This is a genomic window from Kitasatospora sp. NPDC101801 (assembly GCF_044766665.1).
Taxonomy (GTDB): domain Bacteria; phylum Actinomycetota; class Actinomycetes; order Streptomycetales; family Streptomycetaceae; genus Kitasatospora.
Map to the genome: position 1 here is coordinate 128,595 of NZ_JBIWML010000006.1, position 80,856 is coordinate 209,450.

Sequence of the window (80,856 nt, forward strand, 5' to 3'; positions counted from 1 at the left end):
GTCGTAGATGGCAGGCATCAGCTTCTTGCGCGACAGGTCGCCGGTGACCCCGAAGATGACCAGGCCCGACGGCCCCGCGATGCGCGGGAGCCGTCGGTCTGCGGGGTCACGTAGCGGATTGGAGGGCGCGGGCGGGGGATCGCCCTGCTCGACCTCCGGGTATTCGTTGCTCACTGTGGGGGCTCCGCTTCCGTGAACGTGCTTGTGAGCAGGTGTCAGTTCTCGTCGCCGAAGGAGGCCAGCGAGGCGGTGACGGTGTCGAGCAGCTCGATCCAGGACTGCTCGAACTTCTCCACGCCCTCGTCCTCCAGCACCTGCACCACGTCGTCGTAGTCCACGCCGGCCGCCGCGATGGCGTCCATCAGGGCCTGCGCGTCGGCGTAGTTGGGGGTGATGGTGTCGCCGGTGATCACGCCGTGGTCGCCGGTGGCGTCCAGGGTGGCCTCGGGCATCGTGTTCACGGTGCCGGGGGCGACCAGCTCGGTGACGTACAGGGTGTCCGGGAGGTTCGGGTCCTTGACACCGGTGGAGGCCCAGAGCGGACGCTGCGGCTTGGCGCCGGCCGCCTCCAGCGCCTTCCAGCGCTCGCTGCCGAACACCTCCTCGTACGCCTGGTACGCCAGCCGGGCGTTGGCCAGCGCGGCCTTGGAGCGGAGGTTCTTCGCGTCGCCGCCGATCTTGTCCAGGCGCTTGTCGATCTCGGTGTCCACCCGGGACACGAAGAAGGAGGCGACCGACTCGATCTGGGACAGGTCCAGGCCGCCGGCCTTGGCGGTCTCGAGACCGGTCAGGTAGGCGTCCATCACCGCGCGGTAGCGCTCCAGCGAGAAGATCAGCGTGACGTTGACGCTGATGCCCTTGCCGAGCACCTCGGCGATCGCGGGCAGGCCGGCCTTGGTGGCGGGGATCTTGATCAGCACGTTCGGGCGGTCCACCAGCCACCACAGCTGCTTGGCCTCGGCGACGGTGGGCGCGGTCCGGTGCGCCAGGCGGGGGTCGACCTCGATCGAGACCCGGCCGTCGCGGCCGTTGCTGGCGTCGTAGACCGGGCGCAGCACGTCGGCCGCGTCCCGTACGTCCGAGGTGGTGATCATGCGGATCGCCTCGTCGGTGGTGACCTTGCGGACCGCCAGGTCACGCAGCTGGCCGTCGTAGGCGGTGCTGCCGCCGCCGATGGCCTTCTGGAAGATGGTCGGGTTGGTGGTGACGCCGACCACGTGCTTGCCCTGCACCAGCTCGGCCAGGTTCCCGGAGGTCAGCCGGTCCCGGCTCAGGTCGTCCAGCCAGATCGCCACGCCCTCGTCGCTGAGGCGCTTCAGTGCGTCAGTCATGGTGCTACTTCCTCTTTTTCGGTTGGGCAGTCAGACGGGGTCGGGCGCCCGGAGGCACCCGACCCCCCGGGGTACGACTAGCGCGAGATGGCCTCGACGGTGCGTAGCGAGGCGCGGGCGGCGTTGGCCACCGCGTCGGCGGTCAGGCCGAACTCGCGGAAGAGCACCTTGTAGTCGGCCGAAGCACCGAAGTGCTCCAGGCTGATGATCCGACCGGCGTCGCCGACCAGCTCGCGCCAGCCCTGCGCGATACCGGCCTCGACCGAGACCCGGGCACGGACGTTCGGGGGCAGCACGCTGTCCCGGTACGCCTGGTCCTGCTCGTTGAACCACTCGATGGACGGCATCGATACCACGCGGGTCGGGATGCCGTCGGCCTCCAGCTCCTCACGCGCGGTGACCGCGAGCTGGACCTCGGAGCCGGTGCCGATCAGGATCACCTTCGGCGCCGAGTCGCTGGCCTCGGCCAGCACGTAGCCGCCCTTGGCGGTGCCCTCGGCGGAGCCGAAGACCTCGCGGTCCCAGGTCGGCACGTTCTGCCGGGTGAGGGCCAGGCCGACCGGGCCCGGGTGGCTGGTCTGCCGCTCCAGGATGGTGTGCCAGGCGACCGCGGTCTCGTTGGCGTCGGCCGGGCGGACCATGGCCAGGCCCGGGATGGCGCGCAGCGAGGCCAGGTGCTCGACCGGCTGGTGGGTCGGGCCGTCCTCGCCGAGGCCGATCGAGTCGTGCGTCCAGACGTAGGTGACCGGCAGCTTCATCAGCGCGGCCAGCCGGACGGCCGGGCGCATGTAGTCGGCGAAGACCAGGAAGGTGCCGCCGAACACGCGGGTGTTCCCGTGCAGCGCGATGCCGTTCATGGTCGATCCCATGGCGTGCTCGCGGATGCCGAAGTGGATGGTCCGGCCGTAGGGGTTGGCCGACTTCAGCGGGTTGCCCTCGGGGAGGAAGGAGCTGCCCTCGTCGATGGTGGTGAGGTTGGACTCCGCGAGGTCGGCCGAGCCGCCCCACAGCTCCGGGATCACCGCGCCGAGCGCCTTGAGGGTGTCGCCGGACGCCTTGCGGGTCGCGACCTCCTTGCCGGCCGGGAAGACCGGGACGGCCTTCTCCCAGCCGTCGGGCAGCTCACCGGCGGTGATCCGGTCGAACTCGGCGGCCCGGGCGGCGTCGGCCTCGCGCCAGGCGTGGAACGACTTCTCCCACTCGTGCCGGGCGGCCTTGCCGCGCTGCACGACCTCGCGGGCGTGGTTGATCACCGCATCGGTGACCTCGAAGGTCTTCTGCGGGTCGAAGCCCAGCACCTTCTTGGTGGCCGCGATCTCCGCGTCGCCGAGCGCCGAGCCGTGCGCCTTGGCGGTGTTCTGCGCGTCGGGGGCCGGCCAGGCGATGATCGTGCGCATCGCGATGATGGACGGGCGCGAGGTCTCGGCCTTGGCCGCCTCCAGCGCGTTGGCCAGCGCCAGCACGTCGATGTCGCCGTCCGACTTCGGGGTGACCCGCTGGACGTGCCAGCCGTACGCCTCGTACCGGGCCAGCACGTCCTCGGAGAAGGCGGTGTCGGTGTCGCCCTCGATCGAGATGTGGTTGTCGTCGTACAGCGCGACCAGGTTGCCCAGCTTCTGGTGGCCCGCCAGCGAGGAGGCCTCGGCGGAGATGCCCTCCTCCAGGTCGCCGTCGCTGACGATGGACCAGATGGTGTGGTCGAACGGGGAGGTGCCCGGGGCGGCCTCCGGGTCGAACAGGCCGCGCTCGTAGCGGGCGGCCATCGCCATGCCCACCGCGTTGGCGATGCCCTGGCCGAGCGGCCCGGTGGTGGTCTCGACCCCGGCGGTGTGACCGTGCTCCGGGTGCCCGGGGGTGCGGCTGCCCGCGACCCGGAACGCCTTCAGGTCGTCGAGCGAGAGCCCGTAACCCGACAGGTAGAGCTGGGTGTAGAGCGTGAGCGAGGTGTGCCCGGGGGAGAGCACGAAGCGGTCGCGGCCGACCCAGGCCGGGTCCGTGGGGTCGTGGCGCAGGAAGCGCTGGAAGATCAGGTACGCCGCGGGGGCCAGCGACATGGCCGTCCCCGGGTGTCCGTTGCCGACCTTCTGGACCGCGTCCATGGCCAGGACCCGGGCCGTGTCGACCGTCCGCTGATCCAGCTCGGTCCACTCGAAAACGTTCGGCGTGGTGCTCACCCTGTCTCAGGGCTCCTTCCGTATATGAAGAGTGACCCCGTGAGGGACCGGTCGGCCACGTCGCTGTGGGCCTGACGTCTCGTTGGTTCCGGTCACGGAGGGTTGATCCCGCTTCTCTGTGCGAGCCTACCGCCCGGGCGGACCTTCACCCTGCGTGGCGGGACAACCAGGACTTTCCGGCTCGGATTCCCGAATACCGTGTCACGTGCGGCCCCGTCCTACCCTCGCCCGGATCGGCCCGCTCGGCGCGTCCACGGAGCAAGACGGGGGACAGGGCGGTTTGCGGTGATTCACCCGGCGGTGTGCGGTTCCGCCTCGCCGGAGGACCCCGGGGCCGATCGAGGTATATGGAGCGTCTAAGGTGGCGTGGTACGCGCAGCGCGGACGGATCGGCTCCATCTGGTTCCGAGGACGCCTGTGAAGATTCATCGTGAGTTGGGGTGTCCGTGACCGCCGTTGAATCCCGCCCTGCCGGGGTGGTGGGGACGACTCCCGCGCGCCGGCCGCTCGGGGCCCGTGTCGGGGCGTTCGTCGCACTGACCAAGCCTCGGATCATCGAACTGCTGCTGATCACCACCGTTCCGGTGATGTTCCTGGCGCAGCGCGGTGTCCCCGATCTGCTGCTGGTGCTCTGGGTGGTGATCGGCGGTTACCTCTCGGCCGGCGGCGCCAACGCGCTCAACATGTACATCGACCGCGACATCGACGCGGTGATGACCCGTACCGAGCGCCGCCCGCTGGTGACCGGCATGGTCTCGCCGCCGGAGGCGCTGGTCTTCGGCATCGCGCTGGCGATCGCCTCCACGGTCTGGCTCTGGCTGCTGGTCAACCCGCTGGCCGCCGGCCTCGCGCTGACCGCCCTGCTGTTCTACGTCTTCGTCTACACGCTGGGCCTGAAGCGGCGGACGGCCCAGAACATCGTCTGGGGCGGCATCGCCGGCTGCATGCCGGTCTTCGTCGGCTGGGCCGCGGTGACCGACTCGGTGTCCTGGTCCGCGCTGGTGCTGTTCCTGGTGATCTTCTTCTGGACTCCGCCGCACTACTGGCCGCTCTCGATGAAGGTGCGGGACGACTACGCCCGGGCCGGCGTCCCGATGCTGCCGGTGCTCAAGGGCAACCTCGCGGTGGCCCGGCAGATCGTGGCGTACTCCTGGGTGATGGTGCTGGTCTCGCTGGCGCTCTGGCCGCTGGCGCACACCAGCTGGCTGTACCCGGTCTCGGCCGTGGTGCTCGGCGCGTTCTGGCTCAAGGAGGCGCACGGGCTGCACGCCCGCGCCAAGGCCGGGCTGGTCGGGGCCAAGCTGAAGGAGATGCGGCTGTTCCACTGGTCGATCACCTATCTGACCCTGCTCTTCGTGGTCATCGCGGTGGACCCGTTCATCCCCTGACGCACCGTCGGAGAAGGGCCCTGCCTCGTCGAGGCAGGGCCCTTTCTCATCGCCCGGGCAGCTCGCTCGGGCCGACGTGCCCCTCCAGCCAGGCCATCAGCGGCTGCGAGGCGCGCAGGAAGCCGGCGATCCGGTCCAGCGCCTGCGCGGTGCCCAGCCAGGCGGCCGGCTCCCACTCCTGCCAGGCCACCAGGCCCTTGTTGCGCAGCAGTTCGATCCTCGGGTGGTCCTTGGCGAAGCCGCGCGGGGCGGTCTTCAGCGCGTCCCGGCCGTGCACGCGGGGCCCGGCGGCCTCGACGGCGGCGATCACCCGAAGCAGCTCGGCGCCGCTGACGTCCTCGGCCACCGCCGCCCGGTACCGGGCGAGTTGGTCGGTGGCCAGCTGGTACATGCCGTTGCCGCAGGCCAGCCCGTCGGCGGAGAGCTGGATGTAGCCGCCGCCCGCCAGATGGCCGCCGACGTGGGTCTTGTACGGCGACTTGTCGGCGCTGAACCGGACGTCCCGGTTCGGCCGGAAGATCTTCCCGGGCCCGAACTCCGGCTCCAGGGCCTCCAGCAGGGCCGCCATCGGGGCCCGGACGTCCTGCTCGTAGCGCGACTTGTGCGCCTGCCAGAAGATCCGGGAGTTGTCGGTCTCCAGCTGCTCGTAGAACTCAAGGGCCTCGGCGGGCCAGCCTTCGAAGGTCACACCAGCACCCTATGTGGCCCGCTCCACACGCCGCTCCCGTCGCCAGTGCGACTACTCATCGGTAGCATGCCGGACATGAGCAGCGCAGAGACCGCCACCACCGCCGCGCCGGACGCCCGTGCCGAGCGCCGCGCCAAGCGCATCGCCAAGCACATCCGGAGCTTCGCCGAGCAGCACGGCGGCAGCGCCGAGGGCGTCGTCGAGTACGTCGGCGGCATGGCCACCCGGATCGTGCTGGTCGGCGCGGACGGCTCCTGGGGCGACCAGGTCGCCCCGACCTACGCCGTCGGCCTGCGGGCGGCCGAGCTGGCCGGGCTGAAGCTGCACGACGACTTCGAGGGCGAGCTGGCGCTCAGGGTGCGCACCGGCGCCTACGAGTGGAAGCGGATGGCCGGTATCCAGATCGGCGGCTGACGGTACGTCGAAGGCCCGGACCCGGTCACCGGGTCCGGGCCTTCGACCTTGGTCCGTCAGGCGTCCTGCAGCTCCTGGGCCGGCACCACAGGGGCGGGCAGCTCGGCCCGGCGGCGCAGCGCCAGCGGGATGCGCAGCGCGGCGATCCAGACCAGCGCGGCGCCCAGCATGTGCAGGCCGACCAGGATCTCGGGCGCGTCGGTGAAGTACTGGACGAAGCCGATCAGGCCCTGCGCCGACAGCACCACCAGCAGCTCCTTCGCCCGGGCCCGGGCGGCCGCCGGGGCCTTGACGGCGGCGAACACGAAGACCGCCGCGATCGCCAGGCCGAAGGAGAGGAAGGCCAGGTCGGTGTGCAGCTGGGCCAGCCGGTCGTAGTCGATCGGGATCCGGTACACCGGCTTGCCGTCCGAGCTGGAGGCGCCCGGGTGGTGACCCGCACCGGTGACCAGCGTCCCCGCCACCACCAGCAGACCGATCGCCAGCACCAGCACGTTGGCCAGCCGGGTCACCGGCAGGCCCACCAGGGCCTCGGGCGCGCCGTCACCCTCCTTGGCCCGCTCCCAGGTCAGCAGCGCGACCCAGACCAGGCCCAGCGCGGCGACCAGGTGCGCACCCACGATGTACGGGTTGAGCCCGGTCAGCACGGTGATCCCGCCCAGCACGGCGTTGCTCATCACCAGCCAGAACTGCGCCCAGCCCAGCTTGGTGATGCTCCGTCGCCACGGTCGGTGACAGCGGGCCGCCAGGGTGACCCAGGCGACCGCCGCGCACAGCACGTAGGTGAGCATCCGGTTGGTGAACTCGATGACCCCGTGCAGGCCCATCTCGGCCGTCGGGGTCAGGCTGTCGGCGGTGCAGCGCGGCCAGGTCGAGCAGCCGAGCCCGGAGGCGGTGAGCCGGACGGCGCCGCCGGTCATCACGATCACCACGCTCATCACCAGGGCGGCGAGCGCGGCCCGCCGGACGGTCGCGGCGGTCGGCTGCCAGCGGGTGGCGAGGAGGGAGGAGGGGGTATGCACGGGAATCACTGTAATTCGCCTGACAGATGATCAATGCGCACCCCCCTCCGCTGCGCTGCCGGGTCGGTCTCAGCCGGCCCGGCGGCGGCCCTTGATCCGGCGGGGCCAGGGGAACAGCCGGGGCGAGCGCCCGGCGGCCAGGTCCTCGACCCAGCCGAAGGTCAGCACGAACAGGGCGATCAGTGGCAGCGCGACCAGGAACTGTGGATAGCGGGTGTTCAGCAGCCAGGCCAGGTTGGCCGATGCCCAGTCACTCCGCCAGGCCAGGTCGATGATCGGCACCGAGAGCTCCAGGGCCATGGTGTGCCAGAGGTAGACGCTCACCGCCCGGGCGTTGAGCAGGCTGATCAGTCCGTTCCAGCGTTGCAGCGGCCCCGGCCAGTTCTGCCAGGACGGGCTCAGGTGGAGCAGCAGCAGGACGAAGCCGAACGACCAGACGGCCTGCGCGATCGGCACGCTCTCCAGGTCGCCGACCTCGGTCGGGTCCTCCACCGGGCGGCTGCTCAGCCACCAGTAGCCGGCCAGCATGATCAGCGGGGCGATCGAGGGCGCGACGTACTGCGGCAGCTTGCGCAGCAGGCCCTCCTGGTGGGCCATCCCGAGCACCCAGCAGGAGCCGAAGGTGGTGAAGTCGGAGAGGGTCTCCCAGAGCCGGCCGTCCTGCGGGACCAGGCCGGAGCAGAGCGCCATCGCCAGCGGGGTGAGGATGGTGACCACCGGGAAGCGGCGCAGCGCCTTCAGCATCAGCGGCGAGAGCAGCACGTACCAGAGGTAGGCCCGCAGGTACCAGAGCGGTACCCCCACCTGCTCGGCCCAGCCGGGCTCCAGGAGGCCGCCGAAGCCGGACAGCGTGCCCTCGGCGAACGGCGGGGTGCTCAGCGGCATGATCCAGAAGACCAGCTTGCCCCACCACCAGCCGGGGTGGCCCTCGGAGTTCGGACCCCAGCCGTCCAGCAGGCTCAGGCCGATGGTTATCACGCCGAACAGCCAGAGCGGCGGCAGCAGCCGGCGCAGTCGGCCGCGGATCACGGTGACCGCGGGACGGCTCAGCGAACGGGCCATCAGCGAGCCGGCCAGCGCGAACATCACGCCCATCGAGGGGAAGACCAGCGGCAGCCAGGCCCAGCTGAAGTTGTGGTAGATCACCACCCGGAACAGCGCCAGCGCGCGCAGCAGGTCCAGGTAGCGGTCCCGGCCGCCCGAGCGGGGCTTGGGGGCGGGCGGCTGCTCGTCCACGGGCTGCGGCGCGACCTGCGGTTCCGGCTGCCGGGGCGGCGGGACGCGGAGCTCCATGGTCTCGATGTGCTGCGGGAACGAGGACACGTCACACCTCCACGACGGGGGCCGAGACCTCACCGGTCCGCCGGGGTGTCCGGCCGACCAGGGTCGGTGCCGGATCGGGGGGCGTGGAAAGCTCGGGAGACATGACGGTTCGGCCCTTCGCGGCGGAGGCAGGCGTCGGGAGAGCCGCGACTGAACCCTGCCCGGCCGACCGTAGTCGACCCGGACGGCCTGATTCGGAGTCAATGTCCGCTCTGTACCGGTCTGCGTGAACCTTGTAATCGGATCGAAATTACGCACACCCTCCGACCGGGCGTCCGGCCACGGGTCTGCGCGACGCCCGCCCGCCCGGCCCGTCGGGCAAAACGGATCTGTCGGACAGAAACGGACATTGGTCTTGACCAATGCCGGGGGTGATCGACAGAGTGCGGCCTGAGCCATACCTGTTTGGCCGCACCTACAGCGGAGATCCTGCACATGCGCATATCCGTACCCGCCGCCGCGCTCGCGCTCGGTGGCTCCCTCGCCCTCGGCGCGCTGGTCGCCCCTGCGGCCCTCGCCGTCCCGGCCGCCGAGAACTGTCGCACCTTCGGCACGGCCAACCTCTACGGCGAGTTCATCGAGGGGAACGACACCCACACCCCCGACGCCGAGGGCGCGGTCGCGATCGGCGGCAACGCCGACTTCACCGGCGGCTTCTCGGTCGGCAACGAACTGACCGCCGACCAGGTCGCCAAGCTCCCGGGCGGCAACGCCCTGGTGGTCGGCGGCAACCTGACCGGAAACGTCCAGGTGATGAAGGGCAACGGCGTCTACGCCGGCACCCTCAACGGCAAGGCCGAGGCGCACGCGGGCACCGTCACCAAGGGCGCCTCGCCGATCGACTTCGCGGCCGAGTTCACCAAGCTGCGCTCGCTCTCCGCCGAGCTGGTCAAGCCGGGTGCGGGGACGATGTCCCTGGACGGCGGCAAGCTGACCCTGACCGGTACGGACGCGACGCTGAACAGCTTCGTCCTCCCGAAGCACATGCTCACCGGCGCCAAGGAGTTCTTCCTCAAGGTGCCGGCCGGCTCCGTGACGGTGATCAGCTCGGTGGAGGACGCCTACGACCAGGACCAGGCCGGCACCACCGGCTTCTTCCTCTGGGACGAGGCCACCAAGAGCTACCTCAACGACGACAAGCTGCAGAGCGCGGCCGGCGGGAAGATCCGCGAGAAGCTGCTCTGGAACTTCCCGAACGCCACCAAGGTGACCAAGAAGAGCGGCAACGCCTGGCCGGGCAGCGTGCTCGCCCCGAACGCCGCCTTCGACCTCGGCAGCGGCGGCCCGGTGAACGGCTCGGTGATCGCCAAGTCGCTGACCGGCAAGGGCGGTGCGGAGACCCACCACTACCCGTTCACCGGCTGCCTGCCGACCACCGTGGTCGAGACCACCCCGCCGGCCACGCCGTCCGCGAGCCCCAGCGGCACGCCGTCCGGCAGCCCGTCGCCGAGCCCGAGCGGTTCGCCCACCCCGAGCGGCAGCGGTTCGCCGACCCCGGGTGGTAGTGGCAGTCCGTCCGCCTCGGCGCCCGGCACGCCCGCCCCGAGCCCGTCGGCCCCCGGCAACGGTGGCGGCGGTCTGGCCTTCACCGGCGCGAGCGGCATCCTGCCGCTGACCGTCGGTGGCGTGCTGGTGCTCGGCGCCGGCGTCGGCATCGCGGTGGCCGCCCGCCGTCGTGGCGCCCGCCGGGCCTGACGCCCCGGCAGCACGGTACGCACACCCGCCGATCGCTCCTGATCGGCGGGTGTGCGTTTTTCGTCAAGTCCGGCAGGTCGTCGGCCGACCGCGGGTAGAGTCCGCCCCCGAAGGTCCGTACGAGGGTCAAAGCCCTTGTCGGACAAGGACGTTCGGGAGGGAAGAACACGATGGCAAGGCTGCGCGGAATACCCGGCGGGCTGCTCGCGGGCGCGGTGGGGCTGGGGGCGCTCACCCCGCTGCTGCTGGCCGGCAGCGCGGCGGCGCACACCTCGGAGTGGACGCTGAGCTGCGACAAGGTCAGCATCAGGGTGGCCAGCTACAACCCGCAGTTCACCAACCGGATCACCCTCACGGTGGATGGCGAGAAGCTGCTGGACAAGAAGGAGTTCGGCGCCTCGTTCAGCCAGGACTTCCCGGTCAAGGCGCACACCGCGGACCTGCCGGTGGTGCTCACCATCACCACCGACGAGGAGCCGAAGAGCCCGGTCACCAAGACCGGCACGGTCACCCCCTGCCCGCCGCCGTCGCCCTCCCCGACACCGACGCCGCCGAAGGTCACGCCCACCCCGACCCCCTCGGTGAGCAAGCCGGCCCCGCCGAAGCCGACCGGCCCGCAGCTGGCCGAGACCGGCGGCGGCAGCAACGCCGGGCTGATCGCTGCGGCCGGTGGCGGGGTGCTCGTCGTCGGCGGCGCACTGGTGTTCCTCACCCGTCGCCGCTCGCGCTAGTCACTCCCAGCGGAAGAACCGGGCCGCCAGGCCCAGGCCGACCGCTGCCCAGGCGCCGAGGATGCCCAGGTCCGCCCAGGGCATCCCGGCGCCGTCCTGCAGGACGGTCCGCAGCCCGTCCGAGAGCGCGCTGATCGGCAGCAGCTCCAGCACCGGCTGGACCGCCGCCGGGAACTTCGACAGCGGGACGACCACGCCGCCCGCCAGCAGCAGCAGCACGAAGACCAGGTTGGCCGCGGCCAGCGTGGCCTCCGCCCGGAGCGTGCCCGTCATCAGCAGCCCGAGGCCGGAGAACGCGGCGGTGCCCAGCACCAGCAGCGCCGCCACCGAGAGCGGGCTGCCCTGCGGCGACCAGCCCAGGCCGAGCGCGATCACCGAGAGCAGCGCCACCTGGAGCAGCTCGGTGACCAGCACGCAGCCGGTCTTCGCGGTCAGCAGCGCCCAGCGCGGCAGTGGGCTGGCACCCAGGCGCTTGAGCACGCCGTAGCGCCGCTCGAAGCCGGTGGCGATCGCCTGCCCGGTGAACGCGGTGGACATCACCGCCAGCGCCAGCAGCCCCGGCGCCAGAAAGTCGACCCGCTTGCCGGGCCCGGTCACGTCCACCACGTCCACCGCGCTGAACAGCACCAGCAGCACGGTCGGGATCACCACGGTGAGCAGCAGCTGCTCCCCGTTGCGCAGCAGCATCTTCGTCTCGAACGCGGTCTGCGCCAGCAGCATCCGGCCGACCGGCGCGGCGCCGGGCCTGGGTTCGTACGTGGTCATCGGAGCTCCCGGCCGGTCAGTTCGAGGAAGACGTCTTCGAGGCTGCGCCGACGCACCGTCAGGCGTTCGGGCATCACCCCGACCGAGGCGCACCAGGCGGTGACGGTGGCCAGCAGCTCGGGCCCGAGCGGGGCCTCCACCCGGTACGAGCCGGGGGCCGGCTCGGTGGCCGAGGCGCCGTCCGGCAGCACCTTGTGCAGCGAGCCGAGGTCGAGCCCGGCCGGGCCGTCGAAGTGCAGGCTGCTCTCCGAGCCGCCCCGGCAGAGCTGCTCGACGGTGCCCCCGGCGATCACCCGGCCGCCGTCCACGATCGCCACCTCGTCGGCCAGCTGCTCGGCCTCGTCCAGGTGATGGGTGGTCAGCACCACGCTCACGCCGTCCCGGCGCAGGTCGCGGACCAGCTCCCAGGTGGCCCGGCGGGCCTGCGGGTCGAGCCCGGCGGTGGGCTCGTCCAGGAAGACCAGCTCCGGGCGGCCGACCACGGCCATCGCCAGGGCCAGCCGCTGCTGCTGGCCGCCGGAGAGCCGGCGGTAGGTGGTCCGGCCGCAGGAGCCGAGGCCGAGCCGCTCGACCAAGGCGTCCACGTCGAGCGGGTGGGCGTGCAGCCTGGCGGTGTGCCGGAGCATCTCGACCGCGCGGGCGCCGGGGTAGACGCCGCCGGCCTGGAGCATCACGCCGACCCGGGGGCGGAGCGCGGCGGCGTCGGCGACCGGGTCGAGGCCGAGCACCCGGACCGTCCCGGCGTCGGGGCGGCGGAAGCCCTCGCAGGTCTCGATCGTGGTGGTCTTCCCGGCGCCGTTCGGCCCGAGCACGGCGGTCACGGTGCCGCGCCGGACGGTCAGGTCGAGCCCGTCCACCGCCGTCTTCGGCCCGTACCGCTTCACCAGGCCGGTCACCTCGACCGCAGGTTCGCTATCCATGCCCCGGAGTCTATGAGGCGACCCGCAGCGGTCTCCCGGTGCCCGTCGGGCTCGCGGTGGTTGGGGTGCGCACCTCGCCGGCCTCTCGTCGGTCGCCGATGCTCCGCACGGGGGCTCTCCCCCGGCCTTCGGCCTGGAGCGGCCCCTTTTCGACGCAGCCGAGCCACCGCGCGCCGATCCGACGGGAACCGGGAGACCGCCCCTACCACCCCTACCGAGGGCCGGGTCGATCGTCTGCCCAGGTCAGGCGACTGGTCAGGTAAGGCTTACCTGCGTGATTGACGCCACCGATGCGTCGTGGATCACGGGTTGTCCCTCTGGAATGAATTACGCAACAATCGTGTTGTGAAAAACATGCGCGAGTACGCCCGGAAGCCGGAGGCCGAGTCGGCCCCCGGTTCTGTGCTGCCCGCAGGCGAGGGGGACGGCCACCGGGCCACCCGGGACAGGGTCGCCCGGTCGATCCTCGACCACGGTCCCTCCTCCGCCGCCGACCTGGCCACCCGGCTGGGTCTGACCTCCGCCGCGGTCCGTCGGCACCTGGACGGGCTGGCCGCCGCAGGGCTGGTGGACGCCCGTGAGCAGCGGGTCTACGGCAGTCGTGGCCGGGGCCGCCCGGCCAAGGTCTTCGCGCTCACCGAGTCCGGCCGGGACGCCTTCTACCAGGCGTACGACCAGCTCGCGGCCGACGCGCTGCGCTGGATCTCCGAGGCGGTCGGCGGCGGCAAGGCGGGCGAGGAGGCGGTCACCGCCTTCGCCCGGGCCCGCTTCGGCCGCCAGGGCGAGCGCTACCGCGACGCGCTGGAGCAGGCCGGGGAAGGCACCCGGGCGGAGGCGCTCGCGCAGGCGCTGAGCGCCGACGGGTACGCTGCCACGGTGCGGCGAGTGCCCTCGGGAGCCTCTCCGGCGGCTCCGGCCGGCGCCCAGCTCTGCCAGCACCACTGCCCGGTCGCGCACATCGCCGAGCAGTTCCCGCAGCTCTGCGAGGCGGAGACCGAGGTCTTCTCCCAGCTCCTGGGCACCCATGTGCAAAGGCTGGCCACCATCGCCCACGGCGACGGGGTCTGCACCACCTATGTGCCGGCACCCGGTGCCGCATCGTCAGCAGGCGTCCGCCCGCTGCCCGGTGCAGTGCCGACTGCCGGTACGTCTACTCCATCCGAACCTGCGTCCGCGCGGAGGAACCTCGCATGACTGACACCGTTTCGCACCCCGAGCTCGATGGTCTCGGCACCTACGAGTACGGCTGGTCCGACCCGGACGCCGCCGGTGCCGCCGCCAAGCGCGGGCTGAGCGAGGAGGTCGTCCGCGACATCTCGGCGAAGAAGTCCGAGTCGGAGTGGATGCTCAACCTGCGGCTCAAGGGCCTGAAGCTGTTCGGCAAGAAGCCCATGCCCACCTGGGGCTCGGACCTCACCGGCATCGACTTCGACAACATCAAGTACTTCGTCCGCTCCACCGAGAAGCAGGCCGAGTCCTGGGAGGACCTGCCCGCCGACATCAAGGCGACGTACGACAAGCTCGGCATCCCGGAGGCGGAGAAGCAGCGCCTGGTCGCCGGTGTCGCCGCGCAGTACGAGTCCGAGGTGGTGTACCACCAGATCAACGAAGAGCTCGAGGCTCAGGGTGTGATCTTCATGGACACCGACACGGCGCTCAAGGAGCACCCGGAGCTCTTCAAGGAGTACTTCGGCACCGTCATCCCGACCGGTGACAACAAGTTCGCCGCGCTGAACACGGCGGTCTGGTCCGGCGGCTCGTTCATCTACGTGCCGAAGGGCGTGCACGTCGAGATCCCGCTGCAGGCCTACTTCCGGATCAACACCGAGAACATGGGCCAGTTCGAGCGGACGCTGATCATCGTCGACGAGGACGCCTACGTCCACTACGTCGAGGGCTGCACCGCCCCGATCTACTCCTCGGACTCGCTGCACAGCGCCGTGGTCGAGATCATCGTCAAGAAGGGTGGTCGGTGCCGCTACACGACCATCCAGAACTGGTCGAACAACGTCTACAACCTGGTCACCAAGCGCGCCGTGGCGTACGAGGGCGCGACCATGGAGTGGGTCGACGGCAACATCGGCTCCAAGGTCACCATGAAGTACCCGGCCGTCTACCTGATGGGCGAGCACGCCAAGGGCGAGACCCTGTCGATCGCCTTCGCGGGCGAGGGCCAGCACCAGGACGCCGGCGCCAAGATGGTGCACATGGCGCCGAACACCTCCTCCAACATCGTCTCCAAGTCGGTGGCGCGCGGCGGCGGCCGGACGTCCTACCGCGGTCTGATCGAGATCGGTGAGGGCTCCAAGGGCGCCAAGTCCAACGTGCTCTGCGACGCGCTGCTGGTCGACACCATCTCCCGCTCGGACACGTACCCGTACGTGGACGTCCGCGAGGACGACGTGTCGATGGGCCACGAGGCCACCGTCTCCAAGGTCAGCGAGGACCAGCTCTTCTACCTGATGAGCCGTGGCATGACCGAGTTCGAGGCGATGGCGATGATCGTCCGTGGCTTCGTCGAGCCGATCGCGCGTGAGCTGCCGATGGAGTACGCGCTGGAGCTCAACCGGCTGATCGAGCTGCAGATGGAGGGCTCCGTCGGCTGACCGGCCGCACGCAGTCCACCACCGCATCCCTGAGGAAAGAGAGCAACACGACAGCCATGGCTGACGTTCAGAACACCACCGGCTCGACGACCGCCGGTTCGATCGAGGTCGGCACGGCCGGAGCCGGTGCCCAGCTGGCCGGGCCCGGCACCGGCCGGGCCACCGTGCAGCAGCCGATCGACGCCCGCGTGGCGGTCAAGCCCTCGTACGACGTGACCGACTTCCCGGTGCCGACCGGCCGCGAGGAGGACTGGCGGTTCACGCCGATGCACCGCCTCCTCGGCCTGCACGACGGCACCGCGGCCGAGGGCGCGGCGGGCACCGACAAGGTCGAGCTCGGGCTGCCCGAGGGCGTCACCGCCGAGACCGTCGGCCGCGACGACGCCCGGCTCGGGAAGGCCGGCAAGCCGGTCGACCGGGTCGCCGCGCAGGCGTACAGCGCCTTCACCCAGGCACTGGTCGTCACGGTGCCGCAGGACGCCGTGCTCACCGAGCCGGTGAAGATCGACGTGCACGGCGAGGGCGGTGTCGCCTTCGCCCACGTGCTGATCGAGGTCAAGCCGTTCGCCGAGGCGGTCGTGCTGCTCAACCACACCGGCTCAGGGGTCCGTGCCGCCAACGTCGAGCTGGTCGTCGGCGACGGCGCCAAGCTCACCTTCGTCTCGGTCCAGGACTGGGACCGGGACGCGGTGCACGCCGCCCAGCAGACCGCGCTGATCGGCCGGGACGCCTCGCTCAAGTCCGTCGTGGTCACCTTCGGCGGCGACCTGGTCCGGCTGCACCCGCGGGTCAACTACGCGGGCCCCGGCGGCGAGGCCGAGCTGTACGGCCTGTACTTCGCGGACGCCGGCCAGCACCTGGAGCACCGCCTGGTGATCGACCACGACACCCCGCACTGCCGGTCGAACGTGGTCTACAAGGGCGCGCTGCAGGGCAAGGACGCGCACGCGGTCTGGGTCGGCGACGTGCTGATCCGTGCCGCCGCCGAGGGCACCGACACCTACGAGCACAACCGCAACCTGGTGCTCACCGACGGTGCCCGGGTCGACTCGATCCCGAACCTGGAGATCGAGACCGGCGAGATCGTCGGCGCCGGCCACGCCTCCGCGACCGGCCGCTTCGACGACGAGCAGCTCTTCTACCTCCAGTCCCGCGGCATCCCGGCCGACGACGCCCGCCGTCTGGTGGTCCGCGGCTTCTTCGCCGAGCTGGTCCAGCAGATCGGCGTCGCCGAGATCCAGGACCAGCTGATGGCGAAGATCGAGGCCGAGCTGGAAGCGACGGTCTGACCCGATGACCTTTCTCCGAGCCTGCTCGCTGGCCGACTTGGCGGAGGACACCCCCAAGCGCGTCGAGCTGAACGGCGTCCCGGTGTCGATCGTCCGCACCGAGGGCGAGGTGTTCGCGATCAACGACATCTGCTCGCACGCGAACGTCTCGCTCTCCGAGGGCGAGGTCGAGGACTGCGCGATCGAGTGCTGGCTGCACGGCTCCAGCTTCGACCTGCGCAGTGGCAAGCCCTCGGGCCTGCCCGCGACCAGGCCGGTCCCCGTCTACCCCGTAAAGATCGAAGGGGACGATGTGCTCGTCTCCGTCAACCAGGAGTCCTGAGTACATATGGCAACGCTTGAAATCCGTGACCTGCACGTCTCCGTCGAGACCGAGAGCGGCCCCCGCGAGATCCTCAAGGGCGTCGACCTGACGGTCAAGCAGGGCGAGACCCACGCCATCATGGGCCCGAACGGCTCCGGCAAGTCCACCCTGGCCTACACGCTGGCCGGTCACCCGAAGTACACCGTCACCAGCGGCTCGGTGCTGCTGGACGGCGAGGACGTGCTGGAGATGACCGTCGACGAGCGCGCCCGGGCCGGCGTCTTCCTGGCCATGCAGTACCCGGTCGAGGTCCCCGGCGTCTCGGTCTCCAACTTCCTCCGCACCGCCGCCACCGCGATCCGCGGCGAGGCCCCCAAGCTGCGCACCTGGGTGAAGGAGGTCAAGGAGGCGATGGCCACCCTCCAGATGGACCCGGCCTTCGCCGAGCGGAACGTGAACGAGGGCTTCTCCGGCGGCGAGAAGAAGCGCCACGAGATCCTCCAGCTGGAGCTGCTCAAGCCGAAGATCGCGATCCTCGACGAGACCGACTCCGGCCTCGACGTCGACGCGCTCCGTCAGGTCTCCGAGGGCATCAACCGGGTCGCCTCCTCCGGCGAGGTGGGCACCCTGCTGGTGACCCACTACACCCGCATCCTGAAGTACGTCAAGCCCGACTTCGTGCACGTCTTCTCGGCCGGCCGGATCGTCGAGTCCGGTGGCGCCGAGCTCGCCGACAAGCTGGAGAACGAGGGCTACGCGGCATACGTGAAGGGTGGCGCTTCCGAGTGACGACCCATGACTCGGCGCTGGCCGAGGCACAGGAGTTCGGCGACGCGCTCCGCAAGGACTTCCCGATCCTGCAGCGGGTGCTGCACGACGGCAAGCCCCTGGTCTACCTGGACAACGCGGCGACCTCGCAGAAGCCCCAGCAGGTGCTCGACGCGCTGAACGGCTACTACGAGCGGCACAACGCCAACGTGCACCGCGGCGTGCACGTGCTGGCCGAAGAGGCCACGGCGCTGTACGAGGGTGCCCGCGACAAGGTCGCGGCGTTCGTCAACGCGCCGAGCCGGGACGAGGTGATCTTCACCAAGAACGCCTCCGAGTCGCTCAACCTCGTTGCCAACATGCTGGGTTGGGCCGAGGAGCCGTACCGCGTCGACGCCGACGCCGAGGTGGTCATCACCGAGATGGAGCACCACTCCAACATCGTGCCGTGGCAGCTGCTCTCGCAGCGCACCGGCGCGAAGCTGAAGTGGTTCGGCCTGACCGACGAGGGCCGGCTCGACCTGTCGAACATCAACGAGCTGATCAACGAGAAGACGAAGATCGTCTCCTTCACGCTGGTCTCCAACCTGCTCGGTACCGTCAACCCGGTCGAGGCCATCGTCCGGCGGGCCCAGGACGTCGGCGCGCTGGTGCTGATCGACGCCTCGCAGGCGGCCCCGCACATGGTGCTGGACGTGCAGGAGCTGGGCGCCGACTTCGTCGCCTTCACCGGTCACAAGATGCTGGGCCCGACGGGCATCGGCGTGCTGTGGGGCCGGCAGGAGCTGCTGGAGGACCTCCCGCCGTTCCTCGGTGGCGGCGAGATGATCGAGACCGTCACCATGGGCGCCTCGACCTACGCCCCGGCCCCGCACAAGTTCGAGGCGGGCACCCCGCCGATCGCCCAGGCGGTCGGACTCGGTGCGGCCATCGACTACCTGTCGAACATCGGTATGGAGCGGATCGCCGCGCACGAGCACACCATCACCGAGTACGCGGTGCGGCGACTGCTGGAGGTCCCCGACCTGCGGATCATCGGCCCGCGCGACGCCGTGGACCGGGGTGCGGCGATCTCCTTCGTGCTCGGCGACATCCACCCGCACGACGTCGGCCAGGTGCTCGACGAGCAGGGCATCGCGGTCCGGGTCGGCCACCACTGCGCCCGGCCGGTCTGCCTGCGGTACGGAATTCCGGCCACCACCCGGGCGTCGTTCTACCTGTACTCGACGCCGGCCGACGTCGACGCACTGATCGACGGCCTGCACCACGTCCGGAACTTCTTCGGCTGAGGGGTGAGCGCGGAATGAAGCTCGACTCGATGTACCAGGAGATCATCCTGGAGCACTACAAGAACCCCCACGGCAAGGGGCTGCGGGACGGCGACGCCGAGGTGCACCACGTCAACCCGACCTGCGGCGACGAGATCACCCTGCGGGTGCGGCTCGACGGCGCCGTGGTGGCCGACGTCTCGTACGAGTCCCAGGGCTGCTCGATCAGCCAGGCCAGCGCCTCGGTGCTGAACGACCTGGTGGTCGGCAAGTCCGTGGGCGAGGCGCAGGCGATCCAGGAGGCCTTCCTGGAGCTCATGCAGAGCAAGGGCAAGGGCGTGGGCGACGAGGAGGTGCTGGAGGACGCGGTCGCGTTCGCCGGTGTCTCCAAGTTCCCGGCCCGGGTCAAGTGCGCGCTGCTGAGCTGGATGGCCTGGAAGGACGCCACCGCCAAGGCGCTCGCCGAACACCCCGCCGTCTGACGACCCTTAAGGAAACACTCATGAGCGACACCGAGGCCGGCACCCCGGCCGAGGCGGCGGCGCCCTCGACCGAGGGCCCGACCGTCATCGTCGGCACCACGGCCGGCACCGTCTCCGTCGAGGACCTGACCGAAGCCCTGATGGACGTCGTCGACCCCGAGCTGGGCATCGACGTCGTCAACCTGGGCCTGATCTACGGCATCCACATCGACGAGTCCGACGTGGCCACCATCGACATGACCCTCACCTCGGCGGCCTGCCCGCTCACCGACGTGATCGAGGACCAGGCCAAGACCGCCACCGACGGCCTGGTCCAGGACCTCCGGATCAACTGGGTCTGGATGCCGCCGTGGGGCCCGGACAAGATCACCGACGACGGCCGCGACCAGCTCCGCGCGCTCGGCTTCAACGTCTGACCGGACGTCACAGAAAGGCCCGGCTCTCCGCTACCGCGGAGGGTCGGGCCTTTTCTGCGTGCGGGGTGATGCCTTCAGGTGCGCGGGGAACGGCGCGAACCGGAAGGCGGACCACCTGAAGCCGGGCTCGGTGAGCCGGTTGCCCGTGCTGCCCTGCCGTAGCGCGCCCCGCGGCGGAGGCGCAGCTGTGACGAGTCCCGCGCCCCTGGGGCGGCCCTACGCGGGCTTGCGCAGGACCGCCCCCGCGAGGCCGAGGCAGGCGGCAGCCGCGACGCAGGCGAAGCCGCTGACGGCCGGGAGCAGCCCGTACCGCTGGGTCAGCGCGCCGACGGCGACGATCGGGAGGGAGGAGCCGAGGTAGACGATGACCCAGAGGGTGGAGAGCTCGCTGCCGCGCCGTTCCGGGTTCATGGCGGCGACGGCGGTGGTGAAGAGCGAGCGGAAGGCCACGCCCTGGCAGGAGCCGCCGAGCACGCTGCCGAGGAAGAGCAGGGCCGGGGTGCCGGTGTAGAGGGCGGTGACCACCAGGGCCAGGCCGGTCGCCAGGCCGGCCATGCCGAGGGCGATCACCAGCCGGTCGGCGGTGGGCGGCACCAGCAGCTGGGCGGTGGCGGAGGAGCCGAGCAGCAGGGCGGCCACCACCGCGCCGGTCAGCGAGGAGGTGGTGCCGAGCAGCTTGGCCGAGAAGGCCGGGGCCAGGCTGAGGTAGACCCCGAAGACCGCGTACGAGGCGAAGCCCGCGCCGGAGGCGAGCAGGAACTCGCGGCGCCCGGTGCGCGGCAGCCGCAGCCGCTGCGGGCGCAGGTGGGCGGGGGTGGTGATGCGCGGCGGTGCGGCGGGCGGCCGCTGTCGTCCGGGCATCCTGGGGTGCACCAGGGCGAGCGGGACGCAGAGCGCCAGCAGCCCGATGGCGTGCAGCAGGAACGGCGTCAGCAGCGGGTGCTCGCCGGCGGAGAGGGTGGCGCCGACCACCGGGCCGAGGGCCACCCCGCCGGCCGAGCAGGCCAGGGTGAGTTTGGCGGCCAGCGTCGGGTGGTCGGGCAGCAGGTCGCCGAGCGCGGCGCCGGCCGCGCCGGTGGCGAAGCCGACCGCGACGCCCTGGACGGCCCGGCCGAGGGCCAGCTGCCAGAAGCTGCCCGCGGTGGCGAACAGCACGTCGCCACCGGCCGCCAGGGCCACGGCGGGCAGGATCATCGCGCGCCGGCCGAGGTGGTCGGACCAGTGGCCGACCGCCGCCAGCACCGGGACCAGGGCGAAGACGTAGACGGTGAAGAGGACGGTGGTGTCGAGCGCGGTCAGGCCGAGCTGCCGCTGGAGCACCGGGTAGATCGGGGTGGCCAGGTTGGCGCCGATCAGCAGGAGCAGCAGGGCGGCGGCCACCAGGCCGACGCGGATGCCGCGCAGCGCGTTCCAGCGGCTGATCGCGGCGAGCTGGAGCTGCGTCCGTGGTGCGAGCTCCAGGGGGAGCAGGGCCTCCGAGAGTCGGCGTCCTTCGAACTGTGCGGTGGACAGTCGGGCGCCGGCAGGGGAGAGGTCCGCCATGGCAGGGGTCTCCTGTGGCCGGGCACCACCGTGGGCCGGTCCGGGCCTGGGGTGGTGGCCGGACGGTGGGCCCTGGTGGGGCGGGGTGTGCGGGGCGGGCTTCGTTGCCCGATGGCCGGTACCAGGGTTGTGCACCGTTCCTGGTGCAGGATACGTGGTCAGCGGGGTGCGCCGGCCCGGTCCCGGGTGTCGGCTCCGCCACGTCGTCAGGTGGCGGGCGGACTGTGTCAGGTACCGAGGGCGACGCGGTGACTTCGGCGTGCGACTCCGGCAGGCCGGGGCCGGTACGGATACGCTGAGCTGACGGACCGCCACCCAGACGGTTCCTCGGGCAGTGACCACCGCCACCACGGGAGACCTCGCAACGATGTCCGGACGCAGCAGCAGCACCCCTGACAACCCGTCGGCCGACCCGGCGGACAGCGCGGCTGCCGAGCGCCTGCTGCCGGCCGACTACGACCTGGCCGATCTGTACGGGGCGTTCGCCGCGCACGGGCAGGACGAGGACGAGGACGACGCGGCGGTCCTGGTGCCCCCGATCCAGCTGCCCTCCGATCGGGAGCTGGCCGAGGCCGCGCTCGCGGTGCCGCTGATCGCGCACGCGCTGAAGCTGGCCCGCTGGGCCGCACCGCACCGTCCGGTGGACGAGTTCGGCGACCTGGTCGGCGACGACCGGGCGCCGGCCGCCGAACTGCTCGGGCTCGGCGAGGGCGAGGAGGCCGAGGTCGAGGCGGTGCGGGCCTGGTCGCTGGCCTGCGACCTGGACCTGGTGGAGATCGGCACCACCGAGGCGGGCGAGCACGTGGCCATCCCCGGCCCGGATCTGGAGCCGGCCGAGGCGGGCGACGAGGACACCGTCCTGGAGCTCTGGCTGACCGCCGCCGGGATCGTCCGGGAGCTGGCCGCCGAGGCGGACTCGCTGGACCTGGACGACGAGGAGGCCGAGGCCGAGGAGGACGACGAGGAGCGGCTCGCGGCGGTGGAGGAGTCCCGCAAGGCGGCGGCCGAGCTGCTGGACGAGGCGCTCCAGGTGCTCTACGAGACCACCGCCTTCGCCGAGCCGGGCGAGGAGACGGTGCCGCTCGGCGTGCTGGCCGCGCTGCTGGTGGTGCCGGAGGGCGAGGAGCCGGACGAGGAGCTGCTCGGCGACATCACCGATCTGATGATCACGCTGGACCCGATGCTGGCCGACCTGGCCGAGCTGGGCCTGGTGGAGCACCAGCCGATCGACCCCGAGCTGTTCGAGGAGGAGGACTCCCCGGTCGGCGAGGGCGAGCTGAGCGACGAGGAGTCGGCCCGGTTCGGGCTGGTCCGGCTGACCCCGCTGGGCCAGTTCGCGGTCCGGCAGTGGCTGCTGGAGGAGGGCTACGACGCCCCGCTGGTGGGCGAGCTGGCCCAGGGCGACGCCGAGTCGCTGCTGCGCGCGATCTCCGAGACCGCGAACGTGCTGCCCGAGCGCGAGGTGCTGGTCTGGCTGGCCGGTCGCGACCCGGAGACCGCGGCCCGGGAGCTGCTGGAGGCGTCCCGGGGCACCGACCCGTACAGCCCGGTCCGGCGGCTGCTCAGCCTGCAGGCGCTGGAGGTGATCGGCGAGGCGGCCCGGCCGGCCGCGGTCGAGGTGCTGGACGACCCGGAGCTGGGCGGGGCGGTCCGGGCCTGGCTGCACGGGCAGGGCCAGCAGGTGGCGGCGCCGGAGCGCGGCGTGGTGCTGTGGACGCTGGTGGACGGCTTCGCGGCCCAGCTGCTGACCAGCGAGGGCGAGGCCGAGGTGCTGCACCGGCTGATCGCGGAGCTGCCGGTGACCGACAACCCGGCCAGCTACTTCGGCGAGCTGTGGCGGGTCCGGCACCCGTACACGGCGGACGTGCTGGAGGCGATCGGCGAGCTGCACCTGAACCGTACGGTGGCCAAGGAGGCCCGGAAGGCCGCGTTCAAGGCCCGCTCGCAGCAGAGCGGCTGACGGCGGATCAGGCCCGCCCGGCCAGCAGCCGCCGCAGGCCCCGGTGGCCGGCCCGCATCATGGCCGCGTGGTTGGCCAGGAAGAGCGGGCGGGCCACCGGGGCCAGCCGGCGCATCAGCTGCTTGGCCGGGCGGACCTCCTCCTCGAAGACCGCCCGGCTGCCGGTGCCCTCGGGGTGGACCGTCCAGCGGGACCAGCCGACCAGGTCGCCGGTCAGGTCGGCGGTCAGGGTGAACAACGCCTCGTCCTGCTCGCGCTCGGTGATGGTCAGCAGCAGCCCGTACGGCAGCACCGAGCGGATCACCAACTCGCCGCTGTGGTCGGTCAGCCGGCGCACCGAGCGCACCTGCGGCCACCACTGCGGGTAGCGCTCGACGTCCCCGAGCAGGCGGTGGACCACCCGGGGCGGTTCGGCCGGGAACCGCCAGACCGAGGTCAGCAGGTAGTGGTTGGCGTCCACGCCGGCTACGGCAGGTCGAGCCGGCCGGTCTCGGTGAACGGGAAGAACGGGTTGTGCGCCAGCTCCCAGAGGTGCCCGTCCGGGTCCTCGAAGTAGCCCGAGTAGCCGCCCCACTCGGTGGCGGCCGGCGGCTTGACCACGGTGGCGCCGGCCTCGACCGCGACCTTCAGGGCCGCGTCCACCCGCTCGGTGGACTCGAGGTTCACCGCCAGCGTGACGCCGCGGAACGAGGGCTCGCCGATCGCCGGGACGCCCGCGTCGGCGGCCAGCTCCTCGGTCGGGAACAGGCCGAGCACCGAGTCCGCGGTGCGGAACCAGACGATGTTGTCGTTGGAGGCGGTGGAGCGCGACCAGCCGAGCGCCTGGTAGAAGGCGGTGCTGGCGGCCAGGTCGGTCACCCCGAGGGTGACGATGCTGATCCTGGCCGGGAAGGCCGGAGTGGCTGCGGTCATACCTCCCAGAGTAGGCAAGGCTACTGACAATCCGGGGTGGACGGGGCCGGGACGCCGGGCTGCCAACCGTACGAGCGAAGCTGATGGCCCAGCAGACCCGGGCCCCGTATCGTGGGGCGGACGCGGCGCGGGGTGCCGGGCCAGGCCCGGTGCGGTCGGTCGTGAACGACGGTCAGGCGAGCACGCGGGGGTGCGGCAGAGGATGACGAGGCAGAACGCGACCAGGCCCCAGGAGCCCGAGGACTACTACGCCGACCACGAGGAGCACAGCCGTCGGGTGCTCGCGGACGCGGACTTCCCGGTCTACGGGGTCGACCGTTCGGAGCGCGGCCCCGGCCTGCACCGGGCCGACCCGGCGCGCGCCGGGCTGGGCGCGCCCCTCGCGATCCCCGATCCGCCGGAGGACAGCGACGCGCTCGCCGAGTACGAGGTGCGGAACGGCCGGCTGGGCTGGGTCGAGGTCCGCTCGGGCGACTGGAGTTCCGCCGACGGTCCCTATGTGACGGTCCGTACCTACCGCCCCGGTGCCGAGCAGCAGCAGCTGCCGGAGCTGGAGGACGTGGTCGAGGACGAACGCGACCGGGTCTACGAGCAGTTGGAGATCGACGAGGGCGACGGCCCGGGTGCGGTCCGGGCGCTGCGGGAGTGGATCACGGTCGAGGGCGAGCCCCGGGCGGTGCAGATCCACGAGGACCGCCGCCCCGAGGGCAAGACCCCGGCCCCGGTCTGGGCGGGCCGGCTGCGGGTGGACGGCGTGACCGTCCAGGTGACCGGGCGCGGCGTCCCGCCGGGCGGGGTGGAGCTGCGCCGGATCGAGGACTTCGAGAAGTACGTGCTCGGCCGCACCGACCTGATGCGCAAGCTGGCCCGCCAGCAGGCCCAGCGGGCGATCCTGGAGGAGCGCGAACTCCCGCCGGTGGCCGGTCTCGAGGCGCACCGGGCGGTGGTCGAGCACGCGGTGCACGAGGCGGTGGCGCTGGCCGCGCAGGCCCGGGCCCGGCGGGTGCCGAGACTGCCCCGGCGGCTGCGCGGCGAGGCCGGCGCGGTGCGCTGGGAGGCGGCCGTCCGGCAGCAGATGCGGCTGGCCTCGGAGACCAGGGACGAGGCGGGCGACGCGGTCACCGCGATGGTGAACCACCTGACCAGGCTGGCCCAGAACACCGACTGGGCGATCGGCACGCCGGAGGGCCGGGCCGCGGTCGAGGAGGTCATCCGGTTCACCGCGTTCGCCAGCGAGGTGCCCAGCCTCCCGGCCCAACGGGCCTGGGAGCGGCTCTGGTTGGGCGGCGCACCGCGCACCCCGGGCAGCGCGCCGGTGACCGAGGAGGCCTGGCTGACCGCCTGGGAGCAGTGGCGGGTCGAGCGGGTCGAGCGCTGACCGGTCGGCGGGGCCCGCAAACTGACGGACCGTATCCGATGTGACGATGTCCCGTCCGGTTGTTCGGATACGGTCCGCAAATCACCACCCGATGGCGGTGTCGGGTTCACCCGGGGTTCACTGCGGCCCCGGAGTCTGCTGGTCGGCGGCGGCCCACCCCGCCGTCACCGAGCGCGCCGTCGGCCGGGACCGTCCGGACAGCGGCCTCACCTCACAGGAGTGCCTACATGTCGCTGTCCCGTCGGGACTTCGTCAACCGTTCCACCGCCATCGGGGCCGGCGTCCTGATCGCCGGCAGTGCCGAGGTGCTGGCCACCGCCCCCGGCGCCATCGCCGCGCCCTCCGGAGGCGAGACCCCCGCCGCCGAGTCCGCCGAGGCCGCCCGCCGCGCCACCGGTTACGGCGAGCTGATCGCCGATCCGAAGGGCGTCCTCGCGCTGCCCCGCGGCTTCAGGTACCAGGTGATCACCCAGACCGGTGTGACCAAGCTGGTCACCGGCGAGTCCACCCCGAGCAACCACGACGGCACCGCCTCCTTCGAGGGCAAGCACGGCGCCACCCTGCTGGTGGTGAACCACGAGCTGGCCGGCGCCCGCTCCAACTGGCCGCACCCGGTGCCGCTGCTGGACGGCCACGTCTACGACTCCGGCGCGGCCGGCGGCTGCACCGTGGTCGAGGTCAAGCGGGGCGGCAAGGAGGTCCGCGAGTGGGTCGGCATCGCCGGCACCGCGACCAACTGCGCCGGTGGCGCGACCCCGTGGGGTACCTGGCTGTCCGGTGAGGAGACCGAGGACAAGGCCGGCAAGAACGGCTTCCTCAAGGACCACGGCTACATCTTCGAGGTCGACCCGAACGACCAGGCGGCCAACCGCGACCCGCAGCCGATCAAGGCGCTCGGCCGGTACGCCCACGAGGCGGTCGTGGTGGACCAGAAGCGCGGCCACCTCTACCTGACCGAGGACGCCTCGAACCCGAACGGCCTGCTGTTCCGCTGGACCCCGCCGGCCGGCTTCAAGCACGGCAAGGGCAAGCTCCGCAAGCTGGCCGCCGACGCGGGCAAGCTGGAGGCGTTCAAGGTCTTCGACTCGCACGGCACCTTCATCGACGACCTGTCCCGGGTCACCAAGGTCGGCACCACTTACGGCGTGGACTGGGTGAACGTCCCGGACCGCGACGCCAAGACGGTCTCCGTGCGCAAGCAGTTCACGGAGGGTCAGGTCACCCGCGCCCGCAAGCTCGAGGGCATGTGGTGGGGCGACAACGGCTTCTACTTCGTCTCCAGCTACGCCCGCACCGAGAGCCCGGGCGCGGCGCACGACGGCCAGGTCTGGTTCTACAACCCGACCCGTCGCACCATGACCCTCAAGCTGCTGCTGGGCGTCAACACCGACGTGATGGGCGACCACGGCAACTACGACGGCCCGGACAACATCACCGTCTCGCCGTACGGCGGCCTGGTGATCGCCGAGGACGGCGAGGGTGTCTCGCACCTGTTCGGCACCACGGAGGAGGGGCGGACGTACCCGATCGCCCGTAACGACCTCAACATCGGCACCGCCGAGAAGCCGGAGTTCAGCGAGTTCACCGGGGTGAACTTCTCCGAGGACGGCGAGACCCTGTTCGCCAACATCCAGGTGCCCGGCATCCTGGTCGCGATCACCGGCCCGTGGTGGCGGCTGCGCCACCGCAGCGGCCACGGCTACAACGACTGATCACCGCGCACCGACGCCTGCCCGCCGACCGCTCGGGTCGGCGGGCAGCCGTCGTCTCAGGGGTGCCCCTGGTCCGGCTCGGCCGGCAGCCGGAGCTGAAGCATCGCCAGCAGCCGCTGCTGCGGCTGGGCCAGGTCGATGCCGGTCAACTGCTCGGCCCGGCGCACCCGGTAGCGCAGCGTGTTGGGGTGGATGTGCAGGGCGTCGGCCGCCACCCGGACCTCGCCCAGCGCGTCCAGCCAGGCCAGCACCGACTCGGCCAGCCGGGTGCCGTGCCGCAGGTCGTACCCGGTGAGCGCGGTCAGCCGGGGGTCGCGCAGGCCGCCGCGGTCTTGGAGCAGCGCCAGCACCTCGCTCACCAGCACCTCGGCCTGCACGTCGATCAGCGCCGCCACCTCGGTGGCCACCCCGCCGCGCCCCATCGCGTCCAGGATCCGGTCGGCCTGCGCCCGGGACTCGGGCACCGCCGCCAGACCGTCCACGGTGGAGCCGATCGCCGCCCGCAGCCGCACCCCGAGGTGCTCCCGGGCCGCCGCCACCGCCTCCTGCGCCCAGTCCCGGACGGTGGCCATCGGCAGCCCGGCGGGCAGTTCGGGCAGCAGTACGTACACCCGGGAGTCGATCGGGGCGAGCAGGGCCGAGCGGTGCCGGGCCGCGGTGTGCACCGAGATCAGGCCGGTCACCTCGGCCCGGGTGAGCTCCAGGTCGGACCCTTCGGACGGTGAACTCGCCGCGTACGCCAGCACGGTGGCCGGGCGGCGGAGCTCCAGGCCGAGGTGGGTGGCCAGCGACTGCGGCCCGGTGGAGCCCTCCAGAAGACCGGTCAGCAGGGTCTGGGTGAGCCGGACGTCGGCCGACAACTCCCGCCGCCGACGGACCAGTTGGGCGGCCGCCACCCGGGCCGCGCCGACCAGTGCCTGGTCCGCCAGCGGGGCCAGCGGCCGGGAGCTCTCCTGCACCCAGATGGTGCCCAGCGGCTGCGCCCCGGCCCGGATGCCGATCGCCAGCCGGCGCCGGATGCCGAGCTCCGGGTGCGGGTCGATCCGGATCACCGTGTCGGAGCTGCGCAGGTGCTGGAAGATGCCCCACTCGCGGAGCTTGGACAGGTACGGCTCGGGCCCCTGCCAGCCCAGGATGGAGAGCCGCCGCAGGTCGTCCACCTCGTCGCTGTCCGAGGAGCGCGAGTACGCCAGCACCCGGCTGGAGGTGTCCTCGATGCTGACGATCCCGCCGGTCAGCGCGGCCACCGTCTGGGCCAGCGAGAACAGGTCGCCGGTGTTGTGCTCGGCGGTCTCCGGGGCGTCCGGTCCGGCGATGATCGCCCGGGCCAGCGAGTCCAGGTGCTCCCAGCGGGTCTCCCGGCGCACGCTCAGCAGCGCCACGCCCGCCTCGGTGGCCGCCTCGCGCAGCGCGTCCGCCTGGCCGGGGGCGTCCAGCTTCACCGCGACCGCCGCCGCCTTCGCCCGCCCGGCCGCCCGCAGCGCGGGGAGTGCGGCCCGGCCGCGCGCGCCGATCGCCAGCACCAGCTCGCCGGGCTGCGCGGTGGCCGGGTCCTCCGGGTCCAGGATCGCCACGTCCCGCACCGGGACGTCGAGACCGGCCGGCGCCGCCTGCAGCTCGACCAGCGGCTCGCCCAGCGCCATCAGCAGTTGGCGCAACGGCAGTCCGGGGCCGGTCATCGGCCCGCCCTCGTCAATTCCCCGGTCTGTGTCGGCACGGAACCGACTTTAGTCGCGTTCCGGACAGCTCTTCATCCGGTCCGACAACTCCGAACGGATGACTTTGGCCGCCTGGCCAATCTGTTGCCCGGGGCGGCCGGGCTAGCGTTTGGTCGTGGCCGGAGTGCGACCCTCACCGGCCTTCCCGTGACGAGAAGGAGAGCGCGCGCTCATGGATGCTGTGACCCAGGTCCCCGCGCCGGTGAACGAGCCGGTCCACAGCTACGCCCCGGGGAGCCCCGAACGGGCCCGGCTCGAGGCCAAGCTGAAGGAGCTGGGCGGCCAGGAGCCGGTCCAGCTGACCATGACGATCAACGGGGAGCGCCGCATGGGCGGCGGCTCCGAGTTCCACGTCGTCCAGCCGCACAACCACGCGGCACGGCTCGGCACGCTGCGCAACGCCACCCAGGACGACGCGCGCGAGGCCATCGACACTGCCCTGGCCGCGGCCCCGGCCTGGCAGGCGCTCTCCTTCGACTCCCGGGCCGCGATCTTCCTGAAGGCCGCCGACCTGCTGGCCGGCCCCTGGCGCGAGACGCTGGCCGCCGCCACCATGCTCGGGCAGTCCAAGACCGCGCAGCAGGCGGAGATCGACACCCCCTGCGAGCTGGTCGACTTCCTGCGCTTCAACGTGCACTTCGCCCGGCAGATCATCGCCGAGCAGCCGATCTCCTCCGAGGGCGTCTGGAACCGCAGCGACCACCGGGCGCTGGAGGGCTTCGTCTACGCGATCACGCCCTTCAACTTCACCGCCATCGCGCTCAACCTGCCCACCGCCCCGGCCCTGATGGGCAACGTGGTGCTGTGGAAGCCCTCCCCGACCCAGCAGTTCTCCGCGCACCTGCTGATGCAGCTGCTGGAGGCGGCCGGGCTGCCCAAGGGCGTCATCAACATGGTCACCGGTGACGGCAAGGACGTCTCCGAGGTCGCGCTCAAGCGCCCCGAGCTGGCGGGCATCCACTTCACCGGCTCCACCGCGACCTTCCAGCACCTGTGGCGCGAGGTCGGCGCGAACATCGCCAACTACCGCAGCTACCCGCGGATCGTCGGCGAGACCGGCGGCAAGGACTTCCTGGTCGCCCACCCGTCCGCCGACCCGGCGGTGCTGAAGACCGCGATGACCCGCGGCGCCTTCGAGTTCCAGGGCCAGAAGTGTTCGGCGCTGTCCCGCGCCTACGTCCCGGCCTCGCTCTGGGCCGAGATCAAGGACGACTTCCGGGACGAGGTGGACGGCCTGACCATGGGTGACGTCACCGACCTGACGAACTTCATGAGCGCCGTCATCGACGACCGCTCGTTCGCCAAGAACAAGGCCGCCATCGACCGCGCCCAGGCCGACCCCACGGTCGAGGTGCTGGCCGGCGGCACGTACGACGACTCGGTCGGGTACTTCGTCCGCCCGACCGTGCTGGTCTGCTCCGACCCGGCCTCCGAGTACTTCAAGGACGAGTACTTCGGCCCGATCCTCTCGGTCCTCGTCTACCAGGACGACGAGTACGACGCGGTGCTGACCCAGATGGAGTCGGTCTCCAGCTACGCGCTGACCGGCGCGATCATCGCCCAGGACCGCGAGGCCGTGCAGCACGCGATGCTGAAGCTCCGCAACGCGGCGGGCAACTTCTACATCAACGACAAGCCGACCGGCGCCGTGGTCGGCCAGCAGCCCTTCGGCGGTGCCCGGGCCTCCGGCACCAACGACAAGGCCGGCGCCAAGCAGAACCTGATGCGCTGGACGTCGACCCGCTCGATCAAGGAGACGTTCGTCCCGCCGACGGACTACCGCTACCCGCACATGGGCTGACCCGGCCCGTTGTGCTCAGGGGCGGCGGCAACACCCTCGCCGCCGCCCCGCCCCCTTCTTCCTCCGCTGCAACATCGCCAGGAGTACCGATGCTCCGTTCCGCCCTCCTCGCCGCCTCCCGCTCCCCGCAGGTGCGCACGGTCGTCGAGAAGTTCCCGCCCACCCACGCGATAGTCGAGCGCTTCGTCGCCGGTGAGCAGCTCGACCAGGCGGTCACCGCGACCGACGAACTGATCGCCACCGGCCGCAAGGTGACCCTGGACCACCTGGGCGAGGACACCAAGGACGCCGAGCAGGCGGCCGGCACCGCCGAGGCGTACGAGCACCTGCTCAGCGCGCTCAAGGACACCGGCCTGGCCGCGGACGCCGAGGTCTCGGTCAAGCTCTCGGCGGTCGGTCAGTTCCTGCCGGTGGACGGCGAGAAGATCGCGCTGGAGAACGCCCGGCGGATCTGCGCCGCGGCCGCCGACGCGGGCACCACGGTCACCCTGGACATGGAGGACCACACCACCACCGACTCCACCCTGGCGATCGCCCGCGAGCTGCGCGCCGACTTCCCGTGGCTCGGCGTGGTGCTCCAGGCGTACCTGCGCCGCACCGAGGCGGACTGCCGCGACCTGGCCACCACCGGGTCCCGGGTGCGGATCTGCAAGGGCGCCTACAAGGAGCCCGAGTCGGTCGCCTTCCAGGGCAAGCACGAGGTCGACCTCGCGTACGTCCGTGCCCTCAAGGTGCTGATGGCCGGCGAGGGTTACCCCATGGTCGCCTCGCACGACCCGAACATGATCAAGATCGCCGGCCAGCTGGCCGAGTGGCAGGGCCGCGGCCGGGACAGCTTCGAGTACCAGATGCTCTTCGGCATCCGCCCCGAGGAGCAGCTCCGGCTCGCCGAGGCCGGCAACACCATGCGGGTCTACCTCCCGTACGGCCAGGAGTGGTACGGCTACTTCATGCGCCGGCTCGCCGAGCGCCCGGCCAACCTGACCTTCTTCCTGCGCGCGATGGCCACCCGGGGCTGACGGGTGAACGCCGGAGGGGCCGGGGGCGGCGACCGCCCCCGGCCCCTCCGGCGTGCGGTCAGAGCATCGCGCCGGCCGGCTTGACCATCGCGCGGGCGGTCTTGGCGCTGACGTACTCGCCGATCGCGGTCATCACCCACTCGCCGGAGTACTGCCGGACCAGCTTGCACATCACCACGCCGGTCTGCGCCTCCGAGGAGGTCAGGTCGAAGCGGACCAGCTCCTGGCCGGAGCCGGCGTCCAGCAGGCGGCAGTAGGCGTTCTGGACGGCGGTGAACTTCTGGCCGGAGAAGGAGTTCACCACGAAGACCAGGCCGCAGACCTCCGGCGGCAGACCCTCCAGGTGGACGGTGATCGACTCGTCGTCGCCCGCGCCCTCGCCGGTGAGGTTGTCCCCGGAGTGCGCGATCGCGCCGTTGAAGATCGAGAGCTTCATGAACCAGGCGGTCTCGATCTTGTTCCGCTGGGCGTCGAAGGCGATGCAGGAGGCGTCCAGGTCGACGTTGCGGCCGCCGGCGGCCGGCTCCCAGCCCAGGCCCATCCGGACCGCGGAGAGGAACGGCTTGCCGTTCTTCTCCAGCGAGACCGAGCCGCCCTTGGCCAGGCTGACCTTGCCCTTGTCCAGGGTGACCTTGGTGAGCGAGGCCGGGACGGCGGGCGGCGTGACCGGCTTGGGCGGCGCGGCGGCGCCGGCCGGTGCGACGGGGGCGGCGGCCGGCACCGGCGGCGGCGCGGGGGAGTCGTCCACCGAGACGCCGAAGTCGGTGGCGATCCCGGCCAGCCCGTTGGCGTAGCCCTGGCCGACCGCGCGGACCTTCCAGGCGCCGGCCCGCAGGTAGATCTCGACCACCACCAGGGCGGTCTCCCGGGTCAGCCGGGGCGGGGTGAAGGTGACCAGCACCGCGCCGGTGTCGGCGTCCCGCAGGGTGGCGGTCGGCTCGGTGCCCGCGAAGGTGGCCCCCGCGTCGTCCAGGCTGGCCGTCACCACGATCTTCTCGATCCCGGCCGGCACCGCGGTGGTGTCCACGGTGATCGCGTCGGGTGAGCCGGTGGAGGCCGGACGGTGCGTCACGCCGGGCCCGTTCGGCGCGTTGAAGAAGACGAAGTCGGCGTCCGAGCGGACCTTGCCGGACTCGGTCAGCAGCAGCCCCGAGACGTCCAGCGCCTTCGGTGCGGTCACCTCGACCGTCACCCGGGCCGCGGTCAACGGCGCGTTGCCGCCCTGAGTCAGGACCGTCGTCACTGTGCTCCTCCTGATACGCGCTCAACTGTCCGGTGTACCTGCCCTGAGCCTAGCCAACGGACGGCCCGTCCGACCCGGCCAGGCGCCGTGTGGCGAGCGCTCTCTCCCCCCGGGGAGAGGCTCTCAGCGGAATGCCCTTGAACGGGCCGCCGAGCTGGGGAAGCATGCAGGGATGCCAGCTCTCCAACGTACCGAGGCACGCACCCGTGCCCGACTCCTCCAGGTGCACGGCTACGCCATCGACCTCGACCTGACCCGGGGCGAGACGGTGTTCGGCTGCACCACCGTGATCCGGTTCGGCAGCGCCGAGGCCGGTGCCGAGACCTTCCTCGACCTCCGGCCGCGGACCCTGCACCGGGCCGTGCTGAACGGCACCGAACTCGACCCGGCCGCCCTGGACGGCAACCGGCTGCGGCTCACCGGCCTGCTGGCCGAGAACGAGCTGCGGCTGGAGACCGACCAGGACTACTCCAGCACCGGCGAGGGCCTGCACCGCTACACCGACCCCGCCGACGGCGCGGTCTACCTGTACGCGACCTGCGGTCCCGACCTGGCTCCGCTGGTCTTCCCCTGCTTCGACCAGCCCGACCTCAAGGCGCCGCTGACCGTGGCCGCCACCGCCCCGGCCGACTGGACGGTGCTCGCCAACGGCGCGGGCAAGCAGGTCGCCGCCGGGCGCTGGGAGTTCGAGCCCACCTTGCCGATCTCCACCTACCTGTTCACCGTGGTGGCCGGCCCGCTGCACTCGGTGTACTCCGAGCACGACGGCATCCCGCTCGGCCTGCACGGCCGCCGGGCGCTGGCCGCCGACCTGGACCGGGAGGCCGCCGAGCTGTTCGAGGTGACCGCCGCCTCCTTCGACCGGCTGCACCAGCTCTTCGACCAGCGCTACCCGTTCGGCCGCTACGAGCAGGCCTTCATGCCCGAGTTCAACTGGGGCGCGATGGAGAACCCGGGCTGCGTGGTGTTCGCCGAGGACATGCTCTTCCACTCCGCGCCGACCGAGGCCGAGCGGACCACCCGGGCCATGGTGGTGGCGCACGAGATGGCCCACATGTGGTTCGGCGACCTGGTCACCCTGCGCTGGTGGGACGACATCTGGCTGAACGAGTCCTTCGCCGAGTACCTCGGCTACCGGGTGACGGCCGAGGCCACCCGCTTCACCAGCTCCTGGAGCGGCTTCGCGGTCAAGCGCAAGGGCTGGGGCTACGACGCCGACCAGCGCTCCACCACCCACCCGATCGCCGCGAGCGGGCTGGAGAGCGTCGCCGAGGCGATGAGCAACTTCGACGGCATCTCCTACGCCAAGGGCGCCGCCGCGCTGCGCCAGCTGGTCGCCTGGCTGGGCGACGAGGCGTTCTTCGCGGGCATCAACGAGCACTTCGCCAGGCACCGCCTCGGCAACGCCGAACTCTCGGAGTTCCTGGACGTGTTGGCGCAGAGCAGCGGCCGGGACGTGCACGGCTGGGCGGAGCGCTGGCTGCGCACCAGCGGGGTCGACACGCTGCGCCTGGCGGTGCGGCACGACGGCGAGCGGGTGCTCTCGGCCGAGCTGGTGCCGGACGGCAGCCGTCCGCACCTGGTCGGCCTGGGCGTCTTCGACCTGGACGGCACCGGTCGTCCGGTGCTGCGCGAGTCCTTCGAGGTGGAGGTCGAGCCGGGTCGGCCGACCGCCCTGCCGCAGCTGGCCGGCGCCCCGCGCCCGGCCCTGCTGCTGCCCAACTTCGGCGACCTCAGCTGGGCGAAGATCCGGCTGGACGAGGACTCCTGGCGGACCGTCGCCTCCGCGCTCTCGCGGATCGAGGACCCGCTGACCCGGGCGGTGCTCTGGGAGCACGCCCGGGACCTCACCCGGGACGGCGAACTGCCGCCCGCCGCCTACCTGGACCTGGTCGCCGCGCACCTGCCCGGCGAGCCGGTGGACGCCATCGTGGAGGCGGTGCTGACCTTCTGCCGGCTCCGCCTGCTGCCCTGCCTGGCACCGGCCGACCGGCCGGCCGCCGAGGCCCGGGTGGCCTCGGCGGCCCGGGAGCTGCTGGCCCGGCCGGAGACCGCCCAGGGGCTGCGGCTGGCGGCGCTGAAGTCCGCGATCGAGAACGCGACCGGCCCCGAGCAGCTCGCCGAGCTGGAGGGCTGGCTGGCGGACGGCGCGTACGGGACGGAGCTCAGCGCCTCGCTGCGCTGGGCCGCGCTGGTCCGGCTGGCGGCGCAGGGCGTGATCGGCGAGGAGCGGATCGCGGTCGAGCTGGCCGCCGACCCCGGGCTGACGGCCTCCGAAGGGGCCGCCCGGGCCCGGGCCGCGCTGCCCGGCGTCGAGGCCAAGGAACGGGCCTGGGCGCTGCTGTTCGACTCGGCCGGCGGGCTCTCCAACGCCCAGCTGAACGCGACCGCCCAGGGGTTCTGGCAGTCGGGCTCCGAGCAGGTGCAGGGTGTCTACCTGGAGCGCTACTTCGCCGAGATCGGGTCGGCGGGTGCGCGGGGTGACATGACCGCCCGTCTGCTGGCCGGCAGCCTGTTCCCGACCGGACAGTCCACCCCGGAGGCCGTCGCACTGGCCGAACGGACGCTGGCGGACGACGGGTTGAGCCCGGCGCTGCGCCGGGTGCTGACCGACCAGGTGGACGACCTGGCCCGGGCGGCCCGGATCCGGGGCTGACCGGTCCGCGGTGGTCCGGTCCGTGGTGGTCCGGGGCGACCCGGGCCACCACGGGACCCCGCCAGCTCAGGGATTCAGCCGAAGACGCCCCGGACGGCCACCGCGTGCGGCTCGTCCTGCAGCCCGAACGCCGAGGCGGTCCAGGTCTCCTCGGGCACGGGGACCTGACGGGTGACCGGCGGGTCCACCGGGGAGGCCGCGCCGTGCACGGCGAAGACGTACGTGCCGGGCTCGACGTCCAGGCCCGGGGCGAGGGTGAAGCGGTAGATCACCGTGCCGCGGTCCTGGAGCACCGTCACCACGGTGCCCGGCAGGTTGCTCCAGGGCAGCGTGCCCGGCAGCGCGGTCGGCCGCTCCAGCCGGAACTCGACCAGCAGCGCGGTGACCGCCGAGGCCACCTTCAGCTCCAGGGTGTGCCGGGTGCCCGAGAGGCCGAGCGGCCGGCGTTCGGCGAGCCCGGTCAGCACCTCGGGCGCCTTGGCGACCGGGACGCCGTCCGGCGGGGCGGCGGCGATCGGCGGCTGGGTGGGGATGCGGCCGGGCACCGGGCCGAGGGTCGGCGCGGTCGACGGCTCGGCCGGGCCGGACGCGGCCGGGGAGCCGGCCGGCAGCGGGGCCCCGGTGGTCGGCGACGGCGCGGCGGAGCTCCGGGCCGGCGACGGCCCGGCGGTGACCGGCCGGGCCGGGGGCTGGCTGGTCCTGGCCGTGGGGACGGCGGTCGTGGCCGTCGGTTCGGGCGTGGCCGGGTGGCCCGCCGCCTGCTGCGGGACCGCGTCCGGGCTCGGGGCGGGCGGGCTGGCACCGACGCTGGAGACCCGGGGCGGCCGGCCGACCTGCTGCTGCTGGCTGACCAGCCAGGTGGTGGCCACACTGATGCCGACCACGGTGGACATCGCCATCGCGGCACCGGAGAACCGGAAACCGGGCAGCCGGAAACGGGCCCCGACCGGCTTCGGCCGACCGTGCCGGCCCTGCCGCTCGCCTGGCTCGGCGACCCGCACCGTGCCGCTCTCCTCGCGGAGCATCGACTCGCCCCCTCCCCACCGTCCGGACCGTCCGGGCATGACACCGCCCGGGCGTGGGCAGAGTGCTGGAGAGACTACCAGCGGTCACCTGACGGTCCGCCAGGCCCGGGGTGAAACAGCTTGGTGACACTTCCGCTCCGTCAGCTCGCCGTCCTCCGAGGGCTGTTGGGAGCGGTTGCAACCTCCTTGCAACCGTTGCAAGGACGGGCGCACTGCAGCAGGCTGGGCTGAACCCCAGCCGCCTCGGAGAGATCGTCATGCCGCGCGACCCACTGTCAGCAGCCTCGAACCCGCCGTTCGCCGCCACCCCCACGGGCGACGAGGCGGTCCGACCCGACATCGAGCCCGGGCCGGTGGAGGAGATCCTGATGTTGCGGATCGCACTTGACGAGGACTCGGTGGGCGAGGTGCGCACCCGGTTCCGCTACGACCCGGACCGGCCTTACGAGGTGCTGCTCACCTTCCATCTGGGCCGCTCGGACGAGGCGGACTGGGTGTTCTCCCGTGACCTGCTCCGGGACGGCCTGCAGAGCCTGAGCGGTCAGGGCGACGTCAAGCTCTGGCCCGCGTACTGCCCCTGTCACGGCTCGACCCTGCACCTGGCGCTCGAATCCCCGCACGGCCAGGCCCTGTTGGAGGTCTCCAAGCCCCGGGTCAAGGCCTGGCTGGACCGCACCTACGCCTGTGTCTCGGCCGAGGACGAAGCCGCCGCCGGCCCGACCGACGACCAGCTCGCCGCCCTGCTCGCGGAGAGCTGACCGGCCCTACGGCCAGGCGCTGACGCAGCCCGCCCCCGGCAACTGGAGCGTCCCGCGCAGCAGGTTGGCCCGCAGCTCCCGGACGGCCGGGGCGGAGGAGGTCGGCAGCAGGTCGTACGGGTCGTCCGGCGGCAGCACCGAGACCTCGGCGGACCGGCTGAGCCGGTACGGGCGGTGGTCCAGCAGGCCGCCCAGGTAGCGCCGCAGCCGGGACACCTCGGCCCGGACGGTGACCGTCCTGGCCGGGTCGCCGAACAGCGCCTCGGCGAGCTGGGCCGCACTCAGCCCGTCCCGGTGCACCGCGAGCAGCAGGACCAGCTCGGCGTGCCGGGGGCTGAGCGCGTGCGACCAACTGCCCACCGCACCGCGGACGCCCAGCTCGGGCCGGGTGCTCCGGCGCAGGTCCAGGGTGAGCCTGGCGCCCTCGGTCTGCTCGGCCAGCGCGTCCGCACCGGTGCCGCCGTCGAGCGGGCGGATCAGCCAGCCGTCGGCCAGCGGTTCCACCGCGCACTCGCCGATGCTGGGCAGCCAGAGCCGGGGCGAGGAGCCGAGCCCCTCGGCCGGGAGCCGGAGCCGGGGGACCGGCGGCAGGCCGACCGTGGCGGCCGTCCAGCCCGCGCTGTCCACCACCAGGGCAGGCTGGTCGACCCGGGCCAGCAGCGGGGCGGCCACCGTGCGCAGCTGGTGCAGCGCCTCCAGCTGACGGGCCCTCAGCTCGGCCTCGGCCAGCCGGGCGGCGGTGGCGGCGAGCGGCAGCAGGTAGGGCGCCATCGAGTGGGCCGGGCCGCTGAGGTTGACCGCGCCGAGCAGCCGGCCGGTGCGCGGGTCGTGGATCGGGGCGGCCACGCAGGTCCAGCCGTGGTGGCTGCGCAGGTAGTGCTCGGCGGAGTGCACCTGCATCGGGCGGCGGACCCGCAGGGCCATGCCGATCCCGTTGGTGCCCACCTCGTCCTCGACCCAGCGGGCGCCGGTCTCGAAGCCGATGCCGTCGGCGGTGCGCAGCAGCGGGCGCTCGCCCTCGTGCCAGAGCACGTGGCCCTCGCCGTCGCTGATCGCCAGGATCAGCGGGACCCCGGTGGTGGGCAGCAGCAGGGTGGAGCGGAGCACCGGGAGGATGTCGGAGAGATGGGTCTCCCGGCGGCGGTGCTCGACCTCGGCCAGGCTCAGCCGGTAGGCGTTCCGGCCGCGTTCGGGGTCCAGCCCGAGCCGGCGCAGCCGCTCCCAGGAGTCCCCGATCTCCGGCCGGGGCTCGGAGACCTCGGCGTCACCCGACATCGTCCGGTCGTGCAGGCGGGCCAGATCGAGGGCCTCCGGGGTCCGGCGAGGCTGCGGGACCGCGCGATGACTCTCCAGCAAACCGGTGCCTCCCCGTCCCGTGGTGTCCCCGAGACAGGGTACGGCCGTCGGCCCGCCGATTGGGGGGCTTGGCAAATCTTTCGACCGTTCGGTATGGAGAAGATCCGACCGCGTCGGCCCGATGTTGTCTGTACAACTCTTGAGGGGCGGTTAATCTCCGCGCCGCCGTTCGGACGTCCGTAGGACACCTGGACGCTCCAGTCTGGCCGCCATGAGAGTCATCGTCGTAGGAGCGGGCGTGCTGGGCACCATGCACGCCTGGCAGGCCGTCGAGCGCGGTCACGAAGTCGTCCACCTGGAGCGCGAGAGCGAGGCGCGGGGCGCCTCGGTGCGCAACTTCGGCCTGGTCTGGGTCAGTGGCCGGGCCGCCGGGGAGGAGCTGGCGGTGGCCCTCCGGGCCCGTGAGCTCTGGGAGGGCATCGGCGCCAGGGTGCCCGGGCTGCACTTCCGGGGCAACGGCTCGCTCACCGTGGTCCGGTCCGAGGCCGAGCTCGCGGTGGCCGAGCAGGCCCTGCTGCGGGACGACGCCGAGGCCCGGGGCTACCGGCTGCTGGACGCCGGGCAGACCAGGGCGGCCAACCCGGCCCTGCGCGGCAAGCTGCTCGGTGCGCTGCACTGCGACCGGGACGCCGCCGTCGAGCCCCGGATCGCCCAGCCCGCGCTGCGCGCCGCGCTGGAGGCCACCGGCCGCTACACCTTCCTGCCTGGGCGCGAGGTCCGCGACGTGGTCGGGGAGAACGCGGTCCGGGACGACCACGGGCAGACCCACCAGGGCGACCTGGTGATCCTCTGCACCGGCGCCTGGCTCGGTGGCCTGGTCCGCGAGCTGGCCCCCGAACTGCCGGTCCGCAAGGTCCGGTTGCAGATGATGCAGACCGAGCCGCTGGGCGAGCCGCTGACCACCTCGGTGGCCGACGGCGACAGTTTCCGGTACTACCCCGCCTTCGCCGGCCCCGCGCTGGAGGAGCTGCGCGCCGCCCAGCCGCAGGGGCCGGTGGCGGCCGAGCACAAGATGCAGCTGCTGATGGTCCAGCGCCAGGACGGCGGCCTGACCATCGGTGACACCCACGAGTACGACCAGCCGTTCAACTTCGACGTGGTCGAGGAGCCGTACGAGCACCTGGCCGCCGTGGCCGAGGACCTGCTCGGCCGGCCGCTGCCCCGGATCAGGCACCGCTGGGCCGGGGTGTACGCGCAGTGCGTGGACACCACCCGGGTGGTGCACCGCGAGCAGCTGCGCAGCGGCGTCTGGCTGGTCACCGGGCCCGGTGGGCGCGGGATGACCTGCTCGCCCGCGATCGCCGAGGCCACCGCCCAACTCGCCAATCTGTAAGGGTAGTTCTGCAATGACTGACATCACTCTGGTCGTGCTCGACATGGCCGGCACCACCGTGGCCGACGACGGTCTGGTCGAGCGCGCCTTCCAGGCCGCCGCCGACGGGCAGGGCGTCGAGGCCGGCAGCCCGGAGCACCAGCGGATGCTGGCGCACGTCCGGGCCACCATGGGCGAGTCGAAGATCTCGGTCTTCCGCCACCTGTTCGGCGCGGAGAAGAAGGCCCAGCAGGCCAACCTGGACTTCGAGGCCGCCTACCACCGGCTGGTCGACGACGGCCACTGCGCGGCGCTGCCGGGCGCGGCCGAGGCGATCGCCGAACTGCGCGGTGCGGGCCGCAAGGTGGTGCTCACCACCGGTTTCTCCCGGGCCACCCAGGACCGCATCCTGACCGCGCTCGGCTGGCAGGACATCGCCGACCTGACGCTCTGTCCGGCCGAGGCCGGCCGGGGGCGCCCGTACCCCGACCTGGCGCTCACCTCGCTGCTGCGGACCGGGACCGACTCGGTCCGGGAGCTGGCGGTGGTCGGTGACACCGGCTACGACATGCTGACCGGCGTCCGCTCCGGCGCCTCGGTGGTGGCCGGCGTGCTGACCGGTGCGCACGACCGGGAGCGGCTGCTCGCGGACGGGGCCACCCACGTGCTCGGCTCGATCGCGGAGCTGCCCGCCCTGGTGCTGGCCGGCTGAGCCTCCGGAGGTCCGGTCCGGGGCGGTGGGAGCCCCGGGCCGGACCGGGCCGGCGGTGACGGTGGGTCGGCCGCCGGCCCGGCCCGGGCGTGCCGGGTCAGCCGCCGGCCGGGTACCTGATCGGCATCGCGTCGGTCAGCCCGGGCGGCACCACCGCGACCAGCAGGGCGGTCAGTCCGGCGGGACCGGCGTGCAGCACCGCTCCGCTGTCCAGCGGGCAGACCGCCAGCGCGTTCCGGCGCAGCGGCAGGGTGCTGCCGTCGGGGGTGACCAGGCGGCCGCCGCCGCTGACCACGAACCAGATCTCCTCGGTCCCGGCCCGTCCCCGGCCGTCGATCCGGCTGCCCGGGGTCAGCACCAGGTGGTCCACCGCCTCGGTCTCGCTGTGGAAGAAGCCGCGCCGGGCCAGCGACTGCCCGGTGCCGCGTACGGCGCTGTCGCGCAGGGTGAGCGGGGCCTGCCCCGTCCGCGAGATGATCATGTCGGGCTCCCGTCGGTGATCCGGCGGCCGTCCCGGGCGTTCGGCACCCCCAGACTGGCGGTGAAGAACCGCAGCGGCAGCCCGTCGGCCAGCAGGGTGACCTCGCTGCCGAGCGGCAGGGTGACCCCGGTGCCGGGCGCCAGCGCCACCTCCGTCCGGCCCGCCCTGGCCCGGCCGGTGCCGTTCAGCACGAACAGGGTGTGCTCCCGGTCGTCGGACCGGAGGGTCTCCTGCTCGCCGGGGCCCAGGGTGACCAGCCGGGCCTCCCGGAGCGGGCCGCTGAGCAGGGTGGTGAGGTCGGCCGGACCGTGCGCTTCGAGGTCGATGACGGTGGCGGTGCTCATGAGGTGCCTTCCGGAGTGACTCGGATCGCCCGTCAGCGTGGCGGCGACGGGCGGGCTGATGACTTCGATGACGATCCAGTCGAGGTCCTCGGTGCCCGGGTTGTTCAGCCGGTGCCTGGTCCCGACCGGGTTGGTGATCAGGGTGCCGGGACCCACCGGGTGCAGGCGGCCGTCGAGCAGCAGCTCCCCCTGGCCGGCGACCACGAAGTAGAGCTCCTCGGTCCGGCTGTGGTGGTGCACGCCGCACTCGGCCCCGGGCGGCAGGGTGGAGATCTCGATCGCCTCCCAGGTGCCCTCCAGGCCGAGCCTGCGGGCCAGGCACTTCCAGCGCGCGACGGCCAGGCCGCCGTGCATCGCGTACACGTCGGAGGCGCCGCCGGGCGCCGCGACGATCAGTTCGTCGGCGTACTCGACCGCCGTGACGGGGTGGGTCGACCACATGCCGTTCTCCTCCTCGGGTCCGCGGACGGGGTGTCGTTCTGCTCCCCATCGTGCGGAGCCCGCTGTCCCGGACGCCTGGGGCAGGCGTCACCAGAGGGTCCCGGTCCGGGGGAGGCTTCCTCTGACAGGGACGCGTCGATGTGCGAACATGTCGACCGCACAAGCGATCTGACGATCTGCCAGGGGGACTCGCATGATCAGAACGGGTACGTCTTGAGCGGCGGGGCGGGCGGTGCGGCCGACCTGCGGTCGGCCCGTGCCGCCCGGGGGTGAGGGTGGACCGGCGGGAGCCCGGCATCCTGGTGGGTGCCGACGGCGCGGGCGGGCACACCGCCTGGGCCGCGCTGCGGATCACCCCGGCCCCCGGGTCGGACGCGCACCGGACCGGGGTCGAGGCCGAGGCCGAGGGTGCCGCGCTGGCCTGGCTGTCCGCGCGCTGCCGCCCCGGCGGCCGGTTCGAACTGCGCTGCACCGGCGGGACGGGTGGCCCGCTCCGGGTCGTCCTGCTCGCCCGGGCGGACGCCCCGACCCCGGCCGCGGCGGTCGCCGCCGCCCGGGCCGTGCTGAGCGGTCCGCCCGGTCCTTCCGGTCCGTCTGCCCGGCTGGTCGGTGAACCGGTGGACGTGACCGCCGAGTTGACCGCCCTGACGGCGAACGGCCGGCCGCCCGCGACGGCGGACCTACGGGAGATCCGGAAGCGGATCGACGTCCGGACCATCGCCCGGGCCGGCTCGCCCCGCCGGCAGGCCGCCACCGCTGCCCGGCTGGTGCCGAGCGGCCGGTCCTGGCGGCTGCTCTGGACCGAGCTGACCGGGCAGCCGGTGCCCACCACCCTCTCGGTGGCCCTGGAGCCGGTCCAACTGCGCCCCGAGGCGGGACTGTTGTTCCACCAGTTTGCCGAGCTGTACACCCGGCTGGCCGGTCCGCCGTGGCAGCAGGGCGGCCGCCGGGGTGATCCGGCGGCCGAGGCCGGCCGGGAGTTCTTCGAGGACGCGATCCGCCGCTACCTCGGTCCGGTCTTCCGGCTGCGGATCACCCTGGCCGCCGCCGGCCCGCTGCCTCCCGGTCTGACCCAGCTGGCCGCCGACCAGATCGGCGGTGCGGCCCTGACCCCCGTCCCGTCCGAACGCGGCCTGGCCTGGCGCAACTTCACCACCCTCGCCTTCGACCCCCTGCCCTGGACCCACCGCCCCCCGGTCCACCCGGGCGACTGGGGCGACGTCGAACGCGAACTCTCGGGCCTGGTCGACCGCCAGGAGGCAGCAGCCGCCTTCCGGCTCCCGCCCCCGTACCCCGGTCACCCGTCCTAGGGCCTGTCGTCGAACTCCCGTCTGCCTCACGACGGCTTGTACGCACTCTCGCCGCACCGGACGCCGCAGGGCCGCCCTTCGGGCGACGACGGGAGTTCGACGGCAGGCCCTGGCGCTGTCGGCTCCCCGGAGCAGGCCGGGACCCTCGTCGCCGGGCCGGACCACCGGAGCTGACGCGGGGTCGGGCGGGCGACGGAATTCGGTACCGGGCGAGCGGGCGGCGGACCAGGATGGGGGCGGTGCCGGGGCGGCCCGGCCGTTCGAACGAGGAGTGTGCGATGTCCCAGCTCGACCGCATCAGCGACCCGACCGGGGTCGCGCCCAGCAGCCGGTACAGCCACGTGGTGGCGGGCCGGGGACGGCAGGTGTTCGTGGCCGGGCAGGTGGCCTTCGACGAGAAGGGGGAGCTGGTCGGGGCGGGGGACGCGTTGGGGCAGGCCCGGCAGGTGTTCGCGAACATCGGGCACTGCCTGGCGGCGGCCGGGGCGGGCTTCGAGCACCTGGCGAAGCTGACCGTCTTCGTCACCGACATCGGCCACCTGCCGGCCGTGCGGACGGCGTGGGACGAGGCACTCGGCACCGCGCACGCCCCGGCCAGTTCGGCCGTCCAGGTGGCCGGGCTGTTCCTGCCGGGGCTGCTGCTGGAGATCGAGGCGTACGCGATCGTGCCGGAGCCGGGTCAGAGCTCGTAGTCGAACCAGATCCGGTGGGTGCCGTCGGCGTCCACCTGGAGGCCGCCGGCGCCGGTGATGCCCGCCAGCTCACCGGTGCCGCTGGACGGCACGATCAGGAAGAACCGGTCGGTCGGCTCGGCACCCGCCGTGGTCATCGAGTGGACGAAGTTGAACGCCCCGGAGCGGCCGTTCAGCGTGCCCTCGAAGGACTCCATCGCCAGGTAGGTGCCGACCCCGGCCGCCTGGTCGTACGCGCCGGTGAAGACGGTGGCCGAACGGCCCTCGGCCTCGCCCTCGAACTGCTTCTCCATGGTCGCCAGGCCGACCGGCAGTGCGGTCGCCACGACCGGATCGGCCGTCAGCTCGACCGGGACGAAGCTCTTTACGGTGAAGGTGCCGGAAGCTCTCATGCGGCGGATCGTACGGGGAGCCTGCGACATCCCCGTGCGGCCCGGGCTCGTGGCGGACGGTGGGGTTGTCGGTGCTTGAACCGATGAGGCGCGGGCGGGGCCCTGCGGGTCGCACGACCGGCAGTACGACGAGACGAAGGCACGAAAGATCTCTATGAGCATGGTGGGTTGGCTGTTCGGTCACGTGTTTTCGTGGTGGATGGCCTTCGGTACGGTCGGCATCGGTACGTTGATCATGGTCGAGCTGCAGTTCTGCCGGCAGCGCGGTCGTCGTCAGCTCCCGCTTCTCGGCCGGCTCGGCCTGTCGCACGGCTCCGCCCGGGCAGCGGCCCGGTCGGCCGTGGACCTGCGGAGGAAGCTGAAGGCCGGGGAGCTGACGGTCCCGCACCATCTGCTGCGGGACACGACGGCCTGGCAGGTGGTGACCCGTCGGCAGCGCGTGGAACAGGGATGGACCCTCGGGCTGGCTGTTCCGCCGACCCTGCTGAGCCTGGTCGCCCTGTGGAAGCTCGGCTTCGGCTGGCTCGTCGTGGCCGGTGCGTTCCTGCCGACCTTCTCGTTGTTGGGGCTGTGCATCGTGCTGTTGCTGCTGGACTCGCGGGCCGTCGAGCGGGGGCAGAGCGACGAGCGGCTGCGTGCGGCGGTCCTGCGGGTGCTGACGGTGAGCGTCGAGCGGCTCGGCTCCAAGGACCGTCGCGGTCAGTTCCGGCTCGCCGAGGCGTTGCGGGCCCTGGATGTGGCCCTGGCCGACCACGCCCGGTACGGGGTGTCGCCGGACCCCGGTGACCAGCGGGCACTGCTGGGACAGGCGAAGGCGATGAGCCTTGAGCTGCACGCTCGCTTCCGTGCCACCGCCGACCGGGACCCGGCTTCCCTGCGCGCCTTGGTGGAGACCGTCGCCGGGCTGCTGGCAGCCGTTCAGGAGCAGCGCTACCTCGCCCTGGTGGATGCCGAGAAGGGCCGGACCCAGGAGCCGGAGGTGGTGGCGGAGGCCGGATTCGGGTGGCGGACGGCTGCCACCGCCGCGGCGTTCGGCCTCGCGGTCGCTGCCGTGTACCTCGCGGAGTGGGCTGGCATCAGCGGCGAGGGGATGGCCCTGATCGCGGCTCCGGTGATTGCGGTGTCGCAGGTGCCCCACCTGCTGCTGCTGCGCGCCGGTCGGCGGTCGGCGATCGGGGCGACTGCCGTGCCCCAGGCGGAGGTTCCTTCTCCGCGCGGCGTCGTCGAGGTAGGTCGGCCGGAGCGTCGGTGACGCCGGCCGGCGGCGCACCGGGCGGGCCGGTCGGGACCGGTCAGGGACGGGCGGCGTCGGGCGGGGCGTCGGGCCAGTCGCCGCGGGCCGCCAGGTCGAGGACCAGGGCGGCGATGTTCCAGGCGTCGTCCTCGCCCCGGTGGTGACGGCCCTCCAGCGGGAGGCCGGCCAGGGCGAGGGCCTGCGCCATGCCGGGCCGCTTGCGCAGCCCGTACGCCTCGGTGAAGACGGCCTTGGCGTTCAGGTGGCGGTGTCCGAACGGGTAGGCGACCCGGGCGGCCGCGCACTGGCGGGTGAACTGCTTGCGGTCGTAGTCGCCCCAACTCGCCCACGGGAGCGCCCCACTGAGGTGTTCGCGGGCCAGTAGCCGGCATGCCTCGGTGAAGCTCACCCCGCCGTCCACCTCGGCCTGGGTCAGGCCGGTCAGCTCGGTGCAGAAGGCGCTGACCGAGGAGCGGGCGGGGCGCACCACGATCCGGAGCCGCCCCACCCGCCGCCTGCTGCCGAGGTCGACCACGGTCAGCCCGATCTCGATGATCTCGCTCACCGCGCCCGCCGGGGGAGTGCCTTCCCAGCAGGTCGCCTCGATGTCCACCACGTTCAGCAGTCCGGCCGTCCTGTCCATCTGCCGAGGGTAGGACGACCGGGCCTGACGGGCACCCGGATATCGGTCAGTGCAGGGTGCCCGCGTAGCGCTGGGCGAACCGGGTGCCGGTGGCGGCGGTCACCGTGACGTCGTAACGGCCTTGGTCGAGCGCCCAGTTGAGAGTCCGAGTGGACTGGGCCGGGACCCAGACGGACTGCGCCGGGGTGCCGAAGTCGTTCGGTGCGGCGGCGAAGTACGCGGGCGTCCGCCCGGCGTTGGTGAGGGTCAGGGTCAGCGCGGAGCCGACCACGGCGGCGGTCACCACCGGGACGGCGACGTCGTCCTGCCCGGTCGGCACCACCGCACCGGCGAACCGGCGGACGAAGCCGTCCGGGCCGTGCACGGTGAAGTCGTACCGGCCGTCGGTGCCGGCGGTGTCCCAGAGATAGTTCGCGGTGGCCCCGGCGGGCACCGTGTACGGGGTGCCCGCGAAGGCGTACACGATGTTCGGGTAGACCGCGTAGGGGAAGGCCACCGAACCGGAGTTGGTCATGGTGCAGGTGACCCTGCCGGTGCTCCGGTCGACCGCGACCTCCGCCCACGGCCGGTACGGCAGCTTCCGGTGCGGCCGGCTGCCGGACTCCTGGACGGGCATCGCCTGGGCGCCGAGGGCGGGCAGCTTGACGGCCGGGAGACCGGCGGCGGCGTCCGCCTTGGCCATCAGGGCGGCGGTGTCCGGCAGGGTCGGCAGCGAGAGGTCGGGGGAGCCGAAGTCGAAGCAGCTGGTCAGGTCACCGCTGACGGCTCGGCGCCAGGCGGAGATGTTGGGTTCCTGCACCCCGGTCACCACCTCCAGGAAGCGCAGCACCGAAGTGTGGTCGAAGACCTGGGAGTTGACCCAGCCGCCGCGCGACCACGGGGAGGCGACCCAGAGCGGCACCCGGTTGCCGAAACCGATGGCCCGGCCCTGGGTGAACTCGTTCGCGGTGCCCGGCTCGGGGGTGGGCGGCACCATGTGGTCGAAGTAGCCGTCGTTCTCGTCGTACATCACCAGGTAGGCGGTGTGCTTCCACACCTCCGGGTTGGCCATCAGCGACTGGAGCGCGGTGTTCACCCAGTGCGCCCCGTAGTTGGGGTTGGCCGCCGGGTGTTCGCTGAACAGGTACGGCGCGACCAGCCAGGAGACCGTGGGCAGGGTGCCCGCCTTGCAGTGCTGGTCGAACGCGGTGAGGTCGAACTTGGTCATCGCGTTGATGTACCGCGGGTCGGTGGCGGGGAAGTTGTGGAACTGCTTGAAGTACGACAATGCGTTGTCGTCGTAGTCGCCGGTCCGGTCGTCCTTGCTCGGGTTGTGGTAGACCCGCCAGCTCACCCCGGCGGCGTGCAGCCGCTCGGCGTAGGTGGTCCAGTCCGCCACCGGGTTGTCGGTGACCGGGGTGTTGTCGATCCACGGCCCGGTGGTGCCGTCCACCCCGGGGCCCGAGGTACCGGTCCACAGGTACAGCCGGTTGGGGTCGGTCGGCCCGGCCAGCGAGGTGAAGTAGGCGTCGCAGATCGTGAACGCGTCGGCCAGCGCGTACTGGTAGGGGATGTCCTCGCGGGTGAAGTACCCCATCGCGCGCTCGCCCTTGGCGGCGATCCACTTGTTCATCGCGCCGTTGTTGATGGCCTGGTGCCCGGTGGCCCAGTCGTGCGCCAGGCCCCCCGCGTTCTGCGCGTTGTACTTGGTGGTGTCCATCCGGTACGGCAGCATCACCCCGCCGTCGCTGCGCCCGGCGTCGGGTTGGCGGAACACGTTGCCGCCGTCCGGGAACTGCAGTGCCTGCTTGTCGCCGAAGCCCCGGACGCCGTTGAGAGTGCCGAAGTAGTGGTCGAAGGAGCGGTTCTCCTGCATCAGGATCACCACGTGCCGGATGTCGGCGACCGTGCCGGAGAGGCCGACGGAGCCCGGGGTGACGGCGGCGGCGGTCTCGGCGGGCAGGCCGACCAGTGCGGCGGCGCCGGCGGCCGCGGTGGCCCCGACGAAGGTGCGACGGCTGAACTCGGTCATCAGGAACAGCCTTTCAGAGAGTGAAGGTCGCGACGGCGGCGGCGGTGTCGGAGGGCCATTCGTTGCCGGTGACAGCCGGGTCGGGCTGCGGGCGGCCGGTGGCCAGGGTGTGCGCTTCGACCAGGGTGAGCGGGCCCGCGTACTGGACCTGGTCGATCCGGTCCTGCGGTTCCGGCTTGCTGCCGCGCTGCTTGCGGGTCGGCGACCAGGTCGCGCCGGGGAAGGCCACCGGGTCGGGGTGTGCGGTCCGGTAGGCGTCGGTCAGTCCGGCGTTCTGCAGGGCTACCGTGACCGGCCAGTCGAGCGGGCGTCCGGTGGCGGCCGTCCAGTCCAGGTGCGAGGGCGAGGCCAGCCCGGCGGCCAGCAGCACCGGGACGCCGGTGGCGATGTCGGCCTTGACGGCGGTGGCCAGCGCGGTGGCCTGCTGCCCCCGGGTGGACGCGGCCTCGGCGGCCGCCACCTGGGCGGCGCTCTGGCCGTCCTGGATCGCGTACGGGCCGTAGCCGGTCTCGTCCAGGTGCGCGCCCCAGAGCCGGGCCGAACGGCCGCCCGGCAGCTGGACGGTGACGCCGACGGCGGGCAGCGCGGGGGTGGTCGCGGCGGCCAGCGGGTAGCGGCTGAGGATGCCCACACTGCCGGCCGTCTGCTGGGCGTACCAGCCGAGCGCGGTGGCCAGGGTCTGCGCGGCCGTGCCCGCCGTCTCCTGGAGCGCGAGCACGTCCAGGCCCTGGGTGAGGATCACCCGGAGCTGCTTCTCCACCGGGTCGGTGAAGGCGGCGCCCGCGTTGGCCAGGTTCCAGGCCGCGACCTTGAGGCGGATCGGCGCGCCGGCCGCCTGCACCGGCACCAGCAGGGTGAGGGTGTCGGTGTTGCCCGCCGTGTCCTTGGCCTCCACGGTGAGCACGGCGGGGTCCGCGAGCGCGGTCGCCGGGGCGGTGCCGGTGACCTGGCCGGCCGAGCTGACGGACAGCCAGGAGACCCCGCCGGTGCGGCGGAAGCCGACCGCGCCCGCCGCCCGGACCCAGAGGCCGCCCAGCTGCACGCCGACCGCCGCCCCCGGGGCGACCGGGGTGGCGGTCAGCGCGTCCACCGCGAGGTGTGGGCGGACCGGCGCGGGCTTGGGCCGGAAGCTGAACGGCGCGGTCCGGGCCAGGATGCCGTAGCCGTCCTTGGCCAGCAGGTAGGCGGTGTACGGGCCGCCGGTCAGCGCCGAGGTGTCCAGCTGCACGTCACCCGAGGTGCCAGGGGTGTACTTCCAGAGCAGCGAGGAGCCGGTCCCGGGCAGCCGGGTGCCGTCGTAGATGCCGACCCAGTTCTTGGCGTCGGGCGCGTCGGTGGTCCAGTGGAAGGTGAGCCTGTCGCCCTCGGCGGGGTTGGTCGGCGTGCTGAGCGCGAGCGTGCTGCCGGTCGCCACGGAGCTCCTGTCCGCCGCACCAACGCTGGCGCGGCTGGGTCGAGTTGGCTGTACAACTGACCCAATTCACTCTAGTCCCGGCGGACTTCGCGTGAACAGGACATGACGGAGCGACGGGAGTACCGCTAACTCAGTGGCTGCTCCGGAGATTGAGGACTATTACCCCCACGATCACCAGGGCGATGCCGATCCACTGCGCCTTGCCGAGCTGCTCGCCGAAGGCCACCACGCCGATCGCCGCGACGGCGGCGGTGCCCGCGCCGGACCAGACGGCGTAGGCGACCGAGACCGGGATGTGCTTCAGCGCCCGGCCGAGCAGCACGAAGGAGAGCGTGTAACCCAGGCCCACCCCGATGCTCGGCCACAACCGGCTGAAGCCCTCGGTGAGTTTGAGGCAGCTGGTGGCGCAGACCTCGCTCAGGATGGCCAGCGCCAGCAGCAGGTACGGCATCAGCGCGGTCCGGTGAGCCCGGCCAGCAGGGCCAGGTCCACCTGCTCCAGGCTGGCCAGCAGGGTGATCCGTTCGGCGGCGGCGATCGGCACGGCGGAGGACGGCACGGCCAGCACCGCGCAGCCCGCCGCGTACGCGGAGGCGACCCCGGTCGGGGTGTCCTCGACCGCGACGCAGAGCGCCGGGTCCAGGCCGAGCCGGGCCGCGGCGGCCAGGTACGGGTCGGGCTCGGGTTTGGTGCGCGGGGTGTCCTCGGCGGCCAGCGTGACGGCGAACCAGTCCCGGCCGAGGGTGCCGAGCACCAGGTCGACCACCCGCCGGGGCGAGGCGGAGACCAGCGCGGTCGGCACGGCGGCGTCCCGCAGTTCGGCCAGCAGGGCCAGCGCACCGGGGCGGGGCACCACCTCGGCGGCCACCTTGTCGGTGAACGAGTCGTTCAGCCGCACCGCGAGTTCGAGCTCGCTGAGCGTGGTGCGGCTGGCCCGGTGCAGGTGCGCGGCGGTGTGTTCGACCGCCTGCCCGAGCACCTCGGGCAGGTCGGCGTCGGTGAGCGTGAGGTCGAGCTCGGCCGCGCACTCGACGGCGGCGTCCCACCAGAGTTGCTCGGTGTCGACCAGGGTGCCGTCCATGTCGAACAGGACGGCGGCGGGCTTGCGGGCGGCGGATGTCGCGGTTTCAGGCATGGCGGTACCTTCGGTGGTGGATCAGGCGGTGCGGCGGTCGACCAGCACCGGGCGGTCGGGCAGGGTGAGTTCGGCGTTGCTGCCGATCGGCAGCACGGCGGCCGCCTCGGTCGGCAGGTCGGCCTTCACCTCGGTGCCGTCGGCCAACCGTACGGTGAGCCGGGTGACGCTGCCCAGGAACGAGGCGGAGACCACCAGGGCCGGGCCGGTCGGCGACGGGGTCAGGCCGACGTTCTCCGGCCGGACCAGCACGTCGAGTTCGCCGTCGTACGGCAGGGTGCCGTCCACCGCGAAGGGGCGGCCGAACAGCACCACGGAGTCACCGGAGCGGACGCACGGGATCCGGCTCATGGTGCCGACGAACTCGGCGACGAACGCGGTGGCCGGGCGGGCGTACAGCTCGGACGGGGTGGCGCACTGCTCCAGCCGCCCGGCCCGCAGGACCGCGACCCGGTCGGCCATCGACAGCGCCTCCTCCTGGTCGTGCGTCACGAACAGCGTGGTGATGCCCAACTCCTGCTGGAGGCGCCGGATCTCGTCCCGCAGGCTCAGCCGGACCTTGGCGTCCAGTGCGGAGAGCGGCTCGTCCAGCAGCAGCACGCGCGGCTGCAGGGCCAGCGCGCGGGCCAGCGCGATCCGCTGCTGCTGACCGCCGGAGAGCTGGTGCGGGTAGCGGTCGGCGTGCTGCGGCAGGCCGACCAGCTCCAGCAACTCCTGGGCCCGGTTGCGGCGTTCGGCCTTGCCGGTGCCGCGCATCCGCAGGCCGAAGGCCACGTTGTCGGCGGCGCTCAGGTGCGGGAAGAGGCTGTAGGACTGGAACACCATGCCGGCGTCCCGGCGGTGCGCGGGCACCCCGGTGATGTCCTCGCCGTCCACCAGCACCTGGCCCGAGTCGTGCGACTCGAAGCCGGCCAGGATGCGCAGCGCGGTGGTCTTGCCGCAGCCGGACGGGCCGAGCAACGCCACCAGCTCGCCCGGGTTGATGGTCAGGTCCAGGCCGTCCAGCGCGGTGGTGGCACCGAAGGACCGGCGCAGCGCCTTGAACTCGACGGTGGCGCCGACGGCCGTCTTCTTGTCAACAGTGGTGGTACTCATGGGGGTTGTCTCCGCAGAGGGTCAGTGGGTGGTTGCGCGGCGGCGCCGCTCACGGCCGGCCGTGGACAGCAGGAGGAGTAGCACCCAGGTGATCAGCAGGCTCAGCACGGAGACCGCGACGGACATCTGGCCCTGGCTGTTGCCGACGTTGTAGATCCAGACCGCGAACGGTTGGTAGCCCAGGATCGAGGAGGCGGTGAACTCGCCGAGCACCAGCGCCAGGGTCAGGAAGGAGGCGTTCAACAGGGCGCCGCGCAGGTTCGGCAGCACCACCGTGAGCACCGCGCGCGGCCAGCCGGCCCCGCAGTTGCGGGCGGCCTCGACCAGGGTGCGGACGTCCACCGCGCGCAGCCCGGCGTCCAGCGCCCGGTAGGCCAGCGGCAGCGACATCAGCACGTACGCGATCACCAGCACCAGCGGGAACTTCGGGTCCTGGATGAACACCATGGTCTGGAAGAACGGGGTGTCCATCAGGTAGTCGGGACCCCAGCGCAGCACGCCGATCAGTCCGGCGGTCAGCGCCACCGGGGGGACCACCAGCGGAAGGGTGCAGACCACTTCGAGCAGCACCCGCAGCCGGGGCGAACCCAGCCGGACCGCGATCAGCGCCGGCACCAGCAGGAGCAGCAGCACCACGACCGTGACGGCCGCCAGCTCCAGGGTGAGCAGCAGGCTGTCGGTGAAGCCGGGGGCGCTGAGCAGGCCGGTGTAGGCGGCGAAGTCGATGCCCTGGTGGCTGTCGATCGAGAACCAGACCGAGGCCCCCATCGGCACCAGGAAGTACACCCCGGCCAGCAGCAGGACGAGGCCGCGCCAGACGCGCAGTCGGCCCAACGGATTCTTTCGGGTCAGCTGAGCCATCGGGCGCTCCGGCGCTGGAGGGGGAGGTAGACGGCCATCACCAGGACGGCGACCAGGATCATGTCCAGGCTGAGCGCGAGCGCCAGGTTGCCCTGTCCGACCAGCACGTTGCCGGAGAGCGCGTCCGCGATCGAACGGCTGATCAGCGGCACGGTGGCGCCGACCATCGCGGCCGCCGTGGCGTACGCGGCGAACGCGCTGCCGAACAGCAGCACGAAACCGCCGAGCAGCGAGGGGAACAGGATCGGCAGCGCGACGTGCCGCCAGTACTGGAAGCCGGTCGCCCGGTTGTTCTGCGCGGCCTCGCGCCACTGCACCCGCAGCCCGTCCAGCGCCGGGGTGACGGTGAGCACCATCAGCGGCACCAGGAAGTACAGGTACACCACGGTCAGGCCGGTGAACGAGTAGAGCGACCAGCCGTGGTCGGTCAGGTTGAACATCTTGGTGATCTCGCCGGCGTTGCCGAGGGTGGCGACGAAGGCGAAGGCGAGCGGCAGGCCACCGAAGTTGGCCAGCACGCCGGAGGCGGTGAGCACTGCCTCGCGCAGCGCGCGGAACCGGGAGGTGACGATCGCCTGGGCGATCGGCAGACCGATCAGGGTGGCGAGCAGCGCGGTCAGCGCGGAGAGCTTGACGCTGCTCCACAGGGCGGTCTGGTAGGCGCCCTGCACCGAGTCGGTCATGTTGGCCGTGGTGAACTGCCCGGCACCGGTCTCGGCGTCGCTCGACGCGGTGAACGCGCCGATCACGATCGCGACGGCCGGCAGGCCGAAGCCGACCAGGAAGAACAGCAGCAGCGGGACGGTGGCCAGCCAGGAGCCGCCGAGGCGGCGCAGCGACCGGACACGCTTGTGGGGGAAGGGAGTTGCGGTGGGGACCCGCGCGCCGCCACTGACCTGGTCAGTGGCGGCGGGGGTCGGCACCGGGGTGGGAGCCGTGGTCATTTCGGTGATCAGCCCGCGATCGCCTTGGTCCAGTTCTCGGTCACGACCTTCTTCACGGCCGTGATCTGCTCGGGGGTCGGGAAGACCGTGAACGGCTTCTCGATCACCGGCAGCTTGGCCGCAGCGGCCGCGTCCAGCGTGTTGTCCTTCTTCATGGCGTCGAACAGCGCCGGGTTGGCGTAGCCGCCCAGGAAGAGGTTCTGGCCCTCGACGCTGAACAGGTACTCCTGCCACAGCCGCGCGGCGGCCGGGTGCGGGGCGAACTTGTTGACGCCCTGGTTGTAGTACTGCGCATAGCTGCCGTCGACCGGGATCGAGACCTGCCAGTCGATGCCCTTGGGCTTGAACTGGTCGGTGTAGCCGGCGTTCAGGTAGGACCAGTCGATCGAGATCGGGGTCTCACCCTTCTCGATGGTGGCCGGGGTGGACTCGACCGGGTTGAAGTTGCCGTTCGCCTTCAGCTTGCCGAAGAAGTCGATGCCGGGCTGGATGTTGTCCAGCGAACCGCCGTTGGCCAGCGCGGCCGCGTAGACGCCACCGAAGGCCGAGCCGGACTTGGTCGGGTTGCCGTTCAGTGCGACCTTGCCCTTGTACTCGGGCTTGAGCAGGTCCGCGAAGGTCTTCGGGCAGGTCGGGATCTTCTTGGCGTCGCAGCCGATCGAGATGTAGCCGCCGTAGTCGTTGACCCGGGCGCCGCTCGGGTCCTTCATGGTCTCGGCGACCTTGTCGAAGCTCGCGACCTTGTACGGGGCCAGCAGGCCGTCCTTGACCGCCTGGATGGCGAAGGCGCTGCCGAGGTCCACCACGTCGGGGGCGCGGTCCTGGCCCTTGCGGGAGGTGATCGCGTTGATCTCGTCCTGGCTGGAGCCGTCCGGGTTCTCCTCCTCGACCTCGATGCCGTACTTCGCCTTGAAGCCATCGATGATCTTGCCGTAGTTCGCCCAGTCCCGGGGCAGCGTGATGACGTGCAGCTTGCCCTCCTTCTTGGCGGCGGCGATCAGGGCGTCCGTGCCGCCGAGGTCGGCCGCGGAGGCGGCGTCCTTGGCCTCCTTGGTGCCCGCCTTCGAGGCGGTGTCACCGGACTTGGCGGTCGAGCCCGCCGAGCCGCAGGCCGACAGGGAGAGCGCGGCGGCGGTCAGCACGGCCGCGAGGGCGGCGGCACGGGAACGGTGCGTGATCACGGGTGGATCTCCTGAGGAAGGGGAGTTCGCGAGGGGAGGGCCAGCTGACGCTGTGCCAAGTTGGCCAGCCAACTTGGCTGCCGGAGGTAAGTACGCCGGAGCCCGGTGACGGGAAGGTGAACGGATCCCCCAGTACAGGGGGCGGCTGCGGGAACGGTGTCGGCCGACCCCTGCACGGTGATCGGCAGCGGCTACAGTCGGTGGCGTCCGTGCACCATCTGGGTGGACAGGACGTCGCGCAGGGAAGGACTTTGACGCACGTGGCACTCGACCAGGACCGCGCCGCCGGCTCGCTCTACCGCAAGGTGGCCGCGGACCTGCGCGAAGCCATCACCTCCGGCTCCTACGGCGACGCCGGACGGCTGCCCGCCGAGGGTGCCCTGGCCGAGCAGTACGGCGTCTCCCGGGGCACCGTCCGGCAGGCCCTCGCCGTGCTGCGCGCCGACGGGCTGGTCACCTCCCGTCGCGGCACCCGCCGGGTGGTGCTCGGCACCGCCCGGGTGCAGAGCTTCTCCGAGCTGCTCTCCTTCACCCACTGGGCCCGCTCGATGGGCGAGGAGCCCGGCGGCCGGCTGGAGTCCCTGGTCCGCCGGCCCGCCGACGCCGCCGAGCGCGAGCAGCTCCGCCTGGAGCCCGGCACGGATGTCTACGTCACGCTCCGTCTGCGCACCCTCTCCGGCACCCCCGTGATGGTGGAACGGACGGTCTACCCGCCGCTGGTCGGCGAGTTGGTCGCCCAGCTCCCCCCGGACGTGGTCTCCCACACCGAGCCCCTGCGCGAACACGGCATCCTCTTCACCGACGCCGACCACACCATCGACGTGGTGGCCGCCAACGCCGACGACGCCCGCCTCCTCACCTGCCGCCGGGGCAGCCCCCTCCTCCGCGAGAAGCGCCGCACCACCGACCCCACCGGCACCCCCGTCGAGTGGTCCCAGGACCGCTACCTCCCCGGCACCGTCGCCTTCAGCATCCACAACTCCCTCGCCTCCTCCGCCCTCTCCCGCCACGCCCGCGAAAGCGACTGACCGGTCGCACGGCTCCGCCGCGCGGGTGTCGCCGGCCTTTTGGCAGGTGCTCAGCCCGCTACGGAGTCAGGGGCTCGGGGAACTGCGACGCCGGCCTCGGTAAAGGTGATCGTCGCGTAGGTGGTCAGGCACTTTCGCAGTGACCCGGACGCCAGACCTCCTCGCAGTTCCCCGAGCCCCTGGGTGGTCGACCGCTGAGCGCCTGCCTACGGTGCAGCCTCGGGCCCCTGGGTAGTTGACGGCTGAGCGTCTGCCTACAGAGCAGCTCCCAGCAGTCGGGTCAGCAGCGGCCGGAAGTGGTCGAAGCCCGGGGTGGCCGCGTCGGCGTCCTTCGCCTGGTCGTCCCAGCGCCGGACGGCCACTGCGTCGGCCGCCCCCGGCAGCGCGGCGAACTCCGCCGCCTCCTCCGGCGTCATCGGACCGCCCTGCACCTGGAGGGTGAAGACCGAGGCCTCGGAGAGCAGCGCCAGGTAGGCCGGCTCGACCGCGCACAGGTACCGCTTCGCGGCCACGTGCAGCCGAACCGGTCCGGTCACCTCGGGACCGAACCACCGGGCGAGCCACTCCGCGCCGGTGTGGCTGTGCCGGTTGTCCCGACCCGCCATCAACTCCAGGCCGGAGCCGCCGAAGTGGCCGATGTCGTGCAGCAGGGCGGCGGCCACCAGGTGGTCGGGTGCACCTGCGGCCTCGGCCAGCGCCCCGCACTGGAGCATGTGCCCGGCCATCGTGACCGCCTCACCGAGGTACTCCCCGGCGCCCTCGCCCTCGAACAGCCCGGCGACGGTGTCGATCGCGGCGGCCCGCCGGTCCAGCACCGCGAGCGTGGAGGCGAGCGAGTCCAGGTCGGCGTAGCAGCCCTGGAGGTGCCGGGCGCCGTCCCGTTCGAAGGCGGTCCTGGCGTGCAGCAGGCGGGTGTTGTCGAAGATCAGGCAGTCGCCGGGACCGAGCCGGAAGTCCAGCTGGAGCTCCGGCCGCAGGGTGATCCCGGCGAACCGCCGGTACGCCCGGTAGAACGTCTCGACGTCACCGCCCCGCAGGGTGCCGATCGAACGGTTGTTGAACCGCACCTCGCGGATCCGCCCCAGCGCGTCGACCTCGATCAGTGGCCGGTCGGCCCGCAGTTCGGTGCCCCGGTCGCGGAACACGAACGGCACCGGCGTACCGGTGAGCACCGCGAAGTCCGCCGGGTGCTCGGCCCGCAGCAGGGCGGCCGCCCGGAAGCCGTCCACCAGGCCGGAGTCGCCGCCCTCGGCCTCGTTGCGCAGGCAGTGCAGCAGCTGCAGGGTCGGCACCGGGTCGCGGTAGGGGTTGTCGGTGTGCGGTGCGATCGCCACGTTGGTGAAGGCCAGGTTGTTGGCGTCGGCCTCGACCCGGACGTCGAACAGGTCGCCGTAGTTGGTCTCCCGGACGTACCCGAAGGTCCGGGCCACCGCCAGCACCTGCCGCTCGACCGTCGGCACGCCACGCAGCAGCGCGAAGCCGAACCGCCGGACCGAGCCCAACACCGCCGCCCGCACGGCCGGTTCGGCCAGGTACGCGGACCAGTCCGCCTCCGGCAGCCCGGCTGCGAAGTCCGCGGCGGCCCAGAGCGGCTTGCCCTGCTCGGTCCGCCCGTCGTCGCCCGGCTGCTCCTCCTCGGCCAGGAAGTCGAGCGGGTACCGGGAGGCGTGCCCGTCCGACCACTCGACCGCCAGCACCCCGTCCGCCTCGGCCGAGGCGGCGATCGTCAGCTCGGCGGGCAGGTCGGTGATCTGGAACAGCTTCTGCCCGGTCCGCGGATCGCGACAGTCGGTGCAGGGGCAGTTGTCGCGCAGCCAGTACGGCGAGAGAGCCATCGGGATGTCCTCCAGAGCAGAAGTTGTCCATACAACTCTGGCCGTCGAAGGTGTCTCCCGGAGGGCTGTGAAACGAACAGCGGCCGACGGGCGCCCCTCCGGAAGGAGGAGCGCCCGTCGGCCGTCGACCGGGTCAGGCGCGGTACGAGGCCCAGGAGTTGGTCATCCGGGTGACCTGGCCCGGGGTGAACTGGGTCATGCAGGAGTCGTAGGTGTAGTCCATGAAGTTCTTGATCGGGTCCAGGCCCGGCTTGCTCGCGCAGGAGTCGCGGCCGGTCGGGCACTCGAAGGCGGCGCTGCCCTCGGCGGGGGTGTCGCTGACGTAGTCGCCGTTGCCGTTGCAGCCGCCCTGGAAGGTGTGGTAGAGCCCGAGCCAGTGGCCGACCTCGTGGGTGGCGGTGTCACCCTCGTTGTAGTTGGTCGCCGAGCCGCCGGGGAACGAGCTGTCCAGGATCATCACGCCGTCGTCCTTGGGGTTCGACGCGTAGGAGCTCGGGAAGGTGGCCCAGCCCAGCAGGTCCTGGCCGAGCTTGGCGGTGTACAGGTTCAGCGCGTTGGCACCGCCCTTGCGCAGGGTGGTCTTGATGCTCTTCTCGGCGGCCGATCCCGGCGCGACGCCGTTGTACCAGCTGGAGTTGTCGGTGTAGTCGGTGGAGATCAGCTGGAACTTGAACGGGGTGGCGGTGTTGCCCGAGCCCTGCCCGCCGTACGCCGCGTTCAGGACCGCCAGCTGGCTGCTGATCGTGGCCGCGCTGAGCTTGCCGGTGGTGCCGCTGTGGATCACGTGGACGTAGACCGGGATGGTGGTGGCCGCCAGCGCGCTGCCCGAGAGCAGCTGCTGACCCTGCGCCGACTTCCTCAACTGGGCTACTTTGCCGCTCAGTTCGGCGTCCATCGCCTTGGCCTGGGCGTCGGTCAGCGCGTTCGGCTCGGCGGCGTGGCCGCCCTTGGCCTGACGGGCCGAGGCGTTCTCGCCGGCGCTGCCGTCGACGCAGGTGGAGCCCGGAGCGGCGGCCGCGCCGATCACGGTGGGCATCGCGAACTGACCTGCGGTCAGCATTCCGGCGAGGGCCGCCACGCCGAGCAGCCGGCTGGAGGCGTGGGCAAGGGAACGGACAGGACGACGCATCTGCTCTCCTGGTGAAGCCGTGGGGGCCGGCGGTGAGGGGCCGCCGTGCAAGGAGGCTACGCAGTCTCGACGTGCACGCGTCAGACTTGATCCGGCCGTAAAAAATTCCGCCCCACCGCTCGCGGCCCCCGGGTCCGCCCTGCTGACGGCCCCGCCGCGCCCAGGTGTTACCGCCGCGCAACACCGGGCGCTGTCCGGAAATCGCCGCTCAGGCGGAGTCGCGGATCACCAGTCCGGTCGGGAGGATCACCGTGGAGGGGTCATCGCCGGAGATCTGGGCGAGCAGCAGGCGGACCATCTCCTCGCCGATCCGGTCCCAGGGCTGCCTGATCGAACTGGGCCGACCTGGCCGGGCTGCTCAAGCAGGGTGCCAACGCGGTCAAGGCGGTGAGCAGTTCGACCAGGGTCGCGCTGCACCCGGCCAAGGGCGGCGACCTGGCCGGCACCCGGGTCTTCTTCGACAACGCGGTGGCCAACGGCGTGCCCTTCGACCTGATCGGGCTCTCCTACTACGGCTGCTGGCACGGCCCGTTGAACGACCTGCAGGCCACCCTCGACGACGCGGCCGCCCGCTACGGCAAGCCGGTCTTCGTCGCCGAGACCGCCTACGCCTTCACCACCGCGAACCACGACGCGCTGGAGCACAACTTCCTCGTGGCGAACGTGCAGAGCGGCTGCCCCGCCACCCAGGCGGGGCAGGCCGCCCACCTGCGCGACGTGCTGAACGTGGTCGAGGCCGTCCCGAACGGCCGGGGCCTGGGCGCCTACTACTGGGAGCCGACCTGGGCCGCCGTCGCGGGCAACGGCTGGGACCGGGCGGATGCCGGTTCGGGCAACGCCTGGGAGAACCAGGCGCTGTTCGACTGCGCCAACAGGGTGACCAGCGCCGCCAGTTGCTGCAAGCACCGTTGACCGTGACGGTGCGTCGACTCAGCCCGCGAGCGCGGCGGTCCAGGCCGCCTCGGCCGCCTCGGTGACGCCGTCCGCGTCGGGTGCCAGGCCGGCCAGCGCGGTCAGGCAGGCCAGCACGGTGTCCAGTGTGGCCGCGCGACCGTAGTGGTTGACGCGGAGCATCCCGCCGGCCAGGGCGCCCCCGCCGGCCTGGATCGGCAACGCCGGGTCCAGGCCGGCCACCAGGGCGGTGGCGTCCACGCCCGGTGGGGTGCGGATCGTGGTGGCGACCGGGGCGGCGTCCCGGTCGGCCGGGACGAACAGCGAGAACCCGCCGAGCGCCCGGACCCCCGCCCGGGTGGCGGCTGCCGCCGCGCGGTGCCGGGCGATGGTGCCGGCCAGCGTCTCAGCCTCGATCCGGTCCAGGCAGGCACCGAGCGCGAGCATCTCCAACTGGGCCGGGGCGTGCGGCAGTACGGTGCGCCCGGCGTCGGTCCAGCGCTCCTTCCAGTCCAGCAGCGAGAGGTACGAGCGGCGCGGGGCGGCCGGGTTGGCGAGGATCCGCTCCCAGGCCCGGTCGCTGACCGAGACGGCCGACACCCCGGCCGGCCCGGCCATCGCCTTCTGGCCACCGATCACGCAGAGGTCGACGCCCCAGGCGTCGGTGAGCAACGGCTCGGCCGCCACCGAGGCGACCGCGTCCAGCATCAGCAGCGCCCCGTGCTCGCGGACCACGTCGGCGATCTCGGCCACCGGGTTGGTGTTCCCGGTGGCCGCCTCGGCGTGCACCAGCGAGACGAAGTCGATCTCCGGCCGGCCCGCCAGCGCCTCGGCCACCTGCCCGGCCGTCACGGCGGTGCTGAACGGCACCGCCAGGTCCACCACCTTGCTGCCGCAGTCCCGCAGCCAGTTGCCGAAGGTCTGCCCGTACGGACCGGTGACGATGTTGAGCGCGGTGGAGCCCGGGTGCGCGGCACTCCGGATCGCGGCCTCCAGCGGGAGCAGCGCCTCGCCCTGGGTGACGATCACGTCGGCCCGGGTCTGCAGCAGCTCGGCGACCTGGTCCTCGATCGCGGCGAACCGGGCGGCGCCGAGCGGCGGGAGGTCGAGGAAGGTGCTCACGGTGGGGCCTTTCGGGAGGGGCCGGGCGGAGGGCTGCCGAGGACAGTTTGCCCCAGTCCGTCCCTCGGCAGGGAGTTCGGGGCTCGGTAGAGTGCGGGCATGGGTGATGCTGCGGTGCTGCACGTCAAGGGCCGGGTGCTGGTCGGTCCGGACGATGTCCGGGACGAACTCTGGGTGCTGGACGGCCGGGTGACGTACCAACGGCCCGCCGCCGAGTCCAGTACGGTGCACGGCTGGGCGGTGCCCGGCCTGGTCGACGCGCACTGCCACGTCGGTCTGGACGCGCACGGCGCCGTGGACGCCGCGACCAGCGAGAAGCAGGCCATCACCGACCGGGACGCCGGCACCCTGCTGATCCGGGACGCCGGTTCGGCCGCCGACACCCGCTGGGTGGACGCCCGCGAGGACCTGCCCCGGATCATCCGGGCGGGCCGGCACATCGCCCGCACCAGGCGCTACATCCGCAACTACGCGCACGAGATCGAGCCCGGCGACCTGCCCGCGTACGTCCGGGCCGAGGCCCGGCGCGGCGACGGCTGGGTCAAGCTGGTCGGTGACTGGATCGACCGCGAGCGCGGCGACCTGGCCGCCTGCTGGCCCGGCGACGCCCTGCGGGAGGCCATCGCGGCGGCGCACCAGGAGGGGGCCCGGGTCACCGCGCACTGCTTCGCCGCCGAGTCGCTGCCCGACCTGCTGGCCGCCGGGATCGACTGCGTGGAGCACGCCACCGGCCTGACCGAGGAGTTGATCCCGCAGTTCGCCGAGCGCGGGGTGGCGATCGTGCCCACGCTGGTGAACATCGCGACCTTCCCCAAGCTGGCCTCGGTCGGCGCGGAACGCTTCCCGGCCTGGGCAGCGCACATGCGGCGGTTGCACGAGCGGCGCTACGACACGGTCGGTGCCGCCCACGACGCGGGCGTCCCGATCTACGTCGGCACCGACGCGGGCGGCTCGCTCGCCCACGGCCTGGTCGCCGAGGAGGTGGCCGAACTCGTCAAGGCCGGGCTCTCCCCGCTCGCCGCGCTCGGCGCCGCCACCTGGACCGCCCGCAAGTGGCTGGGCCGCCCGGGCCTCACCGAGGGCGCCCCGGCCGACCTGGTCGTCTACGCCGCCGACCCACGCACCGACATCCGCATCCTGGCCGACCCCCAACTCGTCGTCCTGCGCGGCCGAATCGTCTGAGGCCGACCTTTGGGCAGGTGGTTCGGGAGAGTCAGGGGCTCGGGGCTGTGCTGTTGTGCGGCTCCGCCGCGTGGGCGACGCCGACCTTTTGGCAGGTGCTTCAGCTCTACGGTCAGGGGCTCGGGGCTCTGCTGTTGTGCGGCTCCGCCGCGCGGGCGACGCCGACTTTTCGCATGCGGCGCGCCATCTACGGTCAGGGGCTCGGGGAACTGCGACGCCGGCCTCGTGCAAGGTGATCGTCGCGTAGATGGTCAGGCACTTTCGCAGTGACCCGAACGCCAGATCTCCTCGCAGTTCCCCGAGCCCCTGGGTAGTTGACCGTTGAGCGCCTGCCTACAGTGCAGCCCCCAAGCCTCTGGGTAGTAGACCTGGAGCGCCTGCCTACAGCGCAGCCCCGAGCCCCTGGGTAGGGCACCTGCAGGAGGTGCGGCCCGGGCCCGTTAGGGTGGTCCGTATGGCTGCACGTCCGTTGAACGAGATTGTCGAGCCCGGCTGGGCCAAGGCGCTGGAGCCGGTGGCCGGACGGGTCGCCGCGATGGGGGACTTCCTGCGCGCGGAGCTCGCTGCGGGCCGGACCTACCTGCCGTCCGGGCCGAACGTGCTGCGGGCGTTCCAGCAGCCCTTCGACCAGGTGCGGGTGCTGATCGTGGGTCAGGACCCGTACCCGACGCCGGGCCATGCGGTGGGCCTGAGCTTCTCGGTGGCCCCCGAGGTCCGCCCGATCCCGGGCAGCCTGATCAACATCTTCCAGGAGTACGGCCGCGACCTCGGCTTCCCGCCGCCCGCCAACGGCGACCTCACGCCCTGGACCGAGCAGGGCGTGCTGCTGCTCAACCGGGCGCTGACCACCGCGCCGGGCAAGCCGGCCGCGCACCGGGGCAAGGGCTGGGAAGAGGTCACCGAGCAGGCGATCCGGGCCCTGGTGGACCGGGGCGGGCCGCTGGTGGCGATCCTCTGGGGGCGGGACGCCCGCAACCTGCGTCCGCTGCTCGGCGAGGTGCCGGCCGTCGAGTCGGCGCACCCGAGCCCGATGTCGGCGAGCGGCGGCTTCTTCGGCTCCCGCCCGTTCAGCCGGGCCAACCAGATGCTGCTCGGCCAGGGCGCCCAGCCGGTGGACTGGCGCCTGCCGTAACGGCGCCCCGTCAGCACTCCGCGTCAACTCGACCCGAAAGAGTGAACTGACGCTCAGTGGTGCTCATGTGACGGATTGTTCGAAGAGACTGACGGCAGTCGAGAGCACCGCCCCCTCCCCGTGCCTGTGCCGAGGAGCTTCCGTGGCCGGCTCTGCCCACTCTTCCTCGCTGGGGGTTCCTCCGTCATGCCCGTGCGCCACTCCGTTCTCCGTGCCTCGGCCGCCACCGCTCTGACCGCCGCGCTGGTCCTGCCGGGCACCGCCCGGGCGGCCGACCCGGCGGGCGCCTCGCCCGGCCGGGCCTCCGCCGTCACGGCCGAACTCGACCTGAAGGTCGCCCTGGTGGCCGGTGCGGCCGCCGTCCCGGTCCGGATCTCGCTGAACAAGGTGGAGTCCCCGGCCAGCCTGGACGGCTCGGTGCTGACCGCCAAGGTGGACGGGGTGGACCAGGGGCGGCCGGTCACCCTGGTGCGGGCGGAGGTCGGCAGGTCGAGCACCAGGGCGGACGCCACCGGCTCGGCCGCCAAGGTCGAACTGCTGGACGCCGACGTCCGGGCCCCCGGTCTGCTGGGGGCGGCGCTGCTCGGTCTCGAGGCGCTGAGCGCCGAGGTGACCTGCCCGGTGGACGGGCCGCCGACCGCGAAGGTGAACTCGCCCGCCCGGATTACCGTGCTGGGCAAGTCCGTCACGCTGGGGCTGAACGGCCCGACCCGGGTGGACGTGCCGGGTGTCGGCTCGGTCGACATCCAGTTCTCCCGGCGGACCACCACCTCCGCCACGGCCGCCGCCTCCGCCCTGGAGGTCGCGCTGGACGTGAACCCGCTGCAGCTGAACGTCGCCAAGGTCACCGGCCGGATCACGGTGGCCTCGGTCAGCTGCGAGAAGCCCGTCCCGGCGGCCACCCCGAGCGCCGCCACCGGCAGCACCCCGGCCCGGGCCAACCGGGCGGTCCCCGCGGTGGCGGGCGAGAGCCCCGAGGGCCGGACGCTGGCCGCCACCGGCAGCAGCGGGACCGGCACCGTACTGGCCGCCGCCGGCACCCTGCTGGCGGTCGGGGCGGTGGCGCTGGGGATGACCCGGCGGCGCCGCGCGCAGGTCCGGAAGCACTGAGCAGAACCGCTCAAGGGGTGGGACCAATCGTCCGGGATGTGGACGTGGCACTTTCCGACCGTACTCGTGCCGCTGCGGACGGTTGGTTCACATGGGCGTTACATAGGAGGAACAACGGGGAAACGGCGGCTTGCGACGCTACGCGGGCACCCACCACCCAAGCAGTGAGGTTCACCGCAATGGCAATCAAGGCCGAGTACATCTGGATCGACGGCACCAAGCCGACCGCCAAGCTCCGTTCCAAGACTCGGGTGCTGGCCAACGCGGACAAGATCCCCACCTGGGGCTTCGACGGCTCGTCGACCAACCAGGCCGAGGGTCACGCCTCGGACCGTGTGCTCGACCCGGTCAAGGTCGTGAAGGACCCGATCCGCGGCGGCGACCACATCCTGGTCCTCTGCGAGGTCCTGGAGACGGACGGTACCCCGCACGAGTCCAACACCCGTGCGCTGCTGCGTCCGGTCGCCGAGCAGTTCTCCGCTCAGGAGGCCATCTTCGGCATCGAGCAGGAGTACACCTTCTTCAAGGGCTCCCGCCCGCTCGGCTTCCCGGAGGGCGGCTACCCGGCCCCGCAGGGTGGTTACTACTGCGGCATCGGCGCCGAGGAGGTCTTCGGCCGCGAGATCGTCGAGCTGCACCTCGACCGCTGCATCGACGCCGGCCTGGCGATCTGCGGCATCAACGCCGAGGTCATGCCCGGCCAGTGGGAGTTCCAGATCGGCCCGGTCGACGCGCTGACCGTCTCGGACGACCTGTGGATCGCCCGCTACCTGCTCTACCGCACCGCCGAGGAGTTCGGCATCGACGCGACCCTGGACGCCAAGCCGGTGCGCGGCGACTGGAACGGCGCGGGCGCGCACACCAACTTCTCCACCAAGGCGATGCGTGAGGGCTACGACGCCATCATCACCGCCTGCGAGTCGCTCGGTGCCTCGCAGGAGAAGGTCCTGGAGCACGTCAACCAGTACGGTGACGACATCCAGTCCCGCCTGACCGGCAAGCACGAGACCGCCCCGTGGAACGTCTACTCCTACGGCGCGTCCGACCGCGGTGCCTCGGTCCGCATCCCGTGGCAGGTCGAGGTGGACCGCAAGGGCTACATCGAGGACCGTCGCCCGAACGCGAACGTCGACCCGTACGTGGTCACCCGCCTGATCGTCAACACCTGCTGCTCGGCCCTGGAGAAGGCCGGCCAGGTCTGATCCGGCTGAACACCAGTCACGTCGCCCGGCCCGTCCGCCCCTCCGGGGGTGGGCGGGCCGCCGCCGTTCTGCCACCCTTGGCTTTCATGGACGACTTCACCCCCGAGCAGGTGGCCCGGGGCCGGGCGCTGCGCCGGGCCCAACTGCCCTGGGCGCTCGGCGCCCGCGCCGCCGAGCCGGCCGCGTTGCTGCTGCTCGGCCTCACCCCGGCCGGGGCCGGACTGGTCGGCCGGGCCGGCGACCTGTTCGGCGGCACCCGGACGGCGCAGGTCCTGGCCGGGACCGCCGCCCTGCTGCTGATCGGCGAGCTGGTCCAACTCCCGTCCGCCGCACGGCTGTGGGTGATCCGCCGGGAGTACGGGCTGATCACCCAGGGCTGGGCCGGCTGGGCGGCCGACCGGCTGCGCGGGCTGGCCCTCGGCCTGCTGCTCGGGCTGCCGGTGGGATACGGGCTGTACGCGCTCACCGACCGGTCACCGGAGGGCTGGTGGCTGCCCGCCGCGCTGCTCGCGGCCCTGCTGGTGCCGCTGCTCTCGTTCCTCTTCCCGCTGCTGGTCGAGCCGCTGTTCAACCGGTTCACCCCGCTGCCCGCCGGTGAACTGCGCACCGCGCTGCTGGACTTGGCCGCGCGGGACGCGATCCGGGTCCAAGAGGTGCTGGTCGCCGACGCCTCCCGCCGGACCACCGCGCTGAACGCCTACGTCTCCGGCCTCGGCGCGACCCGCCGGATCGTCGCGTACGACACCCTGATCGGCACCGCCGACCCGCGCGAGGTCGAACTCGTGGTCGCCCACGAACTCGGCCACGTCAAGCACCGGGACGTCCTCACCGGCACCCTGCTCGGCTCGCTCGGCGCCGCCGTCGCGGTCGTCCTGCTCGGACTGCTCACCTCCTGGCGGCCGCTGCTCGACGCCGCTTCGGCCGCTTCGGCCGCCGACCCGCGCTCGCTCTTCCTGTTCGCGGCCTGCGCGGCCGTGCTCGGCGCCCTGGCCGGGCCGTTCCAGTGCGCCGCGAGCCGCCGGATCGAGGCCAGGGCCGACCGCCACGCCCTCGAACTCACCTCGGACCCGGAGCAGTTCATCGCGATGCAGCACCGGCTGGCGGTGGCCAACATCGCCGACGTCGACCCGCCCCGGCTGCTCCAGCTGCTCTTCGCCGGCCATCCCAGCACCACCGCCCGGATCGCCGCCGCCCGGGCCTGGGCGGCGGCGCACGCGGGCTGAGGCGCGTGTCGGGGTGAGGGGCCGGCCGGTGTTCGGTAGCGTCGCCGGTATGGACTGGAAACTCGAACTGGTGGCGGTCCCGGTCACGGACGTGGACCGGGCCAAGGCGTTCTACACCGATCAGGTCGGCTTCCACGCCGACCACGACCACACGGTCAGCGACACGGTCCGTTTCGTCCAGCTCACGCCCCCGGGTTCGGCCTGCTCGATCGCCCTGGGGACGGGGCTGCTGGACACCCCGCCGGGCTCGGCCCAGGGGCTCCAGCTGGTGGTCGCCGACATCCACGCCGCGCGCGCGGAACTCGCCGCGCGGGGTGTGGCGGTGAGCGAGGTCCAGGAGTTCCCGTGGGGCTCGTTCGTCTTCTTCGCGGACCCGGACGGCAACGGCTGGGCGGTCCAGCAGCTGCCCGCCCGGGACGGCTCCGCGCCGGCCGGCTGACCCGGCGTCCGCCGGCCGGGCGGGCGTCAGCCGACCAGCGGCCCGCTGCCGGCCAGCGACGGTGCCCCGCTGAGGGCGTGCATGAGTTCGGCGTCGCCCTCCACCGAGAGGGCGCTGTCGGTGCACTGCTGGACCAGCCCGGCCACCGGCAGCGGCTGGGCGGCGATCGCGGTCATCGCGAAGGCCTGCTGGGCGCCGAGCTTGCCGACCTCCGAGCAGGTGGTGTCCAGCGCCACAGCGGTCGGGTCGGGGGCGGCCCAGGCGACGGCGGGCGCCGCCCCCAGCACGGCGAGTGCGACGGCGGAGACGGAGGCGGCGGTCTTGCGGATCATCAGGTCTCTTTCCCAGGGTGGGCCGGAATCATCGGTGATCATCCCGCCCCGGGCCGCCGCGGCCCCGCCGGACACGCGCCGGTTCCCCGGAAGGGATGACGGCGGGGCACCGACGGGCTGACGGAGCCGGTCAGATGAAGTTCTTGTCGATCAGGAGCTGCAGGGCGTTGGTGTGGAAGTCGGGGAAGTCCATCGGCACCACGCCGAGGTTCGCCCGCTGCTGCTTGCGGGCCTCCAGGTACTCCCAGACCTTCTGCATGACGGTCTGTGAGGAGTACTTCGGCCACTCACCGTTCCCGATGCTGGCGAAGTTGAGGTAGAGCTTCGCCGAGTTCTGGTCGTTGAAGGCGTTGTCGAACTGCCGCTGCACGTACGAGGTCCACTTGGTGCCGCTGCTGATCCCGGTGTACCGGTCCTGCAGGTCGATCACGTCGTTGGACAGGAAGCCGTTGTCCCCGCCCGGCCAGTGCAGCACGGACCAGTCGTTGGCGAAGTCGGTCAGCAGCACGATCCGCCCCCGGGCCTGACCCAGGGCGGGGAACCACGGATTCGTCCAGAACAGCGGCCGGTACCCCTTGGTGTCCAGATAGCCGTTGAAGATCCGGGCGAAGTCCGCGCCGACGTCGTTGTTGGTGCCGTTCTCCTTCTTCACCCGCATCAGCAGCACCTCGCCCGGGTGGCCGGCCAGGAAGCTCCGGCACTGGTTCAGCACCTGGTCGAAGGTGGTGTTCTGGTACCAGCCCGCGTGGTAGATCCCGAACGCGTCCGGCGCGCCCGCCAGGCCGTTGCACCGGATGTCGAGGAAGCGGATGCCGCGCTCCAACTGCTCCGGCACGCCCCAGTTCTGGGTGTGCGACCACTCGCTGCCGTTCGCCGGATCGGTGCAGCAGGAGTCGTGCGTGCCCGGGATGGTCATCCGCAGCAGCGACCGCCCGTCCGGCAGGCCCGCCATCCAGGACGACCCCGCTCTTGGGGCGGCCACGGCCGGGCCGCTGCCGAGCGCACCCGTGACCAGGGTGGCGGCGGCGGTGCCGAGGAGCGTACGGCGGGTCAGCTGCATAGGTGCCTCCGGTACGGGAGTTGACGGCGTACGGCCACCACGGTCCCGCCGCCCGGGCCCACTCCACAAGCCCCCCGACGAAATCCGGCGGCGCCCGGACGACGGAGTGTCTAGGGTTCTCCCACGTACCGTCCCGAGGAGTCCCGATGTCCCGACCGCTGCTCCTGCTCGATGTGGACGGCCCGCTGAACCCGTACAACGCCAAGCCGCACCGCCGCCCCGAGGGCTACCTGACCCACCGGGTCAGGCCCGCCTCCTGGATCGCCCGGCAGATGCAGTGGCAGCACCGGCCCGCCGACCGGGTCCGCCCGCTCCGGCTCTGGCTCAACCCGGAGCACGGCCCGGCCCTGCTGGCGCTCCCGTACGACCTGGTCTGGTGCACCACCTGGACCGACGAGGCCAACACCTGGGTCTCCCCGCTGCTCGGCCTGCCCCGACTCCCCTACGTGGACTGGCCGACCATGCACCAGGGCGACCCCGAGGACCTGCACTGGAAGACCCGCCACCTGGTCACCTGGGCCGCCGGCCGCCCCTTCGCCTGGGTGGACGACGAACTGACCGAACGCGACACCGTCTGGATCGCCGCCCATCACCCGGCCCCGGCCCTCACCGTGCACGTCGACCACCGCTTCGGGCTCCAGCCCGAGCACTTCACGGCCCTCGCCGAGTGGGCCGCCGGGCTGGTGCTCGGCCAGGACCAGGATCAGCCTCGATCGTGATCACGCCGAGCGTATCCGGGAGCATGCCGAACGGGCGGGCAGCGGTGGGAGGTGGCGGAGACGCTGGGGCTCGTCCACGGCGATGATGTCCCGGCCCCGCCTCCGGGTAACGCCGCGTGACTCTGCGGAGGCCGGTCTACGACACCGGCATGCTGATCGCGCTTGCGGACCGGAAGGCCAAAGCGGTACGGCTGCGCGACGGTCTCAAGGGCACGCCGCATCGTGCGGTGGTGCTCGGTCCGGTGCTCGCCCAGGTGTGGCGGCCGAGTCCCGCGACCGTGCAGGCCGTGGCTACCGCCCTGAAGGACTGCACCGTGCCGCAGGCGCGCAGTTCGGCCCCGGCGATGCGACCCACCACCGCCGGGCAGCCGGCCTGCATCAGGTGCGGGACGGTGCCGGATCTGACGGGGTGGCAGCGCACTCGGCAGGGCGGAACTTCCGCCGAAAAAGCGCCCGGACGCCGTGGACGCCGTGGGCGCTCTGGTCGCGCTGGCTGCGGCCCGGCACGGAGGCGCGGTGCTCCTCACCAGTGAGCCGGGCCGACATCACGGTTCATCCGGCGGCGCTGGATGCCCACGACGTCCAGGTGGTTCAGATCTGACGCCGTTTGCCGGGCGGCGAACCTGTTTGACTTTGCGCGGGCGGGGCGGCCACCATGCGTCGATCTCCGTACTGATGTGCGGGTGACGTTTCGAGCAGAGAGCAGCGCCCGCGCATGGACATCACCGCCACCTTCCGGCTGACCGAGCAGGACCTCCGGAGGGCGATCCGGAACGTTCCGGCGCTGCGGCGGATGGTCATGGCCAGTGCGCTCATCACGGTGGTCGGACTGCTGAAGTGGGCGGGGGACGGGAAGCCCAACCTGTGGCTGCTGGTCCTGGGGCCGGTGCTGATGGTGCTGTGCGAGGTGATGGTGGTCCGGGGCGGGGCGAAGAAGAGCGCCGAGCTGATCGCGGAGCCGTGGACGGTGCGGGTGACGGAGCAGGCGTACTCGCTGCGGACGGCCGCCAGCGACGCGACGGTGGAGTGGCGGCTGTACCGCGAGGTGACCGGGCGGGCGGGGTTCTGGTACCTCCAGCAGACCAACAAGGCGGTCGGGTTCATGCCGCAGGGGGTGTTCGACGAGGGGCAGCGCGCGGAGCTGGCGGAGTTCTTCGCCCGCGCGCTGCCGCCGGTCAAGCGGCCCTGGTACCGCCCGTTCTGACGATCCGGCAGGTTGCTGCCTCCCGTCCTTGTCGGGGTCGAAGCCGGAGGTGATGACGCCGAGGTTGCCGTCGGCGTCCTCGGTGACCTGGCGGAGCATGGCTGGGTGGTGAGGGTGCGTTCGTTGTCGGTGTGCACCATGGCGTGGATGTGGACGGTGCGGCTGACGTACCGGCCCGGCCAGCCGGTGGTGAACTGGAGGATGCCGTCGCCGTTGGCGACCTGGGCGCCGCGCAGGTAGCGCTTGTCGTCCGTCGGTGTGAGGTCCGGCCGAAGCCCTCGACGAGCACCTACTGTCCCTTCAAGAAGCCGGTGTTGCGACGACCAGTTGAGTCCAGGCAGTCCGGCCGCGTCGCAGTGCCAGATCTCGACCACCGCGTCGGCCGGCGGTCCGCAGGTCTCGCTGTCCTGGACCCGGATGGCCAGTCGGAGCCTGACCCCCTCCCGGTTCTCGCGGATGTCGTTGCGGATCTTGTCGGCGTCGAAGGAGGACGGGCCCTGGGTGGCCCCGGGCGAGAACGTGCAGGTGCCCGCACCCGCGAACAGGGCGGTGAGGTCCTCCGTCGTGCTGGGCGAGACGGTGGTGGTCGGGTCCCGTGGCTGTGCTCCTCGGTCTCCTGGGTCAACTGCCGGGGAGCCTGGGAATGCCGGGTGAGAGCGGGCTGTGTGCCGAATGAGGGCGGGGTCAGTTCCGGACGAGAGCCGAGAGTGCGCCGAGGAAGCGGTCGGTGGTGGCCTCGTCCCGGACCGCGATCCGCAGCCAGTCCGGGCCGAGACCGGGGAAGGTGTCGCCCCGGCGCAGCGCGAAGCCGGCGGCCCGCAGCCGGGTGCGCAGCACCGCTGCGCCGGGCGTGTGGATCAGCACGAACGAGGCGGCCGGCGAGCCGTGCACGGTGATCCCCGGCAGTGCCGCCAACCCCCGCAACAGGTGGGCGCGTTGACCGGCCAGGGTGTGGGTGGCGGCCTCCGCCTCGGCCAGCGCGGCGGGCGTGCTGCACGCCTCGGCGGCGGCCAGCGCCGGGGTGGAGACCGGCCAGAGCGGCTGGGCCGCACCGAGCCGGGCGATCAGGTCGGCGGGGGCGAGTACGTAGCCGATCCGGAGGCCGGCCAGGCCCCAGGTCTTGGTCAGGCTGCGCAGCACCACCACCTCACCGGGCAGGCCCCGGGCGGCGGCCAGGCTCTCCCGTTCGCCGGGGACGGTGTCGACGAACGCCTCGTCCACCACCAGGGTCCGGCCGGGGCGGGCGAGTTCGGCCAGGCCCGGGTGCAGGACGGAGGTGGGGTTGGTCGGGTTGCCGATCACCACCAGGTCGGCCGCCTCCGGCACCGCGCCGGGCGTCAGCCGGAAGCCGTCGGCGGGGGAGAGCAGCACCCGGTGCACCTGGTGCCCGGCGTCATGCAGCGCGGCCTCCGGCTCGGTGAACTGCGGGTGCACCACCACCGCGTGACGCGGCCTCAGCACCCGGGCCAGCAGCACGAAAGCCTCGGCCGCCCCCGCCGTGAGCAGCACCTCCTCGGCCGGCCGGCCGTGCCGGGCGGCGACGGCGGCCCGGGCGGCGGTGCCGTCGGGGTAGGCGGCCAGGTCGGCCAGGGTGGCGGCGAGGTGCTCGCGGAGCCAGTCCGGCGGGGTGCCGGCGCGGACGTTCACGGCCAGGTCGACCAGGCCGCCGGTACGCACCTCGGCGTCCCCGTGGTGGCGCAGGTCGGGGCCGGGACCGGCGACGGCCACCGTGGCGCTCGCGGACTTCCGCTTGGCGGCGAGGAGTTGGCCGCCGGGAGCGGCGGCGAGCAGGGCGGCGGCCTCGGCCACCCCGGGGGTGCCGGTGGCGGCGAGGACGACGTCGGACGGGGTCGGCACCGGGACGGCCGCCAGGTCCTCGGCGGAGTGGCCGACCAGCGGGACGGCGAGGGCCCGTGCGGCGGCCAGCAGACCGGGCTCGCCGGCCCGGGTGGTGACGGTGGCCAGCCGGGCCACCTCGCCCCGGCTCCGCCCGAGCGCGGTCAGCGCGGCGTCGATCAGGCCGAGCAGCTCGGCGGCGGCGACGCCGCTGCGGGCGCCGACCCCGACCGTGAGAGAGGGGTGGTTCACTGCTGGTTCCTCTCGACGGCCGGTACTCCGGAAATCCCACCACGGTGCCGCTGAACTGGTCAATCGTGCGGGTTGTGAGCTGCGACGCGCCGGAAATCCGGTGGACACCGACCGTCGGCTGGACGAGCATCCGCCTGTGACCGAACGATCAGCACCCTGGACCTCCGCCCCTTCCGCCGCCACCCGGGTCAGCCTGGTGCAGGTGCCCCGCGCCGCGATGGCCGCCCTGATGGTGGGCGACCCGGTCGGCGCGGCCGCCGTCAGCGGCCTCGACTTCCCCGCCGACCTGGCCGACGGCCGGATGCTCGGCGTCTGGGCCCGCCGCTACCACCAGACCGGTGACGACCCGTCGAGTGCCGAGTGGGTGACCCGGGCGGTGCTGGCCGACGGTGTGGTGATCGGCGCGGCCGGCTTCCACGGCCCGCCGGACGCGCGCGGCATGGTGGAGGTCGGCTACGGCGTGGCCGAGGGGCAGCGCCGCCGGGGGTACGCCAAGGCGATCCTGGCCGCGCTGATCCGGCAGGCGGCCGCCGAACCGGCGGTGACCGTGCTCCGGGCCACCGTCAGCCCGGACAACACGGCCTCGCTGGCCACCGTCGCCGCCTTCGGCCTGGTCCACGTCGGCGAGCAGTGGGACGAGGAGGACGGCCGCGAGCTGATCTACGAACTCCCCACCCCGGCGGCGTAGTCGGCGGCGGCCCGGACGAACCGTGCGGCGAGTTCGGGTGCCCCGGCCCAGTGCAGGTGCAGGTACGAGGCGTGCACCGAGCCGCTCACGAAGCCTTCGGTGCAGGCCCCGGCCGGGCCCCGCCAGCCCCAGGCGGGCGGCTCGCCCGCGCCCGGCTCGCAGACCGTCCGGTGGAACTCGTGCCCGCGCAGCCGCGAGCCGGTCGGCGCCAGCACGCTGTCGGTGAGCGCGACCGCCTCCCGGTAGCCCAGGGTGAGCCGTTCGGTCATCCGGGCGGTGGTCGGCAGCACGCCGCACATCGGCGCGCCGTCCAACTCCTTTCCCAGGTACAGCAGTCCGGCGCACTCGGCGCTGACCGGCGCCCCGGCGGCGGCCAGCGCGGCGATCGAGGCGCGCAGCCCGGCGTTCGCGCTGAGCTCCTTGACGTACATCTCCGGGAAGCCGCCGCCGATCACCAACCCGGCCGCGCCCGCCGGGAGTTCCGGGGCGTGCAGCGGGTCGAACGGGACCACCTCGGCCCCCGCCGCCGCCAGCAGCTCGGCGTTCTCCGCGTACGAGAAGGAGAACGCCGCACCGGCCGCCAGCGCGACCCGGGGCCGGCCGGGCACCGGCTCCACCTCGGCGGCGGCCGACCACGGCTCGGCGTCCAACGGCGGTGCGCTGCGGGCCAGTTCGAGCAGCGCGTCCAGGTCGACCGAGGCGCCGATCAGCTCGCCCATGTCCCGGACCGCGCGCAGCGCGTCCGCCGACCGCTCGACGGCCGGGATCAGGCCCAGGTGCCGGGACGGCGTGGCGACGGCGGCCGAACGCCGGACGCAGCCGAGCACCTGGACCCCGCCGCCCTCCTCCAGCGCCTCCCGGAGCAGCTGCTCGTGCCGGTCCGAGGCGACCCGGTTGAGGATCACCCCGGCCAGCCTGACCTCCGGGTCCCAGGAGGCGAAGCCGTGCACCAGCGCGGCCACCGAGCGGGACTGCGAGGAGGCGTCCACCACCAGCACCACCGGCGCCCGGAGCAGCTTGGCGACATGGGCCGTGGAGGCCAGTTCGCCCCGCCCGGCGGCGCCGTCGTAGAGCCCCATCACGCCCTCCACCACGGCCACGTCGGCCCCGGCCGCCCCGTGCAGGAACAGCGGGGCGACCCGGTCGGGCCCGCACATGAAGGCGTCCAGGTTGCGGCCCGGGCGCCCGGCGGCGAGCGCGTGGTAACCGGGGTCGATGTAGTCGGGGCCGACCTTGTGCGGGGAGACCGCCAGGCCACGGGCGGCCAGCGCGGCCATCAGGCCGGTGGCCACGGTGGTCTTGCCCGCGCCCGAGGAGGGCGCGGCGACGACGAGACGGGGGATGTTCAACGGACTACCACTCGATACCGCGCTGGCCCTTGCGGCCGGCGTCCATGGGGTGCTTCAGCTTGGTCATCTCGGTGACCAGGTCGGCCAGTTCGAGCAGCTCGTCCTTGGCGTACCGGCCGGTGATCACCACGTGCTGGTTGCCGGGGCGGTTGCGGAGCACCTCGACCACCTCGGCCACGTCGACCCAGCCCCAGTGCATGGGGTAGGTGAACTCGTCCAGTACGTAGAAGCGGTACGTCTCGGCGGCCAGGTCGCGCTTGACCTGCTCCCAGCCCTCCTTGGCCGCCTCCTCGCTGGACTCGACCATGTCGGCGGAGCGCTGGACCCAGGACCAGCCCTCGCCCATCTTGTGCCAGGCGACCGTGCCGCCCTCGCCGGAGGCGCCGAGCACCTTGAGCGCGTTCTCCTCGCCGACCTTCCACTTGGCCGACTTGACGAACTGGAACACCCCGACCGGCCAGCCCTGGTTCCAGGCCCGCAGCGCCATCCCGAAGGCGGCGGTGGACTTGCCCTTGCCGGGGCCGGTGTGCACGGCGGTGATCGGCTGGGTGCGGCGCTGACGGGTGGTCAGGCCGTCGTCGGGGACGGTCTCGGGCTTTCCCTGCGGCATGGTCAGGCGGCCTTTCGGATCGAGGCGGAGGAGGGCCGGTGCGCGTGCACCAGGGCGGCGACGCCCTCGGCCCTGAGGTCGTCCAGGGTGACGGCGGAGGCGTTCAGCTGGGCCGCCAGGGTGTGCGCCAGACCGAGCCGGACGTGGCCGGACTCGCAGTCCAGCACCACGCTCGCCACGCCCTGGGCGGCCAGCAGCCCGGCCGCCCGGCCGGCCTGCGGCAGCGCGTCCTTGCCGCCGGTGGCCCGGCCGTCGGTGACCACCACCAGCAGCGGGCGGCGGTGCGGGTCGCGCATCCGCTCCACCCGGAGCGTCTCGTGTGCCCGGAGCAGCCCGGCGGCCAGCGGGGTCCGTCCGCCGGTGGGCAGCTGTGCCAGCCGGGCCGCGCCGACCTCGACCGAGGAGGTCGGCGGCAGCGCCAGCTCGGCGCCGCTGCCCCGGAAGGTGATCATGCCGATCTTGTCCCGCCGCTGGTAGGCGTCCATCAGCAGCGAGAGCACCGCGCCCTTGACGGCGGTCATCCGCTGCCGGGCCGCCATCGACCCCGAGGCGTCCACCACGAACAGCACCAGGTTGGACTCCCTTCCCTGGCGCACCTGTTCCCGGAAGTCGTCCTTGCGCAGCACCAGCGCCCTGGAGTCCCGTCCGCGCGCCGCCTGGTGCGGTGCGGCGGCCTGCAGGGTGGCGCTCAGGTGCAGCCGGCTCAGCGGGCCCTGCGGCCGGCGCGAGCGGATGGTGTGCCCGCCGTCGGTCTCGGCGGGGGAGCGGCGCCCCTGGGCGCCCTTGCCGGTGCCCGGCACCTTGAACAGCCGGGTCCGGTACGGCTCCCCGGCCGAGGCCACCGGGGCCTTGCTGCCGCCGCCCTGCGCCTGCGACGGCAGCTCCGGCTCCCCGGCGGGCTCCTCGGCGGCCGACGGGCCGTCCGGGGCGTCGCCCTGCGGTTCGGGGGCGCCGCCGCCGTCCGGGCCGCCGTCGGGGTCGGGGTCGGGGCCGTCGTCCTCCGGGCCCTCGGCGTGCTCGTCCAGGGTGCGGTCGAGCTGCTCCTCGTCCAGCCCGGGGGCGTCGAACGGGTTGCGCCGCCGACGGTGCGGCAGAGCCAGCTGGGCGGCCTTGCGGACGTCCTGCTCGCTCACCTCGGTCCGGCCCTCCCAGGCGGCCAGCGCGACGGCGGTCCTGGCCATCACGATGTCCGCGCGCAGCCCGTCCACCTCGAACGCCGCGCAGACGGCGGTGATCTGACGCAGCGCCACATCGGGCAGCAGCACGCTCGGCAGCAACTCCCGGGCGGCGGTGATCCGTTCGGCCAGCTCCCGCTCCTCGGCCGCGAACCGGGCCGCGAAGCCGTCCGGGTCGGCGTCGTACGCCAGCCGGCGGCGGACCACCTCGGCCCGCTCGCCCGGCTCCCGGGTGGCGGCGATCTCCACGGTGAGGCCGAACCGGTCCAGCAGCTGCGGCCGCAGCTCACCCTCCTCCGGGTTCATCGTGCCGACCAGCAGGAAGCGGGCCGCGTGCCGGACCGAGACGCCCTCCCGCTCGACGTACGAGCGGCCCATCGCGGCGGCGTCCAGCAGCAGGTCCACCACGTGGTCCTGGAGCAGGTTCACCTCGTCGATGTAGAGCACGCCCCGGTGCGCCTTGGCCAGCAGGCCGGGCTCGTACGCCTTGACGCCCTCGGCCAGCGCGCGCTCCAGGTCGAGCGAGCCGACGATCCGGTCCTCGGAGACGCCGACCGGCAGCTCCACCAGGTGCGCCGGGCGGCGGTCGCCTCCGGCCGGGGTGTGCGGGCCGTCCGGGCAGCCCTGGTCGGGGGAGGCCGGGTCGCAGGAGAACCGGCAGCCGGGCACGGTGTCGATCGAGGGCAGCAGCCCGGCCAGGGCCCGCACCATGGTCGACTTGGCGGTGCCCTTCTCGCCGCGCACCAGCACCCCGCCGACGGCCGGCGAGACGGCGTTCAGCAGCAGCCCGAGCCGCAGGTCGGCCATGCCGACGATCGCGGTGAAGGGGTAACGCACGTCGGTCATCGGTCGGTCTCCGTAGCTCGGGGCGCCCCGGGTGGGACGAACGGCAGGTGGGCGGGCGCGCCGCCCTCGATCAGCTTCCACAGTGCGTCGGTGTCGGCGTGCTCCTCGATCAGGTCGCCCAGCCGGTCCAGGCGTTCCTCCCGGGCGGCGGCGAACGAGGTGTCGGGGGCCGGGACGAAAGCCCGGCCCGCCTGCTCGGCCACCTCGCGCAGCAGCGCCCGGCGGAAGCCGTCGTTCTCCAGCGCGCCGTGCCAGGTGGTGCCCCGGACCGAGCCGACCCGGCAGCCGTCCAAGAAGGGCTCCCCGCTCTCGACCGTCACCACGCCGTGGTGGATCTCGTACCCTTCGACCCGCTCGCCGAAAGCCTCGCCGACCGGTCGGGCCAGCACCTTCTCCCGGCCGAACACCACCCGGGTCGGCAGCAGGCCGAGGCCCTGGACGGTGCCCGCCCTGGACTCCACCTGATCCTCGATCACCTGACCGAGCATCTGGTACCCGCCGCAGACCCCGAGCACCGGCCGGCCGGCCGCCGCCCGCGCCTTCAGCACCGGCTCCAGACCGCGTTCGCGCAGCCAGGCCAGGTCCGCCACGGTGGCCCGGGTGCCGGGCAGCACCACCAGATCCGCGTCGGCCAGCTCCTCGGCCCGGGTGGCCCAGCGGACCAGCACCCCGGGCTCCTGGGCCAGCGCGTCCAGGTCGGTGAAGTTGGACAGCCTCGGGAAGCGGACCACCGCGACCCGCAGCACGTCGGCGCCGACCGGGCCGCGCACCGAGCCCCGGTCCACCACGGTGGTCAGGTCGAGCGAGTCCTCGGCGTCCAGCCACAGCCCGGACAGCATCGGCAGGGTGCCCAGTACCGGACGGCCCGTCAGCTCGCGCAGCATCTCGAGCCCGGGCGCCAGCAGCCGGGCGTCGCCCCGGAACTTGTTCACGAACCAGCCCGCCACCAGCGCCTGGTCCTCGGCCGAGAGCAGCGCCAGCGTCCCGTACATCGCGGCGAACACCCCGCCCCGGTCGATGTCGCCGACCACCACCACCGGCAGCTTCGCCGCCGTGGCCAGGCCCATGTTGGCGATGTCCCGGTCCCGCAGGTTGATCTCGGCGGGGGAGCCCGCGCCCTCGCAGACCACCACCTCGTACCGGCTGCGCAGGTCGGCCAGGCACTCCAGGGCCCGCTCCAGCAGCACCGGCTTGCGCTCGCGGTAGTCCAGCGCGCCGACCTCGGCGATCGCCCGGCCGAGCAGCACCACCTGACTGCGGCCGTCCGCACCGGGCTTGAGCAGCACCGGGTTCATCGCCGCCTCCGGCTCCACCCGGGCGGCCTGCGCCTGCATCGCCTGCGCCCGGCCGATCTCGGCGCCGTCGGCGGTGACGAAGGAGTTCAGCGACATGTTCTGCGCCTTGAACGGCGCGACCCTGACGCCCTGTCGGGCCAGCCAGCGGCAGATGCCCGCGGTGACCACGCTCTTGCCCGCGTCCGAGGTCGTTCCGGCGACCAGCAGCGAACCGCTCACGACTTCCTCCACGCGTACAGGGCCCGGCCGGTCACGGTGACCGCCAGTGCCAGGACTCCGACCCGCCGGGACAGCGTGCAGGCCCGTTCGATGTCGTCGACCGTCACCGGCCGCAGCTCGCCGCCGAGCACCGGCCGGTGCTCGACCCGCTCCCCGTACCGCAGGGTGCCACCCAGCCGGACCCCGAGCGCCCCGGCGAAGGCCGACTCGGCCTGCCCCGCGTTCGGGCTCGGGTGTGACGAGCCGTCACGGCGCCAGACCCGCCAGGCGGTGGCAGGCTCGGGGGCCGCCGCCACCGTGAGCAGCGCGGTCAGCCGGGCCCCCGGCCAGCCCGCCAGGTCGTCCAGCCGGGCCGACGCCCAGCCGAACCGCAGGTGGCGCGGGGAACGGTGCCCGACCATCGCGTCCAGGGTGTTGACGGCCCGGAACGCGAGCAGGCCCGGCGTACCGGCCAGCGCGCCCCAGGTGAGCGCGTTCACCACGGCGTCGGCGGTGTTCTCGGCGACCGACTCCACCACGGCCCGGGCGATCGCGGGCCCGTCCAGCGCGCTCGGGTCCCGGCCGCACAGGTGCGGCAGCCGCTCCCGGGCGGCCGCGAGATCGTCCGCCCGGAGCGAGCGGCCGATGGTGCGGGCCTCCCGGGTCAGCGAGGTGCCGCCCAGCACCGTCCAGGTCGCGGCGGCCGCCAGGCCGGCCCGGGCCAGCGGCGCCCGGCGCAGGGCCCGTTCGGCGAGCACCGCCCCGGCCGCGACGGTGCCCACACAGGCGGCGGTGTACGCGGCCCCGGCCGCCCGGTGGTCACGCCAGAGCCGGCCCTCGAGCCGGGACGCGGCGGAGCCGAAGACGGCGACGGGGTGACCCCGCCGGGGATCGGCGAACCTCGCGTCGGCCAGGTACCCGGCGACGGACCCGAGCAGGAAGGGGAGCGCGGGGGTCAGTCGGCGCACGACGGGGGCGGGTCGGCTCGGTTCAGGGCTGCCGGCATGGGCGTGCGTGTCCTCACTCAGGGTCCGCGCCCTGGATCGACGTACCGGGGGCGAGAGTCTCCTGGCTTCCGGGTCGGACACACCCCCGGGCCTTCCAACAGCCGCATCGGCGGGCCGTCGTGACCATGGGTCGAGGGTGCTCCCCGGTGACAGTGGCGGGACCGCGCCGGACTCGCACCGGCTTCCTCTGTTTGCCTCCGTTTGGCTGAAAGATCCCATCACGTGGCCGGACCGGCAGTCAACAAAGGGTGCGGAGGGCTTGGTCACACGTCTGTTCGCCCCACCGCGCGGGGCGCTCCCGGGCGGGTGAAGCTGGCCCTGGCGCGGCGTGGGTCCGCGACCGGACTGGAGGACGGTCATGACCGATCTCGGCAAGCTTCTCGGGGGTCTGCTCGGCGGCACGGGCGGCGGTGCCGCCGGCGGCGGGGGGAACCTGCTCGCCCTGCTGCTCGGCGCACTCGGCAGCGGCCAGGGGGCGGCTGGCGGTCTCGGCGCACTGCTCCAACAGCTCACCCAGGGCGGCCTCGGCTCCCAGGCCCAGTCCTGGGTCGGCACCGGTGACAACCACCCGGTCTCCGGCGCGGAGCTCGCCGCCGCCCTGCCCGACCGCGAACTGGACGCCCTGGCCCAGCAGTCCGGCCTCTCCCGCGACGAACTCACCCAACGCCTCGCCGCCCAGCTCCCCACCGCCGTCGACCAGCTCACCCCCACCGGCGAAGTCCCCACCCCGGCCACCCTCGACGAGCTCTTCGGCAAGCAGAACTGACGCCCCGCTCCGCCGCGCGGGCGCACGTGGTGCACCACCAGGGGCTCGGAGCTGTGCTGTTGTGCGGCTCCGCCGCATGGGCGCCGCCGACCTTTTGGCAGGTGCTTCGGAAGAGTCAGGGGCTCGGGGAACTGCGACGCCGGCCTTTGCAAGGTGATCGCTGCGTGGGTGGTCAGGGACTTTCGCAGTGACCCGAGCGCCAGATCTCCTCGCAGTTCCCCGAGCCCCTGGGTAGTTGACGGCTGGGCGCCTGCCTACGGCGCAGCCCCGAGCCCCTGGGTAGTTGACGGCTGGGCGCCTGCCTACGGCGCAGCCCCGAGCCCCTGGGTAGTTGACGGCTGGGCGCCTGCCTACGGCGCAG

Annotated in this window: 73 protein-coding genes, 2 pseudogenes and 1 riboswitch (1 of these 76 cut by a window edge); of the genes and pseudogenes, 36 read left to right on the plus strand and 39 right to left on the minus strand. The window is 72.8% G+C overall.

The genetic code is table 11. From position 1 onward, the window contains the following. The 3 genes from zwf to tkt form a co-directional block, all read right to left on the minus strand. Nucleotides 1-174, minus strand: partial view of a glucose-6-phosphate dehydrogenase gene (zwf, locus tag ACIRPK_RS11025; RefSeq protein WP_403036092.1) — the 5' end (the start) only. It extends 1,392 nt beyond the left edge of the window; only the first 174 of its 1,566 coding nucleotides appear in the window; the start codon lies at nucleotides 172-174; its stop codon lies off the left edge, out of view. 41 nt (nucleotides 175-215) lie between these two features. Then, nucleotides 216-1,331 carry a transaldolase gene (tal, locus tag ACIRPK_RS11030; protein WP_403036094.1) on the minus strand — a complete coding sequence of 372 codons (1,116 nt, stop codon included), beginning with the start codon at nucleotides 1,329-1,331 and terminating at the stop codon, nucleotides 216-218. Between the two features lie 77 nt (nucleotides 1,332-1,408). Further along, entirely contained in the window at nucleotides 1,409-3,505 is a 2,097-nt protein-coding gene (tkt, locus tag ACIRPK_RS11035; RefSeq protein ID WP_403036097.1) for a transketolase, read from the minus strand. 446 nt (nucleotides 3,506-3,951) lie between these two features. Here tkt and ACIRPK_RS11040 point away from each other — a divergent pair, with 446 nt between their 5' ends. Next, on the plus strand, nucleotides 3,952-4,893 hold the full coding sequence (locus ACIRPK_RS11040; protein ID WP_403036100.1) for a heme o synthase: 942 nt from the start codon (nucleotides 3,952-3,954) through the stop codon (nucleotides 4,891-4,893). A 46-nt stretch (nucleotides 4,894-4,939) separates the two neighbouring features. Here the strand turns inward: ACIRPK_RS11040 and ACIRPK_RS11045 are convergent, their stop codons facing one another. Next, nucleotides 4,940-5,581 (minus strand): DUF2461 domain-containing protein, encoded by a 642-nt coding sequence (locus ACIRPK_RS11045; RefSeq protein WP_403036103.1) that lies wholly within the window; start codon nucleotides 5,579-5,581, stop codon nucleotides 4,940-4,942. A gap of 75 nt (nucleotides 5,582-5,656) precedes the next feature. Here ACIRPK_RS11045 and ACIRPK_RS11050 point away from each other — a divergent pair, with 75 nt between their 5' ends. Continuing rightward, complete coding sequence (locus ACIRPK_RS11050; protein WP_403036106.1) at nucleotides 5,657-5,995, plus strand: hypothetical protein; 339 nt, start codon at nucleotides 5,657-5,659, stop codon at nucleotides 5,993-5,995. Between the two features lie 56 nt (nucleotides 5,996-6,051). Here ACIRPK_RS11050 and ACIRPK_RS11055 read toward each other — a convergent pair whose 3' ends face one another. Both ACIRPK_RS11055 and ACIRPK_RS11060 read right to left on the minus strand, forming a co-directional pair. Next, nucleotides 6,052-7,017, minus strand: a complete 966-nt coding sequence (locus ACIRPK_RS11055; protein ID WP_403036109.1) for a heme A synthase — start codon at nucleotides 7,015-7,017, stop codon at nucleotides 6,052-6,054. A 69-nt stretch (nucleotides 7,018-7,086) separates the two neighbouring features. Next, nucleotides 7,087-8,340, minus strand: a complete 1,254-nt coding sequence (locus tag ACIRPK_RS11060) for an acyltransferase (RefSeq protein ID WP_403036112.1) — start codon at nucleotides 8,338-8,340, stop codon at nucleotides 7,087-7,089. Nucleotides 8,341-8,775: 435 nt separating this feature from the next. Between ACIRPK_RS11060 and ACIRPK_RS11065 the strand changes: the two genes are divergently transcribed. Both ACIRPK_RS11065 and ACIRPK_RS11070 read left to right on the plus strand, forming a co-directional pair. Further along, entirely contained in the window at nucleotides 8,776-10,035 is a 1,260-nt protein-coding gene (locus ACIRPK_RS11065; RefSeq protein WP_403036116.1) for a choice-of-anchor A family protein, read from the plus strand. A gap of 170 nt (nucleotides 10,036-10,205) precedes the next feature. Beyond that, nucleotides 10,206-10,766, plus strand: a complete 561-nt coding sequence (locus ACIRPK_RS11070) for an LAETG motif-containing sortase-dependent surface protein (protein ID WP_403036119.1) — start codon at nucleotides 10,206-10,208, stop codon at nucleotides 10,764-10,766. Here the strand turns inward: ACIRPK_RS11070 and ACIRPK_RS11075 are convergent, their stop codons facing one another. Together ACIRPK_RS11075 and ACIRPK_RS11080 are read right to left on the minus strand one after the other, a co-directional pair. Continuing rightward, nucleotides 10,767-11,531, minus strand: a complete 765-nt coding sequence (locus tag ACIRPK_RS11075) for an ABC transporter permease (RefSeq protein ID WP_403036122.1) — start codon at nucleotides 11,529-11,531, stop codon at nucleotides 10,767-10,769. Next, nucleotides 11,528-12,451, minus strand: a complete 924-nt coding sequence (locus tag ACIRPK_RS11080; protein WP_403036125.1) for an ABC transporter ATP-binding protein — start codon at nucleotides 12,449-12,451, stop codon at nucleotides 11,528-11,530. The genes ACIRPK_RS11075 and ACIRPK_RS11080 overlap by 4 nt, the downstream gene beginning before the upstream one ends. 354 nt (nucleotides 12,452-12,805) lie before the next feature. Between ACIRPK_RS11080 and ACIRPK_RS11085 the strand changes: the two genes are divergently transcribed. From ACIRPK_RS11085 to ACIRPK_RS11120, 8 genes are read left to right on the plus strand one after another with little or no spacing between them, the layout of a single operon-like run. Next, a complete protein-coding gene (locus ACIRPK_RS11085; protein ID WP_403036362.1) occupies nucleotides 12,806-13,645 on the plus strand; it encodes a helix-turn-helix transcriptional regulator in 840 nt (279 codons plus the stop codon). Beyond that, nucleotides 13,642-15,057 (plus strand): Fe-S cluster assembly protein SufB, encoded by a 1,416-nt coding sequence (gene sufB / locus ACIRPK_RS11090; protein ID WP_350669887.1) that lies wholly within the window; start codon nucleotides 13,642-13,644, stop codon nucleotides 15,055-15,057. Before ACIRPK_RS11085 ends, sufB begins: the two co-directional genes overlap by 4 nt. A gap of 56 nt (nucleotides 15,058-15,113) precedes the next feature. After that, complete coding sequence (gene sufD / locus ACIRPK_RS11095; protein WP_403036128.1) at nucleotides 15,114-16,346, plus strand: Fe-S cluster assembly protein SufD; 1,233 nt, start codon at nucleotides 15,114-15,116, stop codon at nucleotides 16,344-16,346. 4 nt (nucleotides 16,347-16,350) lie between these two features. Then, nucleotides 16,351-16,668 carry a bifunctional 3-phenylpropionate/cinnamic acid dioxygenase ferredoxin subunit gene (locus ACIRPK_RS11100; RefSeq protein ID WP_057240322.1) on the plus strand — a complete coding sequence of 106 codons (318 nt, stop codon included), beginning with the start codon at nucleotides 16,351-16,353 and terminating at the stop codon, nucleotides 16,666-16,668. 6 nt (nucleotides 16,669-16,674) lie between these two features. Beyond that, nucleotides 16,675-17,439, plus strand: a complete 765-nt coding sequence (sufC, locus tag ACIRPK_RS11105) for a Fe-S cluster assembly ATPase SufC (RefSeq protein WP_403036131.1) — start codon at nucleotides 16,675-16,677, stop codon at nucleotides 17,437-17,439. Beyond that, a complete protein-coding gene (locus ACIRPK_RS11110; RefSeq protein ID WP_403036134.1) occupies nucleotides 17,436-18,707 on the plus strand; it encodes a cysteine desulfurase in 1,272 nt (423 codons plus the stop codon). The genes sufC and ACIRPK_RS11110 overlap by 4 nt, the downstream gene beginning before the upstream one ends. Before the next feature lie 14 nt (nucleotides 18,708-18,721). Further along, nucleotides 18,722-19,168 carry a Fe-S cluster assembly sulfur transfer protein SufU gene (gene sufU / locus ACIRPK_RS11115; protein WP_403036137.1) on the plus strand — a complete coding sequence of 149 codons (447 nt, stop codon included), beginning with the start codon at nucleotides 18,722-18,724 and terminating at the stop codon, nucleotides 19,166-19,168. A gap of 20 nt (nucleotides 19,169-19,188) precedes the next feature. Beyond that, the gene (locus tag ACIRPK_RS11120; RefSeq protein WP_403036140.1) at nucleotides 19,189-19,584 is read left to right on the plus strand and encodes a metal-sulfur cluster assembly factor; all 396 of its coding nucleotides are present in this window, start codon (nucleotides 19,189-19,191) and stop codon (nucleotides 19,582-19,584) included. Nucleotides 19,585-19,800: 216 nt separating this feature from the next. Here the strand turns inward: ACIRPK_RS11120 and ACIRPK_RS11125 are convergent, their stop codons facing one another. After that, the gene (locus tag ACIRPK_RS11125) at nucleotides 19,801-21,126 is read right to left on the minus strand and encodes an MFS transporter (RefSeq protein ID WP_403036142.1); all 1,326 of its coding nucleotides are present in this window, start codon (nucleotides 21,124-21,126) and stop codon (nucleotides 19,801-19,803) included. Nucleotides 21,127-21,493: 367 nt separating this feature from the next. On the opposite strand from ACIRPK_RS11125, the gene ACIRPK_RS11130 reads away from it, so the two are divergent. Continuing rightward, on the plus strand, nucleotides 21,494-23,086 hold the full coding sequence (locus tag ACIRPK_RS11130) for a hypothetical protein (protein ID WP_403036145.1): 1,593 nt from the start codon (nucleotides 21,494-21,496) through the stop codon (nucleotides 23,084-23,086). A 7-nt stretch (nucleotides 23,087-23,093) separates the two neighbouring features. Here the strand turns inward: ACIRPK_RS11130 and ACIRPK_RS11135 are convergent, their stop codons facing one another. Further along, nucleotides 23,094-23,546, minus strand: coding sequence for an SRPBCC family protein (locus ACIRPK_RS11135; RefSeq protein WP_403036148.1), 453 nt, complete (start codon nucleotides 23,544-23,546; stop codon nucleotides 23,094-23,096). A gap of 5 nt (nucleotides 23,547-23,551) precedes the next feature. Beyond that, complete coding sequence (locus ACIRPK_RS11140) at nucleotides 23,552-23,998, minus strand: VOC family protein (RefSeq protein ID WP_403036151.1); 447 nt, start codon at nucleotides 23,996-23,998, stop codon at nucleotides 23,552-23,554. Nucleotides 23,999-24,200: 202 nt separating this feature from the next. Here ACIRPK_RS11140 and ACIRPK_RS11145 point away from each other — a divergent pair, with 202 nt between their 5' ends. Then, nucleotides 24,201-25,376, plus strand: a complete 1,176-nt coding sequence (locus ACIRPK_RS11145; protein WP_403036154.1) for a hypothetical protein — start codon at nucleotides 24,201-24,203, stop codon at nucleotides 25,374-25,376. A 227-nt stretch (nucleotides 25,377-25,603) separates the two neighbouring features. Continuing rightward, nucleotides 25,604-27,088 (plus strand): alkaline phosphatase PhoX, encoded by a 1,485-nt coding sequence (locus tag ACIRPK_RS11150; protein WP_403036157.1) that lies wholly within the window; start codon nucleotides 25,604-25,606, stop codon nucleotides 27,086-27,088. Between the two features lie 56 nt (nucleotides 27,089-27,144). Here the strand turns inward: ACIRPK_RS11150 and ACIRPK_RS11155 are convergent, their stop codons facing one another. Then, nucleotides 27,145-28,767, minus strand: a complete 1,623-nt coding sequence (locus ACIRPK_RS11155; RefSeq protein WP_403036160.1) for a PucR family transcriptional regulator — start codon at nucleotides 28,765-28,767, stop codon at nucleotides 27,145-27,147. Between the two features lie 211 nt (nucleotides 28,768-28,978). On the opposite strand from ACIRPK_RS11155, the gene pruA reads away from it, so the two are divergent. Together pruA and ACIRPK_RS11165 are read left to right on the plus strand one after the other, a co-directional pair. Continuing rightward, the gene (gene pruA, locus ACIRPK_RS11160) at nucleotides 28,979-30,607 is read left to right on the plus strand and encodes an L-glutamate gamma-semialdehyde dehydrogenase (RefSeq protein WP_403036162.1); all 1,629 of its coding nucleotides are present in this window, start codon (nucleotides 28,979-28,981) and stop codon (nucleotides 30,605-30,607) included. 89 nt (nucleotides 30,608-30,696) lie between these two features. Continuing rightward, nucleotides 30,697-31,626 (plus strand): proline dehydrogenase family protein, encoded by a 930-nt coding sequence (locus tag ACIRPK_RS11165; protein ID WP_403036165.1) that lies wholly within the window; start codon nucleotides 30,697-30,699, stop codon nucleotides 31,624-31,626. Between the two features lie 58 nt (nucleotides 31,627-31,684). Here ACIRPK_RS11165 and ACIRPK_RS11170 read toward each other — a convergent pair whose 3' ends face one another. Continuing rightward, on the minus strand, nucleotides 31,685-32,857 hold the full coding sequence (locus ACIRPK_RS11170) for a TerD family protein (protein ID WP_403036365.1): 1,173 nt from the start codon (nucleotides 32,855-32,857) through the stop codon (nucleotides 31,685-31,687). 184 nt (nucleotides 32,858-33,041) lie between these two features. Between ACIRPK_RS11170 and pepN the strand changes: the two genes are divergently transcribed. Further along, the gene (gene pepN, locus ACIRPK_RS11175; protein ID WP_403036167.1) at nucleotides 33,042-35,525 is read left to right on the plus strand and encodes an aminopeptidase N; all 2,484 of its coding nucleotides are present in this window, start codon (nucleotides 33,042-33,044) and stop codon (nucleotides 35,523-35,525) included. 74 nt (nucleotides 35,526-35,599) lie between these two features. Here pepN and ACIRPK_RS11180 read toward each other — a convergent pair whose 3' ends face one another. Beyond that, nucleotides 35,600-36,550 carry a hypothetical protein gene (locus ACIRPK_RS11180; RefSeq protein ID WP_403036170.1) on the minus strand — a complete coding sequence of 317 codons (951 nt, stop codon included), beginning with the start codon at nucleotides 36,548-36,550 and terminating at the stop codon, nucleotides 35,600-35,602. Between the two features lie 257 nt (nucleotides 36,551-36,807). Here ACIRPK_RS11180 and ACIRPK_RS11185 point away from each other — a divergent pair, with 257 nt between their 5' ends. Continuing rightward, on the plus strand, nucleotides 36,808-37,308 hold the full coding sequence (locus tag ACIRPK_RS11185) for an SsgA family sporulation/cell division regulator (protein ID WP_403036173.1): 501 nt from the start codon (nucleotides 36,808-36,810) through the stop codon (nucleotides 37,306-37,308). 6 nt (nucleotides 37,309-37,314) lie between these two features. Here ACIRPK_RS11185 and ACIRPK_RS11190 read toward each other — a convergent pair whose 3' ends face one another. Beyond that, a complete protein-coding gene (locus tag ACIRPK_RS11190) occupies nucleotides 37,315-38,664 on the minus strand; it encodes a GAF domain-containing protein (protein ID WP_403036176.1) in 1,350 nt (449 codons plus the stop codon). 211 nt (nucleotides 38,665-38,875) lie between these two features. On the opposite strand from ACIRPK_RS11190, the gene ACIRPK_RS11195 reads away from it, so the two are divergent. Beyond that, nucleotides 38,876-39,997: a TIGR03364 family FAD-dependent oxidoreductase gene (locus ACIRPK_RS11195; RefSeq protein ID WP_403036179.1), complete on the plus strand. Its 1,122-nt coding sequence runs from the start codon at nucleotides 38,876-38,878 to the stop codon at nucleotides 39,995-39,997. A gap of 13 nt (nucleotides 39,998-40,010) precedes the next feature. After that, entirely contained in the window at nucleotides 40,011-40,688 is a 678-nt protein-coding gene (locus ACIRPK_RS11200; RefSeq protein ID WP_403036182.1) for a phosphonatase-like hydrolase, read from the plus strand. Nucleotides 40,689-40,785: 97 nt separating this feature from the next. Here the strand turns inward: ACIRPK_RS11200 and ACIRPK_RS11205 are convergent, their stop codons facing one another. Both ACIRPK_RS11205 and ACIRPK_RS11210 read right to left on the minus strand, forming a co-directional pair. Beyond that, a complete protein-coding gene (locus tag ACIRPK_RS11205; protein WP_403036185.1) occupies nucleotides 40,786-41,169 on the minus strand; it encodes a hypothetical protein in 384 nt (127 codons plus the stop codon). Next, nucleotides 41,166-41,954, minus strand: coding sequence for a cupin domain-containing protein (locus ACIRPK_RS11210; protein WP_403036188.1), 789 nt, complete (start codon nucleotides 41,952-41,954; stop codon nucleotides 41,166-41,168). Before ACIRPK_RS11210 ends, ACIRPK_RS11205 begins: the two co-directional genes overlap by 4 nt. Before the next feature lie 275 nt (nucleotides 41,955-42,229). On the opposite strand from ACIRPK_RS11210, the gene ACIRPK_RS11215 reads away from it, so the two are divergent. Together ACIRPK_RS11215 and ACIRPK_RS11220 are read left to right on the plus strand one after the other, a co-directional pair. Then, nucleotides 42,230-43,264 (plus strand): hypothetical protein, encoded by a 1,035-nt coding sequence (locus ACIRPK_RS11215; protein ID WP_403036191.1) that lies wholly within the window; start codon nucleotides 42,230-42,232, stop codon nucleotides 43,262-43,264. Between the two features lie 278 nt (nucleotides 43,265-43,542). Beyond that, nucleotides 43,543-43,956 (plus strand): RidA family protein, encoded by a 414-nt coding sequence (locus ACIRPK_RS11220; RefSeq protein ID WP_403036193.1) that lies wholly within the window; start codon nucleotides 43,543-43,545, stop codon nucleotides 43,954-43,956. Here the strand turns inward: ACIRPK_RS11220 and ACIRPK_RS11225 are convergent. Then, nucleotides 43,944-44,348: a DUF3224 domain-containing protein gene (locus tag ACIRPK_RS11225; RefSeq protein ID WP_403036196.1), complete on the minus strand. Its 405-nt coding sequence runs from the start codon at nucleotides 44,346-44,348 to the stop codon at nucleotides 43,944-43,946. The genes ACIRPK_RS11220 and ACIRPK_RS11225 overlap by 13 nt on opposite strands. Nucleotides 44,349-44,502: 154 nt before the next feature. Here ACIRPK_RS11225 and ACIRPK_RS11230 point away from each other — a divergent pair, with 154 nt between their 5' ends. Beyond that, nucleotides 44,503-45,600: a hypothetical protein gene (locus ACIRPK_RS11230; RefSeq protein WP_403036199.1), complete on the plus strand. Its 1,098-nt coding sequence runs from the start codon at nucleotides 44,503-44,505 to the stop codon at nucleotides 45,598-45,600. A gap of 40 nt (nucleotides 45,601-45,640) precedes the next feature. On the opposite strand, the gene ACIRPK_RS11235 is transcribed toward ACIRPK_RS11230, so the two are convergent. The 9 genes from ACIRPK_RS11235 to ACIRPK_RS11275 form a co-directional block, all read right to left on the minus strand. Further along, entirely contained in the window at nucleotides 45,641-46,225 is a 585-nt protein-coding gene (locus tag ACIRPK_RS11235; RefSeq protein WP_403036202.1) for an exonuclease domain-containing protein, read from the minus strand. A 46-nt stretch (nucleotides 46,226-46,271) separates the two neighbouring features. Continuing rightward, a complete protein-coding gene (locus tag ACIRPK_RS11240) occupies nucleotides 46,272-48,236 on the minus strand; it encodes a phosphocholine-specific phospholipase C (RefSeq protein ID WP_403036204.1) in 1,965 nt (654 codons plus the stop codon). A 13-nt stretch (nucleotides 48,237-48,249) separates the two neighbouring features. After that, the gene (locus ACIRPK_RS11245) at nucleotides 48,250-49,650 is read right to left on the minus strand and encodes a hypothetical protein (protein ID WP_403036207.1); all 1,401 of its coding nucleotides are present in this window, start codon (nucleotides 49,648-49,650) and stop codon (nucleotides 48,250-48,252) included. Between the two features lie 130 nt (nucleotides 49,651-49,780). Continuing rightward, a complete protein-coding gene (locus tag ACIRPK_RS11250; RefSeq protein ID WP_403036210.1) occupies nucleotides 49,781-50,101 on the minus strand; it encodes a DMT family transporter in 321 nt (106 codons plus the stop codon). After that, entirely contained in the window at nucleotides 50,101-50,784 is a 684-nt protein-coding gene (locus tag ACIRPK_RS11255; protein ID WP_403036213.1) for an HAD family hydrolase, read from the minus strand. Before ACIRPK_RS11255 ends, ACIRPK_RS11250 begins: the two co-directional genes overlap by 1 nt. 21 nt (nucleotides 50,785-50,805) lie before the next feature. Further along, the gene (locus ACIRPK_RS11260) at nucleotides 50,806-51,879 is read right to left on the minus strand and encodes an ABC transporter ATP-binding protein (RefSeq protein ID WP_403036216.1); all 1,074 of its coding nucleotides are present in this window, start codon (nucleotides 51,877-51,879) and stop codon (nucleotides 50,806-50,808) included. A gap of 21 nt (nucleotides 51,880-51,900) precedes the next feature. Next, entirely contained in the window at nucleotides 51,901-52,740 is an 840-nt protein-coding gene (locus ACIRPK_RS11265; RefSeq protein ID WP_403036218.1) for an ABC transporter permease subunit, read from the minus strand. Then, nucleotides 52,728-53,684 carry an ABC transporter permease gene (locus ACIRPK_RS11270; RefSeq protein WP_403036221.1) on the minus strand — a complete coding sequence of 319 codons (957 nt, stop codon included), beginning with the start codon at nucleotides 53,682-53,684 and terminating at the stop codon, nucleotides 52,728-52,730. The genes ACIRPK_RS11265 and ACIRPK_RS11270 overlap by 13 nt, the downstream gene beginning before the upstream one ends. A gap of 8 nt (nucleotides 53,685-53,692) precedes the next feature. Next, a complete protein-coding gene (locus tag ACIRPK_RS11275; protein WP_403036223.1) occupies nucleotides 53,693-54,865 on the minus strand; it encodes an ABC transporter substrate-binding protein in 1,173 nt (390 codons plus the stop codon). A gap of 260 nt (nucleotides 54,866-55,125) precedes the next feature. Between ACIRPK_RS11275 and ACIRPK_RS11280 the strand changes: the two genes are divergently transcribed. After that, nucleotides 55,126-55,893, plus strand: coding sequence for a GntR family transcriptional regulator (locus tag ACIRPK_RS11280; protein ID WP_403036226.1), 768 nt, complete (start codon nucleotides 55,126-55,128; stop codon nucleotides 55,891-55,893). A gap of 254 nt (nucleotides 55,894-56,147) precedes the next feature. Here ACIRPK_RS11280 and ACIRPK_RS11285 read toward each other — a convergent pair whose 3' ends face one another. From ACIRPK_RS11285 to ACIRPK_RS11295, 3 genes and pseudogenes are all read right to left on the minus strand, one after another. Continuing rightward, a complete protein-coding gene (locus ACIRPK_RS11285; RefSeq protein ID WP_403036229.1) occupies nucleotides 56,148-57,728 on the minus strand; it encodes a TauD/TfdA family dioxygenase in 1,581 nt (526 codons plus the stop codon). Between the two features lie 133 nt (nucleotides 57,729-57,861). Then, a complete protein-coding gene (locus ACIRPK_RS11290) occupies nucleotides 57,862-58,857 on the minus strand; it encodes a zinc metalloprotease (RefSeq protein ID WP_403036232.1) in 996 nt (331 codons plus the stop codon). Between the two features lie 208 nt (nucleotides 58,858-59,065). Beyond that, nucleotides 59,066-59,215: pseudogene (locus ACIRPK_RS11295) on the minus strand (substrate-binding domain-containing protein); the annotation flags it as partial. Here ACIRPK_RS11295 and ACIRPK_RS11300 point away from each other — a divergent pair. Next, a pseudogene (locus tag ACIRPK_RS11300) lies at nucleotides 59,188-59,769 on the plus strand (glycosyl hydrolase 53 family protein); the annotation flags it as partial. The pseudogenes ACIRPK_RS11295 and ACIRPK_RS11300 overlap by 28 nt on opposite strands. Before the next feature lie 18 nt (nucleotides 59,770-59,787). Here the strand turns inward: ACIRPK_RS11300 and ACIRPK_RS11305 are convergent. Further along, complete coding sequence (locus ACIRPK_RS11305; protein ID WP_403036234.1) at nucleotides 59,788-60,870, minus strand: pyridoxal-phosphate-dependent aminotransferase family protein; 1,083 nt, start codon at nucleotides 60,868-60,870, stop codon at nucleotides 59,788-59,790. Nucleotides 60,871-60,969: 99 nt separating this feature from the next. Here ACIRPK_RS11305 and ACIRPK_RS11310 point away from each other — a divergent pair, with 99 nt between their 5' ends. The 6 genes from ACIRPK_RS11310 (at nucleotide 60,970) to ACIRPK_RS11335 (ending at nucleotide 67,158) form a co-directional block, all read left to right on the plus strand. Then, nucleotides 60,970-62,052, plus strand: coding sequence for an amidohydrolase family protein (locus ACIRPK_RS11310; protein WP_403036237.1), 1,083 nt, complete (start codon nucleotides 60,970-60,972; stop codon nucleotides 62,050-62,052). Between the two features lie 454 nt (nucleotides 62,053-62,506). Beyond that, nucleotides 62,507-63,184: a uracil-DNA glycosylase gene (locus ACIRPK_RS11315; protein WP_403036240.1), complete on the plus strand. Its 678-nt coding sequence runs from the start codon at nucleotides 62,507-62,509 to the stop codon at nucleotides 63,182-63,184. A gap of 192 nt (nucleotides 63,185-63,376) precedes the next feature. Then, a complete protein-coding gene (locus tag ACIRPK_RS11320; protein ID WP_403036241.1) occupies nucleotides 63,377-64,294 on the plus strand; it encodes an SCO1860 family LAETG-anchored protein in 918 nt (305 codons plus the stop codon). 179 nt (nucleotides 64,295-64,473) lie between these two features. After that, a complete protein-coding gene (gene glnII, locus ACIRPK_RS11325; RefSeq protein ID WP_403036244.1) occupies nucleotides 64,474-65,496 on the plus strand; it encodes a glutamine synthetase in 1,023 nt (340 codons plus the stop codon). 77 nt (nucleotides 65,497-65,573) lie between these two features. Next, complete coding sequence (locus tag ACIRPK_RS11330) at nucleotides 65,574-66,719, plus strand: M48 family metalloprotease (protein ID WP_403036247.1); 1,146 nt, start codon at nucleotides 65,574-65,576, stop codon at nucleotides 66,717-66,719. A 49-nt stretch (nucleotides 66,720-66,768) separates the two neighbouring features. Continuing rightward, on the plus strand, nucleotides 66,769-67,158 hold the full coding sequence (locus ACIRPK_RS11335) for a glyoxalase superfamily protein (RefSeq protein WP_403036249.1): 390 nt from the start codon (nucleotides 66,769-66,771) through the stop codon (nucleotides 67,156-67,158). Nucleotides 67,159-67,184: 26 nt separating this feature from the next. Here ACIRPK_RS11335 and ACIRPK_RS11340 read toward each other — a convergent pair whose 3' ends face one another. Then, nucleotides 67,185-67,490 carry a hypothetical protein gene (locus ACIRPK_RS11340; protein ID WP_403036252.1) on the minus strand — a complete coding sequence of 102 codons (306 nt, stop codon included), beginning with the start codon at nucleotides 67,488-67,490 and terminating at the stop codon, nucleotides 67,185-67,187. Nucleotides 67,491-67,620: 130 nt separating this feature from the next. Continuing rightward, a complete protein-coding gene (locus ACIRPK_RS11345) occupies nucleotides 67,621-68,550 on the minus strand; it encodes a phosphatidylinositol-specific phospholipase C (protein ID WP_403036255.1) in 930 nt (309 codons plus the stop codon). Nucleotides 68,551-68,696: 146 nt separating this feature from the next. Between ACIRPK_RS11345 and ACIRPK_RS11350 the strand changes: the two genes are divergently transcribed. After that, complete coding sequence (locus ACIRPK_RS11350) at nucleotides 68,697-69,269, plus strand: hypothetical protein (protein WP_403036258.1); 573 nt, start codon at nucleotides 68,697-68,699, stop codon at nucleotides 69,267-69,269. A 715-nt stretch (nucleotides 69,270-69,984) separates the two neighbouring features. Further along, complete coding sequence (locus ACIRPK_RS11355; protein WP_403036261.1) at nucleotides 69,985-70,473, plus strand: hypothetical protein; 489 nt, start codon at nucleotides 69,985-69,987, stop codon at nucleotides 70,471-70,473. A 684-nt stretch (nucleotides 70,474-71,157) separates the two neighbouring features. Here the strand turns inward: ACIRPK_RS11355 and cobC are convergent. Next, the gene (gene cobC / locus ACIRPK_RS11360) at nucleotides 71,158-72,561 is read right to left on the minus strand and encodes an Rv2231c family pyridoxal phosphate-dependent protein CobC (RefSeq protein WP_403036264.1); all 1,404 of its coding nucleotides are present in this window, start codon (nucleotides 72,559-72,561) and stop codon (nucleotides 71,158-71,160) included. A gap of 136 nt (nucleotides 72,562-72,697) precedes the next feature. Here cobC and ACIRPK_RS11365 point away from each other — a divergent pair, with 136 nt between their 5' ends. Next, the gene (locus ACIRPK_RS11365; RefSeq protein WP_403036267.1) at nucleotides 72,698-73,249 is read left to right on the plus strand and encodes a GNAT family N-acetyltransferase; all 552 of its coding nucleotides are present in this window, start codon (nucleotides 72,698-72,700) and stop codon (nucleotides 73,247-73,249) included. On the opposite strand, the gene ACIRPK_RS11370 is transcribed toward ACIRPK_RS11365, so the two are convergent. From ACIRPK_RS11370 to ACIRPK_RS11390, 5 genes are read right to left on the minus strand one after another with little or no spacing between them, the layout of a single operon-like run. Beyond that, nucleotides 73,222-74,598: a cobyrinate a,c-diamide synthase gene (locus tag ACIRPK_RS11370; RefSeq protein WP_403036270.1), complete on the minus strand. Its 1,377-nt coding sequence runs from the start codon at nucleotides 74,596-74,598 to the stop codon at nucleotides 73,222-73,224. The two genes, ACIRPK_RS11365 and ACIRPK_RS11370, sit on opposite strands and share 28 nt — an antisense overlap. Before the next feature lie 4 nt (nucleotides 74,599-74,602). After that, the gene (gene cobO, locus ACIRPK_RS11375) at nucleotides 74,603-75,208 is read right to left on the minus strand and encodes a cob(I)yrinic acid a,c-diamide adenosyltransferase (RefSeq protein WP_403036273.1); all 606 of its coding nucleotides are present in this window, start codon (nucleotides 75,206-75,208) and stop codon (nucleotides 74,603-74,605) included. 2 nt (nucleotides 75,209-75,210) lie between these two features. After that, nucleotides 75,211-77,229, minus strand: coding sequence for a putative cobaltochelatase (locus ACIRPK_RS11380; protein ID WP_403036276.1), 2,019 nt, complete (start codon nucleotides 77,227-77,229; stop codon nucleotides 75,211-75,213). After that, the gene (locus ACIRPK_RS11385; RefSeq protein ID WP_403036279.1) at nucleotides 77,226-78,743 is read right to left on the minus strand and encodes a cobyric acid synthase; all 1,518 of its coding nucleotides are present in this window, start codon (nucleotides 78,741-78,743) and stop codon (nucleotides 77,226-77,228) included. Before ACIRPK_RS11385 ends, ACIRPK_RS11380 begins: the two co-directional genes overlap by 4 nt. Continuing rightward, the gene (locus ACIRPK_RS11390; RefSeq protein ID WP_403036368.1) at nucleotides 78,740-79,681 is read right to left on the minus strand and encodes a cobalamin biosynthesis protein; all 942 of its coding nucleotides are present in this window, start codon (nucleotides 79,679-79,681) and stop codon (nucleotides 78,740-78,742) included. The genes ACIRPK_RS11385 and ACIRPK_RS11390 overlap by 4 nt, the downstream gene beginning before the upstream one ends. Before the next feature lie 100 nt (nucleotides 79,682-79,781). Then, nucleotides 79,782-79,944, minus strand: a riboswitch (cobalamin riboswitch). A gap of 143 nt (nucleotides 79,945-80,087) precedes the next feature. Here ACIRPK_RS11390 and ACIRPK_RS11395 point away from each other — a divergent pair. Next, a complete protein-coding gene (locus ACIRPK_RS11395) occupies nucleotides 80,088-80,495 on the plus strand; it encodes a YidB family protein (RefSeq protein WP_403036282.1) in 408 nt (135 codons plus the stop codon). Nucleotides 80,496-80,856 lie beyond the last annotated feature (361 nt).

Coding starts and splice junctions, on each gene's coding strand:
- ACIRPK_RS11230 (WP_403036199.1), top strand. CDS start 44,503: ATGAGCATGGTGGGTTGGCTGTTCGGTCACGTGTTTTCGTGGTGGATG.
- ACIRPK_RS11290 (WP_403036232.1), bottom strand. CDS start 58,857: ATGCGTCGTCCTGTCCGTTCCCTTGCCCACGCCTCCAGCCGGCTGCTC.
- tal (WP_403036094.1), bottom strand. CDS start 1,331: ATGACTGACGCACTGAAGCGCCTCAGCGACGAGGGCGTGGCGATCTGG.
- ACIRPK_RS11340 (WP_403036252.1), bottom strand. CDS start 67,490: ATGATCCGCAAGACCGCCGCCTCCGTCTCCGCCGTCGCACTCGCCGTG.
- ACIRPK_RS11065 (WP_403036116.1), top strand. CDS start 8,776: ATGCGCATATCCGTACCCGCCGCCGCGCTCGCGCTCGGTGGCTCCCTC.
- ACIRPK_RS11070 (WP_403036119.1), top strand. CDS start 10,206: ATGGCAAGGCTGCGCGGAATACCCGGCGGGCTGCTCGCGGGCGCGGTG.
- ACIRPK_RS11310 (WP_403036237.1), top strand. CDS start 60,970: ATGGGTGATGCTGCGGTGCTGCACGTCAAGGGCCGGGTGCTGGTCGGT.
- pepN (WP_403036167.1), top strand. CDS start 33,042: ATGCCAGCTCTCCAACGTACCGAGGCACGCACCCGTGCCCGACTCCTC.
- glnII (WP_403036244.1), top strand. CDS start 64,474: ATGGCAATCAAGGCCGAGTACATCTGGATCGACGGCACCAAGCCGACC.
- ACIRPK_RS11380 (WP_403036276.1), bottom strand. CDS start 77,229: ATGACCGACGTGCGTTACCCCTTCACCGCGATCGTCGGCATGGCCGAC.
- sufC (WP_403036131.1), top strand. CDS start 16,675: ATGGCAACGCTTGAAATCCGTGACCTGCACGTCTCCGTCGAGACCGAG.
- ACIRPK_RS11260 (WP_403036216.1), bottom strand. CDS start 51,879: ATGAGTACCACCACTGTTGACAAGAAGACGGCCGTCGGCGCCACCGTC.
- cobO (WP_403036273.1), bottom strand. CDS start 75,208: ATGCCGCAGGGAAAGCCCGAGACCGTCCCCGACGACGGCCTGACCACC.
- ACIRPK_RS11180 (WP_403036170.1), bottom strand. CDS start 36,550: ATGCTCCGCGAGGAGAGCGGCACGGTGCGGGTCGCCGAGCCAGGCGAG.
- ACIRPK_RS11255 (WP_403036213.1), bottom strand. CDS start 50,784: ATGCCTGAAACCGCGACATCCGCCGCCCGCAAGCCCGCCGCCGTCCTG.
- ACIRPK_RS11315 (WP_403036240.1), top strand. CDS start 62,507: ATGGCTGCACGTCCGTTGAACGAGATTGTCGAGCCCGGCTGGGCCAAG.
- pruA (WP_403036162.1), top strand. CDS start 28,979: ATGGATGCTGTGACCCAGGTCCCCGCGCCGGTGAACGAGCCGGTCCAC.
- ACIRPK_RS11195 (WP_403036179.1), top strand. CDS start 38,876: ATGAGAGTCATCGTCGTAGGAGCGGGCGTGCTGGGCACCATGCACGCC.
- ACIRPK_RS11125 (WP_403036142.1), bottom strand. CDS start 21,126: ATGGCGGACCTCTCCCCTGCCGGCGCCCGACTGTCCACCGCACAGTTC.
- ACIRPK_RS11345 (WP_403036255.1), bottom strand. CDS start 68,550: ATGCAGCTGACCCGCCGTACGCTCCTCGGCACCGCCGCCGCCACCCTG.
- ACIRPK_RS11050 (WP_403036106.1), top strand. CDS start 5,657: ATGAGCAGCGCAGAGACCGCCACCACCGCCGCGCCGGACGCCCGTGCC.
- ACIRPK_RS11145 (WP_403036154.1), top strand. CDS start 24,201: ATGACGAGGCAGAACGCGACCAGGCCCCAGGAGCCCGAGGACTACTAC.
- ACIRPK_RS11085 (WP_403036362.1), top strand. CDS start 12,806: ATGCGCGAGTACGCCCGGAAGCCGGAGGCCGAGTCGGCCCCCGGTTCT.
- ACIRPK_RS11165 (WP_403036165.1), top strand. CDS start 30,697: ATGCTCCGTTCCGCCCTCCTCGCCGCCTCCCGCTCCCCGCAGGTGCGC.
- ACIRPK_RS11270 (WP_403036221.1), bottom strand. CDS start 53,684: ATGACCACGGCTCCCACCCCGGTGCCGACCCCCGCCGCCACTGACCAG.
- sufB (WP_350669887.1), top strand. CDS start 13,642: ATGACTGACACCGTTTCGCACCCCGAGCTCGATGGTCTCGGCACCTAC.
- sufU (WP_403036137.1), top strand. CDS start 18,722: ATGAAGCTCGACTCGATGTACCAGGAGATCATCCTGGAGCACTACAAG.
- ACIRPK_RS11335 (WP_403036249.1), top strand. CDS start 66,769: ATGGACTGGAAACTCGAACTGGTGGCGGTCCCGGTCACGGACGTGGAC.
- ACIRPK_RS11210 (WP_403036188.1), bottom strand. CDS start 41,954: ATGTGGTCGACCCACCCCGTCACGGCGGTCGAGTACGCCGACGAACTG.
- ACIRPK_RS11240 (WP_403036204.1), bottom strand. CDS start 48,236: ATGACCGAGTTCAGCCGTCGCACCTTCGTCGGGGCCACCGCGGCCGCC.
- ACIRPK_RS11080 (WP_403036125.1), bottom strand. CDS start 12,451: ATGGATAGCGAACCTGCGGTCGAGGTGACCGGCCTGGTGAAGCGGTAC.
- ACIRPK_RS11075 (WP_403036122.1), bottom strand. CDS start 11,531: ATGACCACGTACGAACCCAGGCCCGGCGCCGCGCCGGTCGGCCGGATG.
- ACIRPK_RS11100 (WP_057240322.1), top strand. CDS start 16,351: ATGACCTTTCTCCGAGCCTGCTCGCTGGCCGACTTGGCGGAGGACACC.
- ACIRPK_RS11205 (WP_403036185.1), bottom strand. CDS start 41,169: ATGATCATCTCGCGGACGGGGCAGGCCCCGCTCACCCTGCGCGACAGC.
- ACIRPK_RS11220 (WP_403036193.1), top strand. CDS start 43,543: ATGTCCCAGCTCGACCGCATCAGCGACCCGACCGGGGTCGCGCCCAGC.
- ACIRPK_RS11150 (WP_403036157.1), top strand. CDS start 25,604: ATGTCGCTGTCCCGTCGGGACTTCGTCAACCGTTCCACCGCCATCGGG.
- ACIRPK_RS11250 (WP_403036210.1), bottom strand. CDS start 50,101: ATGCCGTACCTGCTGCTGGCGCTGGCCATCCTGAGCGAGGTCTGCGCC.
- ACIRPK_RS11120 (WP_403036140.1), top strand. CDS start 19,189: ATGAGCGACACCGAGGCCGGCACCCCGGCCGAGGCGGCGGCGCCCTCG.
- ACIRPK_RS11200 (WP_403036182.1), top strand. CDS start 40,011: ATGACTGACATCACTCTGGTCGTGCTCGACATGGCCGGCACCACCGTG.
- sufD (WP_403036128.1), top strand. CDS start 15,114: ATGGCTGACGTTCAGAACACCACCGGCTCGACGACCGCCGGTTCGATC.
- ACIRPK_RS11355 (WP_403036261.1), top strand. CDS start 69,985: ATGGACATCACCGCCACCTTCCGGCTGACCGAGCAGGACCTCCGGAGG.
- ACIRPK_RS11140 (WP_403036151.1), bottom strand. CDS start 23,998: ATGACCGCAGCCACTCCGGCCTTCCCGGCCAGGATCAGCATCGTCACC.
- ACIRPK_RS11185 (WP_403036173.1), top strand. CDS start 36,808: ATGCCGCGCGACCCACTGTCAGCAGCCTCGAACCCGCCGTTCGCCGCC.
- ACIRPK_RS11265 (WP_403036218.1), bottom strand. CDS start 52,740: ATGGCTCAGCTGACCCGAAAGAATCCGTTGGGCCGACTGCGCGTCTGG.
- ACIRPK_RS11285 (WP_403036229.1), bottom strand. CDS start 57,728: ATGGCTCTCTCGCCGTACTGGCTGCGCGACAACTGCCCCTGCACCGAC.
- ACIRPK_RS11155 (WP_403036160.1), bottom strand. CDS start 28,767: ATGACCGGCCCCGGACTGCCGTTGCGCCAACTGCTGATGGCGCTGGGC.
- ACIRPK_RS11225 (WP_403036196.1), bottom strand. CDS start 44,348: ATGAGAGCTTCCGGCACCTTCACCGTAAAGAGCTTCGTCCCGGTCGAG.
- ACIRPK_RS11235 (WP_403036202.1), bottom strand. CDS start 46,225: ATGGACAGGACGGCCGGACTGCTGAACGTGGTGGACATCGAGGCGACC.
- ACIRPK_RS11350 (WP_403036258.1), top strand. CDS start 68,697: ATGTCCCGACCGCTGCTCCTGCTCGATGTGGACGGCCCGCTGAACCCG.
- ACIRPK_RS11130 (WP_403036145.1), top strand. CDS start 21,494: ATGTCCGGACGCAGCAGCAGCACCCCTGACAACCCGTCGGCCGACCCG.
- ACIRPK_RS11395 (WP_403036282.1), top strand. CDS start 80,088: ATGACCGATCTCGGCAAGCTTCTCGGGGGTCTGCTCGGCGGCACGGGC.